This is a genomic window from Hylemonella sp. P2_B10 (genome assembly GCF_056404875.1).
This window is the reverse complement of the sequence record NZ_JBFUDE010000002.1, coordinates 619,621-731,162: the sequence shown is the minus strand read 5'-3', so window position 1 is coordinate 731,162 and position 111,542 is coordinate 619,621. Positions and strand designations below refer to the sequence as shown.

At 66.4% G+C, this 111,542-nt stretch carries 100 protein-coding genes (1 of these 100 running past the window's edge); 47 read left to right on the top strand and 53 right to left on the bottom strand.

Annotated elements, in window-relative coordinates:
• Positions 1 to 50: 50 nt before the first annotated feature.
• Both murJ and AC1DX2_RS11175 read left to right on the top strand, forming a co-directional pair.
• Entirely contained in the window at positions 51 to 1,616 is a 1,566-nt protein-coding gene (gene murJ / locus AC1DX2_RS11180) for a murein biosynthesis integral membrane protein MurJ (RefSeq protein ID WP_477196415.1), read from the top strand.
• 162 nt (positions 1,617 to 1,778) lie between these two features.
• A complete protein-coding gene (locus AC1DX2_RS11175) occupies positions 1,779 to 2,633 on the top strand; it encodes a SirB1 family protein (RefSeq protein WP_477196671.1) in 855 nt (284 codons plus the stop codon).
• A gap of 58 nt (positions 2,634 to 2,691) precedes the next feature.
• On the opposite strand, the gene AC1DX2_RS11170 is transcribed toward AC1DX2_RS11175, so the two are convergent.
• The 3 genes from AC1DX2_RS11170 to AC1DX2_RS11160 form a co-directional block, all read right to left on the bottom strand.
• Positions 2,692 to 3,573: a nucleotide-binding protein gene (locus tag AC1DX2_RS11170; protein ID WP_477196414.1), complete on the bottom strand. Its 882-nt coding sequence runs from the start codon at positions 3,571 to 3,573 to the stop codon at positions 2,692 to 2,694.
• A 132-nt stretch (positions 3,574 to 3,705) separates the two neighbouring features.
• Positions 3,706 to 4,731, bottom strand: a complete 1,026-nt coding sequence (locus AC1DX2_RS11165; RefSeq protein ID WP_477196413.1) for a GlxA family transcriptional regulator — start codon at positions 4,729 to 4,731, stop codon at positions 3,706 to 3,708.
• Positions 4,728 to 5,300, bottom strand: a complete 573-nt coding sequence (locus AC1DX2_RS11160) for a cysteine hydrolase family protein (RefSeq protein WP_477196412.1) — start codon at positions 5,298 to 5,300, stop codon at positions 4,728 to 4,730. The genes AC1DX2_RS11165 and AC1DX2_RS11160 overlap by 4 nt, the downstream gene beginning before the upstream one ends.
• Before the next feature lie 274 nt (positions 5,301 to 5,574).
• On the opposite strand from AC1DX2_RS11160, the gene AC1DX2_RS11155 reads away from it, so the two are divergent.
• The 7 genes from AC1DX2_RS11155 to AC1DX2_RS11125 all read left to right on the top strand — a co-directional run bounded on the left by AC1DX2_RS11155 (position 5,575) and on the right by AC1DX2_RS11125 (position 13,925).
• Positions 5,575 to 6,702, top strand: a complete 1,128-nt coding sequence (locus AC1DX2_RS11155; RefSeq protein WP_477196411.1) for an AI-2E family transporter — start codon at positions 5,575 to 5,577, stop codon at positions 6,700 to 6,702.
• Positions 6,702 to 7,388 (top strand): DnaA regulatory inactivator Hda, encoded by a 687-nt coding sequence (gene hda / locus AC1DX2_RS11150; RefSeq protein ID WP_477196670.1) that lies wholly within the window; start codon positions 6,702 to 6,704, stop codon positions 7,386 to 7,388. The genes AC1DX2_RS11155 and hda overlap by 1 nt, the downstream gene beginning before the upstream one ends.
• Positions 7,389 to 7,477: 89 nt before the next feature.
• Positions 7,478 to 8,155: a histidinol-phosphatase gene (locus tag AC1DX2_RS11145; protein ID WP_477196410.1), complete on the top strand. Its 678-nt coding sequence runs from the start codon at positions 7,478 to 7,480 to the stop codon at positions 8,153 to 8,155.
• A gap of 49 nt (positions 8,156 to 8,204) precedes the next feature.
• Positions 8,205 to 9,809 carry a polynucleotide adenylyltransferase PcnB gene (gene pcnB / locus AC1DX2_RS11140; RefSeq protein ID WP_477196409.1) on the top strand — a complete coding sequence of 535 codons (1,605 nt, stop codon included), beginning with the start codon at positions 8,205 to 8,207 and terminating at the stop codon, positions 9,807 to 9,809.
• On the top strand, positions 9,806 to 10,294 hold the full coding sequence (gene folK / locus AC1DX2_RS11135) for a 2-amino-4-hydroxy-6-hydroxymethyldihydropteridine diphosphokinase (RefSeq protein WP_477196408.1): 489 nt from the start codon (positions 9,806 to 9,808) through the stop codon (positions 10,292 to 10,294). The genes pcnB and folK overlap by 4 nt, the downstream gene beginning before the upstream one ends.
• A gap of 93 nt (positions 10,295 to 10,387) precedes the next feature.
• Positions 10,388 to 12,004, top strand: a complete 1,617-nt coding sequence (locus AC1DX2_RS11130; RefSeq protein WP_477196407.1) for a methyl-accepting chemotaxis protein — start codon at positions 10,388 to 10,390, stop codon at positions 12,002 to 12,004.
• A gap of 28 nt (positions 12,005 to 12,032) precedes the next feature.
• Positions 12,033 to 13,925, top strand: coding sequence for a putative bifunctional diguanylate cyclase/phosphodiesterase (locus tag AC1DX2_RS11125; protein WP_477196406.1), 1,893 nt, complete (start codon positions 12,033 to 12,035; stop codon positions 13,923 to 13,925).
• Positions 13,926 to 14,431: 506 nt separating this feature from the next.
• Here AC1DX2_RS11125 and AC1DX2_RS11120 read toward each other — a convergent pair.
• The 3 genes from AC1DX2_RS11120 to AC1DX2_RS11110 are packed head-to-tail and all read right to left on the bottom strand — an operon-like array spanning position 14,432 to position 18,432.
• The gene (locus AC1DX2_RS11120) at positions 14,432 to 14,887 is read right to left on the bottom strand and encodes a RidA family protein (protein ID WP_477196405.1); all 456 of its coding nucleotides are present in this window, start codon (positions 14,885 to 14,887) and stop codon (positions 14,432 to 14,434) included.
• Between the two features lie 5 nt (positions 14,888 to 14,892).
• Positions 14,893 to 15,858 carry a transglutaminase family protein gene (locus AC1DX2_RS11115; RefSeq protein WP_477196404.1) on the bottom strand — a complete coding sequence of 322 codons (966 nt, stop codon included), beginning with the start codon at positions 15,856 to 15,858 and terminating at the stop codon, positions 14,893 to 14,895.
• 3 nt (positions 15,859 to 15,861) lie between these two features.
• Positions 15,862 to 18,432, bottom strand: coding sequence for a circularly permuted type 2 ATP-grasp protein (locus AC1DX2_RS11110; protein WP_477196669.1), 2,571 nt, complete (start codon positions 18,430 to 18,432; stop codon positions 15,862 to 15,864).
• Between the two features lie 148 nt (positions 18,433 to 18,580).
• Between AC1DX2_RS11110 and AC1DX2_RS11105 the strand changes: the two genes are divergently transcribed.
• The gene (locus tag AC1DX2_RS11105; RefSeq protein ID WP_477196403.1) at positions 18,581 to 22,336 is read left to right on the top strand and encodes an EAL domain-containing protein; all 3,756 of its coding nucleotides are present in this window, start codon (positions 18,581 to 18,583) and stop codon (positions 22,334 to 22,336) included.
• On the opposite strand, the gene AC1DX2_RS11100 is transcribed toward AC1DX2_RS11105, so the two are convergent.
• On the bottom strand, positions 22,301 to 23,020 hold the full coding sequence (locus tag AC1DX2_RS11100) for a hypothetical protein (RefSeq protein WP_477196402.1): 720 nt from the start codon (positions 23,018 to 23,020) through the stop codon (positions 22,301 to 22,303). The two genes, AC1DX2_RS11105 and AC1DX2_RS11100, sit on opposite strands and share 36 nt — an antisense overlap.
• Before the next feature lie 130 nt (positions 23,021 to 23,150).
• Here AC1DX2_RS11100 and AC1DX2_RS11095 point away from each other — a divergent pair, with 130 nt between their 5' ends.
• Both AC1DX2_RS11095 and AC1DX2_RS11090 read left to right on the top strand, forming a co-directional pair.
• Positions 23,151 to 24,344, top strand: a complete 1,194-nt coding sequence (locus AC1DX2_RS11095) for a GGDEF domain-containing protein (protein ID WP_477196401.1) — start codon at positions 23,151 to 23,153, stop codon at positions 24,342 to 24,344.
• A complete protein-coding gene (locus AC1DX2_RS11090; protein ID WP_477196400.1) occupies positions 24,341 to 25,516 on the top strand; it encodes a GGDEF domain-containing protein in 1,176 nt (391 codons plus the stop codon). Before AC1DX2_RS11095 ends, AC1DX2_RS11090 begins: the two co-directional genes overlap by 4 nt.
• A 31-nt stretch (positions 25,517 to 25,547) precedes the next feature.
• On the opposite strand, the gene AC1DX2_RS11085 is transcribed toward AC1DX2_RS11090, so the two are convergent.
• Positions 25,548 to 26,129, bottom strand: coding sequence for a carboxymuconolactone decarboxylase family protein (locus AC1DX2_RS11085; protein WP_477196399.1), 582 nt, complete (start codon positions 26,127 to 26,129; stop codon positions 25,548 to 25,550).
• A 62-nt stretch (positions 26,130 to 26,191) separates the two neighbouring features.
• On the opposite strand from AC1DX2_RS11085, the gene AC1DX2_RS11080 reads away from it, so the two are divergent.
• From AC1DX2_RS11080 to AC1DX2_RS11065, 4 genes are all read left to right on the top strand, one after another.
• The gene (locus AC1DX2_RS11080; RefSeq protein WP_477196398.1) at positions 26,192 to 26,530 is read left to right on the top strand and encodes a winged helix-turn-helix transcriptional regulator; all 339 of its coding nucleotides are present in this window, start codon (positions 26,192 to 26,194) and stop codon (positions 26,528 to 26,530) included.
• A gap of 84 nt (positions 26,531 to 26,614) precedes the next feature.
• Positions 26,615 to 27,319, top strand: coding sequence for a P-loop NTPase family protein (locus tag AC1DX2_RS11075; RefSeq protein WP_477196397.1), 705 nt, complete (start codon positions 26,615 to 26,617; stop codon positions 27,317 to 27,319).
• 7 nt (positions 27,320 to 27,326) lie between these two features.
• Positions 27,327 to 27,701 (top strand): CidA/LrgA family protein, encoded by a 375-nt coding sequence (locus AC1DX2_RS11070; protein WP_477196396.1) that lies wholly within the window; start codon positions 27,327 to 27,329, stop codon positions 27,699 to 27,701.
• The gene (locus AC1DX2_RS11065) at positions 27,694 to 28,413 is read left to right on the top strand and encodes an LrgB family protein (RefSeq protein WP_477196395.1); all 720 of its coding nucleotides are present in this window, start codon (positions 27,694 to 27,696) and stop codon (positions 28,411 to 28,413) included. The genes AC1DX2_RS11070 and AC1DX2_RS11065 overlap by 8 nt, the downstream gene beginning before the upstream one ends.
• A gap of 15 nt (positions 28,414 to 28,428) precedes the next feature.
• Here AC1DX2_RS11065 and AC1DX2_RS11060 read toward each other — a convergent pair whose 3' ends face one another.
• Positions 28,429 to 29,478, bottom strand: a complete 1,050-nt coding sequence (locus AC1DX2_RS11060; protein ID WP_477196394.1) for an MBL fold metallo-hydrolase — start codon at positions 29,476 to 29,478, stop codon at positions 28,429 to 28,431.
• Positions 29,479 to 29,570: 92 nt separating this feature from the next.
• On the opposite strand from AC1DX2_RS11060, the gene AC1DX2_RS11055 reads away from it, so the two are divergent.
• Both AC1DX2_RS11055 and AC1DX2_RS11050 read left to right on the top strand, forming a co-directional pair.
• Positions 29,571 to 30,200 carry a TetR/AcrR family transcriptional regulator gene (locus tag AC1DX2_RS11055; protein ID WP_477196393.1) on the top strand — a complete coding sequence of 210 codons (630 nt, stop codon included), beginning with the start codon at positions 29,571 to 29,573 and terminating at the stop codon, positions 30,198 to 30,200.
• A 49-nt stretch (positions 30,201 to 30,249) separates the two neighbouring features.
• Positions 30,250 to 30,729 (top strand): hypothetical protein, encoded by a 480-nt coding sequence (locus tag AC1DX2_RS11050; RefSeq protein ID WP_477196392.1) that lies wholly within the window; start codon positions 30,250 to 30,252, stop codon positions 30,727 to 30,729.
• On the opposite strand, the gene AC1DX2_RS11045 is transcribed toward AC1DX2_RS11050, so the two are convergent.
• The 4 genes from AC1DX2_RS11045 to AC1DX2_RS11030 all read right to left on the bottom strand — a co-directional run bounded on the left by AC1DX2_RS11045 (position 30,701) and on the right by AC1DX2_RS11030 (position 35,623).
• Positions 30,701 to 34,234, bottom strand: a complete 3,534-nt coding sequence (locus AC1DX2_RS11045; RefSeq protein WP_477196391.1) for a transglutaminase family protein — start codon at positions 34,232 to 34,234, stop codon at positions 30,701 to 30,703. The two genes, AC1DX2_RS11050 and AC1DX2_RS11045, sit on opposite strands and share 29 nt — an antisense overlap.
• A gap of 77 nt (positions 34,235 to 34,311) precedes the next feature.
• The gene (locus AC1DX2_RS11040; RefSeq protein WP_477196390.1) at positions 34,312 to 34,713 is read right to left on the bottom strand and encodes a DUF3224 domain-containing protein; all 402 of its coding nucleotides are present in this window, start codon (positions 34,711 to 34,713) and stop codon (positions 34,312 to 34,314) included.
• A gap of 39 nt (positions 34,714 to 34,752) precedes the next feature.
• The gene (locus AC1DX2_RS11035) at positions 34,753 to 35,157 is read right to left on the bottom strand and encodes a DUF3052 domain-containing protein (protein ID WP_477196389.1); all 405 of its coding nucleotides are present in this window, start codon (positions 35,155 to 35,157) and stop codon (positions 34,753 to 34,755) included.
• Positions 35,158 to 35,176: 19 nt separating this feature from the next.
• On the bottom strand, positions 35,177 to 35,623 hold the full coding sequence (locus AC1DX2_RS11030; RefSeq protein WP_477196388.1) for an ACT domain-containing protein: 447 nt from the start codon (positions 35,621 to 35,623) through the stop codon (positions 35,177 to 35,179).
• Between the two features lie 22 nt (positions 35,624 to 35,645).
• Between AC1DX2_RS11030 and AC1DX2_RS11025 the strand changes: the two genes are divergently transcribed.
• Positions 35,646 to 36,215 carry a methylated-DNA--[protein]-cysteine S-methyltransferase gene (locus AC1DX2_RS11025; protein WP_477196387.1) on the top strand — a complete coding sequence of 190 codons (570 nt, stop codon included), beginning with the start codon at positions 35,646 to 35,648 and terminating at the stop codon, positions 36,213 to 36,215.
• Between the two features lie 88 nt (positions 36,216 to 36,303).
• On the opposite strand, the gene AC1DX2_RS11020 is transcribed toward AC1DX2_RS11025, so the two are convergent.
• The 4 genes from AC1DX2_RS11020 to AC1DX2_RS11005 all read right to left on the bottom strand — a co-directional run bounded on the left by AC1DX2_RS11020 (position 36,304) and on the right by AC1DX2_RS11005 (position 39,211).
• Positions 36,304 to 36,939 carry a glutathione S-transferase family protein gene (locus tag AC1DX2_RS11020; protein WP_477196386.1) on the bottom strand — a complete coding sequence of 212 codons (636 nt, stop codon included), beginning with the start codon at positions 36,937 to 36,939 and terminating at the stop codon, positions 36,304 to 36,306.
• 73 nt (positions 36,940 to 37,012) lie between these two features.
• Positions 37,013 to 37,885: an NAD-dependent epimerase/dehydratase family protein gene (locus tag AC1DX2_RS11015; RefSeq protein ID WP_477196385.1), complete on the bottom strand. Its 873-nt coding sequence runs from the start codon at positions 37,883 to 37,885 to the stop codon at positions 37,013 to 37,015.
• A gap of 1 nt (position 37,886) precedes the next feature.
• Entirely contained in the window at positions 37,887 to 38,351 is a 465-nt protein-coding gene (locus tag AC1DX2_RS11010; protein WP_477196384.1) for a GNAT family N-acetyltransferase, read from the bottom strand.
• Between the two features lie 17 nt (positions 38,352 to 38,368).
• Positions 38,369 to 39,211, bottom strand: coding sequence for a protein-L-isoaspartate O-methyltransferase family protein (locus AC1DX2_RS11005; RefSeq protein ID WP_477196383.1), 843 nt, complete (start codon positions 39,209 to 39,211; stop codon positions 38,369 to 38,371).
• 133 nt (positions 39,212 to 39,344) lie between these two features.
• On the opposite strand from AC1DX2_RS11005, the gene AC1DX2_RS11000 reads away from it, so the two are divergent.
• From AC1DX2_RS11000 to AC1DX2_RS10980, 5 genes are read left to right on the top strand one after another with little or no spacing between them, the layout of a single operon-like run.
• On the top strand, positions 39,345 to 41,831 hold the full coding sequence (locus tag AC1DX2_RS11000) for a DNA internalization-related competence protein ComEC/Rec2 (RefSeq protein ID WP_477196668.1): 2,487 nt from the start codon (positions 39,345 to 39,347) through the stop codon (positions 41,829 to 41,831).
• Between the two features lie 50 nt (positions 41,832 to 41,881).
• Complete coding sequence (locus AC1DX2_RS10995) at positions 41,882 to 43,414, top strand: circularly permuted type 2 ATP-grasp protein (protein ID WP_477196382.1); 1,533 nt, start codon at positions 41,882 to 41,884, stop codon at positions 43,412 to 43,414.
• Positions 43,415 to 43,417: 3 nt separating this feature from the next.
• Complete coding sequence (locus AC1DX2_RS10990) at positions 43,418 to 44,377, top strand: alpha-E domain-containing protein (protein ID WP_477196381.1); 960 nt, start codon at positions 43,418 to 43,420, stop codon at positions 44,375 to 44,377.
• A 41-nt stretch (positions 44,378 to 44,418) separates the two neighbouring features.
• On the top strand, positions 44,419 to 47,622 hold the full coding sequence (locus tag AC1DX2_RS10985; protein WP_477196380.1) for an EAL domain-containing protein: 3,204 nt from the start codon (positions 44,419 to 44,421) through the stop codon (positions 47,620 to 47,622).
• A gap of 52 nt (positions 47,623 to 47,674) precedes the next feature.
• A complete protein-coding gene (locus AC1DX2_RS10980; protein WP_477196379.1) occupies positions 47,675 to 48,544 on the top strand; it encodes an HDOD domain-containing protein in 870 nt (289 codons plus the stop codon).
• Between the two features lie 33 nt (positions 48,545 to 48,577).
• Here AC1DX2_RS10980 and AC1DX2_RS10975 read toward each other — a convergent pair whose 3' ends face one another.
• Entirely contained in the window at positions 48,578 to 49,129 is a 552-nt protein-coding gene (locus tag AC1DX2_RS10975) for a hypothetical protein (protein WP_477196378.1), read from the bottom strand.
• A gap of 164 nt (positions 49,130 to 49,293) precedes the next feature.
• Between AC1DX2_RS10975 and AC1DX2_RS10970 the strand changes: the two genes are divergently transcribed.
• Positions 49,294 to 50,178 carry an alpha/beta fold hydrolase gene (locus AC1DX2_RS10970; RefSeq protein ID WP_477196377.1) on the top strand — a complete coding sequence of 295 codons (885 nt, stop codon included), beginning with the start codon at positions 49,294 to 49,296 and terminating at the stop codon, positions 50,176 to 50,178.
• Positions 50,179 to 50,342: 164 nt separating this feature from the next.
• On the opposite strand, the gene mltB is transcribed toward AC1DX2_RS10970, so the two are convergent.
• Genes mltB through AC1DX2_RS10950 form a run of 4 tightly spaced genes read right to left on the bottom strand, consistent with a single transcriptional unit; the run spans position 50,343 to position 55,502 of the window.
• A complete protein-coding gene (gene mltB, locus AC1DX2_RS10965; RefSeq protein WP_477196376.1) occupies positions 50,343 to 51,500 on the bottom strand; it encodes a lytic murein transglycosylase B in 1,158 nt (385 codons plus the stop codon).
• A complete protein-coding gene (locus AC1DX2_RS10960) occupies positions 51,497 to 53,518 on the bottom strand; it encodes a transglutaminase TgpA family protein (protein WP_477196375.1) in 2,022 nt (673 codons plus the stop codon). Before AC1DX2_RS10960 ends, mltB begins: the two co-directional genes overlap by 4 nt.
• Entirely contained in the window at positions 53,512 to 54,540 is a 1,029-nt protein-coding gene (locus AC1DX2_RS10955; protein WP_477196374.1) for a DUF58 domain-containing protein, read from the bottom strand. The genes AC1DX2_RS10960 and AC1DX2_RS10955 overlap by 7 nt, the downstream gene beginning before the upstream one ends.
• A gap of 38 nt (positions 54,541 to 54,578) precedes the next feature.
• Complete coding sequence (locus AC1DX2_RS10950; protein WP_477196373.1) at positions 54,579 to 55,502, bottom strand: AAA family ATPase; 924 nt, start codon at positions 55,500 to 55,502, stop codon at positions 54,579 to 54,581.
• A gap of 28 nt (positions 55,503 to 55,530) precedes the next feature.
• Between AC1DX2_RS10950 and AC1DX2_RS10945 the strand changes: the two genes are divergently transcribed.
• Positions 55,531 to 56,484: a histone deacetylase family protein gene (locus AC1DX2_RS10945; RefSeq protein ID WP_477196372.1), complete on the top strand. Its 954-nt coding sequence runs from the start codon at positions 55,531 to 55,533 to the stop codon at positions 56,482 to 56,484.
• Positions 56,477 to 57,844, top strand: coding sequence for a mechanosensitive ion channel family protein (locus AC1DX2_RS10940; protein ID WP_477196371.1), 1,368 nt, complete (start codon positions 56,477 to 56,479; stop codon positions 57,842 to 57,844). The genes AC1DX2_RS10945 and AC1DX2_RS10940 overlap by 8 nt, the downstream gene beginning before the upstream one ends.
• On the opposite strand, the gene AC1DX2_RS10935 is transcribed toward AC1DX2_RS10940, so the two are convergent.
• The 4 genes from AC1DX2_RS10935 to AC1DX2_RS10920 form a co-directional block, all read right to left on the bottom strand.
• Positions 57,841 to 58,587, bottom strand: a complete 747-nt coding sequence (locus AC1DX2_RS10935) for an ABC transporter ATP-binding protein (protein ID WP_477196370.1) — start codon at positions 58,585 to 58,587, stop codon at positions 57,841 to 57,843. The genes AC1DX2_RS10940 and AC1DX2_RS10935 overlap by 4 nt on opposite strands.
• A complete protein-coding gene (locus AC1DX2_RS10930) occupies positions 58,584 to 60,413 on the bottom strand; it encodes a branched-chain amino acid ABC transporter ATP-binding protein/permease (protein WP_477196369.1) in 1,830 nt (609 codons plus the stop codon). Before AC1DX2_RS10930 ends, AC1DX2_RS10935 begins: the two co-directional genes overlap by 4 nt.
• Entirely contained in the window at positions 60,410 to 61,459 is a 1,050-nt protein-coding gene (locus tag AC1DX2_RS10925) for a branched-chain amino acid ABC transporter permease (RefSeq protein WP_477196368.1), read from the bottom strand. Before AC1DX2_RS10925 ends, AC1DX2_RS10930 begins: the two co-directional genes overlap by 4 nt.
• Before the next feature lie 115 nt (positions 61,460 to 61,574).
• Positions 61,575 to 62,723 carry an ABC transporter substrate-binding protein gene (locus AC1DX2_RS10920; RefSeq protein WP_477196367.1) on the bottom strand — a complete coding sequence of 383 codons (1,149 nt, stop codon included), beginning with the start codon at positions 62,721 to 62,723 and terminating at the stop codon, positions 61,575 to 61,577.
• 281 nt (positions 62,724 to 63,004) lie between these two features.
• Here AC1DX2_RS10920 and AC1DX2_RS10915 point away from each other — a divergent pair, with 281 nt between their 5' ends.
• The 4 genes from AC1DX2_RS10915 (at position 63,005) to AC1DX2_RS10900 (ending at position 67,697) form a co-directional block, all read left to right on the top strand.
• Positions 63,005 to 63,754, top strand: a complete 750-nt coding sequence (locus AC1DX2_RS10915) for an electron transfer flavoprotein subunit beta/FixA family protein (protein ID WP_477196366.1) — start codon at positions 63,005 to 63,007, stop codon at positions 63,752 to 63,754.
• A 2-nt stretch (positions 63,755 to 63,756) separates the two neighbouring features.
• Positions 63,757 to 64,689: an electron transfer flavoprotein subunit alpha/FixB family protein gene (locus AC1DX2_RS10910; RefSeq protein WP_477196365.1), complete on the top strand. Its 933-nt coding sequence runs from the start codon at positions 63,757 to 63,759 to the stop codon at positions 64,687 to 64,689.
• Between the two features lie 101 nt (positions 64,690 to 64,790).
• Positions 64,791 to 66,581 carry an acyl-CoA dehydrogenase gene (locus AC1DX2_RS10905; RefSeq protein WP_477196364.1) on the top strand — a complete coding sequence of 597 codons (1,791 nt, stop codon included), beginning with the start codon at positions 64,791 to 64,793 and terminating at the stop codon, positions 66,579 to 66,581.
• A 138-nt stretch (positions 66,582 to 66,719) separates the two neighbouring features.
• Positions 66,720 to 67,697, top strand: a complete 978-nt coding sequence (locus AC1DX2_RS10900; RefSeq protein ID WP_477196363.1) for an NAD(P)H-dependent flavin oxidoreductase — start codon at positions 66,720 to 66,722, stop codon at positions 67,695 to 67,697.
• A 10-nt stretch (positions 67,698 to 67,707) separates the two neighbouring features.
• On the opposite strand, the gene AC1DX2_RS10895 is transcribed toward AC1DX2_RS10900, so the two are convergent.
• From AC1DX2_RS10895 to trhO, 5 genes are read right to left on the bottom strand one after another with little or no spacing between them, the layout of a single operon-like run.
• Positions 67,708 to 68,313: a hypothetical protein gene (locus AC1DX2_RS10895; RefSeq protein ID WP_477196362.1), complete on the bottom strand. Its 606-nt coding sequence runs from the start codon at positions 68,311 to 68,313 to the stop codon at positions 67,708 to 67,710.
• 38 nt (positions 68,314 to 68,351) lie between these two features.
• Positions 68,352 to 69,113 (bottom strand): SDR family NAD(P)-dependent oxidoreductase, encoded by a 762-nt coding sequence (locus AC1DX2_RS10890; RefSeq protein ID WP_477196361.1) that lies wholly within the window; start codon positions 69,111 to 69,113, stop codon positions 68,352 to 68,354.
• 27 nt (positions 69,114 to 69,140) lie between these two features.
• Complete coding sequence (locus AC1DX2_RS10885; RefSeq protein WP_477196360.1) at positions 69,141 to 69,644, bottom strand: GNAT family N-acetyltransferase; 504 nt, start codon at positions 69,642 to 69,644, stop codon at positions 69,141 to 69,143.
• On the bottom strand, positions 69,644 to 70,201 hold the full coding sequence (locus AC1DX2_RS10880; RefSeq protein WP_477196359.1) for a GNAT family N-acetyltransferase: 558 nt from the start codon (positions 70,199 to 70,201) through the stop codon (positions 69,644 to 69,646). Before AC1DX2_RS10880 ends, AC1DX2_RS10885 begins: the two co-directional genes overlap by 1 nt.
• A gap of 11 nt (positions 70,202 to 70,212) precedes the next feature.
• Entirely contained in the window at positions 70,213 to 71,163 is a 951-nt protein-coding gene (trhO, locus tag AC1DX2_RS10875) for an oxygen-dependent tRNA uridine(34) hydroxylase TrhO (protein WP_477196358.1), read from the bottom strand.
• A gap of 106 nt (positions 71,164 to 71,269) precedes the next feature.
• On the opposite strand from trhO, the gene AC1DX2_RS10870 reads away from it, so the two are divergent.
• Entirely contained in the window at positions 71,270 to 72,361 is a 1,092-nt protein-coding gene (locus AC1DX2_RS10870) for a PA0069 family radical SAM protein (RefSeq protein ID WP_477196357.1), read from the top strand.
• On the opposite strand, the gene AC1DX2_RS10865 is transcribed toward AC1DX2_RS10870, so the two are convergent.
• From AC1DX2_RS10865 to AC1DX2_RS10840, 6 genes are all read right to left on the bottom strand, one after another.
• On the bottom strand, positions 72,326 to 73,018 hold the full coding sequence (locus AC1DX2_RS10865; RefSeq protein WP_477196356.1) for a phosphoethanolamine transferase domain-containing protein: 693 nt from the start codon (positions 73,016 to 73,018) through the stop codon (positions 72,326 to 72,328). The two genes, AC1DX2_RS10870 and AC1DX2_RS10865, sit on opposite strands and share 36 nt — an antisense overlap.
• Positions 73,019 to 73,121: 103 nt before the next feature.
• A complete protein-coding gene (gene dnaJ / locus AC1DX2_RS10860; protein WP_477196355.1) occupies positions 73,122 to 74,261 on the bottom strand; it encodes a molecular chaperone DnaJ in 1,140 nt (379 codons plus the stop codon).
• 95 nt (positions 74,262 to 74,356) lie between these two features.
• Entirely contained in the window at positions 74,357 to 76,318 is a 1,962-nt protein-coding gene (gene dnaK, locus AC1DX2_RS10855) for a molecular chaperone DnaK (protein ID WP_477196354.1), read from the bottom strand.
• A 116-nt stretch (positions 76,319 to 76,434) separates the two neighbouring features.
• Entirely contained in the window at positions 76,435 to 76,974 is a 540-nt protein-coding gene (gene grpE / locus AC1DX2_RS10850; protein WP_477196353.1) for a nucleotide exchange factor GrpE, read from the bottom strand.
• A gap of 176 nt (positions 76,975 to 77,150) precedes the next feature.
• On the bottom strand, positions 77,151 to 77,504 hold the full coding sequence (locus tag AC1DX2_RS10845; RefSeq protein WP_477196352.1) for an FKBP-type peptidyl-prolyl cis-trans isomerase: 354 nt from the start codon (positions 77,502 to 77,504) through the stop codon (positions 77,151 to 77,153).
• A 136-nt stretch (positions 77,505 to 77,640) separates the two neighbouring features.
• Entirely contained in the window at positions 77,641 to 77,952 is a 312-nt protein-coding gene (locus tag AC1DX2_RS10840) for a winged helix-turn-helix transcriptional regulator (RefSeq protein WP_477196351.1), read from the bottom strand.
• 274 nt (positions 77,953 to 78,226) lie between these two features.
• Here AC1DX2_RS10840 and AC1DX2_RS10835 point away from each other — a divergent pair, with 274 nt between their 5' ends.
• Together AC1DX2_RS10835 and AC1DX2_RS10830 are read left to right on the top strand one after the other, a co-directional pair.
• Complete coding sequence (locus AC1DX2_RS10835) at positions 78,227 to 78,514, top strand: late competence development ComFB family protein (RefSeq protein WP_477196350.1); 288 nt, start codon at positions 78,227 to 78,229, stop codon at positions 78,512 to 78,514.
• A gap of 26 nt (positions 78,515 to 78,540) precedes the next feature.
• Positions 78,541 to 79,446, top strand: coding sequence for an NAD(P)-dependent oxidoreductase (locus tag AC1DX2_RS10830; protein ID WP_477196349.1), 906 nt, complete (start codon positions 78,541 to 78,543; stop codon positions 79,444 to 79,446).
• A gap of 191 nt (positions 79,447 to 79,637) precedes the next feature.
• On the opposite strand, the gene AC1DX2_RS10825 is transcribed toward AC1DX2_RS10830, so the two are convergent.
• From AC1DX2_RS10825 to AC1DX2_RS10815, 3 genes are all read right to left on the bottom strand, one after another.
• The gene (locus AC1DX2_RS10825; protein WP_477196348.1) at positions 79,638 to 80,510 is read right to left on the bottom strand and encodes an NAD-dependent epimerase/dehydratase family protein; all 873 of its coding nucleotides are present in this window, start codon (positions 80,508 to 80,510) and stop codon (positions 79,638 to 79,640) included.
• Positions 80,510 to 82,129, bottom strand: a complete 1,620-nt coding sequence (locus AC1DX2_RS10820; protein WP_477196347.1) for a long-chain-fatty-acid--CoA ligase — start codon at positions 82,127 to 82,129, stop codon at positions 80,510 to 80,512. The genes AC1DX2_RS10825 and AC1DX2_RS10820 overlap by 1 nt, the downstream gene beginning before the upstream one ends.
• 116 nt (positions 82,130 to 82,245) lie before the next feature.
• On the bottom strand, positions 82,246 to 82,656 hold the full coding sequence (locus AC1DX2_RS10815; RefSeq protein ID WP_477196346.1) for a hypothetical protein: 411 nt from the start codon (positions 82,654 to 82,656) through the stop codon (positions 82,246 to 82,248).
• 147 nt (positions 82,657 to 82,803) lie between these two features.
• Here AC1DX2_RS10815 and AC1DX2_RS10810 point away from each other — a divergent pair, with 147 nt between their 5' ends.
• Together AC1DX2_RS10810 and AC1DX2_RS10805 are read left to right on the top strand one after the other, a co-directional pair.
• Positions 82,804 to 84,636, top strand: a complete 1,833-nt coding sequence (locus AC1DX2_RS10810) for an amidase (RefSeq protein ID WP_477196345.1) — start codon at positions 82,804 to 82,806, stop codon at positions 84,634 to 84,636.
• A gap of 48 nt (positions 84,637 to 84,684) precedes the next feature.
• Positions 84,685 to 85,173: a hypothetical protein gene (locus tag AC1DX2_RS10805; RefSeq protein ID WP_477196344.1), complete on the top strand. Its 489-nt coding sequence runs from the start codon at positions 84,685 to 84,687 to the stop codon at positions 85,171 to 85,173.
• 21 nt (positions 85,174 to 85,194) lie between these two features.
• On the opposite strand, the gene AC1DX2_RS10800 is transcribed toward AC1DX2_RS10805, so the two are convergent.
• Together AC1DX2_RS10800 and AC1DX2_RS10795 are read right to left on the bottom strand one after the other, a co-directional pair.
• Positions 85,195 to 87,381: a hypothetical protein gene (locus tag AC1DX2_RS10800; protein ID WP_477196343.1), complete on the bottom strand. Its 2,187-nt coding sequence runs from the start codon at positions 87,379 to 87,381 to the stop codon at positions 85,195 to 85,197.
• Positions 87,382 to 87,549: 168 nt separating this feature from the next.
• The gene (locus AC1DX2_RS10795) at positions 87,550 to 88,857 is read right to left on the bottom strand and encodes a replication-associated recombination protein A (protein WP_477196342.1); all 1,308 of its coding nucleotides are present in this window, start codon (positions 88,855 to 88,857) and stop codon (positions 87,550 to 87,552) included.
• Between the two features lie 32 nt (positions 88,858 to 88,889).
• Between AC1DX2_RS10795 and AC1DX2_RS10790 the strand changes: the two genes are divergently transcribed.
• On the top strand, positions 88,890 to 89,189 hold the full coding sequence (locus AC1DX2_RS10790; RefSeq protein ID WP_477196341.1) for a single stranded DNA-binding domain-containing protein: 300 nt from the start codon (positions 88,890 to 88,892) through the stop codon (positions 89,187 to 89,189).
• Positions 89,190 to 89,211: 22 nt separating this feature from the next.
• Complete coding sequence (locus tag AC1DX2_RS10785) at positions 89,212 to 89,718, top strand: pilin (protein ID WP_477196340.1); 507 nt, start codon at positions 89,212 to 89,214, stop codon at positions 89,716 to 89,718.
• A 25-nt stretch (positions 89,719 to 89,743) separates the two neighbouring features.
• On the opposite strand, the gene AC1DX2_RS10780 is transcribed toward AC1DX2_RS10785, so the two are convergent.
• A complete protein-coding gene (locus AC1DX2_RS10780; protein ID WP_477196339.1) occupies positions 89,744 to 90,481 on the bottom strand; it encodes an MOSC domain-containing protein in 738 nt (245 codons plus the stop codon).
• 296 nt (positions 90,482 to 90,777) lie between these two features.
• Here AC1DX2_RS10780 and AC1DX2_RS10775 point away from each other — a divergent pair, with 296 nt between their 5' ends.
• A complete protein-coding gene (locus AC1DX2_RS10775) occupies positions 90,778 to 91,404 on the top strand; it encodes a glycine zipper 2TM domain-containing protein (RefSeq protein WP_477196338.1) in 627 nt (208 codons plus the stop codon).
• A 4-nt stretch (positions 91,405 to 91,408) separates the two neighbouring features.
• Positions 91,409 to 94,159, top strand: coding sequence for an alpha-ketoglutarate dehydrogenase (gene mdeB, locus AC1DX2_RS10770; RefSeq protein WP_477196337.1), 2,751 nt, complete (start codon positions 91,409 to 91,411; stop codon positions 94,157 to 94,159).
• A 17-nt stretch (positions 94,160 to 94,176) separates the two neighbouring features.
• On the opposite strand, the gene AC1DX2_RS10765 is transcribed toward mdeB, so the two are convergent.
• Complete coding sequence (locus AC1DX2_RS10765; protein WP_477196336.1) at positions 94,177 to 95,463, bottom strand: hypothetical protein; 1,287 nt, start codon at positions 95,461 to 95,463, stop codon at positions 94,177 to 94,179.
• A 98-nt stretch (positions 95,464 to 95,561) separates the two neighbouring features.
• On the bottom strand, positions 95,562 to 95,948 hold the full coding sequence (locus tag AC1DX2_RS10760; protein ID WP_477196335.1) for an FKBP-type peptidyl-prolyl cis-trans isomerase: 387 nt from the start codon (positions 95,946 to 95,948) through the stop codon (positions 95,562 to 95,564).
• Between the two features lie 253 nt (positions 95,949 to 96,201).
• Between AC1DX2_RS10760 and AC1DX2_RS10755 the strand changes: the two genes are divergently transcribed.
• Positions 96,202 to 97,962 (top strand): methyl-accepting chemotaxis protein, encoded by a 1,761-nt coding sequence (locus tag AC1DX2_RS10755; RefSeq protein WP_477196334.1) that lies wholly within the window; start codon positions 96,202 to 96,204, stop codon positions 97,960 to 97,962.
• 52 nt (positions 97,963 to 98,014) lie between these two features.
• Here AC1DX2_RS10755 and AC1DX2_RS10750 read toward each other — a convergent pair whose 3' ends face one another.
• Positions 98,015 to 99,838, bottom strand: coding sequence for a DUF885 domain-containing protein (locus AC1DX2_RS10750; protein WP_477196333.1), 1,824 nt, complete (start codon positions 99,836 to 99,838; stop codon positions 98,015 to 98,017).
• A 29-nt stretch (positions 99,839 to 99,867) separates the two neighbouring features.
• Between AC1DX2_RS10750 and AC1DX2_RS10745 the strand changes: the two genes are divergently transcribed.
• Entirely contained in the window at positions 99,868 to 100,596 is a 729-nt protein-coding gene (locus tag AC1DX2_RS10745; RefSeq protein WP_477196332.1) for a hypothetical protein, read from the top strand.
• A gap of 11 nt (positions 100,597 to 100,607) precedes the next feature.
• On the opposite strand, the gene AC1DX2_RS10740 is transcribed toward AC1DX2_RS10745, so the two are convergent.
• A complete protein-coding gene (locus AC1DX2_RS10740) occupies positions 100,608 to 101,564 on the bottom strand; it encodes a hypothetical protein (protein WP_477196331.1) in 957 nt (318 codons plus the stop codon).
• Positions 101,565 to 101,740: 176 nt separating this feature from the next.
• Here AC1DX2_RS10740 and AC1DX2_RS10735 point away from each other — a divergent pair, with 176 nt between their 5' ends.
• Genes AC1DX2_RS10735 through AC1DX2_RS10725 form a run of 3 tightly spaced genes read left to right on the top strand, consistent with a single transcriptional unit; the run spans position 101,741 to position 104,076 of the window.
• Positions 101,741 to 102,235: a VOC family protein gene (locus AC1DX2_RS10735; protein WP_477196330.1), complete on the top strand. Its 495-nt coding sequence runs from the start codon at positions 101,741 to 101,743 to the stop codon at positions 102,233 to 102,235.
• A gap of 43 nt (positions 102,236 to 102,278) precedes the next feature.
• Positions 102,279 to 102,809: a hypothetical protein gene (locus AC1DX2_RS10730; RefSeq protein WP_477196329.1), complete on the top strand. Its 531-nt coding sequence runs from the start codon at positions 102,279 to 102,281 to the stop codon at positions 102,807 to 102,809.
• Positions 102,810 to 102,822: 13 nt separating this feature from the next.
• Complete coding sequence (locus AC1DX2_RS10725) at positions 102,823 to 104,076, top strand: MFS transporter (RefSeq protein WP_477196328.1); 1,254 nt, start codon at positions 102,823 to 102,825, stop codon at positions 104,074 to 104,076.
• 93 nt (positions 104,077 to 104,169) lie between these two features.
• Here the strand turns inward: AC1DX2_RS10725 and AC1DX2_RS10720 are convergent, their stop codons facing one another.
• Both AC1DX2_RS10720 and AC1DX2_RS10715 read right to left on the bottom strand, forming a co-directional pair.
• On the bottom strand, positions 104,170 to 104,418 hold the full coding sequence (locus tag AC1DX2_RS10720) for a hypothetical protein (RefSeq protein ID WP_477196327.1): 249 nt from the start codon (positions 104,416 to 104,418) through the stop codon (positions 104,170 to 104,172).
• 110 nt (positions 104,419 to 104,528) lie between these two features.
• The gene (locus AC1DX2_RS10715; protein ID WP_477196326.1) at positions 104,529 to 105,197 is read right to left on the bottom strand and encodes a glutathione S-transferase N-terminal domain-containing protein; all 669 of its coding nucleotides are present in this window, start codon (positions 105,195 to 105,197) and stop codon (positions 104,529 to 104,531) included.
• Positions 105,198 to 105,537: 340 nt separating this feature from the next.
• Between AC1DX2_RS10715 and AC1DX2_RS10710 the strand changes: the two genes are divergently transcribed.
• Complete coding sequence (locus AC1DX2_RS10710; protein ID WP_477196325.1) at positions 105,538 to 107,538, top strand: AAA family ATPase; 2,001 nt, start codon at positions 105,538 to 105,540, stop codon at positions 107,536 to 107,538.
• 77 nt (positions 107,539 to 107,615) lie between these two features.
• On the opposite strand, the gene AC1DX2_RS10705 is transcribed toward AC1DX2_RS10710, so the two are convergent.
• Genes AC1DX2_RS10705 through AC1DX2_RS10690 form a run of 4 tightly spaced genes read right to left on the bottom strand, consistent with a single transcriptional unit; the run spans position 107,616 to position 109,773 of the window.
• A complete protein-coding gene (locus tag AC1DX2_RS10705) occupies positions 107,616 to 107,918 on the bottom strand; it encodes a hypothetical protein (protein WP_477196324.1) in 303 nt (100 codons plus the stop codon).
• Positions 107,915 to 109,057: an AAA family ATPase gene (locus tag AC1DX2_RS10700; RefSeq protein ID WP_477196323.1), complete on the bottom strand. Its 1,143-nt coding sequence runs from the start codon at positions 109,055 to 109,057 to the stop codon at positions 107,915 to 107,917. Before AC1DX2_RS10700 ends, AC1DX2_RS10705 begins: the two co-directional genes overlap by 4 nt.
• A gap of 15 nt (positions 109,058 to 109,072) precedes the next feature.
• Positions 109,073 to 109,549, bottom strand: coding sequence for a DNA primase (locus tag AC1DX2_RS10695; RefSeq protein WP_477196322.1), 477 nt, complete (start codon positions 109,547 to 109,549; stop codon positions 109,073 to 109,075).
• Entirely contained in the window at positions 109,546 to 109,773 is a 228-nt protein-coding gene (locus tag AC1DX2_RS10690) for a DNA-binding protein (RefSeq protein ID WP_477196321.1), read from the bottom strand. Before AC1DX2_RS10690 ends, AC1DX2_RS10695 begins: the two co-directional genes overlap by 4 nt.
• A gap of 412 nt (positions 109,774 to 110,185) precedes the next feature.
• On the opposite strand from AC1DX2_RS10690, the gene AC1DX2_RS10685 reads away from it, so the two are divergent.
• Positions 110,186 to 111,542: the 5' portion of an Ig-like domain-containing protein gene (locus AC1DX2_RS10685; protein ID WP_477196320.1), read on the top strand. Its footprint extends 1,343 nt past the window's final position; only the first 1,357 of its 2,700 coding nucleotides appear in the window; its start codon is at positions 110,186 to 110,188; its stop codon lies beyond the right edge, outside the window.

The window sequence follows — 111,542 nt, the reverse complement described above, 5'->3', positions numbered from 1 at the left end:
TGGGACCGGTCTGCACGGGACCTGCAAAGTGAGCGGCTACACTCGCTTTTGTGAGCCTTTTCAAATCCGCCTCCACCGTCTCGCTGCTGACCCTGGCCTCCCGCATCACCGGCCTGGCGCGTGACACCCTGATGGCGGCGGCTTTTGGCGCCTCACCTCTGACGGACGCCTTCAACGTCGCCTTCCGCATCCCCAACCTGTTTCGCCGCGTGCTGGGCGAGGGGGCCTTCACCCAGGCTTTCGTGCCCACGCTGGCGGCTTGCAGGGCCCAGCAGGGCGATGCTGCGGCCAAGCTGCTGATTGACAGGGTGGCCACGCTGCTCACCTGGGTGCTGGTGCTGACCTGTGCGGTGGGCGTGCTGGCTGCGCCGGCGATGGTCTGGGTCATGGCCAGCGGCCTGCAGCAGGTGCCGCAGGGCTTCGACGCCGCGGTGCTGATGTCGCGCTGGCTGTTCCCCTACATCGGCTTCATGTCGCTTGTGGCGCTGGCCTCCGGCGTGCTGAACACCTGGCGCCGCTTTGCCGTGTCAGCCGCCACGCCGGTGCTGCTGAACCTGGCCATGATCCTCGCTGCCTGGCTGGGCGTGCCCTGGTTCCGCAGCCTGGGGCTGGAGCCGATCTACGTGATGGTGGTGGGCGTGATGGCCGGCGGCCTGCTGCAGCTGGCGGTGCAGGTGCCCACGCTGCTGGCGCTGGGCCTGCTGCCGCGCATTGGCTGGCGCTGGTCAGCGGTGCGCGAGGCCTGGGCCGACCCCACCACCCGCAAGGTGACCAGCCTGATGCTGCCGGCCATGCTGGGCGTCAGCGTGGCGCAGATCTCGCTGCTGATCAACACCCAGATCGCCTCGCACCTGGCGCCCGGGAGCGTCACCTTCCTGACCAATTCCGACCGGCTGATGGAGTTCCCCACCGCCCTGCTCGGGGTGGCGCTGGGGGTGGTGTTGATGCCGCAATTGTCGTCCGCCAAGGCCTCTGACGACATGGACAAGTATTCGGGCCTGCTGGATGTGGCGCTGCGCTTCGTGGTGTTCCTGTCGCTGCCCTGCGCCGTGGCGCTGCTGACCTTTGCCGAACCGCTGGTCGCAGTGCTGCTGAACTACGGCGCCTACTCGGCCTTCCACGTGCAGCAGACCGCGCTGGCGGTGCAGGGCTGGAGCGCCGGGCTGGTGGGCATCGTGGCCATCAAGGTGTTGGCGCCGGGCTACTTTGCCAACAACGACATGAAAACGCCGGCCAAGATCGCGGTGGTGGTGCTGGTGGTCACCCAGGGGTTGAACTTCGTGCTGGTGCCGCACCTGCGCCATGCGGCGCTGACGCTCTCCATCGGCCTGGGCGCGCTGGTCAACGCCGGCTGGCTGCTGCTGGGGCTGGTGCGCCATGGCGGCTACAAGCCGCGCCCGGGCTGGGGCATGTTCCTGCTGCAGGTGGTGGCGGCCAGCGCCTTGCTGGCCATTTTCCTGATGTGGGCCAGCAGCAGCTACGCCTGGACCGCGCCGCCAGGCGGGAACGCCCAGCGCATCTTGCTGATGGCGGGTGTGCTGGGGGGCTCGGCGGTGATCTACTTCAGCGCTGTGCTGGCCGCCGGCTTGAAGTGGCGGCAGTTTTTGCGGCATTGAAGCCGCATCAACGCCGTTTTTCTGCTGTTTCTCTGTCGGTAAAGCCACCACAGTGCGCTTGTGGGCCAGGCGGGTTCGCGGGCACAATACCGCCATGGGCTTTTTACCTGCCTGGGTATCCGCCGCTTTGTCAACCGCTGTTTTGCCGGCTCCGGCCGCCACCTGAATTTGCTGTTCGTCGCCCCCACTCCGCTGGAGTACTTCTCCACCCTGGTTCAGAGCGACGCGGAATTCCCTTTGCTGGAAACGGCCATCAGCCTGGCCCAGGACGAATACCCCGATCTGGACGTGCAGCAGGTGCTGGGCGACGTGGACCAGCTGCTGGCCCGCGTCAAGCGCCGGGTGGCCTCTGACGCCACGCCGCTGCACCGGCTGCGGGTGCTGAACCAGTTCTTTTTCCACGACCTGAACTTTGGCGGCAACGTCAACGACTACTACGACCCCGACAACAGTTACCTGAACGTCATCCTGCGCACCCGCCGGGGCATCCCGATCTCGCTGGCGGTGCTGTGGATAGAGCTGGCCCAGGGCCTGGGGCTGGCGGCGCGCGGCGTGGGGTTTCCCGGCCATTTCATGGTCAAGGTCAACCTGCCCAAGGGCCAGGTGGTGATCGACCCGTTCAACGGCCATTCGCTGGGCCGCGAGGAATTGACCGAGCGGCTGGAGCCGTTTCGCCAGCGCAGCGGCATGATGGACGAGTTCGAGGTGCCGCTGGGCCTGTACCTGCAGGCCATGCAGCCGCGCGACATCATCGCCCGCATGCTGCGCAATTTGAAGGAAATCTACAAGGCGCACAAGGATTGGCCGCGCCTGCTGGCGGTGCATGACCGGCTGGTGGTGCTGCTGCCGCAGGCCTGGTCCGAGTACCGCGACCGCGGCCTGGCGCATGCCGAGCAGGGCAACCTGGCGCTGGCAGTGACCGACCTGGAGCTGTACCTGGCCAACGCCGAGGACGAGCTGGACATGGACGAGATCACCGAGCGCCTGGTCTCGCTGCGCCGGGCCATCAAGCGCTAGCAGTCGCGCTGTTGTTGCGTCTGCATCTCCCCGCCAGGCTTGCGCCTTGACGGGCTTCTCAAGCCGGTTGTTTCAGGAAAGAGGGCAGTTGCAGCCCCAGCGGACTGCCGGGCCGCGCCAGCGTGGGGGTCTCTGCACTGTGGCTTGTCCCCCGCGCCGGGCCGCCGGCGCGCAGGCCTTGCAGGCGCCCGCCCTGCAGCATGGAGCCTTGCGCCGGCATCAGGCTGGCAGGCCGAGTGCTGCCAAGGCGCTGGACTGCTGCCGCTGCTGCTGCAGCAGCCTCGCGCGGCGTGGCCGGCGCAGCCTCGTCGGCCGGCCTGCTGGCCAGCCATTGCAGGATGGGTTGCCACTGCGCCAGGTCGGCGGCGGCTTTGCTGGGCGACAGGTCAAACACCGTCATGCCGCGTTCCAGGCATTGCACATACAGCTGGGTTTCGCGCAGCACGCCCAGGAAGGGCAGGCCCAAGGCTTCTGCCCAGTCGGTCAGCGTCTGCGCCGCATGGGTGCGCCCGTCCACCCGCATGCCCACGGCGGCCAGCCGGCAGCGGCCGCTGGCCACGCGCGGCAGCGTCATCAGTTCGGCATGGCAGGCGGCGGCGGCCTCACGGTCGAAGGCCGAGTTGCACACCGGGATCAGGATGGTGTCGACGAACATCACGGTGCGCGCCAACTCGAAACCGTGCAGGCCGCCGGGCGTGTCCAGCACCACATGGCTGATGCCAGGGGGCACCCGCATGACGTTTTTCTGGTCGATGGCCCAGGGCTGTATCGCCGGCAATGCCGGATTGCGGCGGCGCAGCCAGGCGCGCGTGGACTGCTGGCGGTCCACATCACCCAGCATCACGGCATGGCCGTCGCGTGCCAGCTTGGCCGCCAGATGGGCGGCCAGCGTGCTCTTGCCACTGCCCCCCTTGCGGTTGATGACTGCGATGACCGGCATGTGCTTGCCACTGTTCCTGTTCGCTGTGGGGTGTTCTGGCCGCTCTGCGCTGGCCGCCCTGGATTCACGCCCCCGGACCAACGATTTTCCGGCAAAGCGGCCCTCAAGTCCAGTCAAAATGCGGGTTGAAAGCTAGTGTTTTTGTAGCATTCGGGTGCTCGGCGCGGGTTTGGCCGGGCTGCCGGAAGGGCTGCCGGCCAGGCCAAACTGGCGCCAAGTGCGGCGCAATTGCGTGTCCGAGCTGAAGCCGGCCAGCTCGGCGGCCTGGGTGACGTTGTGGCCGCTGGCCAGCGCTGCCTGCGCGGTATGCAGGCGTATGCGGCGCAGGTAAGCCAGTGGCGCGACGCCTGCGTGCTCCTCGAACAGCCGGGCCAGGTGGCGTGGCGAGGTGTGGGCCAACTGCGCCATCGCCGGCACGCTCCAGGCGGCGCGCGGCTGCTGGCTGATGGCGTCCTGCACCCGGTGCAGCGCGGCGTGCAGGTGGTTGCGGTGGTCCAGGAAGGGGGACAGCTCCGGGTCCTGCGGCCCGCGGCGCAGGCCCACCACCATGGTTTGCGCCACCCGGGCGGCCACGGCGTCGCCGCACACCTGGGCGATGCGGTGCAGCGCCAGGTCGATGCCGGTGGTGACGCCGGCGCTGGTCCAGACCGGGCCGTCGGCGACAAACACCCGGTTGGCCTGCACGTCGCAGTGCGGCTCGGTGGCGGCCAGTTGCCCCAGGTGCTGGTGGTGGGTGGTGGCCCGCCGGCCGGCCAGCAGTCCGGCGCCAGCGGCCAGCACGCTGCCGGCGCACACGGTCATCAACTCCAGCGTGCCCAGGCCCAGGCGCAGACCGCGCAACCAGGCCAGCAACTCGCGCACCGCCGGCGTGTGCAGCTGCACGCTGGCGCCCACCTGGCCCAGCAGCACCAGCCAGCTGGGTGCGGGAAGGTGGGCCGGCAGCGGCTGCAGCCCGGCCAGGGTGACGCCCACCGAACCCGACGTTTGGGGCTGTGGGCCGACAAAGTGCAGCACGAAAGCCTCGGGCTGGCCCTGGGCGCGCAATTGCTGGTTGGCGATGCGCAAGGCTTCGGCCGGGCCGGCCCAGTCCAGCACCAACGTGTCGGGCAGCAACACGAAGTGGACGTGGATGGGTGGCTGCGGCGCGGGGGTTGTCATGCCGCCACGAGCTCTGGCAGTCGCTGCAGGGCGTCCGCCACGCTGCACAGCGTGGCAAAGCGCTGGCTCAGCACGGCGGCAGTGCGGGCCTTGATGTCGGCCGCCGGCAGCGGGCCGCCATCGGGCAACTGCATGTCGAAGGTCAGCGTGGCGTCGGTCACGTAGTCCACCTGGTAGCCCAGGTCTGACGCATGACGGGCGGTGGTTTCGCAGCACTGTTCGGTGCGAATGCCGCTGACGATGATGCGCTGCACGCCCTGGCGCGTCAGCCACACGTCCAGGCCGGTGCCCACCAGGGCACTGTGACGCGACTTGTGCAGCGTGATGGCGGCGTCAAAGCCGGTCAATCCGGTCAAGGGGCGCACCAGTCCGCTGGCCAGTGAGAAGGCGTTCTCCGGTGTCTCGGGGCCCTCGACATGGAAGATGCGGACGATGGGCACGCCGCGCGCCGCGCAACCGTCAATCAGCGCGTTTTGCGCTGCCAGGTAGGCCGGCAGGTCGCGTTCGCTGAAATACGGGCGATGCCGGAAGGACTCTTGCGCATCGATCACTATCAGACAGGTATTCAAAGTAACTTCTCCTGGAGTTGGTGTTTCTAAGGCCCTTATTTTTAGATGATTTATGCTTATTGTCCGCTCAGATGCAGACTGCCGTCGATCAATTTAAGACACGATTTCACAGTAATCCTGCAAGGCTCGCCGATTGCATGCGGGAAGGCGCCAGGAGCCCGATAGAATTTGCGGGGTAGCAGCCGGCCCGTGCATCTGGGGTCCGCACCTCCCCGGCTGGCCCGATAGCCAGCCTCTCCGGTCCAAGCCGTTTTCGCCCATTTCATCAATTTCTATGCAATTCACAGCGACCCAAAAGCGCGCCATGGCCTGGTTGGGCATTGCGGGGGTGTTGGCGCTGCTGCTGTGGCTGCTGGCGCCGGTGCTGACGCCCTTTGTGGTGGCCGCCGTGCTGTCCTATGCGCTGACACCGCTGGTGGACCGGCTGGACGCTTTGGGCAAGGGCAGGATGCCGCGCCTGCTGGCGGTGGTCATCGTGGAGCTGCTGTTTGTCGTCGCCGTGCTGGGGCTGTTGTTGCTGATCGTACCGATCCTGGCCAAGGAACTGCCGTTGCTGCGTCAGCAGGTGCCGGTGCTGCTGGACATGCTGAACAACGCCTTGAAGCCCATGGCTGCCCAGCTCGGCCTGAATGTGTCGCTGGACGTGGCCAGCCTGAAGGCTTTTGTGCTGACCTACCTGAACGCCAACATGGAAGACGCCTTTGGCTCCGTGGTGTCCTCGCTGAAGCTGGGCGGCAGCGTGGCTTTTGCCATCATCGGCAACGCGGTGCTGATCCCGGTGGCGTTGTTCTACCTGCTGATGGACTGGCGGCGCTTCGTCGCCAACCTGCTGCAACTGGTGCCGCCGCACATGCGCCCGGGCTTTGACAGCTTCACCAACGAGGCCGACGCCGTGTTGGGCCAATACCTGCGCGGCCAGCTGCTGGTGATGGGCATCCTGGCCATCTTCTACAGCCTGGGGCTGGCGTTGTTCGGCCTGGACCTGGCGCTGCCCATCGGCATCTTCACCGGCCTGGCCATCTTCGTGCCGTACGTGGGTTTTGGCATCGGCCTGGTGCTGGCCACGCTGGCGGGCTTTCTGGAATTCGCGGCCGGTGTTGCCGGCCCCTGGCGCGCCGTCGTCATGGTGGCGGTGGTGTATGGCTCGGGCCAGATCGTCGAGAGCTTCTTTCTCACGCCGCGTCTGGTGGGCGAGCGCATCGGCCTGCACCCGCTGGCGGTGATCTTCGCGCTGCTGGTGTTCGGCCAATTGTTCGGCTTTGTCGGCGTGCTGGTGGCGCTGCCGGCCAGTGCCGTGCTGCTGGTGGCGATACGGCGCACCCGCGCCAGCTACCTGGCCAGCAAGCTGTACCTGGGTGATGACGGCAAGGGCAGCAAGGGCAGCAAGGGCAATCCGCCATGATGAAGCAGATGGCCTTGGACATCGGCCTGTATGCCGGCCCCACCTTGGACAACTTCCTGGCCGGGCCGAATGCCGATGCCTTGCAGCACATGCAGGTCTGGGTCGCCGACAAGGCCCATTCAGCCACCCGCTCGCCGGTGCCCAGCTACTTTTGGGGCCCTGCCGGCAGCGGCAAGACCCACTTGCTGAAGGCGGCGCGCGAGGCCCTGCGTGGCCAAGGTGCCGGCGTCGGTTGGCTGGACAGCAGCGTGCATGAGCCACCGGCCTATACCGAGGCCTGGGCGGCGGTGGTGCTGGATGACGTGCACCTGTACACCGCCAGCCAGCAGCACACCGCCTTCAACTGGTTCGTCAACGCCCAGACCGCACAACGCCCGGTGCTGGCCGCCGGTGAGTTGCCGCCGGCCGATCTGAAATTGCGCGACGACCTGCGCACCCGGTTGGGCTGGGGCCATGTGTTCGCGCTGCGTGTGCTCAGCGAGCCCGAGCGGCGTGCGGTGCTGCGCCAGACCGCCGACGCGCGCGGCGTGTTCCTCAGCGACGAGGTGATGGACTTCATGCTGACGCGTTTCAGCCGCGACCTGGGCAGCCTGATGCAGTTGCTGGCCGAGCTGGACGGCTTCGCGCTGCAGACCAAGCGCGCCATCACCGTGCCGCTGCTCAAGAGCATGCTCGAAAGTGAATGAATGTGGCCCCCACGCTCGTCACTGCGTGTACTCGCTGCCCCCCGAGGGGGCCGCAGTCCCCTTGGGGCGGCCCGGCGGGGACTTGAACCATGAATCTCGCTTTGTTCGACCTCGACCACACGCTGATCCCGCTGGATTCGGACTACGCCTGGGGCGGCTTCACCGCCGCGCTGGGCTGGACCGACGCCGACGAGTTCAACCGCCGCAACGATGCCTTCTACGCCCAGTACAAGGCGGGCACCATGGACATCCACGCCTACGTGCGCTTCGCCACCGAGGCGCTGCGCCGCCATGGCGAGGCGGCCTCGCTGGCCGCGCATGCGCGTTTCATGGCTGAAGTGATACGCCCGGCCATCCGGCCCGCCGCGCTGGCGCTGGTGGATGGCCACCGCCAGGCCGGCGACCAGCTGGTGGTGGTGACGGCGACCAACGAGTTCGTGACCCGTCCCATCGCACACGCGCTGGGAATCCCGGAGCTGATCGCGGTGGCGCTGGTGCGCGACAATGCAGCGGGAGGCAGTGGCTGGATCACCGGCGACATCCACGGCACGCCGTCATTTCGCGAGGGCAAGGTGGCACGGGTCGAGCAATGGCTGGCGCAGCGTGGTCTTGGCTGGGGCGACGTGCACAGCAGTTTTTACAGTGATTCCATCAACGACCTGCCGTTGCTGGAGAAAGTCAACCAGCCGGTGGCCACCAATCCCGACCCGGCACTGCGGGACATTGCAAGCCGGCGGGGATGGCGCATACTGGAGTTGTTCCCCTGAGGAACGTGGGGTTTGGCCGGCCAGTCCGGTTGCGCCCGAATGAGCAAACATGATCAAGAAATTCATCGACAAGCTGCTGGACAAGGCCGGTGTGACCACCTCGCGCAGCAAGAAACCCAAGTTCGGCAAGCGTGAGGAAGTCGGCGCCCAGGCGCACGGCATCAACCCCGCGCTGGTGGACGAACGCGCCATCAACGTCGTGCAGACGCTGCAGCAGGCCGGCTACGAGGCCTACATCGTGGGTGGCGCGGTGCGCGACCTGCTGGTGGGCCTGCGGCCCAAGGACTTTGACGTCGCCACCAGCGCCACGCCCGAGCAGGTCAAGGGCTTGTTCCGCCGCGCCTTCATCATCGGCCGGCGTTTTCGCATCGTACACGTGGTGTATGGCCGCGGGCGCGAGCATGAGGTGATCGAGGTCTCCACCTTCCGCGCCTACCTGGAGGCCGCTGCCGCCGAGGCCGTGAGCGGCAACGAGCGCACCAGCAAGAGCGAGTTGGCCGGCATGAAGCACGCCGTGGACGCCAGTGGCCGCGTGCTGCGCGACAACGTCTGGGGCCCGCAGGAGGAAGACGCTGCGCGGCGCGACTTCACCATCAATGCCATGTACTACGACCCGCAGACGCAGGTGGTGGTGGATTACCACGGTGGCATCGCCGACGTGAAGAAGCGCGTGATGCGCATGATCGGCGACCCGGCCACTCGCTACCGCGAGGACCCGGTGCGCATCATCCGCGCGGTGCGCTTCGCCGCCAAGCTGAGCGCCCTGGGTTTCACGATCGAGCCCAAGACGGCGGCGCCGCTGGTCAAGTCGCAGGAACTGCTGGCCGATGTGCCGCAAAGCCGGCTGTTTGACGAGATGCTCAAGCTGCTGCAGACCGGCCATGCGCTGGCCTCGGTGGCGACGCTCAAAAAATTGGGCCTGGCGCGCGGCATCTACCCGCTGCTGGACGTGGTGGTGGAGCGCGCGGAGCAGGGCTTCGTCAATGCCGCACTGATAGACACCGACCGCCGCGTCGGCGAAGGCAAGCCAGTGGCGCCCAGCTTCCTGCTGGCCTGTGTGCTGTGGTCCGACGTGCGCGATGGCTGGGCCGCCCGCATCGCGCAGCGCCAGCATTCGTTCGCCGCGCTGCAGGATGCCATCGACGATGTGTTCAATGCCCGCATCGGCGACGTCTCGGGCCGCGGCAAGCTGGCCGCCGACATGCGTGAGATCTGGATGATGCAACCGCGCTTTGACAAGCGCGTGGGCAGTTCGCCCTTCGGCATGGTGGAGCAGCCGCGCTTTCGCGCCGGTTTCGATTTCATGCGCCTGCGGGCGGACGCCGGCGAAGTGGACGTGGTGCTGGCCGATTGGTGGCAGGAGTTCAGCACCGCCAGCGACAGCATGCGCGAGGATCTGGTGGACCAGGTGCGCGAAGAGCAGAGCAACCGTCAGCGCCGCGTGCCCAAGGCACAGCCGCAGGCCGGCGCGCACCAGGGCGCACCGGTGGACGTCGGCGCAGCAGCGGGTGGCACAGGCGAGGGCGCCGCAGACGGCACCGGTGACACTGGCGCCGTCGGCGCGGCACCCAAGAAACGCCGCCGCCGCCGCCGCCCCAACGCCAAGGGCGGTGTGGATGCTGGTGGCGGGGCGCCACCGGACAACGCTGCTTGAGCATCTTGGGCGAGCACGACCGCTTGGATGTAGAAGCCTGCATTGCGCTGGGTGCCAACCTGGGGGACGCGCAAGCCGCCGTGCGCCAGGCGTTGCAAGACCTGGGCACGTTGTCCAGTACGCGGGTGCTGCGGGCCTCTTCGTTGTACCGCAGCGCACCGCTGCAGGCCCAGGGGCCGGACTTCATCAACGCCGTGGCCCTGGTGCAGACCGGACTGACAGCACCGGATTTGCTGGACGCCTTGCAGGATCTGGAAGCCCTGGCGGGTCGTGAGCGACCCTATGTGAATGCACCGCGCACGCTGGACCTGGACTTATTGTGGTACGGCCAGGGCCGCATCGCCAGCCCGCGGCTGACGTTGCCGCACCCGCGCATGGCAGAGCGTGCTTTTGTGCTGCTGCCACTGGCCGAGATCGCGCCGCAATGTGTGACCGAAGCGCAACTGAGCCATGTATCGGGGCAAACCATTAGCCGCCTGGCTTGAAAAGAACCTTGCTGCGGCATGGGGACTCTATAGAATGAAATTGCGGACAGCCCTGGTTCCGTGCGCGAGCCCCGTTGGATGAGGTGACCAAAAATGAACTTCAATAATCTGCGCATTGCCACCAAGCTGTGGATTGCTGTGGGCATCATCATGCTGGCCCTGGCCACACTGTTGGCGGGCGCTGCAATGCGTGCTGCCGCCTTGCAGGAACAGATGGACACCACGCTGGTCGATCTGAATGCCCGTGCCAAGGCCGCCAGCAAGTGGTCCGGCATGACCGAGACCAATGCCGCGCGCACGCTGGCCGTGGTCACCAGTGCCGACCCGGCGGTCGAGGCCGCCTTCAAGGACGCCATCACCGCTACCTCGGCGCAGATCAGCGAGGTGCAAAAGTCCATTGAGGCGATGAAACTGACGCCGGAGGAAAAGGCGCAGATGGACAAGATCGCCGCCAACCGCAAGACCATGATCGACATCCGCAACAAGGCCCGGCAGATGAAGACCGACGGCAAGGCGGAGGAGGCGACCAAGCTCATCGCCACCGACTACAACCCGGCGGTCAATGTGTACCTGGGCTCGCTGCGCGAGCTGGTGCAAATGGAAGAAAAGTCCATCGCCAAGTTCCTGGATGAGATTGCCGCCGCCCGCGCTACCACCACCCGTGTGGCGGTGACCTTTGTGGGGGTGCTGGTGGTGGGCCTGTTGGTGGGCACGGTGTTCCTGATACGCTCGATACGCCAGCCGCTGGTGCAGGCCAACCGCCTGGCTTCGCGCATCGCCCAGGGCGACCTGAGTGGACGCGTGGACACCTCGCGCGCCGATGAATTTGGCGACCTGATGCGCTCGCTGGCGTCGATGAACGAGTCACTGGGGCAGATGGTGTCCCTGGTGCGCCAGAGCACCGACAGCATCACCACCGCCAGCTCGGAGATCGCCTCTGGCAACAACGACCTGGCCCAGCGCACCGAGCAGACCTCCAGCAACCTGCAGTCCACCGCCTCCAGCATGGACGAGTTGACCAGCACGGTGCGCCAAAGCGCCGACAACGCGCGCACCGCCAGCAGCCTGGCTGCCAGCGCCTCCAGCGTGGCAGAAAAGGGCGGCGCGGTGGTGCAGCAGGTGGTGGCCACGATGGAAGAGATCAATGCCTCCAGCAAGCGCATTGCCGACATCATCAGCGTCATCGACGGCATCGCCTTCCAGACCAACATCCTGGCGCTGAATGCCGCCGTGGAAGCGGCGCGTGCCGGTGAGCAGGGCCGCGGCTTTGCCGTGGTGGCGGCCGAGGTGCGCAGCCTGGCTGGCCGCAGCGCCGAGGCGGCCAAGGAGATCAAGGCGCTGATCGGTGCCTCGGTGCAGAGCGTGGAGTCCGGCACGCGGCTGGTGACGGATGCCGGCAGCACCATGGGCGATATCGTGCAATCGGTGCGCCGGGTGGCCGAAGTGATCAGCGAGATCACCGCTGCTGCCGCCGAGCAGAGTGCGGGCATCGCCCACGTCAACGAGGCCATAAGCAACCTGGACCAGATGACGCAGCAAAACGCCGCCCTGGTGGAGCAGAGCGCGGCCGCTGCTGAGAGCCTGCGCGAGCAGTCCGGGCAGTTGGCACAGGCGGTGGCGGTGTTCAAGGTCGGTGAGTCGACGGGTCCTGGCGGCCGCCCTTCTGCGCTGTTGGCAAGCCAGGCGCTGGCGCTGCCGCATTCAGCCTGAAAGCGCGGGAGCCCGGTTTCTGACGTCCATGCCCGATTTTCAGCCCTCGAATTACCAGGCTGAACACCAGCTCTACGGGCGACGCCTTCGTCAGATTGCCGCGCTGACCGCGCTGATATTGGTACTGGGCATGTTGATCGCGGCGCCCCAGGCCAATTGGAGCAACATCGGCGTGCCCGGCGTCACGCTGGGCGTCGTGGGCCTGAGCGTGTTGTTGCACCAGCGCGGCGCCACGCAGGCCGGCTGCCTGGTGCTGCTGACGGCACAGACGGCCTGCGTCACCCTGGTTCTGTGGAATGGCCAGGGTGTGTACAGCGCGGCCATGTATGGCTACCCGACCATCCTGGTGTTTGCCGCCATGCTGGCGCCGCCGCGCCACCTGTTCATGCTGCTGGGGGTGATGCTGCTGTGCATTTTCGGCCTGGTGTTGTCCTCGCTGCTGGGCTGGCGCACCTACCCGGTGGTGCCGCCGTCGGTCAACCGCCTGATCGTGCTGGTGATGGTGCTCAGTGCCTGCGCCGTCGCGCTGTGGCTGCTGTCGGGCGACCTGCGCAATGCGCTGGAGCAACTGCGTGCGGAGGTGGAGCTGGTCAACCAGTCCAAGGCCAACCTGGCCTACCTGGCCCAGCACGACGCGCTGACCAAACTGCCCAACCGCCTGCTGGGGCGCGAGTACATGGAAAAGGCGATGGCGCACGCCCGGCGCATCAATGGCCAGGTGGCGCTGATGTTCATCGACCTGGACAACTTCAAGAACATCAACGACTCGCTGGGCCACTCCGCCGGCGATGAGTTCCTGCAGCAGGTGGCGCAGCGCCTGGTCAGCACGGTGCGTGAGACCGACACCGTCAGCCGCCATGGCGGTGACGAATTCCTGGTGATGCTGCCTGACGTCACCAGCGCCAACCGGGCCGGCACTGCGGTGACCCACCTGCTGGAGAAACTGGCCCAGCCGTACATGGTGCGCGACACCCGGGTGGAGTCGTCGTGCTCGATAGGCATTGCCGTGTTCCCACAGGACGGCGAGGACTTCGAGCAACTGCTCAAGGGTGCGGACACGGCCATGTACCACGCCAAGGAAGCCGGCCGCAACACCTTCCGCTACTACGACGAGGCCATGAACCGCAGCATGGTGGAGGAGCTGAACATCACCTCCGGCCTGCGCCAGGCCTTGCTGCGCGGCGAGTTCGAGCTGCACTACCAGCCGGTGCTGGACATGGCCAGCGGCGCGCTGGTGGGTGCCGAGGCCTTGATACGCTGGCGCCATCCCGAGCAGGGGCTGATTCCGCCGATGAAGTTCATCCCCATCGCCGAGCGTTCAGGCCTGATCGTGGACGTGGGCGAGTGGGTGCTGCAGGAGGCCTGCCGCCAGATGACGGTTTGGCAGGCGGCTGGCTTGCCGGAGTTCGTGCTGGCAGTGAACCTGTCCATGGTGCAGTTCCGGCGCGGCAACATCGAGGAGGTGGTGGACGCGGCGCTGAAGAACCAGGGTCTGAGGCCCGGTTTTCTGGAGCTGGAGCTGACGGAGTCCGAGCTGATCCAGGATTCGGAGAAGTTCATCGAAACCCTGCAGGCCCTCAAAGCCTTGGGCGTGCGCCTGTCCATCGACGATTTCGGCACCGGTTACTCCAACCTGTCGTACCTGCAGCGCTTCGATGTGGACAAGCTGAAGATCGACCAGTCCTTCATTCGCAGGCTCAACGCCAGCCCGCACGACCTGGCCATCGTGCAGGCCATCATCCAGATGGCGCACAGCCTGGGTCTGTCGACCACCGCCGAGGGCATCGAAGACCAGCCCACCTACACCAAGCTGCGTGAACTGGGCTGCGACCAGGGCCAGGGTTACCTGTTTGCCCGGCCGCAGCCGGCGGCGCAGTTCGAGGCCTACCTGAGACAGTTGCTGACGCCTACGCAGGTCTGACGCGTTCTTCGGTTTGTTAACTGCCGACGCCGCTGGTGCGCGTGGCTCCGCGGCTGTCCCCCGGGCCTGCGGCCCTTCTCCTTGATGCCGCTGCGCCACGCGCCCCAGCGACATCGGGGCCGTTGGCGGGCGTGACCTTGGAATGCCGACGTTGGTACATGCGTGCATGCCGTCCGTTCGGGCTGAGCTTGTCGAAGCCCTTCACGCATACATGTGTGCCAGCCCTTCGACAAGCTCAGCCCGAACGGAGGGAGTTGGTGTTCGGTATTTGCAGCGCCACGAATGCCAGGAAGCAGCGCGTCAGCGGCTGAATTGGCTAAGGGCCCCCTGTGAGCAGCCGAGGAGCGCAGAAGACGGTGGAAAAAGAAACGCACATGTTTGAGCGAAGCGAGTTTGTGCGTTTTCCACCGGCTTCGAGCACCGCAGGGGAGTCCGCGCAGCGGACCTGCTCACCGGGGAAGGGCCAATTCAGCCGCTGACGCGCTGCGGAGCCACGTCAACGCAAACTAGGCAACCTCAGCAATCAGCTCGATCTCGACGCAAGCGCCCAGCGGAATCTGCGCCACGCCAAACGCGCTGCGTGCGTGCGCGCCCTTGTCGCCGAAGACCTGGCCGATCAGCTCGCTGGCGCCGTTGGTCACCAGGTGCTGCTCGGTGAAGTCCGGGGTGGAGTTGACCAGCGACATCAGCTTGACGATGCGCTTGACGCGGTTCAGGTCGCCCACCGCAGCGTGCAGCGTGCCCATCAGGTCGATGGCGATGGCGCGGGCGGCGGCCTTGCCTTCTTCGGTGGCCATGGTCTTGCCCAACTGGCCGACCCAGGGCTTGCCGTCTTTCTTGGCGATGTGGCCGCTCAGGAACACCATGTTGCCGGTCTGCACGAAAGGCACATAGGCGGCGGCGGGGGCGGAGACAGGGGGCAATTCAATGCCCAGTGCTTTCAGTTTGTCGTAAATGCTCATGATGGTCACGGTTCCATGCTTTGGGATTGGCTTTGGCTTTGAGACTGCGTTTGGGCAGGCTCGGCGGCGTCATTGTCCTCCAACACCGGCGCCACCGTCACCGCCACCGCCAGCGTGTGCGAGGCGCCGCCGTGGATCACGCCGCGCAGCGGCGACACGTCGGAAAAGTCGCGCCCATGGGCCAGCGTCACATAGTGCTCGGCCGGCGAGCCGCAGCCCATCTGGTTGTTGGTCGGGTCCAGGTCGCACCAGGGCGATTGGGCCGGCCAGTCCGGCAGGTACAGGGATATCCAGGCATGCGAGGCGTCGCTGCCCACCAGGCGCGGCTGCCCGGCGGCGGGCTCGGTCAGCAGGTAGCCGCTGACATAGCGCGCCGGCAGGCCCAGTGTGCGCAGACAACCCAGCATGATGTGGGCGAAATCCTGGCACACCCCCTTGCGCTGCGCCAGGGCTTCCAGCGCCGGGGTGTTGATCTGGGTGCTTTGCGGCACGTAGTCGAAATCGGCATGCAGGCGCTGCATCAGGTCGCGCGCGCCATCCAGCACGGTGGCGCCGGGTGGGAAGCTGGCGCGGGCGTAGTCGGCAAAGGCGTCGTCCAGCGGCACGTGCGGCGAGGGGAAGCTGAACTCGACCGCCGGGTCATAGTCCACATGCTTGCGGTAGCGCATCAGTTCGCGCATGTCCTCCCAGGTGATGCTGCTGGTGTGCAGCGCCAGCGGCCGCGTCAGCACATGGCTGTGCGCCTTCACTACCAGTTCCTCATGCGGCGTCTGCAGCGAGAAGAAGCAGCGGTGGTTGCCGAACACATCCAGCGCGTGGTGGCGGTGGGCCGGCTCCGGCGTCACTTCCATGGTGTGCTGCAGCACCTGCTGGGTGGCGGTGTTGATGGGCTGCAGGAAAGCCATGTGCTGGGCGATCTCCACCGCCGGCGTGTAGCCGTAGCGGGTTTCGTGGGTGACCTGCAAGTCCATGCTTCACGCACCCAACGATTGTTTGGCTTCGCCTGAATGGGTGAAGTAGGTGGCGCTGATGTGTTCAGACAGCTCGTAGGCGGCGTCGCTGCATGACCACAGCAGGTCGGTCAGCGTGCTGAACTGCCCGTTGGCATCGGCCTCGCACAACTGGGCCAGGCCCCAGGAGCCGGGGTCGGGCACGCGCAACGACAGCGTGCTCAGGCTGTCGGCCGGGCTGCCGGCCAGCTTGGCCAGGCGTCCGCGCAGCGTTTGCGCCACCCAACCCAGCGAGCGCGGGTTGTCGCGGTCCAGCACGATCAGGTCCACCAGCGCGGCCAGTTCACGGCTTTGCTGGAACTGGGCGTGAAAGGTGATGGTGCTGTCAAACAGTGCCACCATGGCCTCGAAGCCACCGTCATCCAGCACCGATCCGGCCTCGAAGCCGCGCACCAGCGCGTTGGCCAGGAAGCCCAGGCGCTCGATGTGGCGACCCACGCTGAGCAGGCGCCAGCCGTCGTCGCGCGTCATGCGGTCGGTCTGCGCGCCGGTGATGGCGGCCATGGCGGTGCTGGCCGATTTGAGGATGCGCAGCGCCTCCATGCTGGAGAACTCGCCGCGCCGGCTCAGCGACGCGCAGCGGGCGGTCAGCTCTTCCTCGGTGCGCACGATCACCGCCCAGTGCTCCTGCGACAGCCGCTCGCGCACATTGGCGGCCGCGCCCTTGAGCGCGCGCAGGTTGTAGCCCACGCTGGTGGCCAGGTCGGTCGCGCCCAGGCTGGCAATGATGGCGCGCTCGAAGATCAGCGGCGACTGTTTGGCCGAGGGCACGCCGGGCAGCACCAGCGTGTTGGCCAGGGCCATGCCGTTGAGCCAGTCCAGCAAGGGCTCGGAGGACTGTTCCTCGCCACTCAGGCACTCCAGCGTGATGCGCGCCAGACGCAGGGTGTTTTCGGCCCGCTCGGAGTAGCGGCCCAGCCAGAACAGGTTTTCTGCCGCGCGGCTGGTCACCATGCGTTTGCGCAGCGCCACCACGCTGGCCGTCAGGCGGGGTTGCAGCAGGGTGGTGGTGTCCACCTCGCCGGTGGTCAGCACCCAGGTGTCGGCGCTGCTGCCGCCGCGCTGCATCGAGGCGATGTCGGCGCCGGTGCTGGCCACGCGCGTCAGCCCCCCGGGCAGCACGCGCCAGGAACCCGGTCCGTCGCTGATGGCGAACACCCGCAGCATCAGCGAGCGCGGCACGATGTGGCCGCTGTCGCGCTGGCTGCGCCAGGTGGGCATTTGCGACAGGGGCATGTAGGCCTGCACGGTATGCTGGTCGCTGCGCGCGTGGATGCGCTCAGACCATTCCTCCATCTCGCGCGCCGACAGCGTGCCACCCAGCACCGCTTCGAAGTTGCCATGCGCCTGCGAGCCGGGGTAGGTGGGCTTGATGGCGCTTTGCTTCAGCAGCGGCAGCGCCGCTTCCATCGCCGCGTGCTCGCCGCACCACCAGGTGGGCAGCGAGGGCAGTTTCAGCTCTTCGCCCAGCAGGTGGCGGCACAGCGCCGGCAAAAAGCCCAGCAGCGCGGTGGACTCCAGAAAGGCCGTGCCCGGCGCGTTGGCCACCAGCAGGTTGCCCGCGCGTATGGCCTGCAGCAGCCCGGGCACACCCAGCGTGGAGTCGGAGCGCAGCTCGAGCGGGTCCAGGTACTGGTCGTCCACGCGTTTGAGCAGCCCGTCAATCGGCTCCAGGCCCTTCAGTGTCTTCAGGAACAGGCGCTGGTCGCGCACCGTCAGGTCGCTGCCCTCCACCAGGGTCAGGCCCAGGTAGCGCGCCAGGTAGGCGTGTTCGAAATAGGTCTCGTTGTAGGGACCGGGCGTCAGCAGCGCGATGTGAGCGTCATGGCCGGCCGGGCTCATCTGGCGCATGCCGTCCATCAGCGCGCGGTAGGTGCCGGCCAGGCGCTGCACCCGCATGCTTTGGAAAGCATGGGGGAACAGGCGCGAGATGGCCAGCCGGTTTTCCAGCAGGTAGCCCAGGCCCGAGGGCGCCTGGGTGCGCTGGCCCACCACCGACCAGGCGCCTTTGGGGCCGCGCGCCAAGTCGAACGCGGCGATGTGCAGGTAGTTGCCGCCCACCGGCTCCACGCCGTGCATGGGGCGCAGGTAGCCCGGGTGGCCCTGCACCAGCGCGGCCGGCAGCAAGCCCTTGGCCAGCAACTGCTGGTGGCTGTAGACATCGGCCATCACCTGGTTGAGCAGCTGCACGCGCTGCTGCACGCCGGCCTCCAGCACCTGCCAGTCAGCGGCGGACAGGATCAGCGGGAACAGGTCCAGCGACCAGGGGCGCTGGGGGCCGTCGGCGTCGGCATAGACGTTGTAGGTGACGCCGTTGTCATGGATCTGCCGTGCCAGCGTGGCCGACAGATCGCGCAACTGCGCCAGGCTGCGCACGTCGGCATCGCGGAAAAACTGGCTCCAACCCGGTGTCATGCGGTCGGGTTCGCCGCCCAGTGCGCTCAAGGCCCGCAGTTCGTCGAAATGGCCGCTGTCAGCGCGCGGCGCCAGCGCATCCCCCCAACCCATGGCCAGCGCGGGTGCGGCAGGCGGCATGGGGATGCTGGTCTGGCGATCGGTCTGGTGGTCGGCGGCGTCCTTCACAGCGTCAGAGTATGCATGGAAAATGCCAGCGAGGTTGTGGGTCGATCACATGCTATAACAGCGGCGAGCATTGACGCCTCCCGCAGGACAAGCCGACATCATGCCGAGTTCCTTTCTGGATCTGTTCGTTGGGGATGACGAGGTTGCCGCGCTGGAAGGCCAATTGGCAGCGTCGCATGGCTCGGAACGCCTGGCCGTGCTGGTGCCGCTGGCCTGGCACCTGCGGCAGCGCGATTGCCTGCGTGCCCAGCAACTCGCGCAGGAGGCAGAGGACCTGCTCATCGGGCTTCCTGCCGGGGCGCCTGAGCGCGGCCGCCAAAGGGCGCGCCTGCTTTTGGTGCGCGCCGAAGTGGCGGCCCTGTTTGCCGATCTGGAAGGCGCGCTCAAACAAACCCAGGCCGCGATCGCCAGCTTCGAGCAGCTGCAAGACGCGCTGGGGGCGGGCGATGGCTGCTGGCTGCTGGGCGTCATCTGGCAGGACCGGGGCAACCGCGCCGAGCTGGTGGCCAGCCTGGAACGCGCGCTGGTGTACTACCAGGCGGCCGGCGATACGCTGCGGGTGGATATTGTGTCGGCGCGCACGCTGGCACAGACCGCGTTTGCCGATCCGGCCGCTGTCGCCGCGCGTCTGGCAGAGGCGTTTCGTGAGGCCGACGCGCACCACACGCTGGTCAACACCTGGATCATGATGGCCCAGGCGCATGTGGCGGCGCTGACGGACGACCCCGGCGCCGCCATCAAATACGACCTGCAGGCCTTTCGAAATACCCGTGACAGCGGCCAGATCCGCCAGGCCCTGGTGTGCGCCGTCAACGCCGCCGAGGGCCTGGCCACGTTGGGCGACCTGGATGCCGCGCTGGAGTGGAGTGAGCGTGCGCTGGCCATGGCCCGCGGCACAGGTTGGCCCGGCAGCATGGGCGTGTGCCTGAAGCAGGTGGGTGACGTGCTGCGCCAACTGGGGCGGTTTGACGAGGCGCGTGCCTTCCTGCGCGAAGCGCTGGAGGTGATGCAGGCGCTGGCCGGCTCGCGCAACCAGGAGCAGGTGATGGGCAGCCTGGGGGAGTTGGCTGTGGACATGGGTGCCCATGCCGAAGCGCTGGACTGGTTCGTGCAGCTGGAGCATGGCTCCAGCGCCCACAACGAGCCTGACCTGCAGATGAAAGCCTGGCGTGGCCAGGCGCTGTGCCTGTCCCGCACCGGGCGGGCGCAGGAGGCGCAGCACAAGCTGGCCCAGGCGCTGGAACTGGCGCGCGGCATGGGCAATGCGGACGAGCAGATCAAGGCGCTGCAGGTGTTTGCCGAGCTGCATCGTGACCATGCGCTGCCGCCACCGGCTGGCATGACCGCGCCCACCGCCACGCTGCACTGGCTGCAGCAGGCCTTGAAGCTGGCTGACGCCGTGGCCGGTTACGCGCTGCCGGTGGAGTTGCTCAACCAGGTGGCGGGTGCCCATGCCGCCAGCGGTGGCTACCAGGCCGCTTATGAGTACGCGTTGAAGGCCACTGCTGCGCGCAACCAGGCGCGCATGGAGGAGGCACAAAAGCGCGCGCTGGCCATGCAGATACGCCATGAGATCGAGCGCGCCCAGGCTGAAAGCGACCAGCACAAGCGCCTGGCCGTGACGCTGCAGGAAACCAATGCCACGCTGGAGACGCTGGGCCAGATCGGCCGCGAGATCACCGGCAGCCTGGATGCCAATGCTGTGTTCGACGCGCTGCTGCGCCATGTCAGCCGGCTGCTGGACGCGGATTCTTTCGTCATCTACCTGCTGGATGCCGATGGGCAGGTGCTGTCCACCGCCTTTGGTATCGATGGCGGGCTGCCACACCCGATGATCGCCCGAGCGGTCAACCACCCCAGCTCCAGCATCTCGCGCTGCGCACGCGAACGGCGCGAGATCGTCATCGACAAGTCCGAGGGCGAGCACGACACCAAGACCATACCCGGCACCGTGCCCACCATGAGCATGCTGTTTGCACCCCTGGAAGTGGGCAAGCGGCTGCTGGGGGTGATGACCATCCAGTCGCAGCGGCCCAGAGCCTACGGCGAGCGCGAATGCTCCATCTTCCGCACGTTGTGTGCTTATGGCGCCATCGCACTGGACAACGCCGGCGCCTACAGCGCGATGGAGGCGGCCCGGCGCAAGACCGAAGGCCAGGAGCAGGAGTTGCGCGTGGCTGCCGCCGCCTTCGAGTCGCAGCAGGGCATGTTCATCACCGATGCGCAGCAGACCATCCTGCGCGTCAACCGGGCCTTCATGCAGATCACGGGTTACGAGGCAGCCGAGGTGATTGGTCGCAAGCCCGACATGTTCAAGGCGGTGGACCACGATGAGGATTTCTACAACAGCATCGTCCAGTCGGCGCGGCACAAGGGCTCGTGGGAAGGCGAGATCTGGACCCGGCGCAAGAGCGGCGACACCTTTCCCCTGTGGTTGTCGGTGACGGCCGTGGTGTCGCAGGCCGAAGAGGTCACGCACCACGTGTTCGCACTGATGGACATCACCGAGCGCAAGCTGGCCGAGGAGGAGATCCGCAACCTGGCCTTCTATGACCCGCTGACCAGCCTGCCCAACCGCCGCTTGCTGATGGACCGGCTGCGCCACGCGCTGGCCACCAGCGGGCGCACCGCCAATTGCGGAGCGCTGCTGTTCATCGACCTGGACAATTTCAAGAAACTCAACGACACCCGCGGCCATGACGTGGGCGACCTGCTGCTGGCCCAGGTGGCGCTGCGCATTGCCAGTTGCCTGCGCGAGGCCGACACGGTGGCCCGCCTGGGGGGTGACGAATTCGTGGTGCTGCTGGAGGGGCTGGGCCCGCATGCGCTGGAAGCGGCGGAGCGCACCGAGGTGCTGGCCAGCAAGGTGCTGGCAGCGCTGAACCAGCCTTACCTGCTGGACTGCAAGGAGCACCACAGCACACCCAGCATCGGCGTGTGCCTGTTCCAGGGGCAGGACGTGCCGGTCGAAGAGCTGCTGAAACAGGCCGACCTGGCCATGTACCAGTCCAAGGCCGCTGGGCGCAACGCGGTGCGGTTTTTCGACCCCGCCATGCAGGAGGCGGTGACCGCCCATGCTGCGCTCGAAGCCGATCTGCGCCAGGCCTTGGCGCACGACCAGTTCGTGCTGCATTTCCAGCCCCAGGTAGATGCCACCGGCGCCATGGTGGGCGCCGAGGCCTTGGTGCGCTGGCGCCACCCGCAGCGCGGCATGGTACCGCCGGGCGAGTTCATCCCGCTGGCCGAGGAGACCGGGCTGATCGTGCCGCTGGGCCAGTGGGTGCTGGAAGCCGCCTGCATGCAGTTGCGGCGCTGGGCCGACCAGCCTGCTGCCGCGCACCTGACGCTGTCGGTCAACATCAGCGCGCGCCAGTTCCACGACCCCGGTTTCGTGGACAACGTGTTGATGGTGCTCGAGTACACCGATGTGAACCCGCGCCAGCTGAAGCTGGAGCTGACCGAGACCGTGCTGGTCAGGGACGTGGACTGGATCATCGCCAAGATGAATGCACTGATACCCACCGGTGTGCGCTTCTCGCTGGACGACTTCGGCACCGGCTATTCGTCGCTGTCCTACCTGAAGCGGCTGCCGCTGGAGCAGTTGAAGGTGGACCAGTCCTTCGTGCGCGACATCTTCATCGACGCCAATGATCTGGCCATCGTGCGCGCCATCGTCACCCTGGGCCACAGCCTGGGCCTGGCGGTGATTGCAGAGGGGGTGGAGACCGAGGAGCAGCGCAAGTTTCTTTTGGAAACCGGCTGCCATGCCTTCCAGGGTTACCTGTTCGGGCGGCCGGTGCCTGCCGAGGCTTTCCTGGGGTCAGTGCCCGCCCAGGCGCTGACGCTGGCGCCATAGCACCCGCCCGGCCCAGCCCAGCGCCGCCAGCACCACCCCGGCACCCAGCGCGTGGACCAGCGCACCCAGCCGCTGGGCACTGGCCAGCAGGTTCATGGAGGACAGCAGGTAGATCCAGTCGTGCCCGCCTTCCTCGCCGGTGCTGCCGTTCAGCAACGTCAGCTGCGGGTGCAGCGCGTCGTACACATACGGCGCCAAGTCCAGCAAGGACACGCCCAGCAGCCAGATGGCTATGGCAGCGCCAAAGTGGTCGCGGTTTTTGAACAACAATGCGCCAGCCAGGATGGCCGGCATCAGCAACTGGAACAACGAGCCACCCAAGACGGTCATCCATTCGCCAAACGGCATGAACAGCACGTGGCCGGCTTCGTGAAAGATCAACAAAGGGCGGTGGATGAAGGACTGGTTGATCTCGCCATCCCGGTAGTCCAGGCGCATCAGGTCAATGCCCCACAACGCGAAGCCGGCGAGCAGTGCAGTGCGCGGCCACCAGGTGGTGGGGTCGCCGTGGGCTTGGTCATCTTCATCCTCGATGAGGACATCGGCGGCGGCAGGTGCCGGTGGTTGGCGTTGCGCGCCCTGCGCCAGTTTGGCCAGGATCACCCCGCAAGCCGGGCAGGCCTCAGGCAAGGCCTGGTTGGCCGGCAATGGGTGATGGCCGCATTTGGGGCAGCGCTGGAACATGGCCCGAGTTTAGGACTTTGATAACTGAAATCAGGGGCGGTAGACTAGAAGCTAGAAGCGATCACCTAGCAACGTCGCAGCGAATGCATCCAGACATGCTTCAGGCTTATCACCCCACCGCGGCCGCCTCATGAACGGCGGCGGGAGTTCGGTTGTCACGCTGCTGGCCGTCATCTCGCTGGTGGCGGCTTGCGCGGCGCTGACCTGGACCCTCATTGGCCTGCCGCTGCGCGTGGCCAGGGTGGCTTCGCTGCGCTTTGCGATGGGCAACGCGCTGTTGCTCGTGACCACCCTGTTGCAAGCCCAGCGCGGCGACGCGGCCAGCTACTGGTACTACCCGGGCTCGGACCTTGCCATGCTGGGCGGGCTGACGCTGATCCGCTCGGGCATGCAGCGGCTGTGTGGCCTGCCCATCACTCACTTGGAAAGCCGCGGCATGGTGGTGCTGGCAGCGCTGCTGCTGTATGCGGTGGCGCCGGATGCCTCCAGCGCGGGATACCGGGGCATCCTGCGTTCTCTGTTCAGTGGTGTCGTGCTGCTGCGCGCAACGCAGGAATGCCTGCGCGTGCTCCGGCCGCAGTTCGGGCGCGCCCTGATCGCTTCGGTGCTGCTGCCGGTGGGGCTGGTGGGCCTGTTCCTGCTGGTGCGTGGCCTGCTGGTCATGGCCTTTCCGCAGCGGGTTGGCAGCACGGAGATGGATGGCAGCCTGATGGCGCAGACGCTGTGGCCCCTGCTGGTGGGCGCGCTGCTGATCAACCTGTCCATGATTGGCCTGGCGCTGACGCGGCTGGTGCTGCGCGCGCGCGACTTGGCTAACCGTGATGGCTTGACCGGCGCGCACAACCGGCGCGCCGCCACCGACGCCCTGGAATCCGAGCGCAAGCGCATGCTGCGCGGCGGCCCGGCGTTTGCCGTCATTCTCTTCGACCTGGACCATTTCAAGCAGATCAACGACCGCCTGGGCCATGCCGCAGGCGACGCCGCGCTCAAGCATGCTGCAAACACCGTAGGTGCCGCCTTGCGCCAGCAAGACCTGCTGGCGCGCTTTGGCGGCGAGGAGTTCATGGTGCTGCTGCCCATGACCGATCTGGCCGGTGCTGCCCAGATGGCCGAGCGGCTGCGGCTGGCGCTGGTGCAGGCGCCCCTGCCCTGGGCCGCGCAGGCGCATGCACAGGCGCTGGCGCTGAGAGCCAGTTTTGGCGTGGCCCTGGCCCACAGCCCGCCGGACAGCGATGACGCGCTGCTCAAGCGTGCCGATCAGGCCTTGTACGCCGCCAAGGCCGGTGGCCGCAACCAGGTGGTCACGGAGGCGGTAGCGTCATGAACCTGGCGTTCAACGCCATCACGCTGTACCAGGCCGGGGGCCTGCTGATGGGGGTATCTGCGCTGGCTTGGCTGGTGGTGGGCCTGCTGTTGCGCATCATGCCGGCCGTGACCCTGCGCATGGCCGGTGCCGACGTGCTGCTTGGCATGTCCGTGCTGCTGATCGCGCGGCGCGGGCAGGGCAGCCTGGATGGCCTGGCCATCCACGGCGTGGGCCTGACCACGGTGCTGGCCTACATCGTGCTCAGCAATGCCTTGCATGTGATGCTGGGGCGTGCGGCCACGCTGCGCCGGCACGCGGCCCTGCTTGGGGTGATGCTGTTGGCCAGCCTGTTCAACGCCTGGCATGCCGACCCTCTGCTGATCGTGACGCTGGCCACCACGCTGGTGGCGGGGCTATTGCTGCTGCAGATGTGCCGCGACATCGCCGCCGGTTTGCGCGGCGAGTTCACGCGCTGGGCTGGCTTGCTGCTGGCCGCGCCCTTCGGCCTGGGCGGCCTGGTTTACCTGGCACGCGGTGCCGTGGTGCTCCTGGGCCAGGCGGGCACCCCGCAGGCCCCGTTGCCGCTGCAGGGCAGCCCGGCGACGATTTTCTTCATCATGTTCTTCGTGCTGGGCATCAACGCCTGCCTGGTGGGCATCAGCATTGGCCGCATGGTGATGCGCATCCACAAGCTGGCCCAGCACGACGGCTTGACCGGCGTCTACAACCGCCGCGCCATGGACCAGCGCCTCACCGCCGAGCGCCACCGGCTGCGGCGCGGCGGCCAGCCATTTGCGCTGCTGATGGCGGACCTGGACCACTTCAAGCGCATCAACGACAGCCTAGGCCACGCCGGCGGCGATGCCGCGCTGAAGCATGCAACGGCGCTGCTTGGCAGCGACCTGCGCGACATCGACGTGCTGGGCCGCTATGGCGGCGAGGAGTTCATGCTGCTGCTGCCCATGACCGGGCAGGACGGTGCCGCCTTGGCGGCAGAGCGGCTGCGCTCGGCGCTGGCCAGCCACCCGCTGCAATGGGAAGGCCGGCCGGTGTCCATCACTGCCAGTTTTGGCGTGGCGGTGGCGACGCTACCCCACGAAAGCAATGACAGCTTGTTGCAGCGGGCAGATGCGGCGCTGTACCGCGCCAAGGCCAGCGGGCGTAACGCCGTGGTGATGGCGCCAGCCTGATAGCGCCTCGTGCAGCATTGCGAGCGAGCCTTCAAGCCCGCGCCAGCACCCGTTCCGGCCGGTAGCGGTCAAATCGCGGCCGTATCAGCGCCACCAGCATGGCCACGCCGGTGTACAGGCCGGTCAGCTGGGTCAGGTCTATCAATTCTTCCTCGCTGAAGTGGGCGCGCGCCTGGTCATACACCACGTCGGGCAGTTGCAGCCCTGGCACCAGTGCGTCCACCAGCGCGCAGGCGCTTAGCTGGCGCGGGTTCCACAGCGCGGCGTCCAGCTGCGGCTGACGCACATCGTTGATCTGCGCGGTTGACAGCCCCATGCGCGCCGAGATGGTCTGCACGTGCAGGTTGAACTCATAGTCGTTGCGTGCCGCCACGCAGGTGCGCAGGATCACGGTTTCGCGCAGGTCCTTCTCCAGCGTGCGGCGGTCCAGCAGGCCGGTGGGGCCTATCCAGCCCGAATCGACCATGAAGCCGAACAGGCCGGCGTTGCGCGCCACGCTCAAGAACAGTTGCGGCGCCGGCATGCCCGGCGGCAGCAGCCTGGCCATTTGTGTGGCCAGTGGGCCGGTGAGCGGCTCGCTGGCCGGTTGGATGCGGGGGGTGGGGTCGTGCATTGCGTTGCTCCATGCTTCTGAAAAAGAAGCAATGCTAACCCAAATGCTGCTAAAGTAGAAGCATGCAGGACATTCCCGTCAAAGCCGCCCGGCAAACGCAAAATGCCAAGGACGGCATCAACGCCGCCATCGCGCTGTTCCACAAGCGCTGGAGCATGCGCATCCTGTGGGAGTTGCGCGAGCGGCCGGCCACCTTTCGCGCGCTGCAAGAGGCCTGCTCGGAGTTGTCATCCTCGGTGTTGAACGTGCGCCTGTCCGAGCTGCGTGAGGCGCAGTTGGTGGAGCACACGGCCGGCCAGGGCTACGCGCTGACCGATTGGGGTCGCGAGCTGCTGGTGGCGATGCAGCCTTTCACCCAGTGGGCCGCGCGCTGGCACAAGGCCACAGCCCAGACGGGGTAGTCGCTGCATGGCCCGCATGCTTCTTGCTTGGCACCCTGCAAGCCGGCGTGGCTGGCATGCACGGCCCCAACACACAGGACACTCATGAGTTCACTGAACTTCATCGGCGGCGAAAAAGGCGGCGTGGGCAAATCGGTGGCGGCCCGGGTGCTGGCGCAGTATTTCATTGACAAGGGCCTGCCCTTCACGGGTTTCGACACCGACCGCTCGCACACCTCGTTCACCCGTTTCTATGCCGACTATGCCGCACCGGTGGTGGTGGACAGCTACGAAGGCCTGGACGCCATTGCCACGGTGTTTGAGGACCTGCCTGCGCAGGGCCGGCAACCCAGCGTCATCGTGGACCTGGCCGCGCAGACCGCCGCGCCGCTGGCGCGCTGGATCCGGGATTCCGACCTGCTGGCGTTGCTGGCCAGCATGGGCATCACCGTGAACTTCTGGCACGTGGCCGATGCGGGCAAGGATTCCGTCGATCTGCTGGACCGCCTGGTTGCCACCTACGGCGCCGGCCCCAACTACATCGTGGTGAAAAACCACGGCCGGGGCAGCGATTTTTCGCAGCTGGACGCCTCACCTGCGATGAAGAAGGCGCTGGCCCTGGGCGGCCGGGTCATCAGCCTGGCGCCGTTGCACGAAGCCAGCATGCGCAAGATAGACCGCCAGAACGCCAGCTTCTGGGCCGCCTGCAATGCCCGCGATGGCGACGACGCGCTGGGCATGCTGGAGCGCCAGCGCGTGAAGACCTGGCTGAAGGGCGCCTACGCCACCCTGGACGGGCTGCCTTTGTGAGCCAGCCATGCTAGCGCTGCGCGGTCTGGCCCTGCTGCTGCTGCTGCAAGCGGCCGGCGAGGGCCTGACGCACGCGCTGGCGCTGCCGTTCCCAGGCCCGGTGGTGGGCATGCTGTTGGTGCTGCCGGCGCTGCAACTCACCTGGGTGCGCGAGCCGGTGGCGGCGACGGCTGAGCTGCTGCTGTCGCACCTGTCGCTGCTGTTCGTGCCGGTGGGGGTGGGCGTGATCACCCACCTGGCGCTGGTGTCGCGTTACGGCTGGCAGTTGCTGCTGGTCATCGTGCTGTCCACCTGGGTCGGCTTGGCTGTCACGGCGCTGGTGCTGCGCGCGCTGTTGCCCGCTGCCGACGAAGAACAGAAAGGGGAGGGCGACCATGGCTGACTTCGTGCAGCTGTGGGTCTACCTGGCCTCCACGCCGTTGTTTGGCCTGACGGCCACGCTGGCCACTTACGTGCTGGCCCAGGCTGCCTATGAGCGCACCGGGCGCGCGCCCTGGGCCAACCCGGTGCTGTGGTCGGTGGTGTGCATAGGCTGCGTACTGCTGCTCACCCGCACGCCTTACCCCACCTATTTTGCCGGCGCGCAGTTTGTGCATGTACTGCTGGGGCCGGCGGTGGTGGCCCTGGGCTGGCCGCTGTGGCAGCGCCGCGCCGAGGTGCGCAAACGGGGCCTGGCGCTGGTGCTGGCGGCGCTGGCCGGTGGCACGGCGGCGGCCGGCAGCGCATGGATGATCGGCTGGGCGCTGGATTTGCCGCACGAGGTGCTGCATTCGCTGGCGCCCAAATCGGTGACGGCGCCGGTGGCCATGGGCATTGCCGAGCGCATCGGGGGCGTGCCGGCGCTGGCGGCGGTGTTCGCGGTGGTCACCGGCCTGGTGGGCGCCTTGTCGGGCCGCTACCTGTTCAACCTGTTGGGCATACGCAGCTGGGCGGTGCGCGGTTTCGCGCTGGGCACGGCCTCGCACGGCATAGGTGCGGCACGGGCGCTGCAGGTGCACCCCGATGCCGGCGCCTATGCCGGCATGGCGCTGGGCCTGCAGGTGCTGCTGGCGGCGCTGCTGATGCCGCTGGCGTTTCGCTGGCTGGGGATTTAGCCCCAGCCCATTGTTTCAGGCCTGCACTTCCAGCCACCAGGGGTTGCCGGCGTGGGGGGCGCGCAGGTCCAGCCGTTCGCCCATCATGGGCGTGCTCATGGCCACGCAGCGGTTCCAGGCCAGCGTCATCAGGCGGTCGAAGGGCTCGTGCCAGGCGTGCATTGCCAGATCGAAGGTGCCGTTGTGGATGGGCAGCAACCAGCGTCCGCGCAGGTCCAGGTGGGCCTGCAGCGTCTCCTCCGGCTGCATGTGCACATAGGGCCACCGGGCGTCGTAGGCACCGGTTTCCAGCAGCGTGACGTCAAACGGACCGTACTTGTCGCCAATCTGCTTGAAGCCGTCGAAGTAACCGGTGTCGCCGCTGAAGAACACGCGCAGCGCATCGTCCTGGATCACCCACGAAGCCCACAGCGTCTGGTTGCCGTCCTTCAGGCTGCGGCCGGAGAAGTGCTGGGCCGGCGTGGCAGTCAGGCGCAGGCCGCCTGCCTGCGTGGTCTGCCACCAGTCCAGTTGGCGCACCTTGCCGGCGTCCACCCCCCAGGCCACCAGCCGGTCGCCCACGCCCAGCGGCGTGATGAAGTGGCGCGTCTTGCCGGCCAATTGCAGGACGGCGTCGCGGTCCAGATGGTCGAAATGGTCGTGCGACAGGATCACGCCTTCAATCTCCGGCAGCTCGCTGATGGCGATGGGTGGCGCGTGAAAGCGCCTGGGGCCGGCCCACTGGACCGGGAACGCGCGCTCGGAAAACACCGGGTCCGTCAGCCAGAAGCCGCCGCGCAGCTTCAGCAGCAGCGTGGAGTGGCCCAGCCGGTACAGGCTGCCGTCCGGCGCGGCCAGCAGGGCGTCGCGGGTCAGCGCCTGCACCGGGATGCTGCCGGCCGGTACCGTGTTGGACGGCTTGTTGAACACCATGTCCCAGATCAGCTTCGCCGTCTGGCCCAGGGTGGTGGCCGGCGGCGGCGTCAGGTTGCGGAACTTGCCGTCGCGCCATTGCGGCGAGCTGCTGTAATCGGGGGCCTGCGCGGGGCAGGGCAGGGTGCGGCTGGGGGATGAGGAGAAGGCCATGGCAGTGCTTTCTGAACAGGGTTCCAGGAATTACACTGCACAGTGTAGTGTAGTTATTTATAAAAGTAAACTGACCAGTGTAAAATTGGCGCATGACCGCCGATGACGCCGACAACCCCAGCACCGAGCGCTTGACCGACCGCAAGCGCCAGGCCATCGTGCAGGCGGCGATTGCCGAGTTCCGCGCCAACGGCTTTGACGCCACCAGCATGGACAAGGTGGCCGCCAGTGCAGGCGTCTCCAAGCGCACGGTGTACAACCACTTCCCCAGCAAGGAGGCGCTGTTCGCCGAAATCCTGCGCCAGCTGTGGCAAAGCAGCCAGGCCCAGCCGGACCCGGCCTATGACCGCGAGCGCCCACTGGACGAGCAACTGCGCGAGCTGCTGCAGCGCAAGATGCGCATGCTGGACGACGTCAACTTCATCGACCTGTCGCGCGTGGCGATTGCCGAAGTCATCCACTCGCCTGAGCGCGCGCGCGACATGGTGGCCCGCCTGGGTGACCGCGAAGAGGGGCTGACCGTGTGGCTGCGCGCCGCCGTGACGGACGGCCGGCTCAAACCCGTGGACCCGGTGTTCGCGGCCCACCAGTTGCACGGCCTGGTCAAAGGCTTCGCGTTCTGGCCCCAGGTCACGCTGGGCCAGCCGCCGTTGACGCCTGAGCAGCAGCAGCAGGTGGTGGAAACCGCGGTGCAGATGTTCCTGGGCTACTACACGGCCTGAGTTTGCGCGGGGCCTTGGGGTAAAGTTGCCTTCAGGAGGCGCCCTGGCCATGAACCCACAACTCACCGCCCTGGCACGTGAACTGGGGTTAGACCAACCCGAGCACGAGGCCCTGCGCTTGGCGTTTTGCAGTGCCTGCGGCGAACGGGTGCGCCACCTGCTGGAGCAGGCCGACGCCCGCACCTGCCTGGACGTGCTGCGTGACTTCGTCGCCGGCCGCACCGACCGGGCCAGTTACGAGCAGGCACGCCAGGACATTGCCCGCATCGCCAACAGCCACAAAGGCTCGCCCTCGATAGACGGCACCGACCACGCCGCTGTGTCCGCCACCTATGCGGTGGCCGCCGCGCTTGCGGCCAAGGCGCTGGACGCCGCCAGCTACAGCGCTTATGCCGTCGTCTATGCGTATGGCCGCTATGCGGTCAACGACCCGTCGGCGTTTGATGGCGAATTTGCTTGGCAGGTCGAGACCTTGCAGGCGCTGGCCATCGCGCTCGGGTTCAAGAACGTCGCCGCAAATCCCGCGTGAACGGGAATTCCTTGCTGCCTTGCACATCGATCGCGGGCGGCAGGGCGGCGAGCTTGCCCGGCGTGTGCCCCATCGGCCAGAAGCGCGCCAGGCGGCGGCTTTCGGCCTCGAAGGCATTCACCGGGAAGCTGTCGTAACTGCGCCCACCCGGGTGCACCACGTGGTACTGGCAGCCGCCTACCGAGCGCTGCATCCAGGTGTCCACGATGTCGAACACCAGCGGTGCGTGCACGCCTATGCTGGGGTGCAGGGATGACGGCGGGTTCCAGGCCTTGTAGCGCACGCCGGCGACAAACTCGCCGGCAGTGCCGGTGTTTTGCATGGGCAGTGGCGCGCCATTGCAGGTGATGGCGTAGCGGCTGGGGTTCATGCCGGTGGCGCGCACCTCGATGCGTTCCAGCGACGAATCCACATAGCGCGCGGTGCCGCCGGGGGCACCTTCCTCGCCCATCACATGCCAGGGCTCTAATGCGTTGCGCAGCGTCAGCTCAATGCCGCTGCACGCCACCTGGCCCACCAGCGGGAAGCGGAATTCGAAATGCGGCGCGAACCAGGCGTGGTCGAACGCATAACCGGCCTGCTGCATCTCGGTGATGATGTCGTCGAAGTCCATCTTGATGAACGTGGGCAGCAGCATGCGGTCATGCAGCTCGGTGCCCCAGCGCGTCACCGGCACGCTGTAGGGCGTGTCCCAGAAGCGCGCCACCAGCGCGCGCATCAGCAACTGCTGGGCGATGCTCATGCGCGCGTGCGGCGGCATCTCGAAGGCGCGCAGCTCCAGCAGGCCCAGGCGGCCGGTGGCCGAGTCGGGCGAGTACATCTTGTCGATGGAGAACTCGCTGCGGTGTGTGTTGCCGGTGACGTCGATCAGGATGTTGCGCAGCGTGCGGTCCACCAGCCAAGGCGGCATGCTCTGGCCATAGACCTGGCGGTTGCGGCGGATTTCCTGCAGCGCGATTTCCAGCTCGTACAGCTGGTCGTTGCGCGCCTCGTCCACCCGGGGCGACTGGCTGGTGGGGCCGATGAACATGCCACTGAACATGTAGCTCAACGACGGGTGGTTGTGCCAGTACAGCAACAGGCTGGCCAGCAGTTCGGGGCGGCGCAGGAAGGGGCTGTCGGTGGGCGTGGCGCCGCCCAGCACGAAGTGGTTGCCGCCGCCGGTGCCGGTGTGGCGGCCATCGGTCATGAACTTCTCGGCCGACAGGCGCGACTCGAACGCCGCGTTGTACAGGAACTCGGTGTGCGTCACCAGCTCGTGCCAGTTGTTGGCGGGATGGATGTTGACCTCGATGACGCCGGGGTCGGGTGTCACGGCCAGCAATTTCAGGCGCGGGTCGCGCGGCGGCGGGTAGCCTTCCAGCACGATCTTCACGCCCTGCGCCTGCGCCGTGGCTTCCAGCGCGGCCAGCAGGTCCAGGTAGTCTTCCAGCCGCTCCAGCGGCGGCATGAAGACGTAGATGACGCCGTATTTCTCGCCCACCGCCTCCGCCTTGGGGCCGTTGGCACGGCGCGGGTCGCGCACCTCCACGCACAGCGCGGTGCGGGTGATCCAGTGGGCGGACTCGAAGCGGTCGGGCACGCGCACAAAGCCCTCAGGCTGTGACTGCGTCACCGACTGGGCATTGGCCGACACATCGCCCGCGCCGCTGGGCGAACCCATGCCAGACTGCATGCGGCGCGCGGCTTCGGGTTGCGGGCCGCTGCCTGACAGGTAGGACGGCGTGCCGGTCCCCGGGGCTTGCCGCGTCCCAACCGCCGGTGCACCCGCAAGCCCGCTGTAGCGGGCGAAATAGCTGCCGGCAGGGGCCAGCGCCGCGCGTGGCGCGCTGGGGTCCTGCTCCACCATGTAGGGGTAGTCGGCCTGGCTGGCCCAGGGCAGCGAATCCAGCGGCAGGCGGTAGCCCATGGGCGAGTCGCCCGGCATCAGGTACATGCGCTCGTCGCGGAAGAACCAGGGGCCGGTGACCCAGGTGGGGCCGCCCAGGCGCGGGCCGTTGGCCACGGCGACAGGCAGCACATAACCCACCACGGTGTCCAGCTTCTGCTCGAACACCCGGCGCAGGCGGGCACGCTCCATCTCGTCGTCCAGCTTGGACTGGAACGGGTCCACGTTGACCGGCAGGCGGCGCTCGCGCCACAGGTAGTACCAGGTGTCCTCATAGCCAGGCTGGATGTACTGGCTGCTCAGGTTCAGCCTGGCCGTCAGGCCGACGATGAAGCGCTGTGCATCCGCGCTGGTGTAGTGGCTGGGGTCGCGCTCGTCGGCAAACAGCGCCGGGTTGCGCCACACCGGCTGGCCATCGGCGCGCCAGTAGATGCCCAGCGCCCAGCGCGGCAACTGCTCGCCGGGGTACCACTTGCCCTGGCCGAAGTGCAGGAAACCGCCGCGGCCGTATTCGTCGCGCAGCTTCTTGGTCAGCTCGGTGGCAAAGCCGCGTTTGGTGGGGCCCAGCGCATCGGTGTTCCACTCGGCCGCGTCGCGGTCGCCCACGGCCACGAAGGTGGGCTCGCCACCCATGGTCAGGCGCACATCGCCGGCCTGCAACTGCTCGTCCACCTGGTCGCCCAGCGCCATGACCTTGGCCCACTGCTCCTCGGTGTAAGGCTTGGTGACGCGGGGCGACTCGTAGATGCGCGTCACCTGCATGTGGTGGGCGAAGGTCACCTCGGCCTTGTCCAGTGCGCCCTCTATGGGCGCGGCGCCGGCCGGCTGCGGCGTGCAGGCCAGCGGCACATGGCCTTCGCCGGCCAGCAGGCCCGAGGTGGCGTCCAGCCCTATCCAGCCGGCGCCGGGCAGGTAGACCTCGCACCAGGCGTGCAGGTCGGTGAAGTCCACCTCGGTGCCGCTGGGGCCGTCCAGCGACTTGACGTCGGGTTTCAGCTGTATCAGGTAGCCGGAGACGAAGCGCGCCGCCAGCCCGCAGTGGCGCAACAGTTGCACCAGCAGCCAGCCGGAGTCGCGGCAGGAGCCGGAGGCCAGCTTCAGTGTTTCCTCGGGTGTCTGCACGCCCGGCTCCATGCGGATCAGGTACTTGATGTCCTGGCTCAACTGGTGGTTCAGCGCCACCAGGAAGTCGATGGTGCGGCGCTCGCGCCGGTCCACCTTGTCCAGGTAGGCTTTCAGCAGCGGTGTCAGCGGTTCCATGGCCAGGTAGGGCGCCAACTCCAGGGCCACCAGCGGCTCGTACTTGAACGGGAACTTCTCCGCTGCGGGCTCAAGGAAGAAATCGAACGGGTTGTACACCGCCATCTCCACCACCAGGTCCACGGTGACCTTGAATTCCCGGGTTTTCTCCGGAAACACCAGGCGCGCCTGGTAGTTGGCAAACGGGTCCTGCTGCCAGTTGATGAAGTGCTGCGCCGGCTCCACCTTCAGCGAATACGAGATGACGTGGCTGCGGCTGTGCGGCGCCGGGCGCAGCCGCACCACGTGCGGCCCGAGGTTGATCGGCCTGTCGTACTGGTAGTGCGTGACGTGGTTCAGGGCGACGTGGATGGACATGGGCTGTCTTCTCGGTAGGAGGGCGGGGCCGGGGCTGTCAGTGGCTGATGGTGAGCTTACGCAATTTCCACGCCAATTCAGCTTGCGGGTGGCAATTCATAGCTGAAATCATAGAAATGCTGGTCGGTTTCGATGCGTATGCCCAGGTGGCCGCTGATGCCCGTCAACGCGCCGGTGCCGGAGTCGGGCACCACGGTGACCATCAGCGTGGGCACGCCACGGTTCATGGTGCCGCTGTGCTGCAAGGCGAAGCTGCCGTCCCGGCCCTGCAGGTTGCCGCTGACGCGCTCCATGGCCACATAGCCGGCCGAGCCCTTGACCTCCGTGCCGACCGCCAGCATGTGGCCGCTGCTGCTGGCCTGCAGCGGGCCGTGGAACTGCTTGCTGATGGACAGGAGGCCGACCACCGCGTCGGCGTTCTTGTCGCCGCTTTGCTGGGGGGTAAGCTTGACTTCAAAGTGGCCGCTGACCTGGGGCATGAGATTTTCCTTGTGTGTGCTGCAGATGGTGTGGGCGGCTCAGCGCAACTCCTTGCGCACCACCAGTTTCAGGCCGGACCAAACTTCGTCCACCGCGCAGACCTTGATGTCCACCCAGCCCAGCGGCAAGGCCAGTTCGCGCACCGTGTCCTCGGTGACGTCTGTCTGTACTTTAGCCGCCTTCTTGGGCCACGAGACCCAGACCACGCCCTCGGGGTTGAGCAACTGGCGGTACTGCGCCAACAGCTGGCCCAACTCCGCGCGGCTGGTGGTGAACAGATGCAGCAGCGTGGTGCTGGCCGAGGGCTGGGTGGCCAAGGCCACGTCCGCAGGCAGTGGCGCCAGCAGGTCCATCAGGTGCGCGGGCGCGTTGACATGCACCAGCCGGCAGCCGGGCTTGATGCCCAGTTTGCCGGCCAGCGGTGTGCCTGAGTAGCCTGCCATGGTGGATACGTGGCCGCTGTCAGGCGGGGCTGGCGGCCACGGCCGCGCCGGCCATGCTGTGGTGCTGCAAGTCGCGCAGACAGGCCAGCGCCTGCTGCGCCAGTTCCACCGGCACGAACAAGTGGTCGTGGCAGGCGGCGGCCAGCACATTGCAGGAGATGCCGGCTTGCACCAGCGCCGTGGCGACGGCGGCGGTCAGGCCCACGGCATGCAGGTCGGAGTGCACGTTCAGGGTGATCCAGGCGGCGCGAAACAGCACAGGCAGGCCGTCCTGGGCCGCAGCGGCTTCGTCCAGCACCAAGGTCAGGCCCTCAGCCTCGCGGAAAGTGGCCAATGGCGTGAGTGAGGCCACGGTCGCCAGGCTGGTATCCAACGGCAGGCGCACGAACACCTGGACGCCCGGGTTCAGCTGGGGCTCCAGGGTCTGCAGCAACTGGTCAAGGTCGCGCACCGCTTGGTTGGCCATGGGCGGATGCTAGCATTGCCAGATGACAGGCTATGCGACCACTTCGGCAGCCCTGGGTTTTGCGCTGTTTGCCACGCCCATAGGCCACTGCGGCATCGCCTGGGGTGAGCGCGGTCTGGTGGGGGTGCAACTGCCCGGTGCCGGCGAGGCGCAGACGCGTGCGCGCATGCGGCACAGCTTTCCCGATGCGCCGCAGGCCACGCCGCCTGACCACGTGCAGCAGGCCATCACCCGCATCACCGCGCTGCTACAGGGTGCGCGCGACGATCTGCAGGATCTGGTGCTGGACATGCAGGGCGTGCCCCCCTTTCACCAGCGCGTTTACGCGCTGGCGCGCGCCATACCACCCGGGCGCACGCTGACCTATGGCGAGATGGCGGCCCACCTGGGCGAGCCCGGCGCCGCCCGCGCCGTGGGCCAGGCATTGGGTGCCAACCCGTTCGCGCCGGTGGTGCCCTGCCACCGGGTGCTGGCCGCCGGCTCCCGCTCGGGCGGGTTTTCCGCACCTGGCGGGGTAGACACCAAGCTGCGCATGCTGCAGATCGAGCGCGCGCGGATGGGTGGTGAGCCGGGTTTGTTTGACGAGGATTGAGGCCTGGCTTTGCCGCCGGGCCGCCCCCAGGTAAAACGCGGCTTCCTCGTGAGCTGAAGCCCGCGCTCTTAGCCTGCCGGTGCAGGCTTCAGTTATTCCACTCAGTCAGGCCTTCACGCTGATACAGCGTTTGCCAGCTGGGCCGCGCGCGCACGCGTTGGGCCAATTCTTTCAACGCCGGCCATTCCAGCGCCGGGTGGGGCATGTTGCGCGACCAGCGCATCAACATGGTCAGCAGCAGGTCGGCGCCAGAGAACTGCTGGCCCAGCAGGTAGGGGCCGTGGGCTGCCAGGTGGGCGTCCAGCCGGTCCCACACGCTTTCGATCTTGCGTTGCAGCGCGGCGCGCAGTTCGGGTGGGTGCTCTGCACAGCCCAGGTCGTTCGGGTAGAACCACAGCCGGTAGGTGGAGGCCAGCGTGTTGCTCAGGTAGGTGATCCACTGGTACCAGGCCTCGCGCTGCGGCGTGCCCACGGCGGGCGCCAGCGCGCTGTCGGGGTGGCGTTCGGCCAGCAGCATCAGCAGGCCGGCGGATTCGGTGATGACGCGGCCATCGATCAGCAGCGTGGGCACCACGCCATGCGGGTTCAGTTTCAGGTAGGCGGGGGCGTGCTGCTCTTTGGCGTCCAGGTTCAACTTGACCAGTTCGTGCGGCGCGCCGATTTCCAGCAGGGCCAGGTGCACCACCATGCTGGCGCTGCCGGGGGAGTAGTAGAGGGTGTACATGGGCGTTATTGTGGCGGCAATTTGCGTGACACTGCGCGGGCCGTGTGGGGACGCAGCCCGCCCGGCATGCCGCTCAGGGCGGCAGTATTTCGGGGCTGCGTGCATCCCATTGGCGCAGCACCTCGGCATAACCATGGCGGGGTTGCCAGCCCAGTTCGCGCTGTGCCAGCGCCGAGTCGTAGACGCGGTCCACGCGGGCCGGTAGCGGCCAGCCACGTTCGGTGAACGCTTGCACCAAGGCCGGTGCGCGCTGGCGCAGCACTGCCGGCGCGTCGCTCGTCAGTCCCGCCGCGTCTTCAGGCAGGAACGGTGTTGCGCCGGACACCACATAGCCCCGGTAGCCGGGCTGTGACTGCGCCAAGGCCAGCACATGGGCAACTGCCACGTCGCGCGCGTCCACCCCCCGGTGCAACCGGTAGACAGCCATCAGCGGCGCGGCCTCGGGGAAGCAACGCGACATGCGCAGCACGGTGACGGCCAAGCCCTCCCGTTCGGCCGCGTCGCGCAGCACCTGCTCGGCGGCCAGCTTGCTGCGGTGGTAGATGGTCTTGGGTTGAGGGTCTGTGGCCTCGGTCACCCAGGCCGCGCGGCCGTCCGGCGTGGGCATGGCGCCGTACAGCGCGGTGGTGCTGGTGAACACGAAGCGTTGCACGCCGAGTTGCAAGGCCAATGTGGCCAGGTTGCGCGTGGCCTGCACGTTGACACGTTCAAACTCGGCGTCGGCCATGGTGCCCACATGGGGTGCGTGCAACGCGGCGCTGTGGACGACGGCTTGCACACCTTCCAAGGCGGCGCGCAGCGGCGCCAGGTCGGTTATGTCGGCCAGCAGCGTGGTGTGGGGGGATGGCAGCCGGTCCAGGCCCAGCACCTGGTGGCCGTCCTGGCGCAGCTGGGCGCAGATGGCGCCACCTATGCGGCCAGAGGAGCCAGTGATCAGCACTTTCACGTCAGGCGTCGCCTTTCTTTGGCCCGGCCGGCTGGTTGTAGACGTCCGGGGCGTAGCGCTCCATCAGCGTTTCTGGCTTCAGCGGTGCCGTGAAGCCGAATTGCGCGTACAGCGCATGGGCGTCGCGCGTGGCCAGCGTGAAGCGCCGCAGGCCTTGTAAATCGGCATGGTGCAACACCGCCTGCATCAGCGCCTTGCTGTGGCCCTGGCCCCGGTGTTCGGGCAGCACGAACACATCCACCAGGTTGGCGAAGGTGGCGCGGTCGGTGACCACGCGCGCAAAGGCAATCTGGTCGGGCCCCAGGAAACCGCCGAAGCACAGGGAATGCGCCATCGCCCGTTGCAGCGTGGCCAACGGGATGCCCCAGGCCCAGGTGGACTGTTGCGACAGGAAACGGTGGATCAGCGCGACGTCCATGTCGGCTGGGTTGCTGCTGATGCGCAGACGGGGCGCGGGTGTGGTCATGGTGGCGTTTGTACCGGTCAGCGTGGCTCGGCAGTGGACAGCCACCAGCCTTCGCCCATGCACCAGGCGCTGGCGTCCGGTGGCGTGCCACGGTGCAACGAGCGCACCGTGTGTATGGGTTGGCCCTGGACCGCCTGCGCCAGTGAGCGCGCCATGGCCTGGTCACGCGCGCCTGCGCAGGCGATGAAGGACACGCGGGCCAGCAGTTGGGCGGCATACACGTCCTGGCGCTCCCCAAGCCGGGTGATCAGCGGCATGCAGCCGAAGCCTTCGTCCGGCGTCAGCGGGAACACCAGGCGGCCGCCGGGCTTCAGGGCGTCCAGCCAGGCGGGCAGCGGGTGGGTGGCGCCGGCGTTCACATAGACGACATCGGCGCGTGGCAGCGCGCCGCTGCTGCCGGAAGCGCTGGCCACCCGCACCTGCTTCAGCTTGGCCAGGTTGACGCTGGCGCGTTGGGCCAGATCGGCCTCGATCTCATAGGCGATCACCTGGCCGGTGGGGCCCACCAGCTCGGCCAGGATGGCCGTGTAGTAACCAGTGCCGGCGCCAATGTGCAGCACCGTCTCGCCCGGCACAGGCGCGCAGGCCGCCAGGCAGCGCGCATGCAGGCTGGGCTGGCCGTTGTTGATGCCGCGCTCGGGTGCCAGCCCCACCAGCACGTCTTGGTACAGCAGGGCCGGGTCGGCAGACACCGTGGGGATGTAGCTCGCGCCGGCATAGATGGGCCAGGGGCCGGGGCCCAGGTAGTCCTCGCGCGCCACGCTGGAAAAGGCGGCGGTCAGCCGCGCGTCCTGCGCACCCGTGCCGCCCACCACCAGTTGGGCGTAGAAGTCGCGGTGCTGTTGCAGCGTGGTGGCCAAATGGCTCTCCCCGGATGTGTGGATGTGGTGCGAATTCTAGTGATCCGCCACGTTAGCATGGGGTGTGCGTGAGCCTTCCGCTGCCCCTTCAGCCGTTCTCCCCAGCGCAGCCACCGCCAGTCTGGTGGTGCTGATGTTGCCCGCCTTGCTGGCCTGGGTGGTCGGCACAGCCGCGCAGCTGTTTCAGCCCAGCTTGTCCGGTGCCGGAACCTATGCTGTGCTGGTGGTGGGGGCAGTGGTGCTGGCCGCTCTGGCGGTGGGGCTGCTGCGTAGGCACAGACCGGTCTGGGCGGCTGGCCTGTGCATGGCGTTGGGCGTGGCACTGCTGGCCTTTGCGCTGACCGGCCTGCGTGCTGCCAGCTTCCAGGCCGCTGCCATGCCGAGCGCCCTGGAGGGGCGTGACCTGCGGGTGGTCGGCGTGGTAGCCGCCATGCCGCAGCGCAATGACGCTGCGCTGCGCTTTCGCCTCGATGTGGAGTCCGCCACGCTGGATGGCCAGGCCGTGCCTTTGCCTTCGGGCATCTACCTGTCCTGGTACTACGGCGCGCTGTATGGCGCCCCTGGCGGTGGCGGTGGTACCGGTGGCACCCTGCGGCCTCCGGCCCTGCAGGCTGGCGAGCGCTGGCTGCTGACAGTGCGGCTGAAGGCGCCGCACGGCGGCGCCAACCCGCATGGCTTTGATTTCGAGCTGTGGATGTGGGAGCAGGGTCTGCAGGCCACCGGTTACGTGCGCGCCGGGCCGCACGACGCGCCGCCGCAGCGCCTGGGGCAAACCGGCGGGCACCCGCTGGAGCGCGCGCGCCAGCGGGTGCGGGATGCGATCTTCCAGCACCTGGCCGCCCGCCCGACGGGCGCGCCTGAGGATGCCGATGAAGACTTCGGCCGCCAGTTGCGCGAGCAGGCGCGCCGCGCCGGTGTGGTGGCCGCGCTGGTGGTGGGCGACCAGAGCGCGATAGACCGCGCGGATTGGGACGTGTTCCGCGCCACCGGGGTGGCGCACCTGGTCAGCATCAGTGGGCTGCACATCACGATGTTTGCCTGGGGCGCATCGCTGCTGCTGGGCTGGCTGTGGCGGCGCTCGGCTCGCCTGTGCCTGTGGTTGCCGGCCGTGCACGCCGGCCTGCTGGGCGGCGTGCTGCTGGCCAGCGCCTATGCGTTGTTCAGCGGCTGGGGCGTGCCCTCGCAGCGCACCATCTGCATGCTGGCCACGGTCAGCCTGCTGCGGCTGTTCGCGCTGCGCTGGCCGTGGACGCAGGTCTGGCTGCTGGCCTGCGCGGTGGTGGTGGCGCTGGACCCCTGGGCACTGCTGCAGGCCGGCTTCTGGCTCAGCTTTGTGGCCGTGGGCATCCTGTTTGCCGCTGACCCGGGCACGGGCGCCGCGCCAAACTCCGCCGGCACCCATCCGCTGCGCCGATTGTCGGCGCATGCTGGCAAGGCGTTGCGCGAGCAGTGGGTGATCACCATCGCGCTGGCGCCGCTGACGCTGCTGCTGTTCGGCCAGGTGTCGCTGGTGGGGCTGGTGGCCAATGCGCTGGCCATTCCCTGGGTCACGCTGGTGGTGACGCCGCTGGCCATGCTGGGGGTGTTGGTGGCGCCGTTGTGGGACGCCGCCGCCTGGGCGGTGCAGATGCTGGCCGGCTACCTCAACCTGCTGCTGCAATGGCCCTGGGCCACGCTGAGCATGGCGCAGGCACCCGCCTGGGCCGGCACGGTGGGTGTGCTGGGCGGCGTGCTGCTGGTGCTGCGCTGGCCCTGGCGTTTGCGGCTGCTGGGCCTGCCACTGCTGCTGCCGGCGCTGCTGTGGAGCGCGCCCACGCCGCCACCCGGTCAATTTGAGCTGTTGGCGGCCGACGTCGGCCAGGGCAATGCCGTGCTGGTGCGTACCGCCCACCACGCCTTGCTGTACGACGCCGGGCCGCGTTTCTCGCGCGAGAGCGATGCCGGCCACCGCGTGCTGGTGCCGCTGCTGCGCGCGCTGGACGTGCGGCTGGACACGCTGGTGCTGAGCCACCGCGACAGCGACCACGTGGGCGGCGCCGCCGCCGTGCTGGCCATGCAGCCGCAGGTCGAGGTGCTCAGCTCCATCGAGGATGACCACGCTTTGCGCGCCTTGCACGCCGTCAGCCGCTGTCAGGCTGGCCAGCGCTGGCAGTGGGATGGCGTGGATTTCGAGCTGCTGCACCCGCTGGCCACCGACTACGGCAGCGCGCAAAAGCCCAACGCCATGAGCTGCACGCTGCGCATCAGCAATGGCCGCCAGGCCGCCTTGCTGGCCGGTGACCTGGAGGCGTCGCAGGAGGCGCTGCTGCTGGCCCGTGCCGAGGCGGCTGGTGGCACGCTGCGCGCCGACGTGCTGCTGGCGCCGCACCACGGCAGCAAGACCTCCAGCAGCGATGGCCTGCTGGACGCGGTGACGCCGCGCTTCGTGCTGGTGCAGGCGGGCTACCGCAACCGCTTTGGCCACCCGGCGGCGCCGGTGGTGCAGCGCTATGTGCAACATCATGCCGATGTCATAGACTCGCCCCATTGTGGTGCGTCGCTGTGGCGCTCAGACCAACCCGAACAGGTGCAGTGCCAGCGCTTGGCGCAGGCCCGCTACTGGCAGCATGGTGTACCCTGAGGCAGGGGTTGGCTCAAAGCTTGCTAAGTTGGTTATGAATGGGGATGCTTATGCAGAAATTCGACGAGATGTACACCAAGCTGCCCTACGAGTTTTTCTCTGAGGGTGCCAACGTCCGCGAGCACTACAAGATCTACGACGCCTGGCTGGCCCGCCAGCCCGGCGACATGATGGCGCAGCGGCGCGAGGAGGCGGAAGTGATCTTCCGCCGGGTGGGCATCACCTTTGCCGTCTACGGCGAAAAGGACGAGACCGGCGCCGGCACCGAGCGGCTGATCCCGTTCGACCTGATTCCGCGAATCATCCCGGCCCACGAATGGGACAGCATGGAAAAAGGCCTGGTGCAGCGGGTCACCGCGCTGAACCGCTTCGTGCATGACGTCTACCACGGGCAGGAAATCCTGAAGGCCGGCGTCATCCCCACCGAGCAGGTGCTGGACAACGCCCAGTTCCGCCGCGAGATGATGGGCGTGGACGTGCCCAACCAGATCTACTCGCACATCTCGGGCATAGACATCGTGCGCGCGCCCAATGCCAAGGGTGAGGGCGAGTACTACGTGCTGGAGGACAACCTGCGCGTGCCCAGCGGCGTCAGCTACATGCTGGAAGACCGCAAGATGATGATGCGGCTGTTCCCGGCGCTGTTCAACGCGCACCGCGTGGCACCCATCGACCACTACCCTGATCTGCTGCTGGAAACCCTGCGCGCCTCCAGCCCCGCCACCACCGCCGAGCCCACCGTGGTGGTGCTGACGCCCGGCATGTACAACAGCGCCTATTTCGAGCACGCCTTCCTGGCCCAGCAGATGGGGGTGGAGCTGGTGGAGGGGCAGGACTTGTTCGTCAAGGACGGCTTTGTGTACATGCGCACCACCCGCGGCCCCAAGCGGGTGGACGTGATCTACCGCCGTGTGGACGACGATTTCCTGGACCCCAGCGTGTTCCGCCCCGGCTCCACGCTGGGTTGCGCCGGGTTGCTGGATGTGTACCGCAGCGGCCACGTCAGCATCTGCAACGCGGTGGGCACCGGCGTGGCGGACGACAAGTCCATCTACCCCTACGTGCCCAAGATGATCGAGTTCTACCTGGGCGAGAAACCCATCTTGAACAACGTGCCCACCTACATGTGCCGCGACAAGGAAGACCTGGCCTACACGCTGGCCAACCTGAAGGACCTGGTGGTCAAGGAAGTGCACGGCGCCGGCGGCTACGGCATGCTGGTGGGGCCGGCCGCCACCAAGGCCGAGATCGAGGATTTCCGCAAGGCACTGGAGGCCAACCCCAGCGGCTACATCGCCCAGCCCACGCTCAGCCTGTCGAGCTGCCCCACCTTCGTCGAGAGCGGCATCGCGCCGCGCCACATCGACCTGCGGCCCTACGTGCTCAGCGGCAAGGAGGTGCAGATGGTGCCCGGCGGCCTGACCCGCGTGGCGCTTAAAGAGGGCTCGCTGGTGGTCAATTCGTCGCAGGGCGGCGGCACCAAGGACACCTGGATACTCGAAGACCCCACGCGGCCGCCGCCAGCGCCGCCCAAGGCGCAGTCCCAATCGCAATCCCAATCCTGGCCCGGCGGGAAGGAGTGAACCATGCTGTCACGCACCGCAGACCATTTGTTCTGGATGTCCCGCTACACCGAGCGGGCCGAAAACACCGCCCGCATGCTGGACGTCAACTACCAGGCCTCGCTGCTGCCGCAGTCCGACGCCGTGGCGCTGGTGGGCTGGCAGGGCCTGCTCAGCATCAGCGAGCTGCGCGGCAGTTACGACCAGCAGTACGACGACGTGCACGCGCGCGACGTGATGGACTTCATGGTCAAGGACGAAAGCAACCCGTCTTCCATCATGTCCTGCCTGGGCGCGGCGCGTGAAAACGCCCGTGCCGTGCGCGGCGCGCTGACCACCGAGGTGTGGGAGACGCAGAACCAGACCTGGCTGGAGGTCAAGCGCATGGTGCGCTCGGGCGAGTTCGAGGCCGACCCGGCGCAGTTCTTTGAATGGGTCAAGTTCCGCTCGCACCTGTCGCGCGGCGTCACCGTGGGCACCATGCTGATGGACGAGGCCCTGTACTTCATGCGCCTGGGCACTTTCCTGGAGCGCGCCGACAACACCGCACGGCTGGTGGACGTGAAGTTCCATGCCGTCAACAGCGACTTCTACGGCACCGCCAGCGAGAAGGACCAGGAGTACGACTTCTACCACTGGAGCGCCATCCTGCGCAGCGTGTCGGGCTTCGAGGTCTACCGCAAGGTGTACCGCGACGTCATCAAGCCCGAGCGCGTGGCCGAGCTGCTGATCCTGCGGCCCGACATGCCGCGCTCGCTGCACGCCAGCCTGAACGAGGTGGTGGCCAACCTGTCGCTGGTGGCCAGCGACGCCGGCAGCGAAACGCTGCGCCGTGCCGGCAAGCTGCGCGCCGACCTGAAGTACGGCCGCATCGACGACATCCTGGCCACCGGGCTGCACGCCTACCTGACGCAGTTCCTGGACCGCGTCAACGACCTGGGCGTCAACATCAGCCGCGATTTCCTGATTCCTTCGGGGGCCTGATTGAGCATGCGGGCACGGCGGCCGTGGTGCGACCTGTTGCCATGCGCCTGATCGACCGCGTGTCGGGCTGGCTGGGCGCCCTGAGCGTTGGCCGCAAGCTGACGCTGATCTACCTGCTGGACCTGACGGCGGTGATCTACATCTCGGGCATCCTGATCCACGAGAAATACCTGGCCATCGACTTTGCCCGCAAGGAGATTGTGGGCGTGGTCTACACCTCCGCCGTGCGCGATGTGCTGATGGGCGCGCTGGTCGCGCCCGGCCAGCTCAAGGTGGCGCCGGCCCAGGCCATGGACGCGCTGCAGGCCGCGCAAACCGCCAGCGACGCGCTGCTGGGCACGGCCGACGACAGCGCCGCTTTCCTGGCCGCGCGCCAGGCGCCGCGGCAAGGCAGTGCGGCCGTCAAGCCGGTGATACAGCGCGCCCGCGACCTGTTGACCACGGTGGGCAACCAGTCCAACCTGATCCTGGACCCGGACCTGGACAGCTACTACGCCATGTCCGTCACCGTGTTGCGCCTGCCCGAGCTGGTGGAGGTGCTGCACGACACCATCCAGGCCGTCAACGCCAAGGGCGCGCGGGGTGGCAACACCGGCGCGCAGAGCACCGCCTTGCTGATCGTCGCCGGCCGGCTGGACGCCATCAGCCAGGGCATACGCGCGGACTACAAGCAGGCCTATGCAGCCGGCGCGCCGCAGCTGAAGGCCGAGCTGCAGCGCAGCCAGGAGGCGCTGGACGCGCGCCTCACACAGTTGCTGGCCCAGGTGCAGCATCTGGCCGACCGCGACGTCACCAGCAGCGACCTGCGCGACGCCAGCGCGGCTTACAACGACGCGCTGCTGCTGCTCAACACCGCCTGGGTGGCCGGCACACAAAGCCTGGACCGTTTGCTGCACGATCGGGTGGACACCCTGTTCGCCCGCATGTGGCTGCACCTGGGCACGGCGCTGCTGCTGCTGTCGTGCATCCTGAGCCTGGTGTACCTGGTGGCGCGGCAGATTTCGCGCCCGCTGAAAAGGCTGTCGCTGGTGGCTGACGAGGTGCGCCGCACCGGCGACCACAGCCACCGCGCGCACTGGAGCAGCCGCGACGAGATCGGCCAGCTGGTCAACGCCTTCAACGGCATGCTCAGCCAGCTGGACCGCGACCGCGTGCTGCAGCAGGAGCTGGCCGCGAGCGCCCGCGCCGCGCAGGCCCAGCAGGAGATGGCCGAATCCATCCCCATCCCCATGGTGGTCACCTCGGTGCCCGAACACCAGGTGCTGCACGCCAACGAGCCGGCCCTGCCCTGGCTGAACGGCCGCAGCAACGACCCCTGGTTGAATGGCCTGGAGCCGGGCGTGCGCGCACGCTTCTTCCAGCGCTTGGCCGACCGCGGCAAGGTCGACGAATTCGAAGTGCGCTGGCTGGGCGGCACCGAGCCTGCATGGGCGGTGCTGTCGGCCCGGCGCTTGAGCTTCCAGGGCCAGGACGCGGTGCTGACCACCTTCACCCCGATCAACGTGCTCAAGCTGATGGAGCAACGCCTGGAGCTGTGGGCCAAGGTGTTCGAGGCGTCCAGCGAAAGCATCGTCATCATGGACGCGCAACAGCGCGTGCTGAGCGTCAACCAGGCCTTCTGCCGCACCACCTCATACGATTACTACGAGGTGCTGGGCGAGCAGCTGGGCATGATGCTGCTGGACGGTGACCAGGACGGCCAGCTGTCGCTGCAGATTCGCCGCGCCATCGAGCAGCGCGATGCCTGGCAGGGCGAGGTGCGATTCCGCAAGCGCTCGGGCGAAACCTATCCGGCCTGGCTGATGATCTCGGCGGTGCGCGAATCGGCCAAGCAGGGTGCGGTGTCGCATTACATCGGCATCTCCATCGACATCACTGACCGCAAGCGCACCGAGGCGCGGGTGCAGTTCCTGGCCCACCACGACGTGCTCACCGAGCTGCCCAACCGCTCGCTGTGCGTGGACCAGTTGCGCGCCGCGCTGGACAATGCGCGCGAGTTCAACCAGCACGTGGCGGTGCTGTTCATTGACCTGGACCGCTTCAAGAACATCAACGACACGCTGGGCCACCATGTCGGCGACGGCCTGCTGCGCTCGGTGGCGGCGCGCCTGCAGCAAGCGGTGCGCGCGGGCGACACGGTGAGCCGCCTGGGCGGTGACGAGTTCGTCGTCATCCTGCGGGTGGTGGAGGACGGCGACGAGGCCCGCACCATCGTCAACCAGCGGCTGATCCCGCTGATCCGCCAGACCCACCATGTCGAGGGGCATGACCTGCAGGTGTCGTGCAGCGTGGGCATCGCCGTCTACCCCGAGGACGGCACCGACCTGGACGAGCTGATGCGCCGTGCCGATGCCGCCATGTACGAGGCCAAGGCGGCGGGCCGCGACATGGCGCGCATGTTCGTGCCCGAGATCGATCAACTGGCGCGCGAGCGCCAGACGCTGGAGCAGTGCCTGCGCAACGCCTTGGAGCGCGGCGAGATGTCGCTGCACTACCAGCCGCGCCTGCGGGCCGGCTCATTGGCCATGGTGGGGGTGGAGGCGCTGCTGCGCTGGAACAGCGCCGAGCTGGGGCCGGTGGAGCCGGCGCGCTTCATCCCGGTGGCCGAAGAGACCGGCCAGATCCGCGAGCTGGGCCTGTGGGTGATGCACGAGGCCTGCGCGCAATTGATGCGCTGGCAGGCCGCCGGCCTGCGTGACCTGCACCTGTCCATCAACCTGTCGGCGGCGCAGCTGGCCGATCCGGGCCTGGTGGGCGAACTGCGCCGCTGCATTGACCAACACGGCTGCGACCCGGCGCTGCTGGAGCTGGAGATCACCGAATCGCACCTGATGGGCGACGCCATCGCCGCCGAGGACAAGCTGGCCGCCTTGAAGAGCCTGGGCCTGCGTCTGTCGGTGGACGACTTCGGCACCGGCTACTCCAGCCTGGCCTATCTGAAGCGCTTTCCCATCGACAAGCTGAAGATCGACCAGTCCTTCGTGCGCGACATGCTGACCGACCCGACCGACCTGGCCATCATCCGCGCCATCATTGCGCTGGGCCACACGCTGGGCCTGGGCGTGGTGGCCGAGGGGGTGGAAGACGCCCAGCAGGTGCAGCAGCTGCAGCGCCTGGGCTGCGACGAGCTGCAGGGCTTCCACATCGCGCGGCCCATGCCGGCGCAGGCGCTGATGCACTGGCTGCAGCAGTGGCGCGGCGAGCCCGAGAACCGACGCCAACCGGCGGCCGCATTCCCCATGTGAGCGTGCGCTTCACGCAAGTTGCGCATAATGGTCCGTCTGAGGGGCCAACACCATGCGCGTTGCGGACATCGACCAGGAACTGGAGCAGGCACGCGCCCATGGCCCGGTGCGCGACATCATCATCCCGCCGTGCCCGGAGCTGCTGACCGAGTTGCAAGGCGCGGTGCAGCACGGTGACCCCGATCCGGCCGAGATCGCCCGCATTGCCGGTGCCGACGTGGCCATGGCGGCGGCGCTGATGCGGCTGGCCAACAGCTCCCAGTACGCGCGCTCGCGCGCCGCCCAGACGGTGGCCCAGGCCATCGGCATGCTGGGTGTGAAGCAGAGCGTGGCGGTGCTGACCGGTTTCCTGACGCGCAACGCCATCCGCGTGGACGCGGCGCTGATCTCGCACTTCTGGGACACCTCCACCCGCCGTTCGCTGGCCATGGCCTACATTGCCCGCCAGCTCTACGGCGTGGACCCGGACATTGCGCAAACCTGCGGGCTGTTCTGCCATGTCGGCATCCCGGTGATGCTGCAAGGCCTCAAAGGCTACACCGGCACGCTGGCCGAGGCCATGGCGCGACAGGACCGGTCCTTCACCGAAACCGAGAACGCCGCCCACAGGACCAACCATGCGGTGGTGGGCGCGATTGTGGCGCGCACCTGGAAACTGCCACCGGTGATCGCCTTCGCCGTGCGCCTGCACCACGACTTCACCGCGCTGGGCGATGCCAACATTGCCGCTGAGGTGCGCAGCCTGGTCGCCATCGCCCTGGTGGCCGAGCATCTGGTGGCCATGCACGAGGGTGTGCAGGTGCAGCGCGAGTGGGAGCGCTTTGGCGCCGCCTGCCTGGCCCACCTGCAGATCGGTGAGGCTGAGGTGGAAGGCTGGGTGGATGCGCTGCACCCGGTGTTTGAGGGCGTCAACCTGGGTTGACCGCGCCTGGCTGGTGAGCCAGCCCGCCATGTGTCACTGCACCGGCTGGATCTGCGATACCGGCGCAAACTGCATCTTGCCGCTCTTGGCGTCCCAGTTCACCGGCCGCCAGCAGGACTTCATGTCGACGCGCGCCGTCTTGGGCGTCACCTTCTGGCCGCACAGCGGGCCGCCCACGATCACCGACAGCTTGGCCGGTTTGCTGTCCTTGTCCACCTTGACGCCGAAGGAGCCGGAATCAAAAGCGGCCGTGGCTTGGCCGTCGGCTGTGCCCACATAGACCGCCATGTGGCTGCCGCCCGAGCCTGAGAACAGCGACGCGGCGCCGTCGCAGTTGAAGGCCCCCTGGTCGATGACGAAGTCGGGCAGGCCGTCACCGGTCAGGTCGGCGACGGTCAGCAAGCCGGGCGATTTGGCGGCCTTGCCGCCGACATCCTTGCACATCTTCATCATCCCGCCCAGGTCCCTTTGCACCACCTGGGGCAGCTTTTTGGCTGCCTGGGCCAGGGCAGCCTGGTTTTGCGCCTGCGCGGCGCCCACCGTCAGGAAAAACAGCAGCGTGGCCAGAAGCTTGTTGAACGACATCGCGCACTCCATTGATGGGCTCGCACCGTGCAATGCCGGGACACGTGACGCGAGCCCGACGGCCACGATACAAACGATACACAAACCCGGCGCCATGAATCATGCCTGAAACAGGCGAGTTCGATACTGCTGGCATCAGATCAACAATTCCAGCGACCTACACCATGAACACACTGCAAGACGCCAGCATCCCTCCCCTGTTCACCCACCAGCAAGGACAGGGCGACACCACCGTGGTGTGCCTGCACTCCAGCACCGGCAGCCACGGCCAATGGCGCGGCCTGGGCGCCGCGCTGGCAGGTCGTTGCCAGCTGCTGGCGCCGGACTTGCATGGCCACGGCCAAAGCCCGGCCTGGCCCAAGCAGCTGGTGAATTCACTGCAGGTGGACGCGCTGGGCGTGGCCACGCTGCTCGGCCCCATGGCCGAAGGCAGCCGCAACAACGCGCTGGAGCGCGGCGTGCACCTGGTGGGCCATTCCTACGGCGCGGCGGTGGCCATGCAGATGGCCATCAACCACCCGCAGGCGGTGCGCTCGCTGACGCTGTATGAGCCGGTGGCCTTTGGCGTGCTGCGCGCCATGGCCCCGCATGACGAGGCACTGGGCGAAATCGAGGACATTGCCCACTCGGTGGCGGCGCTGGTCCAGGTGCGTGATCTGGAGGGCGCGGCCCGCGTGTTCGTGCGTTACTGGGGCGGTGCCGCCGCCTGGGACGCGCTGGACGGCGCCCAGCGCGCCAGCGTGGTGGCGCGCATGCCCACCGTGCCGCGCCATTTCGAAGCACTGTTTGCCGCCGAATGGGGCCTGTCCACGCTGTGCCGCCTGGCCATGCCGGTGCTGCTGATCCAGGGTGCCAACACCCGTGCGCCGGCGCAGGCCGTGTGCGAGCTGCTGCGCAAGAGCCTGCCGCATGTGGGCCGGGTGAAGATTCCGGGCGCCGGCCACCTGGGCCCGCTGACGCACGACACCGAAGTCACCTCGCTGATGACGGCCCACCTGGGGCTGAACGCCAGCCTGGCGCAACCGGGCGAGGCACGCGCCGCGGCCTGAGCGGGGAAATTTCCGCCGGGCCGCCCCAAGGAAATTTGCGGCCCCCTCGGGGCTGAAGCCTGCGGCTCACAGCCTGCCCGCGCAGGCTGGGACAGGCTGAAGAGCCATGGCCTCTGGCCATTGGCCTGTCCAGGACGGACACGCAGTGCCGGACGTGGGGGCTATTATTTGTCGAGGTTGGCCGCCGCCGCGCGGCCAAGTTCTATCACCGCCATCGCGTAATAACTGCTCCAGTTGTAGCGGGTGATGGTGTAGAAATTGTCGGTGCCGGCCACGTAGCTGGGCGGCTCCTGGCCGTTTTGCAGCTCCACCAGCGCCAGTTTGCCATCGTATTGGCGGCCGGCCTCGTCCAGCAGCACACCCTTGTCGGCCATGCTGGCGGCACTGAAAGTGGGCAGGATGTCGCTCGCCAGCAGCGCCTCCTTGTCCAGCTTGGCGGCATCGAACTGCAGCGCGAAATGCGTGGGCGTGCCGGGCTTCCAGCCATAGGCCCTGAAGTAGTTGGCCACCGAGCCTATGGCATCGGCGGCGCTGTTTTGCAGATCCACTTTGCCGTCACCGTCGAAATCGATCGCGTACTTGCTCCAGCTCGACGGCATGAACTGCGGCATGCCCATGGCGCCGGCAAAGCTGCCGCGCGGCAGTTGCGGGTCCTGGTCGGCGCGCTGGCATTGGGTCAGGAACAGCTCCAGCTCGCCTTTGAAGTAGGCGGCGCGCTCCTTGGCGCGCGGGTGGCTGGCGGGAAAGTCAAACGCCAGCGTGGCCAGCGCGTCCAGCACGCGGAAGCTGCCGGTCTGCTGGCCATAGATGGTCTCTACCCCCAGGATGCCGACGATGATTTCCGCCGGCACGCCGAATTCGACTTCGGCCCGCGCCAGCGTGGCGCGGTTGGCGCGCCAGAAGGCCACGCCGGCCTGCACGCGAATGGGCTCGATGAAGCGCTTGCGGTAGGCGGCCCAGTTCTTGGGCGTGCCCACCGGCGGTGGCGCGATCAGCTTGGCCACCAGGGTCAGGTAGCGGGCCTGGCCCAGGGCCTGGCGCACCCAGTCGCGGTCCAGGTCGCGCCGCTGGGCGATGTCGTCGGCCGCCTGCATCACCTCGGGCCGGGCCGCATAGGCCGGTCCGGTGGCGGGAGCGGCGGTTTTGGCCGCCTTGGCGGGCTTGGTGCTTTTAGGGTGCTTGGCCGCCGCCTTGGCTTTGAGCGGCTTGCTGCTGCTGGCGGCCGGGGCGGGTGCCGCAGCTGGCGGGGCGGCGTGGGCGCCGGCGGTCAGCAGGCACAGTGCGATGCAAACGGAGGTCAGTCGGGTGGGGAGGTCAGTCACTGGGGCCAGGGCAATTGCTTGAAGTCTCGTTGCAGTGTAGCCAAGCCGCCAGCACCCGACTGTGCGCCAGCCGGCGCATAGCGCCAGGCCTCCAGCCGCAGCAGCCAGTCCACGATGGGTTGCGTCTGCGCGGCTTGCGGTCCGCCAGCGCCAAAGCGTTCGCGCAGGCGCTGCACCATCTGGCGCGGTGGGCTGGCCGGGGCCAGTTCCACGCCGGCGGCGTTCAGGCGTTGCTGGGCTTTTTCCAGCAGGCGCAGCCAGGGGTCGTGGCGGCTGCGCTCCCACAGCGTCCACAAGGCGCCGCACAGGCTTGCCGCCACCAGCAAGCCAGCCAGCACGTAAGCGAGGTCTTCCCAGCTGGGCGACTCGAAGCCCAGGTTCTTCAGCAGGTTCAGCTGGCGCGACTGGCTGTAGTTCAGCACCCACTGGTTCCAGCCGTTGTTCATCGCGTCCCAGACCGCCCGCAACTGCTGCGACAGCGCCGGGCTGACCTGGCCCAGCGCGCTGCCTATCAGCCCCTTGGGTGCCTGCAGCCGCTGAAAGGAGCCGGTGCGCCCGGGCGCCACGGCCGATGTCGGGTCCACCCGCAGCCAGCCCTGGCCGGCCACCCAGACCTCGGCCCAGGCATGGGCGTCGCTCTGGCGCAGCACCCAATAGTCATCCACTGTGTTGCGCTCGCCGCCCTGGTAGCCGGTCACCACCCGGGCCGGGATGTCCATGGCGCGCATCACCACCACAAAGGCCGAGGCGATGTGCTCGCAAAAGCCCAGCTTGCGGTCGAACCAGAATTCGTCGGTGCCGTCGCGGCCATACACGCCCGGCTCCAGCGTGTAGGTGTAGCCGCCGCTGCGCAGGTGGTCCATCACCAGCGCCACCAGCTGCGGCGTGCTTTTGCCGGCGTTGGCCGGGTCGCGTCGCAGCTCGGCCGCCCATTGCAGCGTGCGCGGGTTGTAGCCGGCGGGCAGTGCCAGGTCGTCCTGCAGCGCTGGCACAAAGCGTTGCGGGCCGTAGCGGAAGCTGGTGTGGCTTTGCACCTGGTAGCGCAGCATGTCGCTGATGGGTTTGTCCACCAGCCATTGCAGTTGCGGCGTCATGCGGGTCTCAAACCCCGGCACCGTGGGGCTCTGGGCCGTGGCGTCCAGCACCATCAGCCAGGGCCGGTTGGTGATCTCCATCGTCACCTCGTAGCGCACTGGCGCGCCCAGCACCGTCAGGCCGGGGTTGGTCGGCGGCCGGTAGTAGCTGGGGCGGCCCACCTGCCATTCCCGGCCATCAAAGCCCGACAGCACCGGCCCGCGAAAGTACAGGTCCGACTGCGCCGGCACCGGGTCGATGAAGCGCACCCGCATGGCAATGCTGTCGTCCAGCGCCAGGCTGGCGATGTTGCCCACCGTCATGCTGGACGACAGGCCGCTGCGCCCGCTCATGGCGTCGTTGGGCACGCCCCACAGCGGCGCCAGCCGCGGGAACAGCAGGAACAGCACCAGCATCACCGGCGCGCCCAGCAGCGCCATGCTGCCAGCGGTGCGCGCGGCCTGCAGCAGCGGTGGCTTGCCCACCGGCATGTGGGCGTTGACCAGCGCGGTCAGCAGGCCCAGCAGCGCCACCAGCATGGCGGCGGCCACTGGCAGCGATTGCGAGAAGAAGAAGTTGGTCAGCATGGTGAAAAAGCCGAGGAAGAACACCACGAAGGCGTCGCGCCGGGCGCGCAGCTCCAGGGTCTTGAGCGCCAGCAGCACCACGATCAGCGTCACCCCGGCGTCGCGCCCCAGCAGCGTCTTGTGGGTGTACAGCGTGGCGGCGGTGGTCACCACCAAGAGGCCGGCCAGCCACCACTTGCCCGGCAGCGGCCGGGCCTGCCAGGCCAGCCAGCCGCGCCACAGCAGCACACTGGCGGCCAGGGCGCTGCACCAGACCGGCAGGTTGGGCACCTGCGGCAGCAGCACCCAGGCAATCACGCCCAGCAGGAACAGCGTGTCGCGGCCCTCGCGCGGCAGGTTGGCCAGTTGCTTCAGCACAGCGCCAGCGCCTCCAGGCAGCGCCGCTCATGCAGCTGACCGTTGCCGGGGGCGATCTCCAGGCCGTTCAGGCGCAGGCCATAGTCCAGCCCTTGTTTTTCCGCCAGTTGCACCCAGGCGCACAGGCGCGACAGCCGCGCCTCCAGCGTGGCCTGCACGCTGCCGGTGATGCCGCAGTGCGCCAGGTCCAGCCACAGCTCGTACTGCTGGTGCTGCTGGGCGTCGCGGCTGACCAGCTCGTCGGCCTTGGCCAGCTTCTTCCACACCACCAGCTTCAGCGGGTCGCCGCGCCGGTAGGCGCGCACGCCGTCGTATTCGCCCGTGCTCTCCCAGGCGGCGCCGCTGGCGGCGCCACTGCGCGGCTCGCCGGGTGGCAGCGGCGGCGGCAGGGCTTCTGGGGCTGGGTACACCAGCACCTGGGCGGCCGGCCGCCACACCGTCCAGACGCGGAAGGTGCCCAGCGGAAAGCGGGTCTCCACCGTCAGCGTGGGCACGCGGTGCAGGCCGCGCCGCTCCGGCTTGAAGGCCACGTGCACGGTGGCGGTGCCCTGCGGCGGCACGTCGGTCCACGACCAGTGGCGCTCGGGGCTCAGCAGTGACACACCCAGCCCATAGCGCCAGCGCTTGCGCTCGCTGCTGATGCGTATGGCCACCACCGCGCTGGCGCCGGCGAATTGCGCGTCCGGTGGCGTCAGCGCCAGCGTGATGCCGCGCAGCGTGCCGTGGCACAGGTGCATGCCCACCAGCGCGCTGCCTGCCAGCAGGAAAGTCAGCAGGTAGCCCAGGTTCAGCTGGTAGTTGATGCTGGCGATCAGCAGCACCATCAGCGTGGCCGCCAGCATCCAGCCCGGCGGCGTGGGCAGGATGTAGACGTTGCGCTGTGTCAGCGTCATGCTGTCGCGGAACGACAGCCTGGCTTCCCACCAGCGCTGGAAGCGCGCCTGCACATGCCGCACCGGGTGGCGCAGCGCCGGCGGCAGCGGCAGGCTGGAGACCAGCGGTGGGGCGGGGGCTGTGGCCATGGTGGCTTGGGGTGGAGGCAGGCCCTGGAGTTCCCCGCTCAAGGCAGCGGCACGGCTTCCAGCATCGCGCGCACCTGCTCCACGGCGCCGCGGCCGGCGTCGCCCACGGGGGTCAGGCGGTGCGCCACGGTCTGCGGCAGGATGGCCTGCACGTCGTCCGGCGCCACATAGTTGCGGCCGTTCAGCAACGCCTGTGCCTTGGCGGCCCGCACCACGGCAATGCCGGCGCGCGGGCTCAGTCCCTGCACGAACCAGCGCCCCGAGCGGGTGGCAGCCATCAGGTCCAGCACGTAGTCCAGCAGCGGCTGGGCCGCGTGCACCTGCAGCACCTGCTGCTGCAGGCTTTTGAGCTCCGGCGCGGTCAGCAGCGGGCGCAGCGCGTCTACCATCTGGCGGCGGTCGTTGCCGGCCAGCAGTTCCTGCTCGGCGGCGCGGTCCGGGTAGCCCAGCGAGATGCGCATCAAAAAGCGGTCCAGCTGCGATTCTGGCAGCGCATAGGTGCCCAGCTGGTCGTGCGGGTTCTGCGTGGCGATCACAAAGAAGGGCTGGGGCAGCGCGCGCGTCTCGCCCTCCACCGTCACCTGCTTTTCTTCCATCGCCTCCAGCAGCGCGCTTTGCGTCTTCGGGCTGGCGCGGTTGATCTCGTCGGCCAGCAGCACCTGGGCGAACAGCGGGCCGGGGTGGAACACAAAGGCTTCCTTGCCGCGTTCGTACACCGACACGCCCGACAGGTCCGAGGGCATCAGGTCCGAGGTGAACTGCACGCGCGAGAACTGCAGGCCGAAGGTGCGCGCCAGCGCGTGGGCCAGCGTGGTCTTGCCCACGCCCGGCACGTCTTCGATCAGCAGGTGGCCGTCGGCCAGCAGGCAGGCCACGCAATCACGCACCTGTGCGGATTTGCCGACAATCACCGTGTTAAGCTGATCCACCAGCGACTTGAGCTTTTGTTGGGCATCATTCATGTGCCCAACCTTACCAAAATTCGATGCTGTGAACAAAACCGGTTACTTTTACCACCGCGACTGCTGGAAGCACGAGATGGGGCAGGGCCACCCCGAGTGCCCCGAGCGGCTGGACGCCATCGAAGACCGCCTGCTGGCCACCGGCGTGGCCGACGCGCTGGAGCGGCGCGAGGCCCCCATCGTCGCGCTGGCCGAGCTGGAGCTGGCGCACGAGCGCATGCATGTGGCCGCTTTGCGCGGCCTGACCGAAACCCTGCGTGAAGACGCCGCCGCCGGTGGCCCGGCCTACGCGCAGGTGGACCCCGACACCGCGCTGAACGGCAACACCTGGGACGCCGCCTTGCGCGCCGCCGGTGCCGCCGTAGCCGCCACCGACGCGGTGATGGCCGGTGAGCTGGAAAATGCCTTTTGCGCCGTGCGCCCGCCCGGCCACCACGCCTGCCGCGACCATGCCATGGGTTTTTGCTTCTTCAACAACGTCGCCATCGCCGCCAAGTACGCGCTGGAGCGCCACGGCCTGCAGCGCGTGGCCATTGTGGACTTTGACGTCCACCACGGCAACGGCACCGAGGACATCGTGGCCGGCGACGACCGCATCCTGATGGTCAGCTTCTTCCAGCACCCGTTCTACCCCTATGGCGGCTCGCAGTCGCACGCCGGCAACCTGGTGAACCTGCCGGTGCCGGCCTACACCCGGGGCATGGAAATCCGCGAGCTGATCGAGATGATGTGGCTGCCCCGGCTGGAGGCGCACAAGCCGCAGATGATCTTCATCAGCGCTGGTTTCGACGCCCATCGCGACGACGACCTCGGCCAGCTGGGCCTGACCGAGCACGACTTTGCCTGGATCACCAGCCGCATCAAGGACGTGGCGGCACGCCATGGCAACAAGCGCATCGTCTCCTGCCTGGAGGGCGGCTACAACCTGGATGCGCTGGCGCGCAGTGTGGAGGCGCACGTGAGGGTGTTGGCCGATGTTTGACGCGGTGCGAGGATTGGTCGAGGCGCTTGAATGGGCGCCGGCATCGGCGCCAGGGGCAACCGGCTACCTGCAGGTGAGCGACTGGTCCGACTGGGTGGCCGCGCTGACCCGCCCGGCCGCCCTGGCGGAGCTGGGCGTGCTGCTGCTGTGCGTGCTGCTGGCCTGGCTGCTGGTGCGGCTGCTGCGCCGTGGCAGCGGCATGGAGGGCACGCGCCGCTCCATCCTGTTTGGTGAGCGCGCCCTTGACGGCGTGCTGTTCCCGGCGTTGCTGCTGAGCCTGGCCTTTGCTGCTGAAGCGGTGCTGAAGCACCGCATGCCGCTGGTGGTGTTCAAGCTGGCCATCCCCGCGCTGGTCGCGCTGCTGGCGATCCGCGTGGGCGTCAAGGTGCTGCAGGTGGCGTTCAAGGACGCGCCCATGGTGCGCTTCATGGAGCGCACCATTTCCTGGGTTGCCTGGGCCTGCCTGGTGCTCTGGGTCAGCGGCCTGCTGCCGCTGGTGCTGGACGAGCTGGACCAGATCAGCTGGAAGGTCGGCACCGGCCACATGAGCGCGCGCAACCTGCTGGAGGGCATGCTGACGGCCGGCGCGGTGCTGCTGGTGACGCTGTGGATTTCGTCGGTGATCGAGAGCCGGCTGCTCAAATCCGCCACCGGCGCCGAGCTGTCGTTGCGCAAGGCGGTGAGCAACGCTACGCGCGCCTTCCTGCTGTTCTTTGGCCTCTTGGTGGCGCTGTCGGCGGTGGGCATAGACCTGACCGCCCTGTCGGTGCTGGGCGGCGCGGTGGGCGTGGGCGTGGGCTTTGGCCTGCAGAAGCTGGCGGCCAACTATGTCAGCGGCTTCGTCATCCTGGCCGAGCGCAGCATGCGCATTGGCGACAACGTGCGGGTGGACGGCTTCGAGGGTAGCATCACCAACATCAATGCCCGCTACACGGTGATACGGTCGTCCGCCGGGCGCGAATCCATCGTGCCCAACGAGCTGCTGATCACCAGCCGGGTGGAAAACCTGTCGCTGGCCGACCCCAAGGTGATGCAGACCACCACGGTGTCGGTGGGCTACGACAGCGATGTGGACCTGGTGATGCGCCTGCTGCTGCAAGCCGCCCAGGGGCCGGAGCGGGTGCTGAAGGAGCCCGTGCCCTCGGTGGCGCTGTCGCAGTTTGGCGCCGATGGGCTGGAGTTCACCATCGTCTATTGGATCGCCGACCCCGAGAACGGCCAGTTGGGCTTGCGCTCGGAGATCAACCTGCAGATTCTGAAGCTGCTGCGGGAAAACGGGGTGGACATTCCTTACCCGCAACGGGTGGTGCACATGCGCAATGGCGCTGCCCAGGCAGCGGAAGGGCCCAGCCCGGCCTAACCGCCGGCCAGGCCCAGGTAAGTCGCCGCCACGCGCGGATCGTGCATCAGCTCATCCGCCGGCCCCTGCAGCGTCACGCGCCCGGTCTCCAGCACATAGCCGTGGTCGGCCACCTGCAGCGCGGCGCGCGCATTCTGCTCCACCAGCAAAATCGCCACGCCGCTGTCGCGCAGGCCGGAGATGATGTGGAAGATCTCGCGCACCACCAGTGGCGCCAAGCCCAGGCTGGGCTCGTCCAGCATCAGCAGCTGCGGCTTGGCCATCAGCGCGCGGCCTATGGCCAGCATCTGGCGCTCGCCGCCTGACAGCGTGCCGGCCAGTTGCTTGCGCCGCTGCTCCAGGCGCGGAAACAGCTTGTACACCTGCGCCTGCGTGTCCTCGGCGCCGCGGCCCCGGTAGTCCAGCCGCACGTAGCCGCCCAGCAGCAGGTTGTCTTCCACCGTCATGGTGGCGAACAGCTCGCGCTTCTCGGGCACCAGGCACATGCCGTGGCCCACCCGGGCCTCGATGCCACCGGTCTCGGTCAGGCCGGCAAACTGCAGTGTGCCGCCGGCCATGGGCAGCACGCCCATGAAGGCGTTCAGCAGCGTGGACTTGCCGGCCCCGTTGGGCCCGATGACGGTGACGATGCTGCCCTGCGGCACCTGCAGCGACACCTCGTTGACGGCGCGCACCTTGCCATAGTCCACCGACACGGCGCGCGCGTCCAGCACCAGCTTCTTGGGTTGTGTGGTCAGGTTCATTCCACGCTGCCCAGGTAAGCCTCGATCACCGCCGGGTCCTGCCGCACCACGGCGGGGGTACCCTGGGCGATGCGGGTGCCAAAGTCCATCACCACCAGGCGATCCACCAGGCCCATCACAAATTCCATGTCGTGCTCCACCAGCAGCACGCTGACGCCTTGTTCACGCAGTTGGCGCAACAGCGCGGCCAGCGCCTGCTTCTCCTGGTGGCGCAGGCCGGCGGCGGGCTCGTCCAGCAGCAGCAGCGTGGGGTCGCAGCACAGCGCGCGGGCAATCTCCAGCAGCCGCTGCTGGCCCAGCGCCAGGCTGCCGGCCTCGCGCAGCGCCAGCTCACCCAGGCCCACGCGCTCCAGCTGCGTTTGGGCGGCGGCGAACAGGCTGGCCTCTTCGACCCGGTTGCTGCCCAGCACACCGGCCAGCGGCCCCTTGTGGCCGCGCAGGTGGGCGCCCATGGCGACGTTTTCGATCACGCTCATGGCGGGCATCAGCCGCACATGCTGGAAGGTGCGTGCCAGCCCGGCGCGTGCCATCCAGCGCGAAGGCTTGCCGTCCACCCGGTGGCCGGCAAAGTGCACCTCGCCACCGGTCAATGGCAGCACGCCGCTGATCAGGTTGAACATGGTGCTTTTGCCGGCGCCGTTTGGGCCAATCAGCCCCAGAATCTCCCCCGCCTTCAGCTCGAAGCTGACGTCGTTCACCGCCACCAGGCCGCCAAAGGTCTTGCGTGCCTGGCGCACCTCCAGCAGCGGTGCGCCGTGTGCCGGCTGCTGGCGCTGTGCCAGCGGTTGGGCGCGGTTGGCGTGGCGCAGGCCGGCCGGCAGTGCCATTTGCGGTGCCCCTGTGCTCTTGCCCGGGCGCAGCCGCTGCGCTGCTGCCACCAGCATGGGCCACAGCCCGCCGGGCGCGCGCTGCAGCAGCAGAATCATCAGCGTGCCGGTGACGATGACCTCGAAATTGCCGTTTTGCCCCAGCAGCTTGGGCAACAGGTTTTGCAGCCAGTCGCCCAGCAACGTCATCAGCGCGGCGCCAATCAGCGCGCCCCACACGTGGCCCACGCCACCCACCACCGCCATGAACAGGTAGCCGATGCCGGCGTTCAGGCCGAAAGGCGTGGGGTTCACCGCGCGCTGCAAATGCGCATACAGCCAGCCCGACAGGCCGGCCAGCACGGCAGCGATCACAAACGCCAGCAGCTTGGTGCGCGCGGTGTCGACGCCGCAGGACTCGGCCATCACCACGCCGCCTTTCAGCGCGCGAATGGCACGGCCGCTGCGCGAATCCAGCAGGTTCAGCACCGCCAGCATGCCCAGCGCCACCACCGCCCAGATCAGCAGGTAGATATGCCGCCCGGTGTGCAGCTCGATGCCGAACAGCGCGATGGACGGGATGCCGGTGATGCCGTCAAAGCGCTTCAAAAATTCAAGGTTGCCGAACAGGAAGAACAGGCTCAAGCCCCAGGCAATGGTGCCCAGCGGCAGGTAGTGGCCCGACAGCCGCATGGTGATGGCGCCCAGCGCGCTGGCTGCCAGCACCACCAGCGCCAGACCGGCGAGCAGGCCCACCCACGGCGAGGCGGCGTAAGTGGTGGTGAGGTAGGCGCTGGCATAGGCGCCCAGGCCCACGAAGGCGGCCTGGCCGAAGGACGTCATGCCGGCAATGCCGGTCAGCAGCACCAGGCCCAGCGCCACCAGCGCGTACAGGCCGATGTAGTTGGCCAGCGTGATCCAGAACTCGGGCACTGGCAAGAAGTCCAGCGCCGTGGTCAGCACCACAAAGATCAGCAGGCCGCCGTGCGATGCGGACAGACCGTTGCGGGGCGTGCTCACGACTCGTCCTCTTCCAGCAGCGAATGGCTCTGCAGCGAGCGCCAGGCCAGCACCGGCACGATCAGCGTGAACACCAGCACCTCCTTGTAGGCGCTGGCGTAGAACGACGAATAGGCCTCCATCAACCCCACCAGCACGGCGCCGCCGGCGGCGATGGCATAGCTGCCCAGGCCGCCGATGATGGCGCCGACAAAACCCTTCAGGCCGATCAGGAAGCCCGAGTCGTAATACATGGTGGTGATGGGGCCAATCAGCACGCCCGAGAAGGCGCCTATCAGCCCGGCCAGCAAGAAGGCCAGCCGGCCCGAGCGCGCCACCGGAATGCCCATCAGCCGCGCGCCCAGGCGGTTCACCGCCGTGGCGCGCAAGGCCTTGCCCGGCACCGTGGCGGTGAAGAACACCGACAGCGCCGCCATGATCAGCACCGAGGTGATGATCACCGACAGGCCCTGGCCGGTCAGCGTCAGCGGCCCCAGCTCCTGGCGCCATTCAGAAAACGGCTGCGAGCGCACGCCCTCGGCGCCAAACATCACCAGGCCCAACCCGGTCATGACAAAGTGCACCGCCACCGACACAATCAGCAGCACCAGCACGCTGGCATCGGCCAGCGGCTCATAGGCCAGCTTGTACAGCATGGGCCCCATGGGCGCGACGACGGCCAGGGTGAGTGCCACCTGCAGCGGCTGGGCCAGGGTTTTCAGCGGCAGCGCGAAGGCCAGCGCACACACGATGGCCGGCACCAGCAGGTTGGCCAGTGCCGAGCGGCCCAGGTGCGCGCCGCGCGCGGCATTGGGCCGCATGGCCAGCCAGCAGTCCTTGAAGAAACAGGCCACACCCAGCGCGGCCAGCAGCCACATGGTGGCCGGCAGCTTGCCGTCTTGCAGCATGGCGATGGTCAAGGCGCCGTAGGCCACCAGCTCGCCCTGCGGGATGAAGATGGCGCGGGTGACGGCAAACACCAGCACCAGGCCCACCGCCAGCAGCGCGTAGACGGCGCCGGTGGTGACGCCGTCTTGCGCCAGGATCAGGGCAATGCTCAGGTCCATGCAGGTAGGGTTAGGTCAGGTCAAAAAAAATCCACGCCGGGAGGCCTGGCGTGGATTTTGCCGCATCGCAGCATCAACGCGTGTGGCGTCGTCGCGCGCGGGACTCAGCCAAGCATCACTTGGCCAGCGTCCACTTGCCGCCTTCGATCTGCACCATCACGCGGGCGCGCTGGTCAAAGCCCATGTGGTCGGTCTTGCTGATGTTCATGATGCCGTGCGTGGTCACCAGTTCCTTGGTGTCCTCGATGGCGTCGCGCAGCGCGCGGCGGAACTCCTTGGTGCCGGGCTGGGCCTTCTTCAGCGCCACCGGAATCGCCTTTTGCAGCATCAGGTAGGTGTTCCAGGCGTGGGCCGAGAACGAGTTGGCGGTGCCGGGCGGGAAGTGCGCGTCATGCAGCTTGATGAACTCCAGCGACACCTTCTTGATCGGGTTGCTGTCGGGCAACTGCTTGGCCACCACGAAGGGACCGGCGGGGAGGAAGGCGCCTTCGATGTCCTTGGCGCCCACGCGCAGGAAGTCGTCGTTGATGACGCCATCGGTGAAATAGATCTTGCCCTTGTAGCCGCGCTCGCGCAGCGTCTTGGCCGGCAGCGCCGCCGGCGTGCCGGAGGCGGCGATCATGATGGCGTCAGGGTTGGCGGCCATCAGCTTGAGCACCTGGCCGGTCACGCTGGTGTCGGTGCGGGCATAGCGCTCCTGCGCCACCACGTTCAGGCGGCGCGCGCTGGTCAGCTTGCTGAATTCGCTCATCACGCCTTCGCCATAGGCGTCGTTGAAGCCGATCAGGCCGACCTTGGCGATGCCGTTGTCGGCCATGTGGGCGGTCATGGCGGTCATCATGTGGGCGTCGTTCTGCGGCGTCTTGAAGACCCAGAACTTCTTCGCGTCCACCGGGTCCACGATGCGCAGCGACGAGGCCATGGCGATCATCGGCGTCTCGGCCTCGGCGGCCACATCCACCATGGCCAGGCTGTTGGGGGTGATGGTGGAGCCCAGGATGATGTCCACCTTGTCCTCAGAGACGAACTTGCGCGCGTTCTTCACCGCTGCCACCGGGTCGGAGGCGTCGTCCAGCACGATGTACTCGACCTTCTTGCCGCCAATCTCCTTGGGCATCAGCGTGAAGGCGTTCTTTTCGGGAATGCCCAGCGAGGCCGCCGGGCCGGTGGCCGACACCGTCACGCCGATCTTGATCTGCGCCATGGCGGGCAGCGACAGCGCGGACAGACCCAGCGCTGTCACCAACATGACTTTCTTGAACATGGTGTTTTCCGTTTCTAAATGGCAGAGGTTGCAGGGGACTATAAGGGCATTGCCCGTGCGGCCGCGTCCTGACTTACCCCAATTAACCAACCGCATGGTCGGTTAATTGCGCGACCGCTGTTCATGGCTATAATGAGAAAAAGCACGGTCGTTCTATTTTATCGGATGACCCTGCTTGGTGGGGCGGGTACGTCGGCGTGCCGGCCGCGCCGCATAGAATCGTTCGGTTGACGTGCACGTCAATTGATCCCTCGAATCCGCAACATCTCTGGAGTGGCAGCATGAAAGTCCTGGTAGCCGTCAAACGGGTGGTGGACTACAACGTCAAGGTCCGCGTCAAGTCGGACAACACCGGTGTAGACATCGCCAACGTCAAAATGAGCATGAACCCGTTTGACGAAATCGCCGTGGAAGAGGCCGTGCGCCTGAAGGAAAAGGGCATGGTGACCGAAGTCATCGCCGTCTCTTGCGGCGTGGCCCAGTGCCAGGAAACGCTGCGCACCGCCATGGCCATCGGCGCCGACCGCGGCATCCTGGTCGAAACCACCGAGGAACTGCAGCCACTGGCCGTGGCCAAGCTGCTGAAGGCCCTGGTGGACAAGGAACAGCCCGGCCTGGTGATCCTGGGCAAGCAGGCCATCGACGACGACTGCAACCAGACCGGCCAGATGCTGGCCGCGCTGGCCGACCTGCCGCAAGCCACCTTCGCCAGCAAGGTGGAAGTGGCGGATGGCAAGGCCTCGGTCACGCGCGAAGTGGACGGCGGCCTGGAAACGCTGTCCATCACGTTGCCTGCCGTCATCACCACCGACCTGCGCCTGAACGAGCCGCGCTATGTGACGCTGCCCAACATCATGAAGGCGAAGAAGAAGCAGTTGGACGTCTTCAAGCCGGAAGACCTGGGCGTGGACGTCAAGCAGCACATCAAGACGCTGAGGGTCAGCGAGCCGCCCAAGCGCAGCGCCGGCATAAAGGTGCCCGATGTGGCCACGCTGGTCGCGAAACTCAAGAATGAAGCTAAGGTGATCTGATCATGACCGCACTCGTTATTGCCGAACACGACAACGCATCCATCAAGCCCGCCACGCTGAACACCGTCACGGCTGCCGCCAAATGCGGCGGTGACGTGCACGTGCTGGTGGCCGGCAGCAATGCCGCCGCTGCTGCCGCTGCCGCTGCGCAGATTGCCGGCGTCACCAAGGTGCTGCACGCCGACAGCGACGCCCTGGCCCATGGCCTGGCGGAAAACGTGGCCGCCCAGGTGCTGGCCATTGCCAGCAACTACAGCCACATCCTGTTCCCCGCCACCGCCGGTGGCAAGAACGTGGCCCCGCGCGTGGCCGCCAAGCTGGACGTGGGCCAGATCAGCGACGTGATCAAGGTGGACAGCGCCGACACGTTTGAGCGCCCCATCTACGCCGGCAACGCCATCGCCACCGTTCAGAGCCTGGATGCCACCAAAGTGCTGACCGTGCGCACCACCGGCTTTGACGCCGCTGCTGCCACCGGTGGCAGCGCCGCCGTGGAAACCGTGGCCGCCGTGGCCGCCAGCGCCAAGGCCAGCTTTGTGGGCAGCGAGATCGCCAAGAACGACCGCCCCGAGTTGACCGCCGCCAAGATCATCGTCTCCGGTGGCCGCGCCCTGGGCTCGGCCGAGAAGTTCACCGAAGTGATGACGCCGCTGGCCGACAAGCTGGGCGCCGCACTGGGTGCCTCGCGCGCCGCCGTGGATGCGGGCTACGCCCCCAACGACTGGCAAGTGGGCCAGACCGGCAAGATCGTCGCGCCGCAGCTGTACATTGCCGCCGGCATCAGCGGCGCCATCCAGCATCTGGCCGGCATGAAGGACAGCAAGGTTATCGTGGCCATCAACAAGGACCCCGAGGCGCCCATTTTCAGCGTGGCTGATTACGGCCTGGAGGCGGACCTGTTCGTCGCCGTGCCGGAGCTGGTTGCCGCGCTGTAAGCGCTGGTGTGACAGCAGGGCATCCCCAGGGATGCCCTTGTTGCCTGTGCCTCTGCGCAGCCGGGGCACAGACAACAAGTGACGACATCTGGAGACACCCCATGAGCTACAAAGCCCCCGTCAAGGACATGCTGTTTGCCATCCAGCACCTGGCCGACATCGAACAGATCGCCAGGATGCCGGGCTTTGAAGACGCCGGCTTCGACACTGCGCAGGCCGTGCTGGAAGAGGCTGCCAAGTTCAACGAGGGCGTGCTCAGCCCGCTGAACGTGGCCGGCGACACCCACCCCTCCAGCTTGAAGAATGGCGTGGTCACCGCCACCCCCGGCTTCAAGGAAGCCTACAAGCAGTTCGCCGAAGGCGGCTGGCAGGGCCTGCAGCACCCCACCGACTTTGGCGGCCAGGGCCTGCCCAAGACCATAGGCGCCTCGTGCGGCGAAATGCAGAACTCGGCCAACATGAGCTTTGCACTGTGCCCACTGCTCAGCGATGGCGCCATCGAGGCGCTGCTGACGGCCGGCTCGGACGAGCTGAAGGCCACCTACCTGGAGAGAATCGTCAGCGGTGAGTGGACCGGCACCATGAACCTGACCGAGCCGCAGGCCGGCAGCGACCTGGCCATGGTGCGCAGCCGCGCCGAGCCGCAGCCCGACGGCACCTACAAGGTGTTTGGCACTAAGATCTTCATCACCTGGGGTGAGCACGACATGGCCGAGAACATCGTGCACCTGGTGCTGGCCCGGGTGACCGGCGCGCCAGCGGGCGTGAAGGGTATCAGCCTGTTCGTGGTGCCCAAATTCATGGTCAACAAGGATGGAACGCTGGGCGCGCGCAACGACGTGCACTGTGTCAGCATCGAGCACAAGATGGGCATCAAGGCCAGCCCGACAGCGGTCTTGCAATACGGCGACCACGGCGGCGCCATCGGCTACCTGGTGGGCCAGGAAAACCGCGGCCTGGAATACATGTTCATCATGATGAACGCCGCGCGCTTTGGCGTTGGCGTGCAGGGCATTGCGATTGCCGAGCGCGCCTACCAGAAGGCCGCCACCTTCGCCCGCGATCGGGTGCAGAGCCGCCCGGTGGATGGCTCCATGGCCACCAGCGCGCCCATCATCCATCACCCGGACGTGCGCCGCATGCTGATGACCATGCGTGCCTATGTGGAGGGCTGCCGAGCCATGGCCACCGTGGGCGCTGCCGCTTACGACGCGGCCCACCACCACCCGGACGCCGAGGTGCGCAAGCAGAACCAGACGTTTTATGAATTCATGGTGCCGCTGATCAAGGGCTACAGCACGGAGATGAGTCTGGAGGTGACCTCGCTGGGCGTGCAGGTGCACGGCGGCATGGGCTTCATCGAAGAGACCGGCGCCGCGCAGTATTACCGCGACGCCAAGATCTTGACCATCTACGAAGGCACCACCGCCATCCAGGCCAACGACCTGGTGGGCCGCAAGACCGCGCGCGATGGCGGCCAGACGGCCAAGGCCATTGCCGGGCAGATCGCCACCACCGAGGCCGAGCTGACGAAGCAGGGCAGCGCCGACGCATTGGCCGTGGCCAAGCGCCTGAAGGCCGCGCGCGAGGCATTCGTGGACGTGGTGGACTTCATCGCCGGCAGCAGCAAGGCCAGCCCGAATGCGGCCTACGCCGGCAGCGTGCCTTACTTGATGCTGGCCGGCAACTTGATGGCCGGCTGGCAGATGGCGCGTGCGCTGATGGCCGCGCAGGCGCTGCTGGCCAAGGGTGAAGACACCGCCTTCATGCAGGCCAAGATCATCACCGCCCGCTTTTACGCCGACCACCTGTTGAGCAAGGCGCCCAGCATGCGCGACGCCATCGTGGAAGGCGCCGACAGCGTCACCGCGCTGGCGCTGGACGCATTCTGAAGCCGGTTTCAGACTTGCTCCTGAAACCATAGCAACCTCTGTCGCCTGCGGAACAACGGCGACGGGTGTTGTTGGCCAGAATGGCCGCAAGACAAAAACATTCCCCTCTCGCAACCCCAACGCACAAGGCCCCACCCCATGTCCCGACTGCCCGCCGTCTTCAACACGCTGCAACTGCCCGTCATCGGCTCGCCGCTGTTCATCATCAGCAACCCCAAGCTGGTGATCGCCCAGTGCATCGCCGGTGTGGTGGGCGCCATGCCGGCGCTGAACGCCCGCCCGGCGTCCCAATTGGACGAATGGCTGGCCGAGATCACCGAGACGCTGGCCGCCTACAACAAGGCCAACCCCAACAAGCCCGCCGCGCCCTTCGCCATCAACCAGATCGTGCACAAGAGCAATGACCGGCTGGAGCACGACATGGAGATGTGCGTCAAGTACAAGGTGCCGGTCTACATCACGTCACTGGGCGCGCGCGAAGACATCAACGCCGCCGCCCACAGCTACGGTGCCGTGGTGCTGCACGATGTCATCAACAACAAGTTTGCCCGCAAGGCGATCGAGAAGGGCGCGGACGGCCTGATCCCGGTGGCGGCCGGTGCCGGCGGCCACGCGGGCGTGAAGAGCCCGTTCGCGCTGATGCAGGAATTGCGCCAGTGGTTCGACGGCCCCATCGCGCTGAGCGGCGCCATCTCCACCGGCGCCGGCGTGCTGGCCGCCCAGGCCATGGGCGCGGACTTCGCCTACATCGGCTCGGCCTTCATCGCCACCGAAGAAGCGCGCGCCAGCGAAGCCTACAAGCAGGCGATTGTGGAAGGCAATTCAGACGACATCGTCTACAGCAGCCTGTTCACCGGCGTGCACGGCAACTACCTCGCCCCCAGCATCCGCGCCGCCGGCATGGACCCCGACAACCTGCCCGAAGGCGACGTCAAGACCATGAACTTCGGCGGCGGCGAAAGCGCCAAGAAGGCGTGGAAGGACATCTGGGGCTGCGGGCAGGGGATTGGTGGCGTCGGCAAGGTGCAGGGTGCTGGCGAGTACATTGCGCAGTTGAAGCGGGAGTATGCGGAGGCGCGGGCGCGGTTGATGGATGTGACGAATCAGTACGTTTGACTGGCCATGGCTAGATGCAAACCTGGCTGATCGGTTTGCCGTCCCGGACGTGGACTGTGCATCCCTGAAACTTGTTGCTGCGTTTGCACTTGCCCGGCCTTCTGCCTTCGGAATCCGGCTGCCCTTCAAGCTGACATCCGTAGGCGCATTCCCCACTGTTCTGGCAGGCTTTTCCTGCATCAGGGGCGGGTACCTCGCAGTACAGGCCGGCCTTGGTGCGAACCATGCCACCTATCGGTTGCAGTTGACCGCCTTTGACTTGGCAGGCCTCTGATTCCGCGCGCGGCGCACACATCTGATGCTGTTCCAGCCAGATACCACCCCGATCTGTGCACATGCTCAACTCGCCGGTTTTGCTGTGCGGCAACATGCAAATCATGTCGAGCGACCCGGCTGGCTCGTTCAGGCGCCAGTAGCCGCCTATGCGGGCGCAGCTCTTGGGTTCGGTGTGGACGATGCATTGATGTCGATACCAGCTCCATCCCTCTGGCTCTGGTTCCCAGTGACCGCCTAACTCCTGGCATTGCGCAGCGGTATCAATGAATTGTTTCTGCTGACCTTCTGCTGGCACAACAGCCAGCAAGGCGAGCAAGAGTGCAATAGCCAATCGACCCATGGAGGTCCTCCCATTTGGTGGGGAGGATACTCAAACAGTTAGGCCTGCGCCAGCCCCCCATCCACCACCAGCGTATGCCCCAGCACATAGCTGGCCTCGTCCGAGCACAGCCACAGGATGGCGCTGGCCACCTCGTCGGCGGTGCCGAAGCGCTTCAGCGGCACCGCAGCTTCCACTTGCCCTTTGAGATTGGCATCCGGCCCGGCGGCGTCGATCCGCGCTTGCCAGCGCGGCGTCAGGATAGGTCCAGGCGCGACGGCGTTGATGCGTATGCCTTTGTCGGCGTACTCCAGCGCCAGTGACTTGGTCAGGCCTTCGATACCGTGCTTGGCGGCGCTGTAGGTGCTGGCGCCGGGTGTGGCGCGCAGGCCGTTGACGGAGGACACGTTGACGATGGCGCCGCCCTTGTCGGTCATCAGCCCGAGTTCTTCCTTCAGGCAGCGCATGGGTGCTAACAGCGCGCTGTCCAGCATGGCCTTCATGTCGGCGTCGGGCATGTCCACCAGCCTGGCGGCGCGTGAGTTGCCGGCGGCGTTGTTGACGGCGATGTCCAGCGTGCCGAACTTCTGCTTCAGGTGGGTGAACCAGGCGGTCAGTGCATCAGCGTTGGCCGTGTCCAGTTGTGCGAAGTCCACGGCGACCAACTCAGGGTGCTGTTGCAACGCGGCCTGCCACTTGTCGGCAGAGCGCCCGCAGGTGACCACGATGGCCCCCTCGCGCAGCAGGCGCAGCACCACCGCGAGGCCTATGCCCTGGCTGCCGCCGGTGACCAGCGCGGTTTTTCCTGCGAAGCGTGTCATGTTCAAACCTTTCGCTCGGCGCGCGGCTCAGTCCGCCACAATGGCCCAGCGCTCATGGTCGCGCCAGCGGCCGTTGATCTTCAGGTAGCGCGGCGAATAGCCTTCCAACTGGAAGCCGCAGCGCTTGGCCAGCGCGATGGAGGGCGCGTTGTCGGGCTGGATGTTGGCCTCGATGCGGTGCAATTTGAGGCGTGTGAAGGCCTGGCGCAGCATCAGCCGCATGCCGGCCTGCATCAGGCCCTGGCCGGCGTAACCGGCAAAGGCGTAATAGCCCAGGAAGGCGCTGCGAAAACCGCCCATCACCATGTTGGTGATGTTCAGCACGCCCACCAGCGCCTCGGTTTCTCGGTGCACCACCAGGAAGGCCTGGTTGTTGGGCAGGGCCATCTTGACCAAGTAGTCGCGGTAGCGTATGGGCGTGGTGGGTGGGATGACCCAGGCGCCGTGCAATTGCCTGCTGGCGCGCGCAGCGGCGAGGAAGGCTTTCTCGTCATCCAGCCGCGGCGGGCGGATGTAGACGGTGCGGTTCATCAGCGTGGCCCGGTGCGCAGCGGCCGCGTCAGCAGCACGTCCCCCGGCTGCGGTGTGGGGTGACCGCTGAGGCCGGTGGCGTTGGCCTCGGCAAAGCCCAGCGCATGCAGCAGCCGCAGCGAACGCGTGTTGCGTTCGTCCACGGTGGCAAAGGCCAGTTGCACGGCGTGTTGATTCGCCAGCATGTCCAGCATCTGCACCACCGCTTGCCGCGCAAGGCCTCGGCCCATGAAGGCGCTGCCCAGCACATAGGCGATGTTGGCGCTGGCGTCCGCATACACGGTGGCTTGCACGTAGCCGGCCAGGTCACCATTGGGCAGCCCATTTTGTAAACGGATGACCCAGTTCAGCCACTGCTGGCTGCCGTCGGGCGATTGGCGCGACTCCAGCCGCGCGAAGCGCTCGCGCAGTGCGGCTTCGCTGGCCGGGGGCGGCTGGTCCACGTAGGCGTAGAGCGTGGTGTCGGCCAGCAGCGGGAACATGGCCGCCGCGTGCTGGGCGGCCTGCGGCTCCAGCGTGAAGGTGGCCCGCGTTTCAGTGTTCCGATCCCTGGCCATGTGTGAACAGGTCAATTGGGAGTCAGGGCGACACGTGCAGCATCACCAATGTGCGTTTGCTGGCGCGCGTTGGCCAGCTCCACCTGTTTCTGGCGTGCAATGGCGCGCGCCTTTTGCTCAGGCGTCTTGTTACCGTGGCAGCGCGGGCAGCTGATGCCGTGCACATACAGCGGCGAGGCCTTGTCCGCCGGGCTGACGGGGTCGCGGCAGGCGCGGCACAGCTCGTGCGTGCCGGGTTGCAGGCCATGGCCCACGGCCACGCGTTCGTCGAACACGAAGCATTCGCCCTGCCACAGGCTCACCTCTTGCGGCACGGTTTCCAGGTACTTGAGGATGCCGCCTTCCAGGTGGTACACCTCGTCGAACCCCTGGGCGCGCAGGTAGGCGGTGGACTTTTCGCAGCGTATGCCGCCGGTGCAGAACATCGCCACCTTGGGCTTCTTCTTCAGCACAGGCAGGCTGTCCAGCCAGGCCGGCAGTTCGGAGAAATTCTGGATGCGCGGGTCCACGGCACCCTGGAACGTGCCCACGTCCACCTCGTAGTCGTTGCGGGTGTCGATCAGCAGCACGTCCGGGTCCTGGATCAGCTGGTTCCAGTCCTGTGGCTTCACGTAGGTGCCGGCCTGGGTCATGGGCTGCAGGTCGGGCTGGTTCATGGTGACGATCTCACGCTTCAGCCGCACCTTCATGCGGTGGAAGGGCGCGCGCTGCGCAAAGCCCTCCTTGTGCTGCAGGTCGGCCAGGCGCGGGTCGCTGCGCAGCCAGGCCAGCAGCGCCTGCACGGCGTCCGGCGTGCCGGCCACGGTGCCGTTGATGCCCTCGTGCGCCAGCAAAACCAGGCCCTGCACGCCCAGCGCCTCGCAGCGTGCCAGCAACGGCTCGCGCAGTGCGTCAGCATCCGCCAGCGCCACGAACTTGTAGAACGCGGCGGTCAGGTAGGGCGGGAGCGCTGGTGCTTGCATGGGGCTGGGCATGAATAACGAAGGGGCTTGCAGGCCCCCTGTTTGCGAATTCTAGGCGTCGGGCATATACTGTAATTTCATACAGTTATTCTAAAGCCGCAAGACCATGACCGAAGTGCGCATCCCCGTGCAGGCCATCAAGGGCCGGGGCACCGCCACGCGCATTGCCCACCGCTTCGAGAAAGACGCGCGTGGCGATTTTGACGACGGCTGGGGCACGCTGGACGACGACGCCCGCGAGGAGCGCGTCGCCCTGCAGACCGAGGTGCGCTTTGAAGACGCCAAGAGCGTCATCAGCAAGAACGAATCGCCCGACATCTATTTCGACCACGCGCTGAACCCTTACCGTGGCTGCGAGCACGGCTGCGTCTACTGCTTTGCCCGACCCACCCACAGCTACCTGAACCTGTCGCCCGGCCTGGACTTTGAAACCAAGATCATTGCCAAGCGCAACCTGCCCGAGTTGCTGGCGCGCGAGATCAGCGCGCGCAGCTACGTGATGCACCCCATGGTGATCGGCTCCGCCACCGACGGCTACCAGCCGGTGGAGCGCGAACTTCGCATCACCCGCGGTGCGGTGGAGGTGTTGGCACGGGCGCGCCACCCGCTGGCCATCATCACCAAGGGCTCGGGCGTGGAGCGCGACCTGGATCTGCTGGCCGAGATGGCGCACGACAGGCTGGCGGCGGTGTACGTCAGCATCACCACGCTGGACGGCGCGTTGGCGCGCAAGCTGGAGCCGCGGGCCGCCGCGCCGCACCGGCGCATCCGCGTGATCCGCACGCTGGCCGAGGCGGGTGTGCCGGTGGGCGTCAGCGTGGCGCCGCACATCCCCTTCATCACCGAGGACATGGAGCAGGTGCTGGAGGCCGCCTGGGATGCCGGCGCGCGCCGCGCCTTCTACAACGTGGTGCGCCTGCCGTGGGAGGTCAACCCGCTGTTCCACCAATGGCTGGAGCTGCATTACCCGCAGCGCGCGCAGCGGGTGATGGCGCGCATCCAGGAAATGCGGGGCGGCAAGGACTATGACGCCACCTTCGGCAAACGCATGAAGGGCACCGGCCTGTGGTCGGACTTCCTGCGCCAGCGCTTTGAGAAAGCCACCGCCCGGCTGGGCTTCAACCGTGACCGGGTGGAGGTGGACATGAGCCGCTTCAGGCCTTCACTGCTGTCGGGGCAGGGCAGCTTGTTTGATTGACTCGGTGGTTGTCGCTGGTGCCCGGGCCAGCCCATGCACCAGGCTCATCGGGTTGAACAGCTCGCGCATCTGCTGGTGCTCCGGCATCTGGTGAAACAGCAGGCTGGCGAAGATGAAGACCGCCGCGCACACCGCCAGCAGCACGCCGTTGTGCTGCGCATTGCGGCGCAGCGACAGCCGGCGCACCGGCACGCGCCACAGCCACACCACGGGCGCCACGCCCAGCACCAGCAGCAAGGCAATGCCCTGCAGCACGCCGTTGGCCAGCCAGGTTTGCAGCGGGGCGTCCAACGCCTGGGCCAACAACGCGCTGTTGACCGGGCCGGGGCTGAGCAACATCACGTCCGCCCCCCAGGCACACAGCAGCAGCAGCACGGTGGCCACCGGCTTGAAGGTCCAGCGCCAGCACAGCAGGCCCAGCAGCGCGCCGCAACAGGCGGCGAGTATGGCCAGCATGTCCAGGCCCAGCCACAGCTTGTGGCTGCCCGCCACCTCCGGCAGTGCCAGCAGGTGGCCCCACAGCGCCACATTGCTGGCGCCGGCCACCCACAACGCCACCACCGCCGCCAGCACGGCGGGGTGCAGCGCATTGCGCTGGCTTTGCGGGGTCAGGCGCGATTGTGCGAATTCGCTTTCATGAAACAGCTGCAACCTCATGGCCAGCGATTGTGGGCCATGCCAGGGTCATTTCCCCGCTGCAATGCAAAACGCCCGGGTGACCGGGCGTTTCAAAAGTGTCCAGGCGTAACCTGGAAGCAGATCAGCTGAAGAAGCTCTTCAGCTTGTCCGTCCAGCTGTCACCGCTGGGCGAGTGCTTGCCGCCGCCCTTCTTGAAGGAATCGTCCAGCTCGCGCAGCAGCTTGCGCTGGTGTTCGCTGAGCTTGACCGGCGTCTCCACGGCGATGTGGCAATACAGGTCGCCAGGGTAGCTGGAGCGCACCCCCTTGATGCCCTTGCCGCGCAGGCGGAACTGCTTGCCGTTCTGCGTGCCCTCGGGGATGTCGATGGCCGCCTTGCCGGCCAGCGTGGGCACCTCGATCTCGCCGCCCAGCGCGGCCGTGACCATGCTGATGGGCACCGAGCAGTGCAGGTCGTCGCCGTCGCGCTCGAAGATGTCATGTTTCTTCAGGCGGATCTCAATGTACAGGTCACCCGGCGGGCCGCCGTTGGTGCCCGGCTCGCCGTTGCCGGCGCTGCGGATGCGCATGCCGCCGTCGATGCCGGCGGGAATCTTCACCTCCAGCGTCTTCTGCCGTTTCACCTTGCCCTGGCCGTGGCAGGTAACGCAGGGCTCGGGAATGATCTTGCCCGTGCCGCGGCAGTTGGGGCAGGTCTGCTGCACGCTGAAGAAGCCCTGGCGCATCTGCACCGAGCCGGCGCCGTTGCAGGTGGTGCAGGTCTTCACCTGCGTGCCCGGTTTGGCGCCGGAGCCCTTGCAGGTCTCGCAGTTGTCCCAGCTGGGAATGCGGATCTGCGCGTCCTTGCCCTTGGCGGCCTCTTCCAGCGTGACTTCCATCGCATAGCTCAGGTCGCTGCCGCGGTACACCTGGCGCCCGCCGCCGGCGCGGCCGCCGCGCTGCTGGCCAAACATGTCGCCGAAGATGTCGCCAAACGCCTCGGCAAAGCCGCCAAAGCCTTCCGCGCCCGGGCCGCCGCCGCGCATGTTCGGGTCCACGCCGGCGTGGCCATACTGGTCGTAGGCGGCGCGCTTTTGCGCGTCCGTCAGCATCTCGTAGGCCTCTTTGGCCTCTTTGAATTTTTCTTCCGCCACCTTGGACGAGTCACCCTGGTTTCGGTCGGGGTGGTGCTTCATCGCCAGCTTGCGATAAGCCTTCTTGATCTCGTCTTCCGAGGCGTTCTTGGGCACGCCCAGGATTTCGTAAAAGTCTCTTTTGGCCATTGTGCTTCTCTGGTCAATCACGCAAAACGCCGCGTGGCGGGCTCAAGCGGGCCCCACACACGCGGCGAGTCAACATGGCGCGGCGCGCCGCCATCTCAACCCTTCTTGACTTCCTTCACCTCGGCGTCCACCACGTTGTCGTCGTGCGGGGCCTGTTGGGACGCCCCCTCGGCGTGCTGCGCGCCACCGGCGCCAGCGGCACCTGCAGCAGCACCCGCAGCGCCTTCCTTGGCCTGCATGTCGGCGTACATCTTCTCGCCCAGCTTCTGGCTGGCGGCCATCAGCGCATTGCTCTTTTCCTCGATGACGGCCTTGTCTTCACCCTTCAAGGCTTCTTCGACGTCCTTGATGGCGGCCTCGATTTTTTCCTTCTCGCCGGCTTCCAGCTTGTCGCCGTACTCGGTCAGGCTCTTCTTCACGCTGTGCACGCTGGCGTCAGCGGTGTTGCGGGCCTGCACCAGTTCCAGCTTCTTCTTGTCTTCGGCGGCGTTCAGCTCGGCGTCCTTCACCATCTGCTGGATCTCAGCTTCGCTCAGGCCCGAGTTGGCCTTGATGGTGATCTTGTTTTCCTTGCCGGTGCCCTTGTCCTTGGCGCCCACGTGCAGGATGCCGTTGGCGTCGATGTCGAACGACACCTCGATCTGCGGCGTGCCGCGCGCGGCCGGCGGGATGCCTTCGAGGTTGAACTCGCCCAGCATCTTGTTGCCGGTGGCCATCTCGCGCTCGCCCTGGTAGACCTTGATGGTCACGGCCGGCTGGTTGTCGTCGGCGGTGGAGAAGGTCTGCGCGAACTTGGTCGGGATGGTGGTGTTCTTGGTGATCATCTTGGTCATCACCCCGCCCAGGGTTTCAATGCCCAGGGACAGCGGCGTGACGTCCAGCAGCAGCACGTCCTTGCGGTCGCCGGCCAGCACCTGGCCCTGGATGGCGGCGCCCACGGCCACGGCTTCGTCGGGGTTGACGTCCTTGCGCGGCTCGCGGCCGAACAACTCCTTCACCTTTTCCTGCACCTTGGGCATGCGCGTCATGCCGCCGACCAGGATCACGTCGTGGATGTCAGCGGTGCTGACGCCGGCGTCCTTGATGGCCATGCGGCAGGGGGCGATGGTGCGCTCGATCAGCTCTTCCACCAGCTGTTCCAGCTTGGAGCGGGTCAGCTTGATGTTCAGGTGCTTGGGACCGGAGGCGTCAGCCGTCACGTAGGGCAGGTTGATGTCGGTCTGCGCGCTGCTGGAGAGCTCGATCTTGGCCTTCTCGGCGGCTTCCTTCAGGCGCTGCAGGGCCAGCACGTCCTTGCCCAGGTCCACGCCTTGTTCCTTCTTGAACTCGGCAATGATGTAGTCGATGATGCGCTGGTCGAAGTCTTCGCCGCCCAGGAAGGTGTCGCCGTTGGTGGACAGCACTTCGAACTGCTTTTCGCCATCGACATCGGCGATTTCGATGATGGAGACGTCGAACGTGCCGCCGCCCAGGTCATACACGGCAATCTTGCGGTCGCCCTTTTCCTGCTTGTCCAGGCCAAAGGCCAGGGCCGCGGCGGTGGGCTCGTTGATGATGCGCTTGACGTCCAGGCCGGCAATGCGGCCGGCGTCCTTGGTGGCCTGGCGTTGGGCGTCGTTGAAGTAGGCGGGCACGGTGATGACGGCGTCGGTGACGGCCTCGCCCAGGTAGTCCTCGGCGGTCTTTTTCATCTTGCGCAGGATGTCGGCGCTGACCTGTTGCGGTGCCAGCTTGTCGCCGCGCACTTCCACCCAGGCGTCGCCGTTGTCGGCGGCAGCGATCTTGTAGGGCATCAGGTCGATGTCCTTCTGCACTTCCTTCTCGGAGAACTTGCGGCCGATCAGGCGCTTCACCGCGTACAGCGTGTTCTTCGGGTTGGTCACGGCCTGGCGCTTGGCGGATGCGCCCACCAGCACTTCGCCACCTTCCAGGTAGGCAATGATGGACGGCGTGGTGCGCGCGCCTTCCGAGTTTTCGATCACCTTGGGCGTGTTGCCCTCCATGATGGCCACGCAGCTGTTGGTGGTGCCGAGGTCAATGCCGATGGTACGTCCCATGATTCTTCTCCTGTATGCAGAAATTCAGATGTTCTTAACTTGTGGATAACTCTTGCGGTTTCAAGGGCCGGCGAGAGCTTTTCCAGTCGTTTTTTTGGATGCTTAGAGTGCCCTGCTTACTGGGCGGCGGTGACGGTGACCAGTGCCGGGCGCAAGACCCGCTCATTGATCAGGTAACCCTTTTGCAGCACCGTCACCACGGTGTTGGGCTCCTGCTGGGCCGGCACCACGCTGATGGCCTGGTGCTGGTGGGGGTCGAACTTGGTGCCCGGCGCCGGGTTGATGGCCAGAACCTTGTTGCGCTCCAGCGCGGCCAGCAGCTGGCGCAGCGTGGCCTGGGCGCCTTCGCGCACCTGCTCGATGCTGGCGTCCTTGATGGTCAGGCCGGCCTCCAGGCTGTCTGCCACCGGCAGCAGGCTTTCGGCAAAGCCTTCGACGGCGAACTTGCGCGCCTTGGCGACTTCTTCGTCGGCACGGCGGCGGGCGTTTTCGACTTCAGCCTTGGCGCGCAGGTATTGGTCGGCCAGATCGGCGTTCTTGGCCTTCTGGTCGGCCAGGTCAGCCTGGGCCTGGGCCAGCGCGCCGGCCTCGTTGGCGACCTGGGCGGCCAATTGCTCTTCAAGACTGGGTGGGTTGGGGTTGTTATTGTCTGACATGCTAGTAGGCGTATTAAACAAGTGCTACGCGCAAAGAATTTGGGGCAAAGGCGGGTGTTTCAAGGCCCGCGGGGCGCCAAATCGGCACTTTTTAGGGTTTTTTGGGGGGTGCCGGCCTGACCGGCAGGGTGGCCGCCCCCTGATGGGCAACGAGGGGCCAGGGCCCCGCAATAGCCTCAGCCCGAAACGCCCAGCAGTTCGACGTCGAACTTCAGCGTCGCGTTGGGCGGAATCACACCACCGGCGCCGCGCGCGCCATAGCCCAGAGCTGCGGGGATGATCAGCGTGCGCGCGCCGCCCACCTTCATGCCGGCCACACCCTCGTCCCAGCCACGGATCACCATGCCGGCGCCCAGCGAGAACACGAAGGGGTCGTTGCGGTCCTTGCTGGAGTCGAACTTGGCGCCTTGCTGGCCGTCGTTGTACAGCCAGCCGGTGTAATGCACGGTGACGCTCTTGCCTTTGGTGGCCTCGTCGCCGCTGCCTTCGGTGGTGTCTTCGTATTGCAGACCGGTGGCTGTGGTGTTCATGGGGGTTCCTCGCTGGGCGTGTGGGTGAAAGGACTCCGCCGCGTGAACTCAGGAGTCAAACGCGGCGGCGAAACCCTCAATTATGCCAGTGCAGGTCTTGCTGCCGGCGCCGGCTGGCAGCCAGGGAGGTGCGGGCTTACTTGGCCTTCTTGGCCAGTCCGGTGGCCCACTTGCCGGCAAAGCCCTGCAACTCGGCCATGCGCTTGAGCAGGTCGGCGCCGTGCGGCGTCACCACATAGCCGTCGCTGCCATGCGTCAGCAGGCCCACCTCGCGCAACTCCTTGATGCGGGTGTTCAGCGTGTTGGGCGTGATGCCGCCCACACTGTCTTGCAGCAGCCGGAAAGTCTGGGCATGGCCATCGCGCAGCGCCCACAGCACCCGCATGGCATAACGTGCTTCCAACAGCGACAGCAACTGGCCCATGGCGGCGTTGTCTTTGGAACTCATGGCAATCTTGTTCTCCTGCTGGCGCTGCTGTTGGCGTCGGCTCTTGCCGTGGCTGGTCTTGTAAGTGGGCCGGGAGGGGGACTATAGCGCAGTTTTCCGCGTGCTACAAGTTTCATAGCTTGCCGTAACCACTCTTTACGCGCCGCCCGTTTTGGTGCATGGGCCAAAGAGGGCAGGGGTGCAGGCGCGCGCCGCCGCGCCGCCCCCTTTCTGTGCAAGAATCAGTCAGAAGACGGCCCCGCTTGCGCTCACCCGAACCGTTGGAGACAACCCCATGATCAGCAATTTCGAGCAGGTTCACAACTACTACGAACGCCTGGTGTTTGAGGAAGTGGTGCGGCGCTCTGCCGACCACCAGGACTTCAGCACCGACATGCTGGCCGACGTCGCCTGCGTGGCCCTGAACCGCCTGCCGGCCCGCTATGTGCGCCACGACGTGGACTTCATGTTCTACCTGACCGAATCCGAGCGCCACGTCATCGAGCGCACGATGAACGAGGTGCTGAACTTCGCCTTCAACTTCGTCGGCGAAGCCGTATCGCGCCGCGCCGGGCAGAAGTAAGCCACCCAAGCATCCCGCATCTGCATATGACAAACCTGGCAGGCAAGGCCCTGCACGTGGGCCTGGTGGGCTATGGTGAGGTGGGCAAGATCTTCACCCAGGCTCTGGCAGCGAAGAATCTGGGAAGCGTCAGCGCCTGGGACTTGCGCCTGGCATCCACGCATGCCGATGCACCCCAGCAGCGCGCGCACGCCGCCGCCGCCGGCATCACCGCCTGTGACAGCATGGCCGCGCTGTGCGGCCAGGCCAACCTGGTCATCTCCGCCGTCACCGCGTCCAACACGCTGAGCGTGGCGCAAGAGGCTGCCGAGCAAATGCGCCCCGGCAGCATCTTCCTGGATTTGAATTCCGCCTCACCCGGCACCAAGGCCCAGGCTTCACAACTGATCGACGCCATCGGCGCCCACTATGTGGAGGCCGGCGTGATGACCTCCGTGCCCCCGTACGGCCTGGCCGTGCCCATGCTGCTGGGTGGCGCCAAGGCGGCCGAGCTGGCCGAAGCCCTGCGCGCGCTGGGCTGCGACGCCACAGCGGTGGCGCCAGAGATCGGCGTGGCATCGGCCATCAAGATGTGCCGCAGCATCATGATCAAGGGGCTGGAGGCGCTGGTGATCGAGAGCTACACCACCGCCCGCCACTACGGCGTGGAAGAGGCCATGCTCGCCACGATGAAGGAAACCTTCCCCGGCATCGACTGGCCCAAGCAAGGCGCCTACTTCTTCAGCCGCGTGGCCCAGCACGGCAAGCGCCGCTCCGAAGAAATGGCCGAGGCGGCAGTGACGGTGCGCGAAGCCGGTTTCGATCCCACCATGGCGGCCGCCATTTCCACCAAGCATGGGTGGGTGGCGGGGCTGTCGGCTGAAGGCTTGTTCGAAGGGCTCAGCAAGGATTCGCACTGGCAAGACTATGCGGACCGGCTGCTGAAGAAGTAGCCTCCTGCCGTTCAACGCCATCATGGTTGGCGTGCTGGCGTTCGGCGTTCAAGCGCAGCGCGTGCCAATTGACCCGATGTCGCTGGGGCGTGTGGCGGAGCGGAATCAAGGAGGAGGGCCGCAGGCCCGGGGGACATCCGCGTAGCCACGCGCCCCAGCGGCGTCGGCAGCCAGCGAATCAGCGCGATCGCTCAGCCCAGCAAGTCAGCCACGCCGAATCGAGGCGAGTAGCCCAGCAACCGCGCCGCCTTGTCATGCGAGATCAATACGCGCGGCCCGGCGTAGCCTTCGGCAAACTGCGTCACCTGCGGATAGAACCGCGCCGCCAGCTCCCGTGCATCCAGCCCCGTCCAGTTGTCCTGCGCGGTGATGAAGAAGGCCTCGTGCAGCGTCGGCAAATCCACCTCCAGCGCCAGCCGGTGGGCGGTGGCGACGTCTTGCGCGTGCACCCAGGTCCACAGGTTCTTGAACCAGTTGGGGTACTCCGCCACCAGCGTGCGGTAGAAGGGCAGTTGTTCGGGCTCCGGCAGCCACACCCAGGGCGGGCGCAGGCACACGGTGCGCATGCCGGTGCGGTCTGACGTGGTCTTGCAAATCTGCTCGCACACCACCTTGCTCAGGCCATAGGGGTCTTGCGGGCGGTTAGGGTGCTGCTCGTCGATGGGCAGGTAAAGCGGCACCAGGTTGTGCGTGGCAAAGGCCGAGCCCAGCGTGGACTCGCTGCTGGTGAACACCAGTTTGGTGATGCCCGCCTGCGCTGCCGCCTCCAGCACGTTGAAGGTGCCGTTCACGTTCACATCAAACACCCGCTTGGCCGGGTCGTTCAGCGGGTGCGGGATGCCGGCCACGTGCAGCACAGCGTCGTAGCCGCCGGCCACGGCCTGTTGCACGGCGTGCGCGTCCAGCACATCGGCTTCATGGAAGCGGCTCACGTCCCGCCGGGGCGCCACGCGGTCCAGCACGCCCACGGTGTAGCCGTACGCCAGCAGCTCGTCCACCACATGGCGGCCGACAGCGCCACTGCCGCCGGTGACCAGCACGCGTTGGTATTTTCGCCCGGTCATCAGCGGGGAAAGCGCTCGCGCAGCTTGATCTTCCAGAACTTGCCGGTGGAGGTGCGCGGCACCGCGTCAATCACCTCAAAGCGGTCCGGCACCTGCCACTTGGCAAAGCCGTGCTGCATCAGGTGCGCGCCCAGCTCTTCCTTGCCGATCAGCTGGCCGGGCTTGAAGACGATGCAGGCCAGCGGCCGCTCGCTCCACTTCTCGTCGGGGATGGCGATGACGGCCGCCTCGGCAATCGCCGGGTGTGCCATCAGCGCGTTCTCCAGGTCCACCGAGCTGATCCACTCGCCGCCGGACTTGATCAAGTCCTTGGTGCGGTCGGTGATGCGCACAAAGCCCAGCTCGTCCATGGTTGCCACGTCACCCGTGCGCAGCCAGCCGTCGGCGGTGAATTTGTCTTCCGTCACCGGCACCTCGTGGTAGCTGCCGGTGATGAACGGCCCGCGCACCTGGATCTCGCCCATGGTCTTGCCATCCCGTGGGGCGTCGCCTTCTTCGGTGCGTATGCGCACGTCCACCAGTGGCACCGGCACGCCGGCCATGGCGGCGCGGCGGTAGCGTTCGTCGATGCCGGTGTTCTCCAGTTCGGCGCGCGGGTACGAGACGGTGGCCAGCGGCGATGTCTCCGTCATGCCCCAGCCCTGCAGCAGCCACACGCCGTGGCGGTGGAAGGCGCGTATCAGCGCCTCGGGCACCGCAGCGCCGCCCACCAGCGAACGCAGGCCGGGCGGCAGCTTCCACTTGCCGGGTTCTTCCGTCAGCCCGCGCTCGTAGGTCTGTATCAGCGACATCCAGATGGTGGGCACACCCAGCGCCAGCGTGGGCGGGTGCTGCGTCATCAGGTCCAGCAGGTCGTTGGGCCCCAGGTGCGGGCCGGGGAAGATGAGTTTGAGCCCCACCATCACCGCCGCATAGGGCGTGCCCCAGGCGTTGGCGTGGAACATGGGCGTCACCGGCAGCAGCACGTCGGTGCCCTTCAGGCCCCAGTAGTCGCCCATGCAACCCACCAGCGTGTGCAGCAGCGTGGAGCGATGCGAATACACCACGCCCTTGCTGCGGCCGGTGGTGCCCGAGGTGTAGCACATGCTCACCGGGTCGGTCTCGGCATGCGGTGCGTACTCGAAACCATCCGGGTCGGCATTGGCCAGCAACACCTCGTAGTCGTCAAAACCCTTTTCCACTGGCGCACCGCTGAAGGGGAAGACGATGACCCGCTCAAACTTGTGCAGGTGCGCAAACTGCTTGTACAGCGGCAGCAGGATGTCGTCGACGATGATGAAGCGGTCTTGCGCATTGCAGGCAATCCAGCCGATCTCGTCGGGCGCCAGGCGCAGGTTCAGCGTGTGCATCACGCCACCGGCGGCGGGGATGCCGAAGTAGGCCTCCAGGTGCGCGTGGTGGTTCCAGCTCAGCGTGGCCACGCGCTCGCCCTTCTTCAGGCCCAGCTTTTGCAGCGCGGAGGCAAGTGCCCGGGTGCGGCGGTACCACTGGCCATAGGTGTGCGTCTTGTACGACTTGTCGGGCAGGCGCGAGACGATGGTGTTGCGCGCGAACAGCGAGCCGGCGCGCTCCAGCTGGTCGTTCAGCGACAGCGGGCGCTCCATCATGGTGGAAATCATCGGGGGCTCCTGGGGAGTTCTTCTTACCCCCAGTTTCCCCCATTTTTGCTGCAATGCAACTTGGGGCTGACCCTGCCGTCGTCTGCTGCGGCCTGGTCCGCCTTGAACTGCCGGGCCTACTTGGTGGCAGGCTTGCCCGGCACGATGGTGGTGGTTTCCTTCAGCGTGCCGCCGGCAGCCACGCTGCCTTCCACCGTGCCCTCGCCGCGGGCGCGGGCCAGGCAGTCCTTGCGGTCATCGCCCGTCAGTGGCTCGCAGCGGGCGCGGGCGTTCTTGCGCAGGTTGGCATTGCCGTTGTCGAGCTGGCCCTTCTTGGCCTCGGCCAGTGCATTGCGCGCCTCGCGCTCGCAGGTGGGCTGGTCCTGGTTGGAGCGGCCTTCCTTGCACACGGCCATCTCCTTGTTGAAGTTGGCTTGTGCGTCTGTCTTGGCGGCGTCGGGCAGGGCCCAGGCGGCGCTGCCAAGCCATGCGGTGGCCATCAAGGTGGAAAGGGCCAGATGGCGAATCAGTGGGGTGGATGGTTTCATGGTGTCTCCTGTGGGTGCAGCCTAGGGCGGCGGCGCCCGGCGGTCTGTGCGCTGCCAGACTTAGCCTGCCGGCGCGGGCGTTTTCAGTGAGAATGCAGCTTGCCCGCCGCCCCCGGCGCACCCACTTCCATAGACAGGCCAACCGCAATGAACACACGTCGCCAGTTCATGGTGAAAGCTCCCGCCGCCTCGCTCGGCCTGCTGGCCGCCACCGGCGCCACGCTGGCTGAGGCACAGGCAGATGCCAAGGCAGCCGCAGCCTCCGCCCTCGCCACGCCGCCTGCCGGCGCGCCGCCCACCTTCGGCGCGCTGCCCCCGGTGGGGCCGGAAGTGTCCGTCAACACCTTTGCCGAAGCCGAGAAGCTGGCGCAGGTGAGCCTGACAGCGCCCGAGCGCACCATGGCCGCCACCGCCTGGCGCACCTCCATGGCCGCTATGCTGGAGCGCCGCACCGGCCCCAAGAAAGTGCCGCTGGCCGATGCCGTGGCCCCCGCCACCGTGTGGAACCCTGTGCTGCCCGGCATGCGGCAGCACGGCCCGCTGCGCCAGCGCTTCGTGCGCAGCGCGGCCAACCCCGCTCCGCTGCCCAAGAGCGATGCCGACATCGCCTTCGCCCCGGTGACGCAACTCTCGCGCTGGATAGAAAAGCGCCAGCTCAGCTCCGAGCGGCTGACGCGCATCTACCTCACCCGCATCGCCCAGCTCGATGGCAAGCTGCGCAGCGTCATCACGCTGACCGACCAGCACGCCATCGCGCAGGCGAAGAAGGCGGACGCGGAGATCGCCGCCGGCAAATACCGCGGCCCGCTGCACGGCATCCCCTATGGCGTGAAGGACTTGCTGGACACCGCCGGCATCCCCACCACCTGGGGCGCCGAGTTCTACCGCAAGCGCACGCCGAAGGAAGACGCCACCGTGGTGCAGCGGCTGAACGCCGCCGGCGCCGTGCTGATCGCCAAGCTCAGCCTGGGCGCGCTGGCGCTGAACGACGTCTGGTTTGGCGGCCAGACCATGAACCCCTGGCTGCTGGAAGAGGGCTCCAGCGGCAGCAGCGCCGGCCCCGGCTCGGCCACCGCCGCCGGGCTGGTGGCGTTTTCCATCGGCTCTGAGACCGGCGGCAGCATCGTCAGCCCCAGCATGCGCTGCGGCATCACCGGCCTGCGCCCCACCTTCGGCCGCGTGGCCCGCACCGGCGCCATGACGCTGTGCTGGTCGCTGGACAAGCTGGGCCCCATGACCCGCAGCGTGGAAGACGCCATGCTGGTGCTTGCCGCCATCACCGGCCCCGACAGCCATGACGTGGGCAGCGTGCCCGCCAAGCTGGACTTCGACGCCAAGGCCGGCGTGAAAGGCCTCAAGCTCGGCTACGTGGACGCCTGGATGAAGGAAGACCCGGCGACGGATGTGGACCGCGCTGCGCTGGAAGGCCTGAAGAAGCTGGGCCTGCAAGCCAAGCCCATCACGCTGCCCGACTGGCCCTACCAGTCCCTCGACCTGCTGCTGTTCGCCGAAGCCGCCGCCGCGTTTGAAGACATCACGCTGGACGGCCGCGCTAACCAACTCAAGGTGCAGGTGCCCGACGCCTGGCCCAACCTGTTCCGCCAGGCGCGCTTTCTCTCGGCCGTGGACTTCGTGCAGGCCGACCGCCTGCGCCGCCTGGTGGCGCAGGAGATGGCGCGCATCTTCACCGAGGTGGACGTGCTGCTGGTGCCCTCGCTGCGCGGCGAGATGCTGACCATCTCCAACAACACCGGCCACCCTTCACTGACGCTGCGCACCGGCAGCGTGCAGGTGGGCGAGGCGCGCAGCGACTGGGCGCCTGACCCGGCCAAGCCGGCGCCAAAGTTCAACCCGCCGCGCACCGTGCCGCATGGGGTGACGTTGATCGGCCGCTTGTTTGACGAGGGTACCTTGGCCAATGTGGGGCTGGCGCTGGAGGGCTGGGCGAAGGTGAATACGCAGCGGCCACCGGGGTTCTGAACAGCAGCCACTTCGCCGACGGAACACAACCTGCGTTATAAACGCAGCATGAAAAGTATTGCTTATGGCGCCTGCCTGGGTGTCGTGGGGGGCGTTGCCATATTGCGGATCCTTGCGTATCTGCTGAACCTGGTCCATCTCCCGCTTCCTCTGAATTCCAGCTTTGGCCTGTTTCTTGGTTACTTCTCCCTGGTGCCGCCCATGCTGTCGGCATTCGTTCCCAGATTCCTCCAGCTGCTGCTCACCTTGATCGTCGCGCTGCTGGCCGGGCGGCGCATCTGGTTGCTCGCCACGCGCAAAGAGGGCTGGCCGCCCGCCGCCTTCACGGGCGTGCTCAAGTGGCTGGGCATCGTCGGCCTTTGGTCGCTGGGCCTGGGCCTGGTTGTGCTGCTGTTCAGCATCCTGCTGAAGGCCGGCTCCGGCGTGCCGGCAGGCTTGGTGATGCTTCCCGCCGTCATTTGCCTGCCTTGGGGGTTCTTTGTCACCGAGGGCATCAGCTTGTGGCAGGCCCTGCGCAGGCCACCCGGTACGACCTGACAACCGGATGTGGCGCCCCACTCAGTTGCAGGCGAGTGGATAGGGGGCTTGGTTGTATCCATTGACGGGGTTGCAGATATTGCCGCCACCATCCGTGACAAAGCCGTTGTTGGGTCTGCCACCGAAACTCGGCCCCAGCTGTGCGCGAGTAAAGTCATTGTTCTTGAACACGTTGTTGCTGATGTGAAAGTCAGCGGCCGTGGGCTCGGTGGTTCCCGGGCGGATATTGCCCGGCGCGCCGAAAAGGTAGCCCAGGTTGTCGGTCAGCTGCAAGGCGCCGCCACCACCGCCCGCACGCACCGGCCCGGTGTAGCGGTTGCCTGAGAACAGGTTGTCCTTGAAATACACCCCGCTGTCCGCGGGGATGGCATTGGCCGGGGCCTGGATGAAGCCCGCGCCGCGCAAGCCGTAGTTGCGGTAGATCCAGAACATGTGGGGCAGGTTGCTCATCGTGTTGTTGGAGACCGTGGAGCCGATCAGGCCGAGCCAATACCACCCGCCCACGCCGCAGTAGCCGGCATTGGAAATCGTGTTGCCGTCAATGACGTTGGACGTGATGGTGCCAATCCATTCCACGCCGCAATCAAACACATTGCGTATGGTGTTGCCCTGGATGAGCGTTGCGCTTTCATCAAACAGTGCGATGCCGTCATCGGCTCCCTGGTATTTGTAGTCGAGCACGCCGGGAGATCCGCCGTCCAACAGGTTGCCCAGGATTCGGTTCTGTGACCCATACATCAGCACGACCAGGCCTGTTGCCTTGTTGTTCGGTCCGGCGGGAGACAGCACGCGGTTGTTCGAAATCGTGTTGGCGGTGCCCACCACCAGCTGGAAGCTTCCGATCAGATCGTTGTTGTCCATCACGATGTGGTCTGAATGGTCCAGGCTGACGATCAGGGACGGGTAGTCGCCGCCAAGCGCATTGCTGGCAGCGCGCGCGGCCGGTGCGGCGAAGTTGTTGTGCGTGATGCTGCCGTTGCTGCTGTTGAGCACGTTCAAGACGGTGTCTGTCAGCACGCAATTCTTCAGCGAGAAATTCTTCACGTTGGTGAGGGACACCATCGGGCCATGCGTCGCATCCGTTTGCGAAATCAGGTGGCCTCGGCAATCCAGCTGCACGGCGCTGGTGTCATGGACCTGCAGGCACGCCGGCAGGCCCTGAATGCTGGTCAGCACCAGGTCCTTTTGCAGGAAATAGCTGCCGGGTTGGTTGATTTCGCGGCAGCTGGTGATCGCCTTGGCGTTCAGCGGCGCGGCGACGGTAAGCGCCGCTGTCTGGCGGATGACCACGCCGGTGGCGCTGGTGGCCGCGACGGCATAGACCAAGCCATCGTCCGCCACCGCCACCGGGTCCACCACCAGCGTGTCAGACACGGCGCCGGCGATCGGCGTTCCAGCCCGCAGCCACTGGTAAGTTGTACCCGGGCCAACCGGCGGCACGGCCTTGAAGATGACTTGATCGCCCGGGCTGGCCTGCACGGTGGCGGCACTGGCGCCGGCAGCCAGTGACAACGCCACCGAGATCCGGGTCTTCACGGTCAACACCGCGCGCTTGCTGGCCACACTGCCATTGCCGTTGGTCACGATGACGCGGAACTGCGAGCCGCTGTCCGCCGCGCTCAGGTTCCCCCGCGCCAGGGTTGAATCGGTGGCGCCTTGGATATTGGAAAAGTTGGCGCCCTGGTCCTGACTGACCTGCCACTGGAACGACAGCGCGCTCTGGGTGGCGTCGGCGGCCACGTCGACCGAGAAAAACACCGTGGCGCCAGCGGGCACTTCAACGTCCCGCGGGGACTGAACGATATTGGGAAATCCACAATGCGCGGGGTAGACAAAGCAGGCAAAGTCCGCCAGCTGACCCACGACCACGCCGGCATTGCCCGAAAACGGCCCTTTGACCACCAGGTTGCCGCCGGCCGTGGCGAGGTAGTTGCCGGTGTCCGCGTAGTAGCGGTAGGTCAACGCCGGTAGGGCGGAGGCATCCACCTGGGTGTTGGGGTGGCCGGGAAAAAACTGAGGGAAGGCCTGTTCAGCCCAATCGAACACGTCCGCAGGAACTGGGACTTGCGGTGTGGGTGCTTGTCGCTGCACCACGCGCAACGCGCGGGCCTGCATGGCCATCGCGCTGGCTGGGGTCAATGCTGTTTCGTTGGCGGGGGAGCTGCCGCCGCAGGCCGCCAGGGCCAAGGTGAACAATGAGGCCACCATCACGAGGAAGGTGTTTCGCCGGGGAGTCGTATGTTTTTGAAAATTGGAGACGGTTGATGTCATGAACAGCATAAAAAAGCCCGCACATGCGGGCGACAGGTACGTGAAGTCTACTGGCACCGCCAGCGGGTGGCCATCCCCCAAACGAGGGGTTCGGGTGGCGCGCGGCTAGCCCTTCTTCTGCACCCTGGCCTGCGCATCCAGCTCCCGCAGCTGCCGCAGTTTCTCCCCAATCTTGATCTCCAGCCCGCGTTCAACGGGTTGGTACCAATTGGGCGGCGCCATGCCATCGGGGAAATAGTTCTCTCCCGCCGCATAGCCGCCTTCCTCGCTGTGCGCATAGCGGTAGTCCCGGCCGTAGTCCAGCTGCTTCATCAGCTTGGTCGGCGCGTTGCGCAGGTGCAGCGGCACCGGGCGGGTGCTGTCTTTCTTGATGAAGGCCTTGGCCTCGTTGTAGGCGGTGTACACGGCGTTGGACTTGGGCGCCATCGCCAGGTACACCACGCACTGGGCCAACGCCAGCTCGCCCTCTGGCGTGCCCAGGCGCTCATACACCTCGGCGGCGTCCAGCGCCAATCTCAATGCACGCGGGTCGGCCAGGCCGATGTCTTCGCTGGCCATGCGCACCAGGCGGCGGGCCATGTAGCGTGGGTCGGCGCCGCCGTCCAGCATGCGCACAAACCAATACAGCGACGCATCCGGGTCGCTCCCACGCACGCTCTTGTGCAGCGCGCTGATGGTGTCGTAGAACTGCTCGCCGCCCTTGTCATAGCGGCGCAGGCGCTCGCCCAGCACCTTGAGCAGCCAGTCGTCGGTGATGGGGTCGCGCTTTTCCGCCGTGGCGGCCACGGCCAGGGTTTCCAGCGTGTTCAGCAGGCGTCGCGCGTCGCCATCGGCATAGGCCACCATGCGGTCGCGCGCCTTCTCGTCCATCGCCGGCACGGCACCCACAGCTTGCGCGCGGCGGATGATCTCGCGCAGGTCTTCCTCACCCAGCGGCTGCAGCACATACACGGCGGCGCGCGACAGCAGGGCGGAGTTGACCTCGAAAGAAGGGTTCTCGGTGGTGGCCCCGATGAAGGTGAACAGCCCGCTCTCCACATGCGGCAAAAAGGCGTCCTGCTGGCTCTTGTTGAAGCGGTGCACCTCGTCCACGAAGACGATGGTGCGGCGCCCCTGGCCCTGCGCCACCAGCGCTTGCTCCACCGCCTCGCGGATGTCCTTCACACCGCCCAACACGGCGCTGATGGTCAAGAACTGGGCGTCAAACGCATCCGCCATCAGCCGCGCGATGGTGGTCTTGCCGGTGCCCGGCGGCCCCCACAGGATGCAGCTGTGCGGCTGGCCCGACTCAAACGCAATGCGCAGCGCCATGCCCTCGCCCAGCAGGTGCTGCTGGCCGATCACCTCGCCCAGCGTCTTGGGGCGCAGGCGCTCGGCCAGGGGGGTGTGGGTGCTGCTAGCATCGGCTCTCATACGGGCTATTGTGGCGCAACGGGGATATGTCGATGATTGACGCTTTGGTTTCAGGCCGTGTTTTCGGCGACCCCGAGCAGCGCCTTGGCAAAGGAAACACCCCGTTTGTGGTGGCCAAGGTGCGCGCACCCGCCAACGACGGCGAAACGGTGCTGGTCAACGTGATCGCGTTTGACGCCATAGCCGCCGCCGCGCTGCTGGCCCTGCGCGATGCCGACGCCGTGTCGCTGGCGGGCAGCATCACCCCCAAAGTGTGGACCGACAAGCAGGGCAACACCCGCCCGGCGTTGGACATGGTGGCCCACCGCGTGCTGGCGGTCACCCCGCTTTAAGCCGCTTGCCGTGTCCGGCCTTATGCGACAACACCCGAACCCTGAACGCACCGGCTTCACGCTGGTGGAGCTGATGGTGGTCGTCGCCGTCATCGCCATCCTGGCCAGCATCGCGCTGCCCTCGTTCGTGGAACGCATCATGCGCAACCAGGTGGTGGAGGGCGTGGCCGTGGCCGACTTCGTACGTCAGGCGGTGGCCGTCACCTACGCCACCACGCGCAAGCTGCCGTCGGACAATGCCGCGGCCGGCCTTCCGGCCAGCGACAAGATCGTGGGCAACTACGTCAGCGGGGTGGCGGTGGCAGAGGGTGCCATCACCGTCACCTTCGGCAACCAGGCCAACCGCAACCTGCAGGGCAAACAGTTGACGCTGCGCCCCGCCGTGGTGGCGGATGCCCCTATGGTGCCTATCGCCTGGGTGTGCGCCGGCGCCCCTGTGCCCGCCAAGATGACGGCCATGGGCACCAACGGGACCACGCTGCCCGCCGCCGCGCTGCCCCTCAACTGCAAGGGTCCCACTGCGCCGTGAGGTGAACGACGCAGCACCGCCCGCCTCACCCCTCCACAACCACCTCATCCCCCACCGCCACGCGCCCCGGCTCTACGGTGCTGCCGTACACCCCCAGGCACCCCTGGCGCTCGTTGGCCACGGTGCGCAGCACGGCAGGGTTGCGTTGCGTCGTCACCGGGTCGATGGTGATGACCACGCAGCGCCCATCGCGCTTGTCCACGCGCAGGCGCAGGCTGCCTAGGCGCAGCACGCGGCCGACCCAGTCGTCCTCGGCAAACGGGGCGTCGCCCGCCGCCTGCACCAGGATGTTGGGGCGGAAACGCTGCACGTCCAGGCTGGTGCCCACTTGCTCACCCAGCCGCGCGATGGTCTGCGTGGTGATGAGCGACAGCGGAAAGGTGTCGAACACGCCCCGGTCTTGCCGCAGCACCCGTGCGCCCGTGGGGCACAGCTCGGCGGCCAGCGCGGGGTCTGTCACGTCAAAGCTGGCGCCGCTGGGCGTGCGCACCTGCGTGGCGGATTTGTCGGGCCGCGCGGGGTCGGTGAAGCTGGGTTGGTAGTGGGCCATGTCGGCGCGCTCGCGCAGCGTCAGCCAGGGGAAACCGCTGAGCGGGTGGCCGTCTTGCACAAAGGCCCAGCGGCGGTCGCCCGCCAGGCCGTGCCAGCTGACATCCACCTCGGTCAGCGCCTCGGCAGCCATGGATTTGACGGGATAGCGCCACAGCGCCACAACGCGGCCAGCAACAGTGGGGGAGGGTGCGCCATTCAACAAGCCAGACATAAGCAGGCCTTTCTCTTGAGAAAGGCGCCCTTACGTGGGTCAACCCGTGTCGAGCGTGGCGGGTGGCCCCGCTGCAGCGCCCCTCGGCACAGGCGGTGCGCCACCGGCGGCGGCGCACTCAGACAGCGCGAATTTTAGCGCCGGCCGCAGGGCGTCGCCAGCCCGTCCCCCCGCCACCAGGCATCCCCCATTTTCGTGTTGCGTGTCCCACTGAAAAAAACCGCCACCCCCGCTACACTGCAAAGAGCTTGTGCAACCCCGTGCACCCCCTGCACAACCCCTAGAAGGAGACAGCCATGACAACACCATCCGCAAAACTGCTATGCAACGCCACCCTGGCCCTGGCGGCCCTGCTGGGCTTGTCCGGCGCGGCCCACGCCGCCAGCGCTGCCGACGAGCGCTACAACGCCGAGGCCAAGGCCGCCAGCGCCCGCTACGACCAGGACAAGAAGCTGTGCAACGATGAGAAAGACGCCAACGCCCGCATCACCTGCCGGCGCGACGCCAAGGCCGAGTATGACGCGGCCATCGCCTCCGCCAAGGCGCAGCGCGGCGCGGCACAGGTCGCACAGCGCAATGGCGAACCCAGCTGCAGCACGTGCGGCCGCGTGGTCTCGGTGCATGTGTCCGAGCGCAAGGGCGAGGCCGGCGTGGTCGGCACCGCCGGTGGCGCCGTGGTGGGCGGCGTGCTGGGCAACCAGGTCGGCGGCGGCAACGGCAAGACGCTGGCCACCGTGGCCGGCGCCGTGGGTGGCGCGCTGCTGGGCCGCGAGGCCGAGCGCCGCTACAAGGCCACCAAGGTGTGGAACGTGGAAGTGCAATACGACAACGGCGACAAGAAAACCTTCGCCTTCAACAACGACCCCCGCTACGCCGTGGGCGACTGGGTGAAGAACTCGGGCAACAGCATCACCCGCAATTGACCTGATGTCCTCCGCCGACAACCAAGACGTCGACCCGCAAGAAACCCAGGAGTGGCGCGACGCCTTCGCCACGCTGCTGGCCGCGCAAGGCCCCGCGCGCGCCCGCTACATCCTCGACGAGCTGGCCCGCCAGGCCCGCACCGCGCGCACCGGCTGGCAGCCCGAGCTGTGCACGCCCTACATCAACACCATAGGCGTTGACCAGCAGCCCCAGTTCCCTGGCGACCTGGCGGTGGAAGAGCACCTGGCCGGCCTGATGCGCTGGAACGCGCTGGCCATGGTGGTGCGCGCCAACCAGGCCTATGGCGAGCTGGGCGGCCACATTGCCAGCTATGCCAGCGCGGCCGACCTGTTTGAAACCGGCTTCAACCACTTCTTCCACGCCGCCGAGCGCGACCAGCCCGGCGGCCACGGTGGCGACCTGGTCTTCTTCCAGCCCCACAGCAGCCCCGGCGTCTACGCCCGCGCCTATTTGGAGGGCCGCCTGACCGAAGACGACCTGAAGCACTATCGCCAAGAGCTCACCGCCCCCGCCGCCCGCCAGGCCCAGCACGCGCTGGAGCTGAGCGACGACGAGGGCAGCGACGGCAGCGCGCAACCGCTGGCACGCGGCCTGTGCAGCTACCCGCACCCGTATTTGATGCCAGACTTCTGGCAGTTCCCCACCGGCTCCATGGGGCTGGGGCCTATCAGCTCCATCTACCACGCGCGCTTCATGCGCTACCTCACCCACCGTGGCCTGCTGGACTGCGGCGCCCACACCGCGCCCGATGGCCGCGCGCTGAACCAGCGCCGCGTGTGGGGCGTGTTTGGCGACGGCGAGATGGATGAGCCCGAGAGCATGTCCGCCCTGACCCTGGCCGCCAGAGAGGGCCTGGACAACCTGGTGTGGGTGGTCAACTGCAACCTGCAGCGGCTCGATGGCCCCGTGCGCGGCAACGGCCGCATCATCGACGAGCTGGAAAAGCTGTTTGCCGGCGCCGGTTGGAACGTCATCAAGCTGGTGTGGGGCAGTGATTGGGACGGCCTGTTTGCCAGAGACACCACAGGGGCACTCGCCCGCGCCTTCGCCAACACGGTCGACGGCCAGATGCAGACCTTTGCCGCCAAAGACGGCCGCTACAACCGCGACACCTTCTTCGGCCAGAACGAAGAGCTGGCCCGATTAGCCCAGGGCATGACCGACGAGCAGATCGACCGCCTGAAGCGCGGCGGCCATGACCTCGTCAAAATTCACGCCGCCTATGACGCCGCCGCCAAGCACACCGGCCAACCCACCGTCATTCTGGCCCACACCAAGAAGGGCTATGGCATGGGCAGCGCCGGCCAGGGCAAGATGACCACGCACAGCCAGAAGAAGTTTGACGAAACGGATTTGATCGCCTTTCGCAACCGCTTCAACCTGCCGCTGAGCGACGAGCAGGTCACCCAGCTGCAGTTCTACCGCCCGCCGGCAGACAGCGCCGAGATGCGCTACCTGATGGACAAGCGCCAGGCCCTGGGCGGCGCCATGCCCAAGCGCCTGACGCAGTGCGCGGTGGTGGCCGTGCCGCCGCTGGCCAGCTACGCGCAGTTTGCGCTGGCCGCCGATGGCAAGGAGATGAGCACCACCATGGCCTTCGTGCGCATGCTGGGCGGGCTGCTGAAAGACAGCACGCTGGGCCCGCGCATCGTGCCCATCGTGGCCGACGAGGCCCGCACCTTCGGCATGGCCAACCTGTTCAAACAGGTGGGCATTTATTCCAGCGTGGGCCAGCGCTATGCGCCCGAAGACATAGGCAGCGTGCTCAGCTACCGTGAGGCGCTGGACGGCCAGATCCTGGAAGAGGGCATCTCAGAAGCCGGCGCCCTGGCCAGCTGGACGGCCGCCGCCACCAGCTACAGCGTGCACGGCCTGGCCATGCTGCCGTTCTACATCTACTACAGCATGTTCGGCTTCCAGCGCGTGGGCGACCAGATCTGGGCCGCGGCGGACCAACGCGCACGCGGCTTCCTGCTGGGCGCCACCAGCGGCCGCACCACGCTGGGCGGCGAAGGCCTGCAGCACCAGGACGGCAGCAGCCACCTGATGGCCGCCACCATCCCCAACTGCAAGGCCTACGACCCGGCCTTTGCCGGCGAGCTGGCCGTCATCATCGACCACGGCATGCGCGAGATGCTGGAGCAGCAGCAAGACGTGTTCTATTACGTCACGATGATGAACGAAAACTACGCCCAGCCGGATTTGCCCGCAGGCGCAGAGGGCGACGTGGTGCGCGGCTGCTACCGCTTTGCCACCTATGGCGCCGAGGTCAACGGCACCGGCAAGCCCATCACGCTGATGGGCAGCGGCGCTATCCTCACCGAGGTGCTGAAGGCCGCCAAGGTGCTGGCCGGCCCCGAGCACGGCTTTGCGGTGGAAGTGCTCAGTGTGACGAGCTGGAGCGAGCTGGCCCGCGACGGCGCCACCGCCCACCAAGCCGAGCACGCCACCGGCACCCCCGAGCCCGGCGCCGAGAGCCACCCCGACAACGAAACCGGCCGCCTGCCTTTCATCACCCACCAGCTGATCACCGGCGTGGGCGACGGCCCGGTCATCGCCGCCACCGACTACGTGCGCGCCGTGCCCGAAGCCATACGCGCCTATGTGCCCGAAGGGCGGGCCTACCGCACGCTGGGCACGGACGGGTTTGGGCGCAGTGACACGCGGGCTGCGCTGCGGGAGTTTTTTGGCGTGGATGCGGCGGCGATTGTGCGGGCCGCGTTGGCGAGTTGATGGCTACGCTCTACGGGTCAATTATGAGTGTGAGCTAGTAGGTCCTGGGCTTTGACGAGTACGTAACCAGGCTTACGTTTCAGAGCCTCAACATCTTTCTCATGTCCAGACTTGTGGTTGATGAGGAGTTGGAGTATTGGCAAGAGACCACCGACCGCCGGCACTACCTGATCTGTTGCAACTCCGAAAGCAGAAAGGCCCAAACCAAGCACCGCATATCCGGTCTTCCAATACCTGGCGGCGCTCTTCTCGATGACTTCTAGCTCCGCCCTAACTTCGGCGGCTTGATGGCGAAGCTCATGAAGAAGCTCTGTGGACTTCGAACTGCCTATGTCATTTAGTTGAGAGTTTAGTGTGCCGGCTATTTTTTCGCGAAATTTCGGCATAGCCTGTGAGGCCTCTTGGCGAAGCTGTAAGACTTGCACGGGGCTTAATTCACTGACCCAGGGGATCGCGAAGCGCCCGCTGTTGTCCAACAATGCCATTTGCTGCCGCGAAAAAGCCCGACCCTCTTGATGCTGTAGACCAGCGATACCAACGCGAGAGTTTGAAAATACCACTCCTGAACCCAAAGAAGCATCTCTTGCTGCCCAAAGGGCTCCATGTACAGCTGTGTAAATCTGAAACTGCGCGAAATCTCGTGGGGTTGAAGTTGGATCGATGTTCTTTTCATAGCCATACATCGACGCAGATGGCTCATAGAGGGCTCCGGTATGAACTCTGTATGTTCCATCTCCTGGGCGAACTACCGACACCTCGCCAGCGTACTCATTGAGCAACTTGTCCGTGATGCTCTCGACAGTAGTTTCAAACCGGTCTATGCATGACTGACATGCGGGAATAGCTGGAGGGCGGAATTTCAAAATTCCGGCTGCAATTAATGGGAACAGAACCAATGTGAGCAGTCCATCGTCGAACAGTTTGTCTAGCTTTGCATTTGTAACTCGCCCGAAATTTGCCAAATCGCTCGTCAGGTTGTCGGTTACCCAAATGTGATCAGCGATAAGCCCTACGCTACGAGTTAGGCGCTCAGCCAGTGCCATGCGACATTCAAAATTTTGACAAGCTCGTCTCGAGAATAGGTCTAGGCCACCGTCAAGATATACGTCAAACTCTGTCGGCTTCGCTTTGGCCGCCTGACCAAAGCTATCAGCTTGATAGAGTTCGGATTGACGGCGCAACTCTGGGAGTATGTCCCGTATGCGTTTTCGCATCTCGCGCTCGCTCGACGGGAATCCATTTTTGGAGATTGCGGTGACAAGCAACCCCACACCGGGGGGCACATGAGGCAACTGTTCTGGCATTAGGTACCGCCCTTGTATCTGCGATTCTTAGCGCAATCATACAAAGTAACTTTTGGCCCCCCGGCCGCGCCTGTTCAACTTGCGCAGCGCAGCTTGAATTACTGCACCGCCGTCAGCGTGATCGTGAACACCAAGCCCGAATACCCCGGTACCGCCCCATACCCCGTGGAGCCGTAGGCCAGCGAATAGGGGATCAGCAGCGTGCGCGTGCCGCCCACCTTCATGCCCACCACGCCCTGGTCGAATCCCGAGATGACCTGGCCCTTGCCCAGCACGAAGGTCACCGACTGGCTGTCGATCTGCTTGTCCTTGAAATCCGTGGCGGTCGAGGCGTAGAGCCAGGCCGTGTACGTGACGGTGACCGTGTTGCCGTTGGCGGCCACCGTGCCTGTGCCCACGGTGTTGTCGGTGATTTGCAGCGAGCCGGGGCTGTAGATGGTGGCGGCGCTGCTGGCGTCACCGCCGCCGCCGCAGCCGGGCAGCAATGCGGTAAAGCAGGCGGCCAGAACAAGGCGGGGGAGGTGGCGTGAAATGTGGCGTGTTAGGCCGCGAGAGAGGGGGCATGAGAGGTGTTTGAGCATGATGGTGCATCAGCATGCCTCCCGAATTGAGAGAGACGGTTAGGCGCAGGTAAAGCTATGCAGAACCGCCGCGCCCGCTCATAATGAATTGTGACAATTTCATTACAAAAACCATCCAGGGCTGCCGATATACCAATCTAAAGAACGGAGTCGTCTCATGGGTTTCCTTGCTGATTTGAAAATCGGGACGCGTTTGGGACTGGCCTTTGGCCTGTTGCTTCTCTTGCTGGCCGGCATCGCCGGCATGGGCCTCAGTGGCATCGGCAAGACCTTTGGCTCGGTGAAAGAGATCTACAGCAACAATTTGATCCCCATGCGCGAGCTGGGCGCGGTGCAATACCTGTCCATGCGCAACCGGCTGCTGGTGATGGACATGATCCTTGACCCCAAGCCCGACAACATCGCCAAGCGCAGCGCAGAGCAGAAAGCCAACACCGAGAAGGTGGACCTGGCCTGGAAGGCCTACCTGGCCACGGACCTCTCCGACGCCGAAAAGGCGCTGGCCAAGGAGTTCGAGCCCGCGCTGCTGGCCTACCGCCGGGACGGCCTCACGCCCGCGCGCGACGCCATCGCCGCCGGCAAGAAGGAAGAGGCCGAAAAGATCTACGAGGACAAAATCAGCAAACTGGCGCCCAAGGTGTTTGACACCCTGGCCAAGCTCAACGAGATCCAGGTCTCCATGGCCAAGGATCAGTACGACAGCGCCGGCAAGCTCAACGGCTCCGTCACCAGCATGACCATCGGCGGCTCCCTGGTGGCCATCGTCATCGGGGTGTTCCTGGCCTGGTCCATCACCCGCTCCATCACCCAGCCGGTGGAGAAGGCCTTGCAGTTCTCCAAGCGCGTGGCCGATGGGGATCTGACGGCCCACCTGGACCACCGCAGCAGCGACGAGATGGGCATGCTGCTCAAGTCCTTGCAAAACATGCAGGCCAACCTGGCCCGGGTGGTCTCCAACGTGCGGCGCGGCTCCGAGTCGGTGGCGTCGTCCAGCGCCGAGATCGCCCAGGGCAACCACGACCTGTCGGCCCGCACCGAGACGCAGGCCAGCGCACTGGAGGAAACCGCCGCGTCGATGGAAGAGCTGTCCTCCACCGTCAAGCAAAACGCCGACAACGCCCGTCAGGCCAACCAGCTGGCGATGAGCGCCAGCACCGTGGCCGTGCAGGGCGGCGAGGTGGTGGGCCAGGTGGTGCAAACCATGAAGGGCATCAGCGAATCGTCCAAGAAGATTGCCGACATCATCAGCGTCATCGACGGCATCGCCTTCCAGACCAACATCCTGGCGCTGAATGCCGCGGTGGAGGCCGCCCGCGCCGGTGAGCAGGGCCGTGGCTTTGCCGTGGTGGCCAGCGAGGTGCGCAGCCTGGCCGGGCGCAGCGCCGAAGCCGCCAAGGAAATCAAGACCCTGATCAACACCAGCGTGGAGCGGGTCGACCAAGGCACCGCACTGGTGGACAAGGCCGGCAGCACCATGACGGAGGTGGTGGCCAGCATACGCCGCGTGACCGACATCATGGGCGAGATCAGCGCCGCCAGCTCCGAACAATCCCAGGGCGTGGCCCAGGTGGGTGAGGCGGTGACCGAGATGGACCAGACCACGCAGCAAAACGCCGCGCTGGTCGAGCAGATGGCCGCCGCCGCGGCCAGCCTGCGCACCCAGGCGCAAGACCTGGTGCAGGCCGTGGCCACCTTCAAGCTGGCCGAAGGCATGGGCGCGGCGCCGCCGCCGCCGCGCGCCCCTGCGCATGCGCCGGTGGCCGCGCCTGCGCGTGCGCCCGCACCCACGCTGGCCAAGCGGCCCTCTTTGGCGGTGGCCCACAAGCCCGCCGCAGCAGCCAAGGCCGCCAGCCCCGCCAAGCCGCCAGCACCGCCGCCGGCAGCGGCCGAAGCCGACGGCGATTGGGCAACGTTCTAGGCGCCCGCGCGGGGCCCACCGGCGTCAGGCCGGCGGCTGCGCGCTCGCCTCATCAGCCCTTCTTCGCTGCAATCCACCGGTCCACCGCCGCCTCCAGCACCACCAGCGGCACCGAGCCGTGGGCCAGCACCTCGTCGTGGAAGGCGCGGATGTCAAACTTGTTGCCCAGCGCCTTTTCGGCGCGGGTGCGCAGTTCGCGCAGCTTCAGCTCGCCAATCTTGTAGCTCAGCGCCTGGCCCGGCCAGCCGATGTAGCGCTCCACCTCCTGGGTGGCCACCACCTCGCCTTGCGGCACGTTGTCCATGAAGTAGGCAATGGCCTGCTCGCGCGTCCAGCCCTTGGCGTGGATGCCGGTGTCCACCACCAGGCGCACGCCGCGCCAGATTTCGGCCGACAGGCGACCCACCCACTGCCAGGGGTCGTCATACAGGCCCATTTCCTGGCCCAGCATTTCGCTGTACAGGCCCCAGCCCTCGCTGTAGGCACCGGTGCCGCCAAAGCGGCGGAAGGCCGGCAGGCCGGTCTGCTCGCGCGCCAGGCTGATCTCGAAGTGGTGGCCGGGTATGGCCTCGTGCACAAAGAACGCCGTGGTGGTGAAGCGTGTGCGTGTCTCGGGCTTGTAGGCGTTGTAATAGAAGATGCCGGGGCGAGAACCATCGGGCAGGCCCGGCTGGTAGCTGGCGGGCGCCGCGCTCACCTCGCGAAAGCTCTCCACCTGGCGGATCTCAAACGGTGTGGTCGGTATCTTGCCAAAGAACTTGGGCGCCTGGGCATTCACCCTCGGGCGCAGCGCCTCGTAGGCGGCCTGCATCTCCTCGCGGGTGGCAAAGCGCAGCTCGGGCGCGGTGTTCAGGTGGTTGAAGAACTCTTTCAGCGTGCCCTTGAAGCCCACGCGTTCCTTGGCCTGCTCAAACAGCACGCGGATGCGGGCCACCTCGTTCAGGCCGATGGTGTGGATCTGCTCCGGTGTCAGCGCCGTGGTGGTGGACGCCTTGGCCTGGAAGGCATACCACGCCGGGCCGCCCGGCAGCGCGCTCAGGCCCACCGTGTCGCGGGCTGCGGGCAGGTAGGTGTCGCGCATGAAGGCCAGCAGGCGCTGGTAGGCCGGCACAATGCTGTCGCGCACCAGCGCGGTGTAGGCGGCGGTGAGGCGCGCCTTGTCGGCATCGCTGAAGCTGTCGGGGAATTTCTTGATGGGCGACAGGTAGACGTTCTTGTCCAAGTCGCCCGTGGCAAAGTTTTGCAACTGCGGCAGCACCTGCGCGGCCAGCGCCTTGGGCAGCACCACGCCCTGCGCCATGCCACGGCGCATGTCGGCGATCTGCGCGTCCATGGCAGCGGGCAGGCCGGCGGCGCGCGCCAGCCAGTTGTCGTAGTCCTTCACCGTGGTGAAGGGCTGCGCCACCCGGCCCGAGCCCAGCTGCGCATAGGTGAGGTGCAGGCCGCCCGACTGGTTCAGCGGCACCAGGTTGCTGGGGAAGTTCAGCCCATCCAGCTGCTGCTGCAGGCGGTAGCGCAGCAGGTCGTAGCTGATGCGGTCCTCAGCCGGCAGCGTGGCCGGGTCCCACTGCGCCGTCAGCGCCAGGTACTTGTCGGCCAGGCGCTTGGTCTGTGCGCGCCCCTCGGCCGAGGTGGTGGCGCCAAAGCGGTCGTTGAAGCGGTTGTCGCCGTTGAACGTGGCCGACACCGGGTTGTCGCGCAGGAACTCTTCCCAGTAGTCGGCATAGATCTGGTTCATCACCGCCGGGGTGGCGGGCTTGGTGGCCTGGGCCGGCTCGGCAGCCAGGGCGGCCGGGGGCAAGGCGGCGGTGGTGGTCAATGCCACGGCCACGGCCATGGACAAGGCGCTCAGCAGGGGGTGGAAGGATTTTTTCATGGGCAGCAGTATGGCAGACTGTGCCCCTTATGAATCTATTCAAACCCAGGGCGCTGGCCCTGCTGTGCGCCCTGGCCGCGCTGCCGCTGCACGCCATGGACATCAAGACCTGCGGCGAGCAGGTCATCCTGTCTGGCAAGGTCGAGGGCAACGAATACAGCCGCCTGAAGGATGTGTTTGCCGGCAACCCCCTGCTGAAGGTGGCGGTGCTGCGCAATTCACCCGGGGGCAACGCAGATGTGGGCTACCGGGTGGCCGAGCTGTTTCGCGAGAAGGGCATCGCCACCTACGTCTCTGGCTACTGCCGTTCGTCTTGCTCGCGCTTTTTCCTGGGCGGCAAGGAGCGCTATTTCACCGACGACTACCCCGCCGCCCAGACCCAGGTGGGCTTTCACAGCAACTACCGCGACAGTGGCGAGATCGTGCCCGGCGCGCCCTACAAGCTGCAGCAGTTCATCGCACAGTACACCGATGGCAAGGCCGACAAGGCGCTGGTCGAGACGTGGACCAACCTGGCCAACCGACGAGGCTTTGCCTACTTCTTTCACCCCAGCGCGTTGAAGCGGCAAGACGGCGTGTCCGTGTTGCTGTGCCAGGGCCATGAGCGCAGCAGCCAGCGCTGGCAAAGCTGCCAGAAGGTAGGGGGACACGACGCGCTGTCCATGGGCGTGGCCACCAGCCCCGAGGTCAAGCATTCCTGCGACGCCGAAGGCCTGCGCGCCCTGGCGCCCCGCCCGGAAGCTGAGGACAAGGAATGACCGCCGCTTGACTAGCGCACGCGTAGCCGGGCAACGACTGTCAGCAAGCCCAACAGTTGCGCCGCGCTGAAAAACAGGCTGAGGATAGGTGACCGGCTGCCGCCGCCATACGGAATGGCGGATAGCACAAAGGCCACAGGCGACACAACGATATACAGCACCAGCAGCCACATCGCCAGCGTGACGAGCCTGCTGCCCCCCTGCCAACGCACCAGGCCGCGTGCATCTGCCGCCCTGACCACCAGCCAGGCCACGAGCAAGGCGGTGATGACTTCTCCGGCCCGATCCTTGCCCGGCAGCATGTATGGCACAACCGCAAAGCGCTTCAAAAAGTCCCACACCGGCAGAACTGGTGACATGGCCAGCGCCATGGCGATGACCGTGCTCACCCAGGTCTTGCGTGCGGGTGCCTGATCGGCGGCGGCAGTGGCGTCGGCATCAGCAGTGGGCTGTGTCTCTGCCCAGCTTGGTTCTGTGGAGGGTCGCTGGCCGCCCCAGATGATCTGCCACATGGCGATCAGCGCCGACAGTCTGAACAACAAACAAAGCAGGGGCAGTGCAATGTCAATATACGGGCGCCACGGGCTTTTGAAGCTGAATGAAAAGTAGGTCAGGACCACGACGGTCGCCACCACGTAACTGCCGAAGGCCACCCACAGCAATGCCCGTCGGGGCGCCCTCCATGCGGGCTGAGTCCCCCTGAGGTACAGCAGCGCGAAATACGCCACGACCAGGCAGACCGCCAGATGGGGTAGCCTGTACAAGCTGACGGTTCGAACTATGGTGCCCGTTCCCGGGTAGTAATACCGGCCGTCTTGCAAAACGGCCTGGATTGCAGACTCGGGCCACCAGCACAGCACGTAGTCCAGCAGCATCAAGCCGAGCAACAGCGTTGCGGCTGCGCCGGCGCGCCACCCGGTTGCGCCGGTGCTGCCGGATGTGGTGACGGCGCGGTCAGGCTCTGTCATGTGTTCTCCCTGTCGCCGTTGTCGGCTTTTGGGGCAACTATAGCGTTGCTCGTTGCCAAGACCCATTTCTTTCGTCGTTTGTTGTTGCGCGTGTGCGCGCACTAGGGAACGCACACGCGCAACAGCGGCGTGCCCCCTACAATTTGCCCAAACTCACTCTAACAAGGAGCGCCACCATGGCCGCAAGAGCAACCAGTATCGCCCTGTCCCTGGCCACATTGCTGCTGACTGGCGCCCACGCACAGACCGAGCCTGCCAAACCCGTGGCGGCGCCCGAGCCCGGCCGCATCACCGGCATAGGCGGCGTCTTCTTCAAAGCCAAGGACCCCAAGGCGCTGGTGGCCTGGTACCGCGACGTGCTGGGCCTGCCGCTGCAGCCCTGGGGCGGCGCCGCGCTGCGCTACGACGCGCCGCAGCACCCGCCGGTCGTCACGTGGCGGGCCTTCTCGCCCACTACGGGCTACTTTGCGCCGTCTACCAGTGAGTTCATGATCAACTACGCCGTGGACGACATGGACGCTTACCTGGCCAAGCTGGCTGCCAAGGGCGTGACGCCGCTCAAGCGCGAGGGCGATGCGCAAACCGGCCGCTTCGCCTGGGTTATGGACCCCGAGGGCAACAAGGTGGAGCTGTGGGAGCCGAAAAGAGCAACGCCTGATGCCGCCAAGTAGCACCCCGCAGCGCGGAATGGAAGAACTAGTGAGTGATCGCAACGTGACGGCACTGCCCGTGAACGAATACGTGTTTCGTTACGACGAGGCACACGTGGCGGCGTGCTTGGCCCGCCGGCAGAGCATGCGGGCTTGGAAGCCGTTGAGCATGTTGGTGCACATTGCCGTCGTGGTGGGCTTTTGCCTCATCATCGTCTTTCTCGGTGCGGCCATATTCAATGGTTCGGCAAAGCGGGCAGATCGTTGGTTTTTGGGGATGGCTGTCGTCGTGCTTGGGTTCTTGATGTTCGGCTCCAGGCTCGACAGGTGGAATCTGGCCAAGCGTATGAAGCGATCACCGGCCTACGGCGCACAGGTTCGTGTCACGCTCAGCGCCGCTGGCGCGGCCTTTCAATCACCGCTCGGCAAAGCGGACCAGAGTTGGCAGGCGTTCACCCGCTTCAAACGCTTTGCGGATGGGTATTTGCTGCTGGAGGAGCCCTTCATCTGCCACTGGTGGCCCGATGCCGCGCTGACTGGCGGTAGCCTTGCTGATGTCAAGCAATTGGTTGAAGGTAAGGTTAAGGCAAGCTGACCCGGTTGAACCCATGTTTCTCGACATCGGCCCCCTGCGCCGCAACACCGCCTTTCGCCGCCTCTTCGCCAGCCAGTTCATCTCGGGCCTGGGCACCATGGTCAGCTATGTGGCCGTGCCGTGGCAGGTGTATGAGCTGACGCGCTCCAACGCCCAGGTGGGCCTGTTGGGGCTGGTGCAGCTCATCCCCGTGGTGGTGTGCGGCCTGCTGGGCGGCGCGGTGGCAGACCGGGTGGACCGCAAACGCCTGCTCATCGGCAGCGAGGTGCTGATGGCCTTGTGCCTGGCCGGCCTGCTGGCCAACACCTTGCAGGCCACGCCCAGCGTGCTGGCCATCTATGCGCTGGTGGCGGTGCTGCAAGGCGCCAGCGGCTTTCACCGCCCGGCGCTGGAGGCGCTGACGCAAAAGCTCACCCACCCGGACGACTACGCCGCCGTGGCCGCGCTGGCCTCGGTGCGCGGCACCATCGGCATGGTGGCCGGGCCGGCGCTGGCGGGCATCTTGCTGGCGGGGTGGGGCGCCGTGGGGGCCTACCTGTTTGACATTGCCACCTTCATCGCCGCGCTGTATTTCATCATCCGCATTCCGCGGGCCGACATCGGCCACGTGGAGGCCAAGGCCGACCGCCCCCATTTGCTGGCCGACCTGATGGAAGGCATGCGCTTCGCCTGGGCGCGCCCGGTGCTGATGGGCACCTACATTGTGGACATCGTGGCCATGGCCTTTGCCTTCCCCGTGGCGCTGTTCCCTGCCATGGCCGCGGCCGATGGGCGCACCGAAGCGGTGGGCTGGCTGCTGTCTGCCATGTCGGTGGGCGCGCTGGCCATTGGCGTCTTCAGCGGGTGGACGGGCAAGGTCACCCGCCATGGGCGCGCGGTGGTCATCTCGGCCGCGCTGTGGGCGCTGGCCATCGTGGCGCTGGGCTTTGCGCCCAGCCTGTGGCTGGGCCTGGTGTGCCTGGCGGCGGCCGGCGCGGCAGATATGGTGAGCGGCGTGTTTCGCGGCACCATCTGGAGCCAGACCATCCCCAACGACCTGCGCGGCCGCCTGGCCGGCATAGAGATGATCAGCTACCTCACCGGCCCGCTGATCGGCAACGCCCGCGCCGGCTTCATGGCCGACGCCTGGGGCGTGTCAGCCGCCATCTGGGTGGGCGGGGCCATCTGCGCGGTGGGCGTGGTGGCTACGGGGTTTTTGTTGCCCAGCTTCTGGCGCTACCGCAGCGCGCAGCAACAGCAGCAGCCACAGGCCAGCGCACCGGCCTGAGCAGGCGCAAAAAAAGCCGGCGTTGCCGCCGGCTTAAAAGCCTTTTTGAAGAAAGGCCCCATGTAATCGTTAGGTGTCAGCTGACGGTGCAGGTCAGCCGGCGATGGACTCGTCGTCGTTGTCGTCGGCGCGGTCATCGTCTTGCGACGACTGGTTGGACCTGCCAGACTTGTTGCCCTGCTTGGCACCGCCGCTGACGCGCTCGCCGTTCTGCTGCTGCTGCGAGCCGCCGGCATCGGCCTGCGGCTTTTGGCGCGGGTTGGCGTTTTGCTCGTACTTGTTGTCCTCTTGCTGTTGTTCTTGTTGGTCTGCTTGCGGCTGGGATGGCTGCTTTTTGCTCATGGTCTCTCTCTCCTTGAGTGTGAATCAAAGCGCGACTGCGCAACGCCAGCATAAAACCGCAGCCGCGCGGGCGGCGTAGGCCGGTGGCGGCAAGCGGTGTAGGGCAAATCTCACTTCTTCGTGGCCGCATCGGCGTCCGGTGGCACCTGCATGCCGCGCTGCACCGCCGGGCGCTCGCCCACGGCCTTCAGCCAGCGCTGCACATCCAGCTTGGGCGCCAGGCTGTCGGCCAGCACCGTTTGCAGGTGGGTGGCGGCGGCCAGGCTCCAGGTGTAACAGGCAATGTCGGCAATCGTATAGTCCGCCCCCGCCACGTAAGCACCGGTAAGCGCCAGCCGCCGGTCCAGCACGCCCAGCAGGCGGTCTGCCTCTTCGGTGAAGCGCTGTATGGCCAGCGGCTCTGCCTGCGGCGCGCGCTTGGCAAAGTAGCCCAGCTGCCCCATCATCGGCCCCAGGCCGCCAATGCTCCAGTAGACCCACTCCAGCGTGGTGTAGCGCGCCGGCCCCGTCTTGGCCAGCAGCTGGCCGCTCTTGTCCGCCAGGTAGACCAGGATGGCACCGCTCTCAAACAACGCCAGCGGCCGCCCGCCATAGCCCTGCACCTCGTCATCCACCAGCGCGGGGATCTTGTTGTTGGGCGACAGCTGCAAGAAGGCCGGCGCGAACTGCTCGTTGTTGCCGATGTTGACCGGCACCACCGTGTAAGGCAGCCCCACCTCTTCCAGCATGATGGACGCCTTGCGGCCGTTGGGGGTGGACCAGGTGTGGAGGGTGAGCATGGCGGGGGCTCGCTTTGCGTGGGGGAGAGACTGCCATGGTCGGTTGGAGGGGGTGGGGGGTCTGTGCGGTTGCGTACTCACCAAATACCGTTCAGGCTGAGCTTGTCGAAGCCTTCGAGTCGAGCTAGCGGCGCATGTAGATTTGCGTTGAACGGAGTTGACAGGCGGATGTTGCGTTGTTGCGCACCCTAGGGAAAGCAACTGCGCAACTTTTGCTAGTAATGACACCTGAGGCTATAGTGTTTGCTATTGCCAACTGGGGTTTGACAGAGAGGACGGTCTGGCCTTCAGTTCGTTCGATCTTTTGGGAATCTCAGTTCGGCGCAGAAAAGCCTATCCCATGAAACTATCATTCAATCGCCCATACAAGTCGATCACCCGATTTGAGCCGTTTGAGCTTTCTTCATTCACGGTGCTCACCGGAGTAAATGGTGCGGGCAAATCCCATCTTCTCGAAGCGCTGGAAAACGGGGCAATTACAGTCGAAGGCATCCCACCAAATCAACCTCATGGATTTCGACCCATACGTCGATTTGATAGCAGCTCACTTGTTCCCCAGGATACTGGAGCGTTTTCCGGAGCGCAGATATCTCAGGAACAAGCGGGATTTTGGAGCGAGATTAGCCAGCAGAAGGAGCAGTTTGTTGAGTCTTTTCGGGAGTCGCTTCGGCAATTTGGAATCCCAAGGCTGGAATCCCTCAGCGTTAAGAAGGCTCTGGCACTCAAGACAGAGGACTTAGTGTCTCTCGGGGTGCCGGCCGGACAGGCTGCAGTAATTGCCGTTTCGATCGCTCAGTCCGCAGCGGCTGTTGAACAGAACTTAACGAGCAACTTTGTGCGAAACGATCCGCAAAATCGTGTGCGACTAATGTCGACAATCGCTAAAACTGCGAAAGTTCCAATCTTCGCAATGGACACGGACGACTTCTTTGGTGAATTTCCCAAAAACTGGCAGCCGGTTGATTTATTTCAGCAATCGTTTGCACGCCTGTTCAGTGCATACCAACGTCATTGGTATCAAAACCAAGTCAGGGAAACAGCAAAAACTAAGGGAGCAGAAGTTTCATTTCTCACAGACGATGAGTTTCTTCAGAAGCATGGAGCCGCGCCATGGGAGTTTTTGAATGAAATTCTGGAAGTGGCCGAACTCGACTTCAGAATCAATGCGCCCTATGCGTGGGACGATCGACCCTATGAGCCAATACTTACGGATGAAAAGAGAGGCATACGAATAAAGTTCAATGATCTCTCGTCTGGAGAGCGGATTCTGATGTCTTTTGCTCTATGCCTATATCACGCGAAAGATCCGAACTCGACCGCTGAGTTCCCCAAGCTTTTATTGTTTGATGAGATCGATGCTCCATTGCATCCATCTATGACACGCTCCCTGCTTAGGACGATCGGAACGACCCTTGTGCAGCAGCATGGAATTCAGGTAATTTTGACAACTCATTCTCCATCAACGGTTGCCTTAGCGCCCGACCATTCGATTTTTGTCATGCACAAGCAGGGGCCAGATCGAATTGGAATCACGAGTAAGGACGCCGCGTTAGGAATTCTTACCTCGGGCGTTCCAACCCTAAGTGTTAATTACGAGAATCGCCGTCAAGTCTTCGTGGAGAGCAAACACGACGTCTCGTATTACAGCAAGTTGTACGAGCTTGCCAAGCCAGCATTGGAGCCGGAAATTTCACTGAGCTTTATAGCGTCTGGTGTTCGAGGAATTGGTGATTGTGAGCAAGTCAAGAGTGTGGTCAATAGCTTGGTCACAGCGGGAAACCGGACTGTTGTGGGTGTTATTGATTGGGATGGGAAAAATGGCAGCTCTGAGTCAATCTTTGTGGCTGGCGAAAATGAACGCTACAGCATAGAAAACTTCATCCTTGATCCGCTCTTATTGGGGTTGTTTCTTTTGCGTGAGAAATTCCTGACAGCGGAAGAAGTGAGGCTGCATGAGCAAGCAAAATACACTCGCGCTCTTGAGTTTTCTCAGGGTGAGTTACAGGGGCTCGTGAATTTTGTAGTGGGAAAAGTTGCAGAACGTCTTGCAAAAGGAGGTGATGACGAAGTAGTTGAATTCAAATATTCGGGTGGGTTAAGTACCACTGTTCCTGGCTGGTTTGCAAGGGTTCAGGGGCATACGTTGGAAAGCACGCTTAAAGATGTCTTTCCGCCCCTCCTTCGATACACAAAGGAGTCGGAGTTGAAACTTGCCATAGTTCAGAAGGTTCTCGATGACTATCCTCAATTGGTGCCTGCGTCGCTTGTAGCGCTATTTAGGCGGATTCAAGGTGTTCGTGTCCGGGATGGAGCGATAGTCGCGGCAACAGATCTAGCTTAAGGTTTGTTTCTCCCAGCAGATTTCCAGTGAAATGTTGCGCAGTTGCGCACCCAGGTAGCGCAACTGCGCAACCAATTTCACCCGTCCCTGATCTCCACAAAATACGCCAACAGCTCCTCCCACTGCCCCACCGGCACCTCCAGACACTGCCGCTGCATCTCTTCCCTGGCCGATTCGGCATCGCCCAGTTGGTCACACCGCCGCATTGCAGCAGCCAACAGCCGTGCCTTCAGCCGCAGCTCAGCAAAGCCCAACGGCGGCAGCTTCGGCAGGGCCGTAGGCAGGGGCAGGGCGGCCGAAGCTGCCACCACCGCCGACCCATTACCATGCTTGACTGCCACCCGCTGTAGTGCTGCCCGCAAGGGGTCGGACTTGTTCATTCGCCTTTGGTCTTTGGCAGTTCACCAGCTTCTCTGGCCTTGCGCAAGTTGCGGCTGACGTTGGACTTGTTGAGGCCCAGTTCTTCGGCGATTTCCGAGGGCTTCAGCCCATCCTTGGCCAAGTTCAGTACTCGCAGGTAGTTGCTGTTCTCCGCCGTCCGCCAGCTCCACACCGCCTGCGTCTCCTCCCCCGCCAGAGTCATCTCCAGCGTCTCGGCGTCGCTGCCTATCAGGTGCCGGGCCTTGGTGAACTCGGCTTCGAAGACGGCGCCTTGCTTGGGGTCATAGTCGGCCGGGCGGCTCATGCGGATCACCACGTCCAGCAGGTCTTCGCGTTTGCTGGTGCCGCGCTGTTGGCCGTTTTTGTTGGCGTGGTGCACCAGCAGCACGGCCATGCCGCGGCGGCGCAGCTTCAGCAGCCATTCGCTCACCGTCAGCCAGCTTTCGGCCTCGTTCTCGTTGCCGGTGCGCGCCCAGGCGCTCAGGTTGTCCACCACCACCAGCTTGGCGCCTTCCAGCATGGGCTCCACCTCGGCCTGGCCGGCGTGGGTGCTCAGGTCGGGCAGGGCGTGTTCGCCGTCCAGCAGGTCGGGGGTGAAGGTGAGCAGGTTGTTGGGGTCAAACGGGTGCTCGGGCAGGTGCACGGCCAGGCGGCTTTTCATCACGCCGCCGGGTAACTCGCCGTCCAGGTAGACCACCTTGTGCGCCTGCGGCGCCTGCCATTTGGCGAACGTGCCGCCGCTGGCCACGGCGTAGGCCACGCTGAGCGCAAAGTGGGTCTTGCCAATGCCACGCGGAGCAAACACCATGGCCAGGTCTTGCGTGCACAGCCAGGGGGCCAGCAGGGGCTCGCGCGGTTTGAATTCGCGGTGCGCCATTTGGGTGAGGTTCAGCGCCTGCAGGGCGGCGCGCATCTGGGCGCGCTGGGCGTCGGCATCGCGCAGGCCGAGCAGGTGGTGGTCCACCAGGATGGCGGCCTTGTCGGCGGTCATGTAGAGGTGGTTGGCGCCGCCGTGCTTGGGGCGCTTGTTGTTGGGGCGGGGTTCGGGTTCGGCAAAGGTGGTGTCCATGGTGTGTGTCTCGGTGTTGGGGTTGAATGAATGAAGGGTCGGGTTGGGTGGTGTGTTGTCGTCGTTCATGCTTCGCAGGCCTCCTCATGCAGCCAGGCCGCGCGGCGCGGCTTGCAGCAGGCGCCGGCGGTCGGCATCGCTCAGCGGCGTGCCGCGCGCCAGGTTGCCGGCGGCCACGGTGACGAGCAGCGCCTCGGTGCGCAGCAGGGCCAGCGCGTGGCTGGGGCTCAGCAGGCGGGGCGGCTTGGGCTGGGGGGCTTCGGTGTCGCGCTGGGTTTGTGGTTTGCCGGCGCGGGGTGGGAAGAGCTCGTGCAGCTCCAGGCCCAGCGCGGCGCAGACCTCGGCCACGGTGCAGCCGCCAAAGCAGTGCATCAGCACGGCGCCGTCGGGCGTTTCGCGCACGCTCAAACTGGGCGAGCCGTCTGCATGCGCGGGGCAGCAGGCGCTCCATTGGCCGCCGGATGGGCCGCCCTGGCGCTGGCGCAGCTTGTGCAGGCGGGGCAGCACCTTGTCTATGGGCATGGTGCTGTCGGCAGTGGTGGGTGAGGTGGTGTTGCTCATGCCACCTCCAGCACGCGCTTGATGGCGTCCACCGGCCAGGCCAGGCGGCGGCCTATGCGCAGGGGCTGTAGCGGGCCGTCGCCGCGCATGGCCCACAGGCGCAGGGTCTGGGGCGAGCGGTTCAGGTGGTGGGCCGCCTCGTGGGTGGGCAGGGTGGCGCGGGTTTCAGCCGCGAGCGAGATGGGGCCGAAGACGGGCTTGGGCCGGGGTTGGTCAGCATGCATGGCAAAGGGCTCCATAAGGGCCCGGCTGTGTGCTGGTGCGTATGCAAGGCGCAGCGCATCGACAGGCGGGCAAATACACAAAGGGTGGTATTTCCCTGCCTCTGCCGGCAGAGCGATGCATATGGACTTTTTACGCTGCCGGCCCCTCAGTGCACTGGCGTGTGGATGAGGGCCCGGCGCGGGTGCCGTCGTGGCGGCGTTGACTGTTGTCAGTCAACCCTGTTGCGCGGCGTTGAAGTGAATTCTAGGAAGCTTCGGCGCGAAAGTGTGATGTATCTTGTGTGGATAACTTGGGTGTATGACCCGGGTGGATTTGCCGGCGCCCGCAGCCATGGACAGGCCGCGCCGTCTGCGACAGAATATCTCGCAGAATAAATAGACAACACCGCCGCGCAGGGGAGGCGCGACACGCATGGCATCACCCATCTACTGGTATTTCGGCCGCACGTTCGATCCTTTCATCGACGCCACCACCCACGGCTACTACTGGCAGCTGGGCAGCGACAAGACGGTGGACTGGAGCATTTCCAACGGCTTCTTTGGCGAGGTGTGGAACAAGCCGGACTTCCTGGTGCAGCACCTCAGCGCGATGTTCACCGTGTTCTCGGCCTATGCGGACATCAAGTTCAACTACGTGGGCTTCTACACCACGCCTTCGGTGGCCGCGCTGGCGGGCAGCGAGATCAACGTGTCGCTGGACGGTGTCAACCGGTTCTTCAGCAGCAACAGCGCCTGGGCTTTGGGCAACTTCAACCCGACCTACGCGACGGACTACCTGGGTGAGGTCGGCGATGTGTTCCTGAACCAGCGCAGCCAGGCCAACAGCCTGTCCTCCTACGAGCCGGGAAGCGCGGGCTGGTTTGTGTTCATGCACGAGCTGGGCCATGTGCTGGGCCTGAAGCATCCACACGACAACGGTGGCACCGGCCGCCCCACGCTGACGCAGCTGGGCTTCCCTGAGCTGGACCTGGATGTGGCCACCATCATGTCGTACAACGACGACAACTACTACAACTACCTGGCCTATGACCCGGCCACGCCCATGATCCTGGACGTGCTGGCGCTGCAATACCTGTATGGCAAGAACCTGGCCACCAACGCGGGTGACAGCACGTTCAAGCTGGAGCAGACCGGCTATTACATGACCATCTGGGACGCCAGCGGCAACGACACCGTGTCGGCCGCCGGGGCCGCGGTGGGCTGGAGCATACGCCTGCCCAACTACCGTTTCTCGGTGCTGGTGGACACACTGGCCGGCCTGGCCATCCCCTCGTCGGAGTTGAGCCTGCCCTCGCCGCACACGCTGTTCTGGCTGGCCGGCAACATGGAAAACGCGGTGGGTGGCAATGGCAACGACACGCTGTATGGCAATGACCTGGCCAACCTGCTGGATGGCGGCGCCGGCAACGACACGCTGGATGGTGGCGCTGGTGCAGACACGCTGGACGGCGGCAGCGGCAGCGACACCGCCGTGTATGCCGGCACGCGCGCCAGCTTCACCGTGTCGCAGACGGGCGGCGGTGTCACCGTCAGCGGCGCCGGCGTGGGCACCGATGTGCTGAAGAACATCGAGTTCATCAAGTTCAGCGACCTGACGCTGGCGCTGTCGGCGCTGGACATCACGCCGCCCGCGTTGTTGTACTACTCGCCGGGGACCGGGGACCGCGACGTGCCGGTGGTGGCCAACCTGCAGGTGTATTTCAACGAGGCCATCGTGCGGGGCTCGGGCACGATCGTGTTGCGGGCGGGCACGTCGGTGATCGTCGAGA

Coding starts and splice junctions, on each gene's coding strand:
- AC1DX2_RS11170 (WP_477196414.1), bottom strand. CDS start 3,573: ATGCCGGTCATCGCAGTCATCAACCGCAAGGGGGGCAGTGGCAAGAGC.
- AC1DX2_RS11165 (WP_477196413.1), bottom strand. CDS start 4,731: ATGACAACCCCCGCGCCGCAGCCACCCATCCACGTCCACTTCGTGTTG.
- AC1DX2_RS11155 (WP_477196411.1), top strand. CDS start 5,575: ATGCAATTCACAGCGACCCAAAAGCGCGCCATGGCCTGGTTGGGCATT.
- hda (WP_477196670.1), top strand. CDS start 6,702: ATGAAGCAGATGGCCTTGGACATCGGCCTGTATGCCGGCCCCACCTTG.
- AC1DX2_RS11145 (WP_477196410.1), top strand. CDS start 7,478: ATGAATCTCGCTTTGTTCGACCTCGACCACACGCTGATCCCGCTGGAT.
- pcnB (WP_477196409.1), top strand. CDS start 8,205: ATGATCAAGAAATTCATCGACAAGCTGCTGGACAAGGCCGGTGTGACC.
- AC1DX2_RS11130 (WP_477196407.1), top strand. CDS start 10,388: ATGAACTTCAATAATCTGCGCATTGCCACCAAGCTGTGGATTGCTGTG.
- AC1DX2_RS11125 (WP_477196406.1), top strand. CDS start 12,033: ATGCCCGATTTTCAGCCCTCGAATTACCAGGCTGAACACCAGCTCTAC.
- AC1DX2_RS11120 (WP_477196405.1), bottom strand. CDS start 14,887: ATGAGCATTTACGACAAACTGAAAGCACTGGGCATTGAATTGCCCCCT.
- AC1DX2_RS11115 (WP_477196404.1), bottom strand. CDS start 15,858: ATGGACTTGCAGGTCACCCACGAAACCCGCTACGGCTACACGCCGGCG.
- AC1DX2_RS11110 (WP_477196669.1), bottom strand. CDS start 18,432: ATGCCGCCTGCCGCACCCGCGCTGGCCATGGGTTGGGGGGATGCGCTG.
- AC1DX2_RS11105 (WP_477196403.1), top strand. CDS start 18,581: ATGCCGAGTTCCTTTCTGGATCTGTTCGTTGGGGATGACGAGGTTGCC.
- AC1DX2_RS11100 (WP_477196402.1), bottom strand. CDS start 23,020: ATGTTCCAGCGCTGCCCCAAATGCGGCCATCACCCATTGCCGGCCAAC.
- AC1DX2_RS11095 (WP_477196401.1), top strand. CDS start 23,151: ATGAACGGCGGCGGGAGTTCGGTTGTCACGCTGCTGGCCGTCATCTCG.
- AC1DX2_RS11090 (WP_477196400.1), top strand. CDS start 24,341: ATGAACCTGGCGTTCAACGCCATCACGCTGTACCAGGCCGGGGGCCTG.
- AC1DX2_RS11085 (WP_477196399.1), bottom strand. CDS start 26,129: ATGCACGACCCCACCCCCCGCATCCAACCGGCCAGCGAGCCGCTCACC.
- AC1DX2_RS11080 (WP_477196398.1), top strand. CDS start 26,192: ATGCAGGACATTCCCGTCAAAGCCGCCCGGCAAACGCAAAATGCCAAG.
- AC1DX2_RS11075 (WP_477196397.1), top strand. CDS start 26,615: ATGAGTTCACTGAACTTCATCGGCGGCGAAAAAGGCGGCGTGGGCAAA.
- AC1DX2_RS11070 (WP_477196396.1), top strand. CDS start 27,327: ATGCTAGCGCTGCGCGGTCTGGCCCTGCTGCTGCTGCTGCAAGCGGCC.
- AC1DX2_RS11065 (WP_477196395.1), top strand. CDS start 27,694: ATGGCTGACTTCGTGCAGCTGTGGGTCTACCTGGCCTCCACGCCGTTG.
- AC1DX2_RS11060 (WP_477196394.1), bottom strand. CDS start 29,478: ATGGCCTTCTCCTCATCCCCCAGCCGCACCCTGCCCTGCCCCGCGCAG.
- AC1DX2_RS11055 (WP_477196393.1), top strand. CDS start 29,571: ATGACCGCCGATGACGCCGACAACCCCAGCACCGAGCGCTTGACCGAC.
- AC1DX2_RS11050 (WP_477196392.1), top strand. CDS start 30,250: ATGAACCCACAACTCACCGCCCTGGCACGTGAACTGGGGTTAGACCAA.
- AC1DX2_RS11045 (WP_477196391.1), bottom strand. CDS start 34,234: ATGTCCATCCACGTCGCCCTGAACCACGTCACGCACTACCAGTACGAC.
- AC1DX2_RS11040 (WP_477196390.1), bottom strand. CDS start 34,713: ATGCCCCAGGTCAGCGGCCACTTTGAAGTCAAGCTTACCCCCCAGCAA.
- AC1DX2_RS11035 (WP_477196389.1), bottom strand. CDS start 35,157: ATGGCAGGCTACTCAGGCACACCGCTGGCCGGCAAACTGGGCATCAAG.
- AC1DX2_RS11030 (WP_477196388.1), bottom strand. CDS start 35,623: ATGGCCAACCAAGCGGTGCGCGACCTTGACCAGTTGCTGCAGACCCTG.
- AC1DX2_RS11025 (WP_477196387.1), top strand. CDS start 35,646: ATGACAGGCTATGCGACCACTTCGGCAGCCCTGGGTTTTGCGCTGTTT.
- AC1DX2_RS11020 (WP_477196386.1), bottom strand. CDS start 36,939: ATGTACACCCTCTACTACTCCCCCGGCAGCGCCAGCATGGTGGTGCAC.
- AC1DX2_RS11010 (WP_477196384.1), bottom strand. CDS start 38,351: ATGACCACACCCGCGCCCCGTCTGCGCATCAGCAGCAACCCAGCCGAC.
- AC1DX2_RS11000 (WP_477196668.1), top strand. CDS start 39,345: ATGTTGCCCGCCTTGCTGGCCTGGGTGGTCGGCACAGCCGCGCAGCTG.
- AC1DX2_RS10995 (WP_477196382.1), top strand. CDS start 41,882: ATGCAGAAATTCGACGAGATGTACACCAAGCTGCCCTACGAGTTTTTC.
- AC1DX2_RS10990 (WP_477196381.1), top strand. CDS start 43,418: ATGCTGTCACGCACCGCAGACCATTTGTTCTGGATGTCCCGCTACACC.
- AC1DX2_RS10985 (WP_477196380.1), top strand. CDS start 44,419: ATGCGCCTGATCGACCGCGTGTCGGGCTGGCTGGGCGCCCTGAGCGTT.
- AC1DX2_RS10980 (WP_477196379.1), top strand. CDS start 47,675: ATGCGCGTTGCGGACATCGACCAGGAACTGGAGCAGGCACGCGCCCAT.
- AC1DX2_RS10975 (WP_477196378.1), bottom strand. CDS start 49,129: ATGTCGTTCAACAAGCTTCTGGCCACGCTGCTGTTTTTCCTGACGGTG.
- AC1DX2_RS10970 (WP_477196377.1), top strand. CDS start 49,294: ATGAACACACTGCAAGACGCCAGCATCCCTCCCCTGTTCACCCACCAG.
- AC1DX2_RS10955 (WP_477196374.1), bottom strand. CDS start 54,540: ATGGCCACAGCCCCCGCCCCACCGCTGGTCTCCAGCCTGCCGCTGCCG.
- AC1DX2_RS10950 (WP_477196373.1), bottom strand. CDS start 55,502: ATGAATGATGCCCAACAAAAGCTCAAGTCGCTGGTGGATCAGCTTAAC.
- AC1DX2_RS10940 (WP_477196371.1), top strand. CDS start 56,477: ATGTTTGACGCGGTGCGAGGATTGGTCGAGGCGCTTGAATGGGCGCCG.
- AC1DX2_RS10935 (WP_477196370.1), bottom strand. CDS start 58,587: ATGAACCTGACCACACAACCCAAGAAGCTGGTGCTGGACGCGCGCGCC.
- AC1DX2_RS10925 (WP_477196368.1), bottom strand. CDS start 61,459: ATGGACCTGAGCATTGCCCTGATCCTGGCGCAAGACGGCGTCACCACC.
- AC1DX2_RS10920 (WP_477196367.1), bottom strand. CDS start 62,723: ATGTTCAAGAAAGTCATGTTGGTGACAGCGCTGGGTCTGTCCGCGCTG.
- AC1DX2_RS10915 (WP_477196366.1), top strand. CDS start 63,005: ATGAAAGTCCTGGTAGCCGTCAAACGGGTGGTGGACTACAACGTCAAG.
- AC1DX2_RS10910 (WP_477196365.1), top strand. CDS start 63,757: ATGACCGCACTCGTTATTGCCGAACACGACAACGCATCCATCAAGCCC.
- AC1DX2_RS10905 (WP_477196364.1), top strand. CDS start 64,791: ATGAGCTACAAAGCCCCCGTCAAGGACATGCTGTTTGCCATCCAGCAC.
- AC1DX2_RS10900 (WP_477196363.1), top strand. CDS start 66,720: ATGTCCCGACTGCCCGCCGTCTTCAACACGCTGCAACTGCCCGTCATC.
- AC1DX2_RS10895 (WP_477196362.1), bottom strand. CDS start 68,313: ATGGGTCGATTGGCTATTGCACTCTTGCTCGCCTTGCTGGCTGTTGTG.
- AC1DX2_RS10890 (WP_477196361.1), bottom strand. CDS start 69,113: ATGACACGCTTCGCAGGAAAAACCGCGCTGGTCACCGGCGGCAGCCAG.
- AC1DX2_RS10885 (WP_477196360.1), bottom strand. CDS start 69,644: ATGAACCGCACCGTCTACATCCGCCCGCCGCGGCTGGATGACGAGAAA.
- AC1DX2_RS10880 (WP_477196359.1), bottom strand. CDS start 70,201: ATGGCCAGGGATCGGAACACTGAAACGCGGGCCACCTTCACGCTGGAG.
- trhO (WP_477196358.1), bottom strand. CDS start 71,163: ATGCAAGCACCAGCGCTCCCGCCCTACCTGACCGCCGCGTTCTACAAG.
- AC1DX2_RS10870 (WP_477196357.1), top strand. CDS start 71,270: ATGACCGAAGTGCGCATCCCCGTGCAGGCCATCAAGGGCCGGGGCACC.
- AC1DX2_RS10865 (WP_477196356.1), bottom strand. CDS start 73,018: ATGAGGTTGCAGCTGTTTCATGAAAGCGAATTCGCACAATCGCGCCTG.
- dnaJ (WP_477196355.1), bottom strand. CDS start 74,261: ATGGCCAAAAGAGACTTTTACGAAATCCTGGGCGTGCCCAAGAACGCC.
- dnaK (WP_477196354.1), bottom strand. CDS start 76,318: ATGGGACGTACCATCGGCATTGACCTCGGCACCACCAACAGCTGCGTG.
- grpE (WP_477196353.1), bottom strand. CDS start 76,974: ATGTCAGACAATAACAACCCCAACCCACCCAGTCTTGAAGAGCAATTG.
- AC1DX2_RS10845 (WP_477196352.1), bottom strand. CDS start 77,504: ATGAACACCACAGCCACCGGTCTGCAATACGAAGACACCACCGAAGGC.
- AC1DX2_RS10840 (WP_477196351.1), bottom strand. CDS start 77,952: ATGAGTTCCAAAGACAACGCCGCCATGGGCCAGTTGCTGTCGCTGTTG.
- AC1DX2_RS10835 (WP_477196350.1), top strand. CDS start 78,227: ATGATCAGCAATTTCGAGCAGGTTCACAACTACTACGAACGCCTGGTG.
- AC1DX2_RS10830 (WP_477196349.1), top strand. CDS start 78,541: ATGACAAACCTGGCAGGCAAGGCCCTGCACGTGGGCCTGGTGGGCTAT.
- AC1DX2_RS10825 (WP_477196348.1), bottom strand. CDS start 80,510: ATGACCGGGCGAAAATACCAACGCGTGCTGGTCACCGGCGGCAGTGGC.
- AC1DX2_RS10820 (WP_477196347.1), bottom strand. CDS start 82,129: ATGATTTCCACCATGATGGAGCGCCCGCTGTCGCTGAACGACCAGCTG.
- AC1DX2_RS10815 (WP_477196346.1), bottom strand. CDS start 82,656: ATGAAACCATCCACCCCACTGATTCGCCATCTGGCCCTTTCCACCTTG.
- AC1DX2_RS10810 (WP_477196345.1), top strand. CDS start 82,804: ATGAACACACGTCGCCAGTTCATGGTGAAAGCTCCCGCCGCCTCGCTC.
- AC1DX2_RS10805 (WP_477196344.1), top strand. CDS start 84,685: ATGAAAAGTATTGCTTATGGCGCCTGCCTGGGTGTCGTGGGGGGCGTT.
- AC1DX2_RS10800 (WP_477196343.1), bottom strand. CDS start 87,381: ATGGTGGCCTCATTGTTCACCTTGGCCCTGGCGGCCTGCGGCGGCAGC.
- AC1DX2_RS10795 (WP_477196342.1), bottom strand. CDS start 88,857: ATGAGAGCCGATGCTAGCAGCACCCACACCCCCCTGGCCGAGCGCCTG.
- AC1DX2_RS10790 (WP_477196341.1), top strand. CDS start 88,890: ATGATTGACGCTTTGGTTTCAGGCCGTGTTTTCGGCGACCCCGAGCAG.
- AC1DX2_RS10785 (WP_477196340.1), top strand. CDS start 89,212: ATGCGACAACACCCGAACCCTGAACGCACCGGCTTCACGCTGGTGGAG.
- AC1DX2_RS10780 (WP_477196339.1), bottom strand. CDS start 90,481: ATGTCTGGCTTGTTGAATGGCGCACCCTCCCCCACTGTTGCTGGCCGC.
- AC1DX2_RS10775 (WP_477196338.1), top strand. CDS start 90,778: ATGACAACACCATCCGCAAAACTGCTATGCAACGCCACCCTGGCCCTG.
- mdeB (WP_477196337.1), top strand. CDS start 91,409: ATGTCCTCCGCCGACAACCAAGACGTCGACCCGCAAGAAACCCAGGAG.
- AC1DX2_RS10765 (WP_477196336.1), bottom strand. CDS start 95,463: ATGCCAGAACAGTTGCCTCATGTGCCCCCCGGTGTGGGGTTGCTTGTC.
- AC1DX2_RS10755 (WP_477196334.1), top strand. CDS start 96,202: ATGGGTTTCCTTGCTGATTTGAAAATCGGGACGCGTTTGGGACTGGCC.
- AC1DX2_RS10750 (WP_477196333.1), bottom strand. CDS start 99,838: ATGAAAAAATCCTTCCACCCCCTGCTGAGCGCCTTGTCCATGGCCGTG.
- AC1DX2_RS10745 (WP_477196332.1), top strand. CDS start 99,868: ATGAATCTATTCAAACCCAGGGCGCTGGCCCTGCTGTGCGCCCTGGCC.
- AC1DX2_RS10740 (WP_477196331.1), bottom strand. CDS start 101,564: ATGACAGAGCCTGACCGCGCCGTCACCACATCCGGCAGCACCGGCGCA.
- AC1DX2_RS10735 (WP_477196330.1), top strand. CDS start 101,741: ATGGCCGCAAGAGCAACCAGTATCGCCCTGTCCCTGGCCACATTGCTG.
- AC1DX2_RS10725 (WP_477196328.1), top strand. CDS start 102,823: ATGTTTCTCGACATCGGCCCCCTGCGCCGCAACACCGCCTTTCGCCGC.
- AC1DX2_RS10720 (WP_477196327.1), bottom strand. CDS start 104,418: ATGAGCAAAAAGCAGCCATCCCAGCCGCAAGCAGACCAACAAGAACAA.
- AC1DX2_RS10715 (WP_477196326.1), bottom strand. CDS start 105,197: ATGCTCACCCTCCACACCTGGTCCACCCCCAACGGCCGCAAGGCGTCC.
- AC1DX2_RS10710 (WP_477196325.1), top strand. CDS start 105,538: ATGAAACTATCATTCAATCGCCCATACAAGTCGATCACCCGATTTGAG.
- AC1DX2_RS10705 (WP_477196324.1), bottom strand. CDS start 107,918: ATGAACAAGTCCGACCCCTTGCGGGCAGCACTACAGCGGGTGGCAGTC.
- AC1DX2_RS10700 (WP_477196323.1), bottom strand. CDS start 109,057: ATGAACGACGACAACACACCACCCAACCCGACCCTTCATTCATTCAAC.
- AC1DX2_RS10695 (WP_477196322.1), bottom strand. CDS start 109,549: ATGAGCAACACCACCTCACCCACCACTGCCGACAGCACCATGCCCATA.
- AC1DX2_RS10690 (WP_477196321.1), bottom strand. CDS start 109,773: ATGCATGCTGACCAACCCCGGCCCAAGCCCGTCTTCGGCCCCATCTCG.